General features: G+C 60.9%; 101 protein-coding genes, 1 tRNA gene and 1 pseudogene (1 of these 103 running past the window's edge). 45 read left to right on the top strand and 58 right to left on the bottom strand.

What is annotated here, in order from left to right:
• The 3 genes from J2Z75_RS05850 to J2Z75_RS05840 all read left to right on the top strand — a co-directional run.
• Positions 1-170 carry the final stretch of an ASCH domain-containing protein gene (locus J2Z75_RS05850; protein WP_209849117.1) on the top strand. 247 nt of this gene lie to the left of the window's left edge, so 170 of the gene's 417 nt are visible here — the last part of the coding sequence; its start codon lies off the left edge, out of view; its stop codon occupies positions 168-170.
• A 14-nt stretch (positions 171-184) separates the two neighbouring features.
• Positions 185-2,611 (top strand): phenylalanine--tRNA ligase subunit beta, encoded by a 2,427-nt coding sequence (gene pheT, locus J2Z75_RS05845; protein ID WP_209849114.1) that lies wholly within the window; start codon positions 185-187, stop codon positions 2,609-2,611.
• 228 nt (positions 2,612-2,839) lie between these two features.
• A complete protein-coding gene (locus J2Z75_RS05840) occupies positions 2,840-3,766 on the top strand; it encodes a LysR family transcriptional regulator (protein WP_234937195.1) in 927 nt (308 codons plus the stop codon).
• On the opposite strand, the gene J2Z75_RS05835 is transcribed toward J2Z75_RS05840, so the two are convergent.
• From J2Z75_RS05835 to J2Z75_RS05825, 3 genes are all read right to left on the bottom strand, one after another.
• Positions 3,717-4,445, bottom strand: a complete 729-nt coding sequence (locus J2Z75_RS05835) for an SDR family oxidoreductase (protein ID WP_209849108.1) — start codon at positions 4,443-4,445, stop codon at positions 3,717-3,719. The genes J2Z75_RS05840 and J2Z75_RS05835 overlap by 50 nt on opposite strands.
• Before the next feature lie 873 nt (positions 4,446-5,318).
• On the bottom strand, positions 5,319-5,678 hold the full coding sequence (locus tag J2Z75_RS05830) for a nuclear transport factor 2 family protein (protein WP_209849106.1): 360 nt from the start codon (positions 5,676-5,678) through the stop codon (positions 5,319-5,321).
• Positions 5,679-5,831: 153 nt separating this feature from the next.
• The gene (locus J2Z75_RS05825; protein WP_209849104.1) at positions 5,832-6,827 is read right to left on the bottom strand and encodes an aldo/keto reductase; all 996 of its coding nucleotides are present in this window, start codon (positions 6,825-6,827) and stop codon (positions 5,832-5,834) included.
• Between the two features lie 135 nt (positions 6,828-6,962).
• Between J2Z75_RS05825 and J2Z75_RS05820 the strand changes: the two are divergent.
• Positions 6,963-7,852: pseudogene (locus J2Z75_RS05820) on the top strand (LysR family transcriptional regulator).
• Between the two features lie 63 nt (positions 7,853-7,915).
• Positions 7,916-8,530 (top strand): hypothetical protein, encoded by a 615-nt coding sequence (locus tag J2Z75_RS05815; RefSeq protein WP_209849103.1) that lies wholly within the window; start codon positions 7,916-7,918, stop codon positions 8,528-8,530.
• On the opposite strand, the gene J2Z75_RS05810 is transcribed toward J2Z75_RS05815, so the two are convergent.
• Complete coding sequence (locus J2Z75_RS05810; RefSeq protein ID WP_209849102.1) at positions 8,527-8,970, bottom strand: GNAT family N-acetyltransferase; 444 nt, start codon at positions 8,968-8,970, stop codon at positions 8,527-8,529. The genes J2Z75_RS05815 and J2Z75_RS05810 overlap by 4 nt on opposite strands.
• Before the next feature lie 21 nt (positions 8,971-8,991).
• Entirely contained in the window at positions 8,992-9,942 is a 951-nt protein-coding gene (locus J2Z75_RS05805; RefSeq protein ID WP_209849101.1) for an aldo/keto reductase, read from the bottom strand.
• 175 nt (positions 9,943-10,117) lie between these two features.
• Between J2Z75_RS05805 and J2Z75_RS05800 the strand changes: the two genes are divergently transcribed.
• Complete coding sequence (locus tag J2Z75_RS05800) at positions 10,118-11,104, top strand: Gfo/Idh/MocA family protein (protein WP_209849099.1); 987 nt, start codon at positions 10,118-10,120, stop codon at positions 11,102-11,104.
• A gap of 80 nt (positions 11,105-11,184) precedes the next feature.
• Here J2Z75_RS05800 and J2Z75_RS05795 read toward each other — a convergent pair whose 3' ends face one another.
• From J2Z75_RS05795 to J2Z75_RS05785, 3 genes are all read right to left on the bottom strand, one after another.
• Positions 11,185-11,415 (bottom strand): hypothetical protein, encoded by a 231-nt coding sequence (locus tag J2Z75_RS05795; protein ID WP_209849097.1) that lies wholly within the window; start codon positions 11,413-11,415, stop codon positions 11,185-11,187.
• A gap of 166 nt (positions 11,416-11,581) precedes the next feature.
• Positions 11,582-12,643 carry a hypothetical protein gene (locus J2Z75_RS05790; protein ID WP_209849094.1) on the bottom strand — a complete coding sequence of 354 codons (1,062 nt, stop codon included), beginning with the start codon at positions 12,641-12,643 and terminating at the stop codon, positions 11,582-11,584.
• Complete coding sequence (locus J2Z75_RS05785; protein ID WP_209849091.1) at positions 12,643-12,906, bottom strand: spike base protein, RCAP_Rcc01079 family; 264 nt, start codon at positions 12,904-12,906, stop codon at positions 12,643-12,645. Before J2Z75_RS05785 ends, J2Z75_RS05790 begins: the two co-directional genes overlap by 1 nt.
• A 142-nt stretch (positions 12,907-13,048) precedes the next feature.
• Between J2Z75_RS05785 and xseA the strand changes: the two genes are divergently transcribed.
• The 4 genes from xseA (at position 13,049) to J2Z75_RS05765 (ending at position 16,532) form a co-directional block, all read left to right on the top strand.
• Complete coding sequence (xseA, locus tag J2Z75_RS05780) at positions 13,049-14,644, top strand: exodeoxyribonuclease VII large subunit (RefSeq protein WP_209849089.1); 1,596 nt, start codon at positions 13,049-13,051, stop codon at positions 14,642-14,644.
• 1 nt (position 14,645) lies between these two features.
• Positions 14,646-15,236 (top strand): NAD(P)H-dependent oxidoreductase, encoded by a 591-nt coding sequence (locus tag J2Z75_RS05775; RefSeq protein ID WP_209849086.1) that lies wholly within the window; start codon positions 14,646-14,648, stop codon positions 15,234-15,236.
• An 84-nt stretch (positions 15,237-15,320) separates the two neighbouring features.
• Entirely contained in the window at positions 15,321-15,671 is a 351-nt protein-coding gene (locus tag J2Z75_RS05770) for a MarR family transcriptional regulator (protein ID WP_209849082.1), read from the top strand.
• Positions 15,672-15,677: 6 nt separating this feature from the next.
• On the top strand, positions 15,678-16,532 hold the full coding sequence (locus J2Z75_RS05765; RefSeq protein ID WP_209849079.1) for a C40 family peptidase: 855 nt from the start codon (positions 15,678-15,680) through the stop codon (positions 16,530-16,532).
• Here the strand turns inward: J2Z75_RS05765 and J2Z75_RS05760 are convergent, their stop codons facing one another.
• The 5 genes from J2Z75_RS05760 to J2Z75_RS05740 form a co-directional block, all read right to left on the bottom strand.
• Positions 16,533-17,492: a 2-hydroxyacid dehydrogenase gene (locus J2Z75_RS05760; protein ID WP_209849076.1), complete on the bottom strand. Its 960-nt coding sequence runs from the start codon at positions 17,490-17,492 to the stop codon at positions 16,533-16,535.
• Positions 17,493-17,504: 12 nt separating this feature from the next.
• The gene (locus J2Z75_RS05755; RefSeq protein WP_209849071.1) at positions 17,505-19,133 is read right to left on the bottom strand and encodes an ABC transporter ATP-binding protein; all 1,629 of its coding nucleotides are present in this window, start codon (positions 19,131-19,133) and stop codon (positions 17,505-17,507) included.
• 8 nt (positions 19,134-19,141) lie between these two features.
• Positions 19,142-20,299 carry an ABC transporter permease gene (locus tag J2Z75_RS05750; protein ID WP_209849069.1) on the bottom strand — a complete coding sequence of 386 codons (1,158 nt, stop codon included), beginning with the start codon at positions 20,297-20,299 and terminating at the stop codon, positions 19,142-19,144.
• A complete protein-coding gene (locus J2Z75_RS05745) occupies positions 20,299-21,384 on the bottom strand; it encodes a microcin C ABC transporter permease YejB (protein ID WP_209849067.1) in 1,086 nt (361 codons plus the stop codon). The genes J2Z75_RS05750 and J2Z75_RS05745 overlap by 1 nt, the downstream gene beginning before the upstream one ends.
• 179 nt (positions 21,385-21,563) lie before the next feature.
• Positions 21,564-23,396, bottom strand: coding sequence for an extracellular solute-binding protein (locus J2Z75_RS05740; protein WP_234937194.1), 1,833 nt, complete (start codon positions 23,394-23,396; stop codon positions 21,564-21,566).
• A 234-nt stretch (positions 23,397-23,630) separates the two neighbouring features.
• Here J2Z75_RS05740 and mepA point away from each other — a divergent pair, with 234 nt between their 5' ends.
• The 6 genes from mepA to J2Z75_RS05710 all read left to right on the top strand — a co-directional run bounded on the left by mepA (position 23,631) and on the right by J2Z75_RS05710 (position 29,663).
• Entirely contained in the window at positions 23,631-24,680 is a 1,050-nt protein-coding gene (gene mepA, locus J2Z75_RS05735) for a penicillin-insensitive murein endopeptidase (RefSeq protein ID WP_209849063.1), read from the top strand.
• A gap of 116 nt (positions 24,681-24,796) precedes the next feature.
• Complete coding sequence (locus J2Z75_RS05730) at positions 24,797-25,177, top strand: methylglyoxal synthase (protein ID WP_209849061.1); 381 nt, start codon at positions 24,797-24,799, stop codon at positions 25,175-25,177.
• Between the two features lie 47 nt (positions 25,178-25,224).
• The gene (locus J2Z75_RS05725; RefSeq protein WP_209849059.1) at positions 25,225-26,250 is read left to right on the top strand and encodes a glucokinase; all 1,026 of its coding nucleotides are present in this window, start codon (positions 25,225-25,227) and stop codon (positions 26,248-26,250) included.
• A gap of 103 nt (positions 26,251-26,353) precedes the next feature.
• Positions 26,354-28,165, top strand: a complete 1,812-nt coding sequence (locus J2Z75_RS05720) for an ABC transporter ATP-binding protein (RefSeq protein ID WP_209849056.1) — start codon at positions 26,354-26,356, stop codon at positions 28,163-28,165.
• Positions 28,166-28,182: 17 nt separating this feature from the next.
• A complete protein-coding gene (dapB, locus tag J2Z75_RS05715; RefSeq protein WP_209849053.1) occupies positions 28,183-29,001 on the top strand; it encodes a 4-hydroxy-tetrahydrodipicolinate reductase in 819 nt (272 codons plus the stop codon).
• A 26-nt stretch (positions 29,002-29,027) separates the two neighbouring features.
• Positions 29,028-29,663 (top strand): 2,3-bisphosphoglycerate-dependent phosphoglycerate mutase, encoded by a 636-nt coding sequence (locus tag J2Z75_RS05710; protein WP_209849051.1) that lies wholly within the window; start codon positions 29,028-29,030, stop codon positions 29,661-29,663.
• Positions 29,664-29,718: 55 nt separating this feature from the next.
• Here the strand turns inward: J2Z75_RS05710 and J2Z75_RS05705 are convergent, their stop codons facing one another.
• Together J2Z75_RS05705 and J2Z75_RS05700 are read right to left on the bottom strand one after the other, a co-directional pair.
• A complete protein-coding gene (locus J2Z75_RS05705) occupies positions 29,719-30,591 on the bottom strand; it encodes a methylated-DNA--[protein]-cysteine S-methyltransferase (RefSeq protein ID WP_209849048.1) in 873 nt (290 codons plus the stop codon).
• 65 nt (positions 30,592-30,656) lie between these two features.
• The gene (locus tag J2Z75_RS05700; protein WP_209849045.1) at positions 30,657-31,154 is read right to left on the bottom strand and encodes a DUF2244 domain-containing protein; all 498 of its coding nucleotides are present in this window, start codon (positions 31,152-31,154) and stop codon (positions 30,657-30,659) included.
• Between the two features lie 22 nt (positions 31,155-31,176).
• On the opposite strand from J2Z75_RS05700, the gene nth reads away from it, so the two are divergent.
• Entirely contained in the window at positions 31,177-31,941 is a 765-nt protein-coding gene (nth, locus tag J2Z75_RS05695; RefSeq protein WP_209849042.1) for an endonuclease III, read from the top strand.
• Here the strand turns inward: nth and J2Z75_RS05690 are convergent.
• Entirely contained in the window at positions 31,934-32,479 is a 546-nt protein-coding gene (locus tag J2Z75_RS05690) for a TetR/AcrR family transcriptional regulator (protein WP_209849039.1), read from the bottom strand. The two genes, nth and J2Z75_RS05690, sit on opposite strands and share 8 nt — an antisense overlap.
• A gap of 117 nt (positions 32,480-32,596) precedes the next feature.
• Here J2Z75_RS05690 and J2Z75_RS05685 point away from each other — a divergent pair, with 117 nt between their 5' ends.
• Positions 32,597-33,022 carry a VOC family protein gene (locus tag J2Z75_RS05685; protein WP_209849035.1) on the top strand — a complete coding sequence of 142 codons (426 nt, stop codon included), beginning with the start codon at positions 32,597-32,599 and terminating at the stop codon, positions 33,020-33,022.
• A gap of 4 nt (positions 33,023-33,026) precedes the next feature.
• On the opposite strand, the gene J2Z75_RS05680 is transcribed toward J2Z75_RS05685, so the two are convergent.
• Together J2Z75_RS05680 and J2Z75_RS05675 are read right to left on the bottom strand one after the other, a co-directional pair.
• Positions 33,027-34,196 (bottom strand): MFS transporter, encoded by a 1,170-nt coding sequence (locus J2Z75_RS05680; RefSeq protein WP_209850618.1) that lies wholly within the window; start codon positions 34,194-34,196, stop codon positions 33,027-33,029.
• Between the two features lie 87 nt (positions 34,197-34,283).
• Positions 34,284-34,928, bottom strand: coding sequence for a TetR/AcrR family transcriptional regulator (locus J2Z75_RS05675; protein WP_234937193.1), 645 nt, complete (start codon positions 34,926-34,928; stop codon positions 34,284-34,286).
• A 116-nt stretch (positions 34,929-35,044) separates the two neighbouring features.
• Between J2Z75_RS05675 and J2Z75_RS05670 the strand changes: the two genes are divergently transcribed.
• Complete coding sequence (locus J2Z75_RS05670; protein WP_209849032.1) at positions 35,045-36,037, top strand: adenosine kinase; 993 nt, start codon at positions 35,045-35,047, stop codon at positions 36,035-36,037.
• Between the two features lie 20 nt (positions 36,038-36,057).
• Here the strand turns inward: J2Z75_RS05670 and J2Z75_RS05665 are convergent, their stop codons facing one another.
• Positions 36,058-36,597 carry an SH3 domain-containing protein gene (locus J2Z75_RS05665; protein ID WP_234937192.1) on the bottom strand — a complete coding sequence of 180 codons (540 nt, stop codon included), beginning with the start codon at positions 36,595-36,597 and terminating at the stop codon, positions 36,058-36,060.
• Between the two features lie 197 nt (positions 36,598-36,794).
• Between J2Z75_RS05665 and J2Z75_RS05660 the strand changes: the two genes are divergently transcribed.
• On the top strand, positions 36,795-37,799 hold the full coding sequence (locus J2Z75_RS05660) for a 2-hydroxyacid dehydrogenase (protein WP_209849028.1): 1,005 nt from the start codon (positions 36,795-36,797) through the stop codon (positions 37,797-37,799).
• On the opposite strand, the gene J2Z75_RS05655 is transcribed toward J2Z75_RS05660, so the two are convergent.
• From J2Z75_RS05655 to recF, 3 genes are read right to left on the bottom strand one after another with little or no spacing between them, the layout of a single operon-like run.
• Positions 37,800-38,270, bottom strand: coding sequence for a GNAT family N-acetyltransferase (locus J2Z75_RS05655; RefSeq protein ID WP_209849025.1), 471 nt, complete (start codon positions 38,268-38,270; stop codon positions 37,800-37,802).
• Entirely contained in the window at positions 38,248-39,033 is a 786-nt protein-coding gene (locus tag J2Z75_RS05650) for a molybdopterin-synthase adenylyltransferase MoeB (protein WP_209849022.1), read from the bottom strand. Before J2Z75_RS05650 ends, J2Z75_RS05655 begins: the two co-directional genes overlap by 23 nt.
• Before the next feature lie 10 nt (positions 39,034-39,043).
• Entirely contained in the window at positions 39,044-40,168 is a 1,125-nt protein-coding gene (gene recF / locus J2Z75_RS05645; protein WP_209849019.1) for a DNA replication/repair protein RecF, read from the bottom strand.
• Positions 40,169-40,383: 215 nt separating this feature from the next.
• On the opposite strand from recF, the gene J2Z75_RS05640 reads away from it, so the two are divergent.
• From J2Z75_RS05640 to J2Z75_RS05630, 3 genes are read left to right on the top strand one after another with little or no spacing between them, the layout of a single operon-like run.
• Entirely contained in the window at positions 40,384-40,845 is a 462-nt protein-coding gene (locus tag J2Z75_RS05640) for a MarR family winged helix-turn-helix transcriptional regulator (protein ID WP_209849017.1), read from the top strand.
• Positions 40,838-42,040: an HlyD family secretion protein gene (locus J2Z75_RS05635; protein ID WP_209849014.1), complete on the top strand. Its 1,203-nt coding sequence runs from the start codon at positions 40,838-40,840 to the stop codon at positions 42,038-42,040. Before J2Z75_RS05640 ends, J2Z75_RS05635 begins: the two co-directional genes overlap by 8 nt.
• Positions 42,041-42,046: 6 nt before the next feature.
• Entirely contained in the window at positions 42,047-43,588 is a 1,542-nt protein-coding gene (locus tag J2Z75_RS05630) for a DHA2 family efflux MFS transporter permease subunit (protein WP_209849012.1), read from the top strand.
• Positions 43,589-43,594: 6 nt separating this feature from the next.
• On the opposite strand, the gene J2Z75_RS05625 is transcribed toward J2Z75_RS05630, so the two are convergent.
• From J2Z75_RS05625 to dnaK, 4 genes are all read right to left on the bottom strand, one after another.
• On the bottom strand, positions 43,595-44,314 hold the full coding sequence (locus J2Z75_RS05625) for a glutathione S-transferase (protein ID WP_209849009.1): 720 nt from the start codon (positions 44,312-44,314) through the stop codon (positions 43,595-43,597).
• 127 nt (positions 44,315-44,441) lie between these two features.
• Complete coding sequence (dnaJ, locus tag J2Z75_RS05620; RefSeq protein ID WP_209849006.1) at positions 44,442-45,572, bottom strand: molecular chaperone DnaJ; 1,131 nt, start codon at positions 45,570-45,572, stop codon at positions 44,442-44,444.
• A gap of 148 nt (positions 45,573-45,720) precedes the next feature.
• The gene (locus tag J2Z75_RS05615) at positions 45,721-46,824 is read right to left on the bottom strand and encodes an acyltransferase family protein (protein ID WP_209849004.1); all 1,104 of its coding nucleotides are present in this window, start codon (positions 46,822-46,824) and stop codon (positions 45,721-45,723) included.
• Between the two features lie 185 nt (positions 46,825-47,009).
• On the bottom strand, positions 47,010-48,932 hold the full coding sequence (dnaK, locus tag J2Z75_RS05610) for a molecular chaperone DnaK (protein ID WP_209848999.1): 1,923 nt from the start codon (positions 48,930-48,932) through the stop codon (positions 47,010-47,012).
• A gap of 224 nt (positions 48,933-49,156) precedes the next feature.
• On the opposite strand from dnaK, the gene J2Z75_RS05605 reads away from it, so the two are divergent.
• Positions 49,157-50,092, top strand: a complete 936-nt coding sequence (locus J2Z75_RS05605; protein WP_209848996.1) for a hypothetical protein — start codon at positions 49,157-49,159, stop codon at positions 50,090-50,092.
• A 3-nt stretch (positions 50,093-50,095) separates the two neighbouring features.
• Positions 50,096-50,464 carry a hypothetical protein gene (locus J2Z75_RS05600; RefSeq protein ID WP_209848994.1) on the top strand — a complete coding sequence of 123 codons (369 nt, stop codon included), beginning with the start codon at positions 50,096-50,098 and terminating at the stop codon, positions 50,462-50,464.
• 19 nt (positions 50,465-50,483) lie between these two features.
• Here J2Z75_RS05600 and J2Z75_RS05595 read toward each other — a convergent pair whose 3' ends face one another.
• Together J2Z75_RS05595 and J2Z75_RS05590 are read right to left on the bottom strand one after the other, a co-directional pair.
• Positions 50,484-52,724, bottom strand: a complete 2,241-nt coding sequence (locus J2Z75_RS05595) for a transglycosylase domain-containing protein (protein ID WP_209848991.1) — start codon at positions 52,722-52,724, stop codon at positions 50,484-50,486.
• 255 nt (positions 52,725-52,979) lie between these two features.
• A complete protein-coding gene (locus J2Z75_RS05590; RefSeq protein WP_209848988.1) occupies positions 52,980-53,132 on the bottom strand; it encodes an entericidin in 153 nt (50 codons plus the stop codon).
• Between the two features lie 402 nt (positions 53,133-53,534).
• Between J2Z75_RS05590 and J2Z75_RS05585 the strand changes: the two genes are divergently transcribed.
• Together J2Z75_RS05585 and J2Z75_RS05580 are read left to right on the top strand one after the other, a co-directional pair.
• Positions 53,535-53,744, top strand: a complete 210-nt coding sequence (locus J2Z75_RS05585; RefSeq protein ID WP_056338617.1) for a cold-shock protein — start codon at positions 53,535-53,537, stop codon at positions 53,742-53,744.
• 245 nt (positions 53,745-53,989) lie between these two features.
• On the top strand, positions 53,990-54,481 hold the full coding sequence (locus tag J2Z75_RS05580) for a hypothetical protein (RefSeq protein WP_209848987.1): 492 nt from the start codon (positions 53,990-53,992) through the stop codon (positions 54,479-54,481).
• Between the two features lie 283 nt (positions 54,482-54,764).
• Here the strand turns inward: J2Z75_RS05580 and J2Z75_RS05575 are convergent, their stop codons facing one another.
• The 3 genes from J2Z75_RS05575 to J2Z75_RS05565 form a co-directional block, all read right to left on the bottom strand.
• Positions 54,765-55,727 (bottom strand): lysylphosphatidylglycerol synthase domain-containing protein, encoded by a 963-nt coding sequence (locus J2Z75_RS05575; RefSeq protein ID WP_209848984.1) that lies wholly within the window; start codon positions 55,725-55,727, stop codon positions 54,765-54,767.
• 105 nt (positions 55,728-55,832) lie between these two features.
• Positions 55,833-57,221 carry a M20/M25/M40 family metallo-hydrolase gene (locus tag J2Z75_RS05570; RefSeq protein WP_209848982.1) on the bottom strand — a complete coding sequence of 463 codons (1,389 nt, stop codon included), beginning with the start codon at positions 57,219-57,221 and terminating at the stop codon, positions 55,833-55,835.
• A 377-nt stretch (positions 57,222-57,598) separates the two neighbouring features.
• On the bottom strand, positions 57,599-58,030 hold the full coding sequence (locus J2Z75_RS05565) for a MarR family winged helix-turn-helix transcriptional regulator (RefSeq protein ID WP_209848980.1): 432 nt from the start codon (positions 58,028-58,030) through the stop codon (positions 57,599-57,601).
• A 426-nt stretch (positions 58,031-58,456) separates the two neighbouring features.
• Between J2Z75_RS05565 and polA the strand changes: the two genes are divergently transcribed.
• The gene (gene polA, locus J2Z75_RS05560) at positions 58,457-61,483 is read left to right on the top strand and encodes a DNA polymerase I (protein WP_209848978.1); all 3,027 of its coding nucleotides are present in this window, start codon (positions 58,457-58,459) and stop codon (positions 61,481-61,483) included.
• Between the two features lie 75 nt (positions 61,484-61,558).
• Positions 61,559-62,542 (top strand): isopenicillin N synthase family dioxygenase, encoded by a 984-nt coding sequence (locus J2Z75_RS05555; RefSeq protein WP_209848976.1) that lies wholly within the window; start codon positions 61,559-61,561, stop codon positions 62,540-62,542.
• A gap of 78 nt (positions 62,543-62,620) precedes the next feature.
• On the opposite strand, the gene J2Z75_RS05550 is transcribed toward J2Z75_RS05555, so the two are convergent.
• The 9 genes from J2Z75_RS05550 to J2Z75_RS05510 form a co-directional block, all read right to left on the bottom strand.
• Entirely contained in the window at positions 62,621-63,262 is a 642-nt protein-coding gene (locus tag J2Z75_RS05550; protein WP_209848974.1) for a TetR family transcriptional regulator, read from the bottom strand.
• A 48-nt stretch (positions 63,263-63,310) separates the two neighbouring features.
• On the bottom strand, positions 63,311-66,448 hold the full coding sequence (locus J2Z75_RS05545) for an efflux RND transporter permease subunit (protein ID WP_209848972.1): 3,138 nt from the start codon (positions 66,446-66,448) through the stop codon (positions 63,311-63,313).
• 9 nt (positions 66,449-66,457) lie between these two features.
• Positions 66,458-67,744, bottom strand: coding sequence for an efflux RND transporter periplasmic adaptor subunit (locus J2Z75_RS05540; protein WP_209848969.1), 1,287 nt, complete (start codon positions 67,742-67,744; stop codon positions 66,458-66,460).
• Between the two features lie 239 nt (positions 67,745-67,983).
• A complete protein-coding gene (locus tag J2Z75_RS05535; RefSeq protein WP_209848967.1) occupies positions 67,984-68,985 on the bottom strand; it encodes an ABC transporter ATP-binding protein in 1,002 nt (333 codons plus the stop codon).
• 71 nt (positions 68,986-69,056) lie between these two features.
• Complete coding sequence (locus J2Z75_RS05530) at positions 69,057-70,112, bottom strand: Gfo/Idh/MocA family protein (RefSeq protein ID WP_209848965.1); 1,056 nt, start codon at positions 70,110-70,112, stop codon at positions 69,057-69,059.
• Positions 70,112-70,951 (bottom strand): carbohydrate ABC transporter permease, encoded by an 840-nt coding sequence (locus tag J2Z75_RS05525; protein WP_209848963.1) that lies wholly within the window; start codon positions 70,949-70,951, stop codon positions 70,112-70,114. The genes J2Z75_RS05530 and J2Z75_RS05525 overlap by 1 nt, the downstream gene beginning before the upstream one ends.
• Positions 70,952-70,963: 12 nt before the next feature.
• Positions 70,964-71,914 carry a carbohydrate ABC transporter permease gene (locus J2Z75_RS05520; protein WP_209850612.1) on the bottom strand — a complete coding sequence of 317 codons (951 nt, stop codon included), beginning with the start codon at positions 71,912-71,914 and terminating at the stop codon, positions 70,964-70,966.
• 322 nt (positions 71,915-72,236) lie between these two features.
• Positions 72,237-73,496, bottom strand: coding sequence for an ABC transporter substrate-binding protein (locus J2Z75_RS05515; RefSeq protein WP_209848961.1), 1,260 nt, complete (start codon positions 73,494-73,496; stop codon positions 72,237-72,239).
• A 50-nt stretch (positions 73,497-73,546) separates the two neighbouring features.
• On the bottom strand, positions 73,547-74,446 hold the full coding sequence (locus J2Z75_RS05510; RefSeq protein WP_209848959.1) for an N-acetylmuramic acid 6-phosphate etherase: 900 nt from the start codon (positions 74,444-74,446) through the stop codon (positions 73,547-73,549).
• Positions 74,447-74,643: 197 nt separating this feature from the next.
• On the opposite strand from J2Z75_RS05510, the gene J2Z75_RS05505 reads away from it, so the two are divergent.
• From J2Z75_RS05505 to nagA, 4 genes are read left to right on the top strand one after another with little or no spacing between them, the layout of a single operon-like run.
• Positions 74,644-75,522 carry an N-acetylglucosamine kinase gene (locus tag J2Z75_RS05505; RefSeq protein ID WP_209848955.1) on the top strand — a complete coding sequence of 293 codons (879 nt, stop codon included), beginning with the start codon at positions 74,644-74,646 and terminating at the stop codon, positions 75,520-75,522.
• Positions 75,519-76,283 (top strand): GntR family transcriptional regulator, encoded by a 765-nt coding sequence (locus J2Z75_RS05500; protein WP_209848953.1) that lies wholly within the window; start codon positions 75,519-75,521, stop codon positions 76,281-76,283. Before J2Z75_RS05505 ends, J2Z75_RS05500 begins: the two co-directional genes overlap by 4 nt.
• Before the next feature lie 28 nt (positions 76,284-76,311).
• Positions 76,312-77,334 (top strand): SIS domain-containing protein, encoded by a 1,023-nt coding sequence (locus tag J2Z75_RS05495; RefSeq protein ID WP_209850609.1) that lies wholly within the window; start codon positions 76,312-76,314, stop codon positions 77,332-77,334.
• The gene (gene nagA / locus J2Z75_RS05490) at positions 77,331-78,491 is read left to right on the top strand and encodes an N-acetylglucosamine-6-phosphate deacetylase (protein WP_209848950.1); all 1,161 of its coding nucleotides are present in this window, start codon (positions 77,331-77,333) and stop codon (positions 78,489-78,491) included. The genes J2Z75_RS05495 and nagA overlap by 4 nt, the downstream gene beginning before the upstream one ends.
• Positions 78,492-78,494: 3 nt before the next feature.
• Here the strand turns inward: nagA and J2Z75_RS05485 are convergent, their stop codons facing one another.
• Genes J2Z75_RS05485 through J2Z75_RS05475 form a run of 3 tightly spaced genes read right to left on the bottom strand, consistent with a single transcriptional unit; the run spans position 78,495 to position 81,534 of the window.
• Positions 78,495-79,223, bottom strand: coding sequence for a copper homeostasis protein CutC (locus J2Z75_RS05485; protein ID WP_209848947.1), 729 nt, complete (start codon positions 79,221-79,223; stop codon positions 78,495-78,497).
• On the bottom strand, positions 79,220-80,131 hold the full coding sequence (locus J2Z75_RS05480) for an ROK family protein (protein WP_209848944.1): 912 nt from the start codon (positions 80,129-80,131) through the stop codon (positions 79,220-79,222). The genes J2Z75_RS05485 and J2Z75_RS05480 overlap by 4 nt, the downstream gene beginning before the upstream one ends.
• Positions 80,128-81,534 carry an amidase gene (locus tag J2Z75_RS05475; protein ID WP_209850606.1) on the bottom strand — a complete coding sequence of 469 codons (1,407 nt, stop codon included), beginning with the start codon at positions 81,532-81,534 and terminating at the stop codon, positions 80,128-80,130. The genes J2Z75_RS05480 and J2Z75_RS05475 overlap by 4 nt, the downstream gene beginning before the upstream one ends.
• A 152-nt stretch (positions 81,535-81,686) precedes the next feature.
• Between J2Z75_RS05475 and J2Z75_RS05470 the strand changes: the two genes are divergently transcribed.
• From J2Z75_RS05470 to J2Z75_RS05460, 3 genes are read left to right on the top strand one after another with little or no spacing between them, the layout of a single operon-like run.
• Positions 81,687-82,433, top strand: coding sequence for a sulfate transporter family protein (locus J2Z75_RS05470; protein ID WP_209848941.1), 747 nt, complete (start codon positions 81,687-81,689; stop codon positions 82,431-82,433).
• 52 nt (positions 82,434-82,485) lie between these two features.
• Positions 82,486-83,130, top strand: a complete 645-nt coding sequence (locus J2Z75_RS05465; RefSeq protein WP_209848938.1) for a helix-turn-helix transcriptional regulator — start codon at positions 82,486-82,488, stop codon at positions 83,128-83,130.
• A complete protein-coding gene (locus J2Z75_RS05460) occupies positions 83,127-84,266 on the top strand; it encodes an aminotransferase class I/II-fold pyridoxal phosphate-dependent enzyme (RefSeq protein ID WP_209848935.1) in 1,140 nt (379 codons plus the stop codon). The genes J2Z75_RS05465 and J2Z75_RS05460 overlap by 4 nt, the downstream gene beginning before the upstream one ends.
• 11 nt (positions 84,267-84,277) lie before the next feature.
• Here the strand turns inward: J2Z75_RS05460 and J2Z75_RS05455 are convergent, their stop codons facing one another.
• From J2Z75_RS05455 to kdpF, 7 genes are all read right to left on the bottom strand, one after another.
• Positions 84,278-84,973: a response regulator transcription factor gene (locus J2Z75_RS05455; protein WP_209848933.1), complete on the bottom strand. Its 696-nt coding sequence runs from the start codon at positions 84,971-84,973 to the stop codon at positions 84,278-84,280.
• On the bottom strand, positions 84,970-87,696 hold the full coding sequence (locus tag J2Z75_RS05450) for a sensor histidine kinase (RefSeq protein WP_209848930.1): 2,727 nt from the start codon (positions 87,694-87,696) through the stop codon (positions 84,970-84,972). Before J2Z75_RS05450 ends, J2Z75_RS05455 begins: the two co-directional genes overlap by 4 nt.
• 165 nt (positions 87,697-87,861) lie before the next feature.
• Positions 87,862-88,425: a potassium-transporting ATPase subunit KdpC gene (gene kdpC, locus J2Z75_RS05445; protein ID WP_209848928.1), complete on the bottom strand. Its 564-nt coding sequence runs from the start codon at positions 88,423-88,425 to the stop codon at positions 87,862-87,864.
• A gap of 12 nt (positions 88,426-88,437) precedes the next feature.
• Positions 88,438-90,495, bottom strand: coding sequence for a potassium-transporting ATPase subunit KdpB (gene kdpB / locus J2Z75_RS05440; protein WP_209848924.1), 2,058 nt, complete (start codon positions 90,493-90,495; stop codon positions 88,438-88,440).
• 45 nt (positions 90,496-90,540) lie between these two features.
• The gene (locus J2Z75_RS05435; protein WP_209850709.1) at positions 90,541-90,705 is read right to left on the bottom strand and encodes a hypothetical protein; all 165 of its coding nucleotides are present in this window, start codon (positions 90,703-90,705) and stop codon (positions 90,541-90,543) included.
• Positions 90,706-90,715: 10 nt separating this feature from the next.
• Positions 90,716-92,419: a potassium-transporting ATPase subunit KdpA gene (gene kdpA / locus J2Z75_RS05430; protein ID WP_209848921.1), complete on the bottom strand. Its 1,704-nt coding sequence runs from the start codon at positions 92,417-92,419 to the stop codon at positions 90,716-90,718.
• Between the two features lie 27 nt (positions 92,420-92,446).
• On the bottom strand, positions 92,447-92,536 hold the full coding sequence (gene kdpF, locus J2Z75_RS05425; protein WP_037103661.1) for a K(+)-transporting ATPase subunit F: 90 nt from the start codon (positions 92,534-92,536) through the stop codon (positions 92,447-92,449).
• Positions 92,537-93,126: 590 nt separating this feature from the next.
• Between kdpF and J2Z75_RS05420 the strand changes: the two genes are divergently transcribed.
• Entirely contained in the window at positions 93,127-96,789 is a 3,663-nt protein-coding gene (locus J2Z75_RS05420; protein ID WP_209848918.1) for a FecR domain-containing protein, read from the top strand.
• Positions 96,789-98,762, top strand: coding sequence for a CHASE2 domain-containing protein (locus J2Z75_RS05415; RefSeq protein ID WP_209848915.1), 1,974 nt, complete (start codon positions 96,789-96,791; stop codon positions 98,760-98,762). Before J2Z75_RS05420 ends, J2Z75_RS05415 begins: the two co-directional genes overlap by 1 nt.
• Positions 98,763-99,104: 342 nt before the next feature.
• Here the strand turns inward: J2Z75_RS05415 and J2Z75_RS05410 are convergent, their stop codons facing one another.
• The 4 genes from J2Z75_RS05410 to J2Z75_RS05395 are packed head-to-tail and all read right to left on the bottom strand — an operon-like array spanning position 99,105 to position 102,590.
• Complete coding sequence (locus J2Z75_RS05410; RefSeq protein ID WP_209848912.1) at positions 99,105-99,899, bottom strand: 3-methyl-2-oxobutanoate hydroxymethyltransferase; 795 nt, start codon at positions 99,897-99,899, stop codon at positions 99,105-99,107.
• A gap of 25 nt (positions 99,900-99,924) precedes the next feature.
• Positions 99,925-101,145, bottom strand: coding sequence for an NAD(P)/FAD-dependent oxidoreductase (locus J2Z75_RS05405; RefSeq protein ID WP_234937191.1), 1,221 nt, complete (start codon positions 101,143-101,145; stop codon positions 99,925-99,927).
• Between the two features lies 1 nt (position 101,146).
• Complete coding sequence (locus tag J2Z75_RS05400) at positions 101,147-101,461, bottom strand: MocE family 2Fe-2S type ferredoxin (RefSeq protein ID WP_209848908.1); 315 nt, start codon at positions 101,459-101,461, stop codon at positions 101,147-101,149.
• A gap of 37 nt (positions 101,462-101,498) precedes the next feature.
• Positions 101,499-102,590 carry a fatty acid desaturase family protein gene (locus J2Z75_RS05395; RefSeq protein ID WP_209848905.1) on the bottom strand — a complete coding sequence of 364 codons (1,092 nt, stop codon included), beginning with the start codon at positions 102,588-102,590 and terminating at the stop codon, positions 101,499-101,501.
• A gap of 162 nt (positions 102,591-102,752) precedes the next feature.
• Between J2Z75_RS05395 and J2Z75_RS05390 the strand changes: the two genes are divergently transcribed.
• The 6 genes from J2Z75_RS05390 (at position 102,753) to purU (ending at position 109,524) form a co-directional block, all read left to right on the top strand.
• Positions 102,753-103,784 carry a LacI family DNA-binding transcriptional regulator gene (locus J2Z75_RS05390; protein ID WP_209848902.1) on the top strand — a complete coding sequence of 344 codons (1,032 nt, stop codon included), beginning with the start codon at positions 102,753-102,755 and terminating at the stop codon, positions 103,782-103,784.
• Between the two features lie 160 nt (positions 103,785-103,944).
• Complete coding sequence (locus J2Z75_RS05385) at positions 103,945-104,757, top strand: TIM barrel protein (RefSeq protein WP_209848899.1); 813 nt, start codon at positions 103,945-103,947, stop codon at positions 104,755-104,757.
• A 115-nt stretch (positions 104,758-104,872) separates the two neighbouring features.
• Positions 104,873-105,796 carry a sugar ABC transporter substrate-binding protein gene (locus J2Z75_RS05380; protein ID WP_209848896.1) on the top strand — a complete coding sequence of 308 codons (924 nt, stop codon included), beginning with the start codon at positions 104,873-104,875 and terminating at the stop codon, positions 105,794-105,796.
• 62 nt (positions 105,797-105,858) lie between these two features.
• Positions 105,859-107,412 (top strand): sugar ABC transporter ATP-binding protein, encoded by a 1,554-nt coding sequence (locus J2Z75_RS05375; RefSeq protein ID WP_209848893.1) that lies wholly within the window; start codon positions 105,859-105,861, stop codon positions 107,410-107,412.
• A gap of 20 nt (positions 107,413-107,432) precedes the next feature.
• A complete protein-coding gene (locus J2Z75_RS05370; protein ID WP_209848890.1) occupies positions 107,433-108,515 on the top strand; it encodes an ABC transporter permease in 1,083 nt (360 codons plus the stop codon).
• Positions 108,516-108,639: 124 nt separating this feature from the next.
• Complete coding sequence (purU, locus tag J2Z75_RS05365) at positions 108,640-109,524, top strand: formyltetrahydrofolate deformylase (RefSeq protein WP_209848887.1); 885 nt, start codon at positions 108,640-108,642, stop codon at positions 109,522-109,524.
• 330 nt (positions 109,525-109,854) lie between these two features.
• On the opposite strand, the gene J2Z75_RS05360 is transcribed toward purU, so the two are convergent.
• The 3 genes from J2Z75_RS05360 to J2Z75_RS05350 form a co-directional block, all read right to left on the bottom strand.
• Complete coding sequence (locus tag J2Z75_RS05360) at positions 109,855-111,201, bottom strand: SLC13 family permease (RefSeq protein WP_209848884.1); 1,347 nt, start codon at positions 111,199-111,201, stop codon at positions 109,855-109,857.
• Between the two features lie 94 nt (positions 111,202-111,295).
• Complete coding sequence (locus J2Z75_RS05355; protein WP_209848881.1) at positions 111,296-112,810, bottom strand: malonate--CoA ligase; 1,515 nt, start codon at positions 112,808-112,810, stop codon at positions 111,296-111,298.
• On the bottom strand, positions 112,807-114,231 hold the full coding sequence (locus J2Z75_RS05350; RefSeq protein ID WP_209848879.1) for a malonyl-CoA decarboxylase: 1,425 nt from the start codon (positions 114,229-114,231) through the stop codon (positions 112,807-112,809). Before J2Z75_RS05350 ends, J2Z75_RS05355 begins: the two co-directional genes overlap by 4 nt.
• Before the next feature lie 160 nt (positions 114,232-114,391).
• Between J2Z75_RS05350 and J2Z75_RS05345 the strand changes: the two genes are divergently transcribed.
• A complete protein-coding gene (locus J2Z75_RS05345) occupies positions 114,392-115,042 on the top strand; it encodes a GntR family transcriptional regulator (protein ID WP_209848877.1) in 651 nt (216 codons plus the stop codon).
• Between the two features lie 207 nt (positions 115,043-115,249).
• On the opposite strand, the gene J2Z75_RS05340 is transcribed toward J2Z75_RS05345, so the two are convergent.
• Positions 115,250-115,326, bottom strand: a tRNA-Met gene (locus J2Z75_RS05340).
• Positions 115,327-115,343: the final 17 nt, after the last annotated feature.

The following is a 115,343-nucleotide window of genomic DNA, read 5'->3' as shown; positions in this document are numbered from 1 at the left end:
AAGAGGTGGACGAGGCCTTCGCCCTCGCGGAAGGCGAGGGTTTTCGGACGCTGGGCGATTGGCGCGAAGGGCATGAGCACTATTTCCGCCGCAATGGCGGCTTCTCCCCCGATATGGAACTCGTCTGCGAGCGCTTCCGCCTTGTTGAAGTGCTGGAACGCCAAATTTAGAACATAGGTGAACAATGAAATTCACACTCTCCTGGCTGAAAGACCATCTGGAAACGGATGCCACCCTTGAACAGATCTGCGCGCGCCTGACGGCGATCGGGCTGGAGGTCGAGGATGTCGACGACAAGGCCGCGTTCAAACCCTTCGTCATCGCCAAGGTCGTCTCGGCGGAAAAACACCCGCAGGCCGACAAGCTGAAGGTGCTGATGGTCGATACCGGTACCGGCGCACCGATCCAGGTCGTCTGCGGCGCCCCGAATGCGCGCGCCGGCCTGGTCGGCGCCTTCGCCGCTCCCGGCGCCTATGTGCCGGGTCTCGACGTGACGCTTGCCATCGGCACCATCCGTGGCGTCGAGAGCCATGGCATGATGTGCTCGGAAAAAGAGCTGCAGATGTCGGACAGCCATGACGGCATCATCGATCTGCCGGACGACGCGCCGGTCGGCACCAGCTTTGCCGCCTATGCCGGGCTCGATGATCCGATGATCGAGATCAACCTGACGCCGAACCGTCCGGACTGCACCTCGATCTACGGCATTGCCCGCGATCTGGCCGCCTCCGGCATGGGCACGCTGAAGCCGCAGCCGCAGCCGACCTTCAAGGTCGAAGGCGAGACGACGACCAAGGTCAAGCTCGACCTCGGCGAGGACAGCCATCTCTGCCCCGGTTTCGCGCTGCGCCTGGTGCGCGGCGTCAGGAATGGCCCGAGCCCGAAATGGATGCAGCAGCGGCTGCTGGCCATCGGCTTGCGGCCGATCAACGCGCTGGTCGATGTCACCAACTACATGACCTTCGACCAGGGCCGGCCGCTGCACGTCTTCGACGCCGCCAAGGTCACGGGCAATCTGACCGTCCGTCGCGCCACGGAAGGCGAAAAGGTTCTGGCGCTCGACACGCGCGAATACACGCTGTCGCCGGCCAATGTGGTGATCTCCGACGACAATGGCATCGAATCGATCGGCGGCATCATGGGCGGCGAGCATTCCGGCTGCGACGAGAACACCGTCGACGTGCTGATCGAATCCGCCCTCTGGGACCCGATGAACATCGCCAAGAGCGGCCGCACACTGGGGATCATCACCGATGCGCGCTACCGCTTCGAGCGCGGCGTCGATCCGGAATACATGATCCCGGGCCTCGAGCGCGCCACGCAGCTGATCGTCGATATCTGCGGCGGCGCGGCGGCGAAGACCGATGTGGTCGGTTATGCCGGCTATACGGCAAAGGTCGTCGATTTCCCGGTTTCCGAGGTCAAGCGTCTGACGGGACTGGAAGTCGGCTCGGAAGAAGCCGTGTCGATCCTCAAGGGCCTCGGCTTCGGCGTCGAAGGCGCCGGCGAACGCGTCTCGGTCTCCGTTCCCTCCTGGCGTCCCGACGTCGATGGCAAGGCGGACCTGGTCGAAGAGGTCATGCGCATCCACGGCGTCGACAATATCAAGCCGGAGCCGATCGAACATCTCGGCGCCGTCAACGGCAAGATCCTGACGACCCTGCAGATCCGCACCCGGCTGGCCAAGCGGGCGCTGGCCGCGCGCGGCATGCTCGAAGCCGTCACCTGGTCGTTCATCTCCAAGGCGCAGGCCGAGCTTTTCGGCGGCGGCGCATCCTCGCTGTCGCTGGCAAACCCGATCGCCGCCGACATGTCCGACATGCGGCCGTCGCTGCTGCCCGGTCTTTTGACCGCCGCCCAGCGCAATGCCGACAAGGGCTTTGGCGACGTGGCGATCTTCGAGGTCTCCGGCACCTATGAGAACGATACGCCATCCGGCCAGCGCCGCGTTGCCGGCGGTATCCGCCGCGGCACCGCATCGCTTGCCGGCGCCGGCCGCTCCTGGTCGAATGCAACCAAGGGCGGCGGCAAGCCGGTCGACGTGTTCGACGCCAAGGCCGACGCCATTGCGGTTCTGGAAGCCTGTGGCGTGCCGATGGGCAATGTCCAGTTCGAAGCGGGCGGCCCGTCCTGGTATCATCCCGGCCGTTCCGGCACGATCAAGCTCGGCCCGAAGATCGTGCTTGGCCATTTCGGCGAATTCCATCCGAAGGTGCTGGAAGCGCTCGACGTTTCCGGCGCCCTTGCAGGCTTCGAAGTCTATGTTGATGCCATGCCCGAGCCGAAGAAGAAGGCCACCCGCACCAAGCCGGCACTGGAGCTTTCCCCCTTCCAGGCCGTCAAGCGCGACTTCGCCTTCGTGGTCGACAAATCGGTTGAAGCCGGCGCGATCCTGAAGGCCGCCTCCAGCGCCGACCGCAAGCTGGTCACCGGCGTCAACGTCTTCGACATTTTCGAAGGCGCATCGCTCGGCGAAGGCAAGAAGTCGATCGCCATCGAAGTCGTCATCCAGCCGGCCGACCGCACCCTGACCGACGAGGATTTCGAAGCTTTGACCGGCAAGATCATCGCCAACGTGACGAAGAACACGGGCGGGGTTTTGCGGGGTTAGGAACGTAGATATCGAGAGGGGCGGCGCTTCCCCCTCTCGATACTCTAGCTGCCGTTTTGTCGCGATGAAGGTGGGAAACTAGCCCGGCTTGCGCCGAAAGTGGTTATGCCGTTTCATTTTTTGTAACGCTCCACGTTAAAGACTGAACCCGCTGGCTCTGTTGTGATAATGGGTATTTGTGCTCATAGCGCACTAGGCTCAACGTTGGCGCTTTCAATGCATCCTAGATTGCTCAAGACCTTCCAGACGGTTGCGCGCAACCGCAATATAAGCCGTTCCGCCGAGGAACTTCATCTATCGCAATCAGCAGTCAGCGATCAGGTTCAATCGCTTGAAGCCGACCTGGCAGCAAAGCTCTTCGTCAGGTCTAGGTCGGGCCTAGAACTGACACCGGCGGGGCAGGCCCTGATCGCGTACTCGGAGGAAATTCTCTCGCTGTCAGAAGAAGCTCGCGCCGCTATTGCATCCATTTCCGGTTCAAAAGGCGAAACGCTCAACATCGGAGCGTTACAAAGCATCGCTTGCACGAGACTTCCAGGCTGGCTCACGACCTTCGGTCAGGCAAACCCGGCAATCGCAATCCGGCTGGTGGTCAGGGACAGCGGCGATCTCATGCGGCAACTCAAAACTGGCGCTATAGATGCCGCGTTTTGTTTTGATAGAGGAGTCCTGGGTGACAGCTTTGCCAAACGATTGATCGCGGCAGAGCCGTTGGTTCTTATTACCCCTGCCAATGGCCAGCTTGCATCGCTGAGTTCGACGGTGGCAGAGCTTGCATCGGCCAGTTTCTTGGCAACGGAGGCCGGCTGTGTCTACCGGTCCCTATTCGACCAGGCATTCGCTGACGCTGGGATGCCATCACCGAAGCTCGCCGCCGAAGTTGGCAGTATCGAGGCCATAGCAAGGATGGTAGAGACCGGTGCGGGCATTGGGCTGGTCCCGCGTCTCGCGGTCGCCGACGCTCTCCAAAGGGGCTTGATCAGGGAAATGCCTTGGCCAGGGACTAAGCAAGCTGCTTCGCTTGTGATGATCTGGCGACGAAGACGGGTGCAGCCACCGGCGCTGAAGCTTTTGCTGGCAGCCGCAAGTGAAGGGCTGGATAACCTTAGATCAAGCGGTGCCCACCCTCGACGTGCAATACCGTTCCCGTCGTGAACATGTTGCCCATAAGAAATCTTATGGCGTCCGCGATATCTCCGGGTTGACCCACGCGACCAACCGGTAGACGTTCTGCCATCGCTTGAAGCGTTTCCTCTTTCCTGTCTCCCGCGACAAGCTTCCATATGGGTGTATCGACCCAGCCGGGCGAAACGGCATTCACCCGAATCGGAGCCAACTCTACGGCAAGTGCGCGGACCAATCCTTCAAGAGCGGCATTAACGGCGGCGACCACCGATCCGCGAGCAGCTGGCCGATAGGCCGCGATACCGGACGTGTACGTGATGGACCCACAAGCCGAAAGAACGGGGGCTCCGTATTTTGCCAAAAGAAGCGGTCCGTAAAATTTGCTTGCAACTACCCTTTCCGCTGCCTGCAGATCGAGCGCGGGCAAAAGTTCGTAGGCGCCATCGATATCGGCCGCGGTGCTCACGATATGGTCGATGTGGCCGATTTCTTCGAAGAGATCGGCCACTTGGTGTTCCTGCGTGACATCGGCGGAAATGGCGCGGAGCGCTTCAGGGTTTCCCAGGGCGCGGCTCGCATCCTTCAATTTTTCCATGCTGCGTCCGACGATCGTCACGGTCGCATTGCCACTAAGACAGGATTTAGCCAGTGCCAGCCCCATCCCCGACCCCCCACCAACGATAAGAATTTTCTGATTTCTGATTTCCATAATGCGTGAGGTCCTTCATTCGCTTTGAGCTACGGATTGCCGACAATTGTCAGATGAGCGAAAGGATGTGAAACGGACAAAATCGATAGTGCTTTCGGATCTTCCGATGCACACCGAGTTGTGGTGCCGGCAAGGGCACCGCGGCCACGCGCCTTTGACCCTTGCGCTGCGGGTGGCCGCGGTGCGCCGGAAGCAGATAGCCGCGCATTCGAGCTCTATCGGGACAAGATCGGCCATCTTTTGCAAAGTTTATCTGCCAAAATTCCACCCCCGTTTTTCCCCGCCCCGCAAACCTGTGTCATCCTGACCCCAGTCCTGTCATCGGCTAGACTGCTAGGCGTAGCAGTGAGGCGGGACCGGTGCCGGGTGCGGGAAGGACGTAGGCCTTCATCCGGTGGGCGAGCAGAAAATGGTTCCCCTCCGCAGGCTGACGCGGCTGCGGATGTGCCTGTGCGGCACGCAAGGTTGACGCGAATGTCGGCCACAGAGGAACCGGAGTTGCCGCCGACGACCATCGAACGGGGCGCTGGAAGGCGTCATATACATTACTTAGTCATCGGCACTTTCCAGCGCCCCGGCCAAGTAAACGAAGAGCAAAACCACGGCGGATTTTCCGGGCGTGGCTGAAAGTGTTTGCGGCTGCCGCGCGCTCCCTCTTCTCCCCGGCGGGGAGAAGGTGGCCCGAAGGGCCGGATGAGGGGGGCGAAGCCACCAAAACAGGACACCCGGGCAAACTGAGATTGGCAAAACACAATGATGAACGGACCTGACCATCGATGCCGAGCCGCCCCCTCATCCGCCCTTCGGGCACCTTCTCCCCGCTCGGGAGAAGAAGAAAGCCACCCTCCCCATCAGAAGTTGGGTGAAAACACCCTACCGATGCAGATGATACAGCTTGTTGACGATCACCCAATGCCCGCCGATCTTCAGCAGGGACAGGTAGTCGGTGAAACGCATGCCGGCGAATTCGTCGGTGACCTTGACGAAGGCGGCGTCGCCTTCGATGTCGGTGATCTCGATGTCCATCAGCGGCTGTATTCCCGGCGACAGGGGCGGTTCGGCCAGAATGGCGGCGATGAAATCGTCGCGCGACATCCATTCGACCGCGCCTTCATAATTGCCGATGATCTTCGCATCCGGATGGAAGGCCTTGCGCAGGGCCGCCTCGTTGCAAAACGCCATGCCGTCGACATAGAGGTGAACGACTGTGCCAATTGCCTGTTCGTCGGACATTTCCGCGGCTCCTTGCTTGCCGCCCAATTCTACCACGGCGGCAAACAGGAACAAAGACGAAGCTGTGACAGGGCAATGTCGCCGGTTTGCCGGCAGTATGCGCTCCGCCCAATGGAATGGGGCGAAGCGCGTTCTTCGTCGGGCAACGGCTGCTTACCTGTTCGTCAGCGCCAGCGACGCATCGGAGTAGCGTTTGCCGGCCACATGGTTCGGCGACAGGGTGTCGGAGAGCGTTGTCAGTTCCGCTGCGGACAGGATGATCTCCGCCGCGGCGGCATTCTGTTCCAGATGGGCAAGCTTGCGGGCGCCGGGGATCGGCACGATGAAATCGCCCTGGTGCAGCACCCAGGCGAGCGCCAGCTGCGCCGCCGTCACGCCCTTGCCGGCGGCGACCGACTTCAGCGTTTCGACAAGCGCGGCATTGGCATCGAGATTGTCCGCCTGGAAACGCGGCAGGCTGCGGCGGAAGTCGTCTTCGCCGAGATCGTCCAGCTTTTGGATAGTTCCTGTCAGCATGCCGCGTCCAAGCGGGCTGTAGGGCACGAAGCCGATGCCGAGTTCGCGGCAGGTCTCAAGCACCTCGTCCTCCGGATCGCGGCTCCACAGCGAATATTCGCTCTGGACGGCAGCGATCGGATGGACGGCATGGGCGCGACGGATGGTGGTCGCACTTGCCTCCGACAGGCCAAGCGTGCGCACCTTGCCTTCGTGCACCAGCTCCGCCATCGCGCCAACAGTCTCCTCGATCGGCACCGCAGGATCGACGCGATGCTGATAATAGAGATCGATGACATCGGTGCCGAGGCGTTTCAGCGAGGCTTCGGCGACGGCCCTGGCATTTTCCGGACGGCCATCGATGCCGGTGATGGTCTCGCTGGGGGATTTTCCGGTGGCGATGCGGAAGCCGAACTTGGTGGCGATGGTGACCCTGTCGCGGACATCCTTGAGCGCCTTGCCCAGCAGGATTTCGTTTTCGTAGGGACCATAGACTTCCGCCGTGTCGAAGAAGGTGACGCCGAGATCGACGGCGCGGTGCAGGGTGCGGATCGATTCCTGTTCATCGGATGCGCCATAGGCGAAACTCATGCCCATGCAGCCGAGGCCGACGGCCGAGACGGTGAGGTCTTTTCCGAGTTTGCGGGTTTTCATGGTGGTTGCTCCTTTGTGAGCCGGATTGGAAACGCAGACTGCGAAAGGCGTCTGCGATGCATCCTCAAACTAATGTACCTCCGACCGTTTGATAATGGCTGCAAATCCCAACGGGCTGTTCTATTCTTTCGACCAATGAACAGGAATCAGCTCGCCCAACTCGCCGTTCTTTCCACCGTTGCCGCGCATCGCAGTTTTCGCGCGGCCGCAAAGGAGCTCGGCATTGCCCCATCGGCGGTCAGCCATGCCGTCTCGACGCTGGAGGAAAGCCTCGGCGTGCGGCTGCTGGCCCGCACGACGCGCAGCGTCGCGCCGACCGAGGAAGGGATACTGTTGCTGGAGCGCCTTCGCCCGGCATTGGACGAGATCGGGGTGGCGCTTGCGGCCGTTGTCGAGGCAAAAGGCCAGCCTTCCGGCAATCTGCGCCTCACCGCCCCGCGATTTGCAGCCGACTTGCTGATTGCACCCCGGCTTGGTGAATTCCTCAGCCTGTACCCGGATATCAAGTTGGAAATCGCCGACGAGGATGGCTTCACCGATATCGTCCGCGAGGGCTTCGATGCGGGCGTCCGGCTGGAGGAAAGCCTGGAGGCCGACATGATCGCGGTAAAGATCGGCCCACCGATGCGCGGCGCCATCGTCGCCTCGCCCGGCTATTTCGAGCAGTTTCCGATCCCGCAGCATCCACGCGATCTTCTCCGTCACCGCTGCATCCGCCGCCGGTTTTCCAACGGTACGCTCTACAATTGGGAATTCGAGAAGGACGGCCAGGAACTGACCATTCCGATCGACGGGCCGCTGATCCTTGGCGAGGACCGCCAACCATCACCGCTGCGATCGGCGGCGCGGGATTGACCTATGCCTTCGAGGCGCGAGTGATCGAGCATATCGAGACGGGACGGCTGATCAGGGTGCTGGAGGACTGGTGCGCGCCCTATCCCGGCCCCTATCTGTACTACGCCAGCCGCCGGCAGATGCGCCCGGCGCTGCGCGCCTTCATCGATTTCTTCCGCTATTCCGGCTGAACGGAAACGGGTGGCACGTGACCGATCGGCGGCATAGTCTTCAGGAACATGGGAGGAGGTCAGATGAAAAAGCCGGGATCGATGAAAACGCTGGAGGACCTGGGCCGCGTCCGCCTGTCGGAGAATTTCTTCCTGCGCGACTTCCTGCATTCCGAGATCGCCGATTTCTACGGCATGCCAAACATCCCCGACGATCCGGACCTGGCGATTGCCGCCGGAGCAAAACTCTGCGAGGAACTGCTGGAGCCGCTGCAAAGGACATTTGGCCGGCTACATATCCGCTCCGGCTATCGCTCCCGGTCGGTCAACGACTTCGGCAACCGCAACAAGCTCAATTGCTCCACCAATGCCGCAAGTGCCGCCGATCATATCTGGGACATGCGGGACGCGGACGGCTGCATGGGTGCCACCGCCTGCATCGTCATTCCGTGGGTCTGGGACCGGCGCGCGACGCTCGGCTGGCAGTCGCTTGCCTGGTGGATCCATGACCATTTGCCCTATGCCTCGCTCTGCTTTTTCCCCAGACTCTGGGCAGTCAACATCCAGTGGCATGAGCGGCCGGTGCGGCGCATCCGCAGTTACATCGCGCCGGCCGGTCTGCTGACAAAGGACGGCATGGCCAACCAATCGGGCAGTCATGCGGCGTTTTATGAGGGTTTCCCGGTTTTCAAGGGTTAGAAGCTTATCCGGTAGCGGACATGACCATCAGCCTCCGTATACTGGTCATAGAGCTTGCGCGCCGTGTCGTTGCCTTCGTCGGTGTGCCAGTACAGGCGTGCCCAACCATGGGACCTGGCTTTCTCGACGAGATCGTCGAGCAGCGCCTTGCCGATGCCCTTGCCGCGCGCGGCCTCGTCGAGAAACAGGTCCTCCAGATAGCAGACCGGCTCCTTGACCCAGGTCGCCTCATGAATGAGGCAGATGGCGAAGCCGATGACATGACCATCCAGAACGGCGACGCGCATGAACAGCGGCGTGGCAGGGTCGAGAATCCGCGCCCAGGTCGTGGCCGTCACCTCCGGGGAGACCGCCACCCTGTAGAAGGTGATATAAGCAGCCCAAAGCCGGCGCCAGTCCGCTTCATCGCCGGGTGCGGCGTCGCGTATCTCAACTGTCATGCCTCTTCCTCCCCTAAAAACCTATTCGCTGGCTTCGTTTAGCAGTTGGCAGGCTTTGTCGGAAAGAGTGATCGAGGCCGATTTCGCCAGGCTTTCAAGCTGCGTCAGGTTCGTGGCGCTGGCGATCGGTGCCGTTACGCCCTTGCGCGCCATGATCCAGGCCAGTGCGATTTCCGCCTGCGTATTGCCGCTATCGGCCGCGACTTCGTCAAGTGCCCCGAGTATACGCATGCCGCGGCCGTCAAGATACTTGCCGACGCCACTGCCGCGCGCCGAGCCTTCGAGATCCTTGTGTGAGCGATATTTGCCCGAGAGGAAACCGCGCGCCAGTCCGAAATAGCTGATAACGCCGATTTCCTCGGCGATGCAGAGGTTTCTGAGGGGGCCATCGAAGGAGGCCCTGTCATAGAGGTTATATTCCGGCTGCAGCACATCGTAACGCGGCAGGGTCTTTGCCGCCGAAACATCGAGTGCTTCCCGCAACTGTCCGGCATTCAGGTTTGATGCGCCGACATGGCGGACCTTGCCCTGCTGCAGAAGCTTTTCGTAGGCGCCGAGCGTCTCATCATAGGGCGTTTTGTCATCCGGCCAATGGGAGAGATAGACGTCGATATAGTCGGTCTGCAGCCGGCGAAGAGAATCCTCGACCGCCTGCAGGATCCATTGTTTCGAGAGGCCCTTCTTGCCCGGTCCCAATTCGGAGCCGACCTTGGTGATGATGACGGCCTCGTCTCTGGCCCGGCCCGAATGCTTCAGCCATTTGCCGATGATCGTCTCGGATTCGCCGCCGCTATTGCCTGGAACCCAGGAGGAATAGACATCCGCTGTGTCGACGGCATTGAAGCCCGCAGCGAAGAAGGCGTCGAGCAGTTGGAAGGAGGTCTTTTCATCCGCGGTCCAGCCGAAGACATTGCCGCCGAAAACCAGCGGCGCGATCGACAGGCCTGTGCGGCCGAGGGTTCGCTTTTGCATGGGATCGCTCCAGATTATTGAGGGATAAGTCGCTCGGGAAGTATGAAGTCTGCTCCAGGGACATAGGCGAGGTACAGCGCTTTTACATGCCCCGCAGCAATTTTATTCCCAGGCGCACGGCTTGATGGGCACGTACCTCGCGGTTACTGTGCCGCCGAAAACGAGAGGAAACATCATGTTGCGCTTTGGTATTCTATCGACAGCCAAGATCGGCCGCGAACTCGTTGTTCCGGCTATTCAGGACGCAGAGAATTGCGTCGTCACAGCGATTGCCAGCCGCGATCTCGGCAGGGCACGCGAGATGGCGGACCGTTTCTCTGTGCCGCATGCCTTCGGCTCCTACGAGGAAATGCTGGCTTCCAATCTGATCGATGCCGTCTACATTCCGCTGCCGACCTCGCAGCATGTCGAATGGACGATCAAGGCCGCCAATGCCGGAAAGCATGTGCTCTGCGAAAAGCCGATCGCTTTGAAAGCCTCGGAAATCGCCGCCCTGATCGAGGCGCGCGACCGCAACAAAGTGCTCGTCTCCGAAGCCTATATGGTCACCTACAGCCCGGTCTGGCGGAAGGTTCGCTCGCTGCTTGCCGAAGGCGCGATCGGCAAGCTGCGCCATGTGCAGGGCGCTTTCACCTATTTCAACCGCGATGCCGGCAATATGCGCAACAAGCCGGAGCTGGGTGGCGGTGGACTGCCCGATATCGGCGTCTATCCAACGATTTCGACACGCTTCGTCACCGGCAAGGAACCGCTCCGCGTTCAGGCGAACACCGACCGCGATCCGGAATTCGGCACCGATATGTATTCGAGTGTACGGGCAGATTTCGGCGATTTCGAACTGAGCTTCTATATCTCTACCCAGCTCGCCGCCCGACAGGTCATGGTGTTCCATGGCGACAAGGGTTTCATCGAGGTCAAGTCGCCGTTCAACGCCGATCGTTACGGCGCGGAAGAACTCGAACTCACCAACCAGAATCATTCACAGTCGCAGCTCTTCCGCTTTCAGGATGCCCGCCAATACAAGCTCGAGGCCGAAGCCTTCTCCCGCGCGGCCAAAGGTGAAAAGGAAGAGGTCGTGACGCTGGAAAGCTCGGTGAACAACCAGAAACTCATCGACGCAATCTACCGTGCCAGCGAGAAGGATGGTTGGGAGCCAGTCTGAGCCCATACAACGTCAAACGAGAACTCGCCGGCTACAGGAACGGCGGGTTCTCGCAATAGATATATGGGAACGCGGATCGCCTATACCTGATGGCGCGGCGCAAGGATCAGCGCCGTCAAAAGCGTCGCGGCGATACCCGCATTGTAGGAAAGCAGCGCCAGAACGAGCGTAAGAAGCGAGACTGCACCTGACGAGAACAGCGCAGCCAAGGTAAAGACAGCAACGATCAAGCAACCGGCTAAAGCGTAGCAGATAGTCGAACGCATGCCTGCAGATAAAAGCCCAATTGCAAATCCGGTCAGGATTATCATCCGCCCCCTCCCACCAATAGCCATAGAGCAAGGACTTTGCACGAGGCCTGCTAAAATTGACTTAATCCTCCAAAAAACAGGAACGACACAACGCGGCAAAAGGTTTCACAGAATTTTCACATTTTCTTTTAAAGCCTCGCATTTTCGTCAGCTTCTCAGACCACGGTCATACGTAAGGCACCGATTTTGTCTGGATCGCCGTATTGACCGCGCGAAAAGGCCAGATCGTCAGACTGTCATAACGGCCAGCCGCAAAGACACCTGCCTGGTTGCGCCCGAGATAAATCTGCCCTGCTGTTGCCGGCACTGTTGCTTCCGAGTTGACCGCGGCGCCGTTGTAGCTGCCGCTCCGTCCGGAGCTGCTCCATCCTATGCAGACGCCAAAGGCGGGAAGAGGCACTGTTACATTGGAGAGGGCCAGCGAAATCCCAGTGATAATACTTGTTTGAGCGGTATTCAAACGGATGATTTCGTCACCGACTCCCACGAGGCGACCGAGAGAGCCGTAGACGCCCTGGCCCCTGACCTGCAGGGTTACGGCATTTTTCTGCACCAGCGCCTCGCCGGTGGAGGAGAGGCGGCAGCTGTCGGCGCTCCGCGTTGCGGCCACGACACCGGTCTGCACGAACGAACTGGCAATAGCCCCCGTCTCCACCTGCGCGCGGCTGAGTGCCCCTGAAGCTGCCAGCGTCAGACTCGTGGTCGAGGCGGTAAAGGTTAGCGGCGTATTTTGCGTCACCGCACCCACTGCTGCGCCCGAAAGGGTCAACGAACCGGCTCCCCTACACGAAACCGTGTACTGAGTCCCGTTGACGACGGCTATCGTCTGCGTTGCGGGGGCAAACGCGTTCAGAAAGAGGTTGGTTGCCGGACCTTCGAGAAGCAATTGCCGATAACCGTTGCGGTAGTCGAAGCGCGGAACATCCGGTGCTGCTTGCTGTGCCACCCCGGCGGCGTCGATGTATTCCGCGACGGAATCGCGCGTGAAGGAAAACATGTCGGAAAAGGCGACGGATTGCGGCACGATCAAGGCATCCGCCGCGGCAGACGCGATGTTGGCCGAAGCAACGGACGTCAAGGCATGACGGTCCTTCCGAAAATCGGCGATGAAGGCTGGCAATTTCGCCGCGCCATCGCTGATGTCCGCCGCCGCAAAAGCCGGATTGGTGAACCACGCATTGGCCGCTGCCGTCAGGGCAATGCCGGAATGGAAACCGAGCGACACCATCAGACGAGTCCCACGAGGCTGCCGGCGGTCGTGCCCGTTGCAAGGATGCGGTCGGCACGTACCGGAAGGACAGTGCCGGCGGCGACCCCGACAAAGATTATGGTTTGGCCCGACAGAAAACGCAGCGCGAGCGCGCCGCCCGAACCGACATAGATCGCCCGCGTCGCCTCGGACAGATCAAGAGTATCGTTCGGCGTGACTGCAAAGCCATGGGTGGCGGGGCTGGTGAGAGAGGGGATATTGCTGGCGAAACGGTCTGGCATCTGCATGATCCTCTATGATGATTGGCATTGCCGCAATGATGCGCATGGTTTTGCTGGCCGAGGACGAACGGGGATGAAAAAGGCCTGTTGAACGCATCGCCAAAGACTGGCTATCCGCCGCCGCTCACGGCAAAATAAGCTCATGAACTCGTTCTTCGAATCCGATTCGCCCTCCAATCTCGCCGAATATTCGGTCTCGGAGCTGTCCGGTTCCATCAAGCGCACGGTCGAACAGGCTTTCGACCAGGTACGGGTGCGCGGCGAAATCTCCGGATATCGTGGGCCCCATTCCTCGGGACATGCCTATTTTGCCCTGAAGGACGACAAGGCGCGGATCGACGCGGTCATCTGGAAGGGCACGATGAGCCGACTGAAATTCCGGCCCGAGGAAGGCATGGAAGTGATCGCCACCGGCAAGGTGACGACGTTTCCCGGATCCTCCAAATACCAGATCGTCATCGAAACACTGGAGCCGGCCGGCGTCGGCGCGCTGATGGCACTGATCGAGGAGCGCAAGCGCAAGCTTGGAGCAGAAGGCCTGTTCGATGCGGCGCGAAAGCGACCGCTCCCTTATATGCCGAAAGTCATCGGCGTCATTACCTCGCCGACCGGCGCTGTCATTCGCGATATCCTGCACCGGATAGCCGACCGGTTTCCGGTCCATGTCATCGTCTGGCCCGTGCGCGTGCAGGGCGAAGGCTCCGGCAATGAGGTAGCGGCCGCGATCGACGGCTTCAACGCCTTCACCACGGACGGCCCGATCGCCCGACCGGATATTTTGATTGTCGCGCGCGGCGGCGGCAGCCTGGAGGACCTTTGGAGTTTCAACGACGAAGCGGTGGTGCGAGCCGCGGCAAATTCGCAGATCCCGCTGATCTCAGCCGTCGGCCATGAGACCGACTGGACCTTGATCGACTATGCCAGCGACCAGCGCGCGCCGACACCGACGGGGGCAGCAGAAATGGCCGTACCGGTGAAGGCCGACTTGGAAGCCGACATCTCGGCGCTTTCCGCCCGGCTAAAATCCGCCGTGACGCGGCAGATGGACAACAGACGACAAAGCATCCGGGCCCTGACCCGCGCTCTCCCCTCTCTCGACCAATTGCTGGCGCTACCCCGCCGCCGTTTCGACGAGGCATCGGCTGGGCTCGGGCGCGGTTTGCAGATGAACACGGCCAATAAGCGGCGGACATTCGAGCGTACAGCTGCGCATCTTCGGCCGGATGTTCTGTCGAACAGGATCACCGAGCGGAGGCAAAAACTAGCTGAGCAGATTACCCGCGCCGAACGCATCGTCGAGCGATTGCTGCAACGCTCCGCCTCGCGGGTATCGTCGGCCGATGCCACCTTGCGCACCTTGCCCGCCCGTTTACTGAGCCAAATTCACCGGTCTCAGGATCGCCTGACAGGCCTTTCCGGCCGCGCCGACATTGCGCTTCTGGCAGACCTCCGGCGGAGGCGCAGCACGGTGATGGCGCAAGACCGCATCCTTCAGTCGCTCTCCTACCGCAACGTCCTGAAACGTGGCTATGCGCTGGTGCGCGACGAGATGGGAATTCCGGTCAAGGCGGCGTCAGCCCTTTCGCTGAACCAGGCAATCGCCATCGAATTCGCAGACGGCTCGATCAATGCGCTAACAACAGAGGGCGGTACAGCGCCGCCGCCACAGCCGGCGAAGAAACGCACCGAAAAGCCTGCGGTGACCGCCCCGCCGCCGAAACAGGGCAGTTTGTTTTAGGATGCGTCTTCTCATCGTCCTTGCACATCCGCTCGCCGATAGCTTTGCCGCAAGCGTCGCGGCGACGACAAAGGCCGCGCTTGAAAAGAACGGCCACAGCGTCGATCTGCTCGATCTCTACCAGGAAGGTTTCGATCCAAGGCTAACAGAGGCAGAACGGCGCGGCTATTTCGATATTCCCTACGACACCACCGCAGTGGATGGCATCGTCGCGCGACTGCGGGCAGCGGAAGGGCTGATCCTGGTTTTTCCGCAATGGTGGTTCAACTTTCCGGCCATCCTCAAGGGCTTCTTCGACCGTGTCTTTGCCCCTGGCGTCGCCTTCGATCATGAGCAATCCGGCGGGCGTATCGTTCCACGCCTGACCAACATCAAGTTGTTCTGGGCACTGACGACAACAGGTTCGCCCTGGTGGGTCGTCAAGCTCTACATGGGCAATCCGGTTCGCCGCCTACTCAAGCGCGGGATTGCAGCTTTCTGCGCCAAGGATGTCAAATTCCGGATGATTTCGCTGCACGATATGGACCGGGTGACGGCGAAACAAAGACAGGCGCATCTGGTGAGGATCGAGAAGGCTGTCGAGCAGATTTGAGAGTGGGGGCGAACAGCGCAGAAAGAAACGGTTCCGTAACGGTCTAACCGCTAAACTACCGGCTGATTGAACCGAGGGCGTCCAATGCCGGTGGAATTATCAGCTTCGCAGGCACTGAACCTTTGGCACGGCGTCTCGCTCGAACAGGTGCGGATAGATAATCGCGACCTGACACTCCGGCAGATTTCCATACTCCTGCATATCTACCTTATTCCGCCACCGCATACGGTGCGCGGGCTTGCCGGCATTCTAGGCGTGACCAAGCCGGTGATCACCCGCGCGCTCGATACGATGGGCGATCTCGGGCTCGTGACCCGCACCCGCGACGACCGCGACAAGCGCAATGTGATCATCAAACGCACGGTCGAGGGTGCGCTTTATCTTGAAAAACTTGGCGATCTGATCATTGATCAGGGACGCAAACTGTCTATCTGAGGATACATGTCTGATCTTCCCGACCGCCGGCTGAACGCCTATCGCACCGATCTTGCCGAGGAACGCCTGCGCGGCGTCGTCGAGGCAAGCAATTATGTCAGCGGCTCGCCGGGGCTGATCTGCGTTCCTGTGGTGCAACTGCGGGCGAGACCGGAACTCGAATGCGGTACAGATACAGAGCTGCTGCTCGGAGAGACCGTCCATGTTCTTGATACCAGCGGCGGCTGGGCCTGGGTCAAGGCCGATTTCGACGGCTATGTCGGCTATGTTCCTGACTACGCTATCTCGCCTGTGGTCCGCAGCCTGACTCATATCGTTACCGCGCCGCGAACCTTCGTCTATTCGGAACCCGATCTGAGGTTTCCAACCGTGCAGGCATTGTCGATGGGCAACCGCATTGCCGTCATCGACGAGCGTGATACACGCGGCACCCGCTATTTCCTTTTGGAAGGCGGACAGGCGATCATCGCCAACCACTGCGCTGAGGCCGGGGCGCCGCTGTCCGGCGACTATGTCTCGATTGCCGCACGGTTCCTGGAAACCCCCTATCTCTGGGGCGGGCGCTCGGGTTTCGGCATCGACTGCTCCGGCCTCGTGCAGCTGTCGATGATGATGACCGGCAGGAGCGCGCCGCGCGATACGGACATGCAGGCCAAGGGCCTCGGCACCGAGATCAGCCACGACGATCTCCGCCGCGGCGATCTGGTCTTCTGGAAGGGTCATGTGGCGATCATGGAAGACGACAAGACATTGCTGCATGCCAATGGCCATACGATGAGCGTTTCGCGTGAAGGACTGGAAGATGCGATCAAGCGCATCGGCTGGCTCTACGACCAGCCGACGGGCTATCGCCGGCCCTGATCAATAGCCGGCTTTGCGATCCACCAGATGCTCCAGCGGCAACCCACTTTCGAAACGGATCATCTGTTGCTCCGCATGCACAAAGAGCGCCTTGACGTCCGAAGATGCCGCCACATGCGGTGTGAGGTAGACGTTGTCCATGTCCCAGAAGGGACTGTTGCCATCCAACGGCTCCTGTTCGAACACGTCGAGCGAGGCACCGCCGAGGACGCCGGATTCCAGCGCAGTGATTATGTCCGCCTCGACCTGGCTGCCGCCACGGCCGCCGTTGATGAAGACGGGAGCACCGAATGGCCCCTTGCGGCTGAGCTTTGAAAACAGCCGGGCGTTAAAGATCGCTTTGGTTTCTGCCGTCAAGGGCAAGAGACCGACGAGGAAATCGGTTTTAGACAGGAACGTATCCAGTTCATTGCCGGCAAAGGTCTCGATACCATCGATCGCCTTTTTCGAGCGCGACCAGCCGATGGTCTTGAAACCCATGATACCCAGCTTACGGATGGCATCCTGTCCGAGAACGCCGAGCCCCATGACGCCGACGGTGATATCGGCCGCTTCCGGCTGGCTCAGGTCTTCCCAGACATGGGCCTTCGCCCGCCCCTCGTAGGCGCGGTGCTGGCGCAGATGCATAAGGCAGTTCATCACCACCCATTCGCTCATCCGCGTTGTCAGGCTACGATCGACGAAGCGGACCAGCGGCACGTCCGGCAGGCCGGGAAGTGTCAGAACGTGATCGACCCCGGCGCCGCCGGAGAAGACCACCTTCAGATCCGGCGCGCGCGAAAACAGGTCCGGATCGGATTTCCAGACGACGGCATAATCAATGCCGGAGAGATCGCGGCCCTTGTGAGCGGGGTCGGCGAGATTGAAAACGTCGCGGCCGGGGAACGCACCCTTCAGGCCGTCCTCCACTTCCCGCGGGATGAATTTCAGATCGACGATGACAGGGCTTTTCGAAAGCATGGGGATGGAACTCTATTGACGAATAGCGGGCACATCGACCGCTTTCATGTCGAACGCAGCGGCCATCAGTGCCTTGGTATAGTCTTCCTGGGGTGCTGTGAAGATGCGCTCCGAGGGTCCCTGCTCGACGACCTTGCCAAGACGCATGACGATCATGTCGTTGGCAAGGGCCCGGACGACCTTGAGGTCATGGCTGATGAAGAGATAGGCCAAAGAATGCTTGGCCTGCAGGTCACGCAGCAGATCGACCACCTGCGCCTGCACGCTCATATCGAGCGCTGAGGTCGGCTCATCGAGCATGACGAATTGCGGCTTCAGCACCATGGCGCGGGCAATGGCGATGCGCTGGCGCTGGCCGCCGGAAAACTCGTGCGGATACCGCCAGCGGGTCGCGGCATCGAGACCAACCTCCTCCAGAACTCCGGCTACGCGCGCATCTCGCTCCTTTTCGGAGAGGCCCGGTTCATGCACTTTCAGTCCCTCGGCGATAATGTCGCTGACGGCCATGCGCGGGCTGAGCGAACCGAATGGATCCTGAAAGACGATCTGCATGCGGTTGCGCAAGGGACGCATCTGCGTGAACGAATATCCGGCTATCTCGTTGCCGATGAAACTGATGCGGCCCTTCGAGGAAATCAGGCGTGTCAGCGCCAGGCCGAGCGTCGTCTTGCCGGAACCGGATTCGCCGACGACGCCGAGCGTCTGACCGGCGCGCAGCGTCAGGTCGATACCGTCGACAGCCTTTACGTGGTCGACAACCTTGCGCAGGAAGCCTGCCTTGATCGGGAACCAGACCTTCATGCCTTCTGCCTGCATCACCACCGGCTTCGACGTATCCGAGAGGGGCGGCACGCCCTTGGGCTCGGAGGCGAGCAGATGGCGGGTATAGGCGTGCTGTGGATTGGCGAAAATTTCCGCGGTCGGGCCGGTTTCGACGATCTTGCCCTTGGTCATCACACAGACCCGGTCGGCGATCTTTCGGACGATGCCGAGATCGTGGGTGATGAACAGCATCGACATGCCGTGCTCATCCTTGAGCTTCTTCAACAGCTCCAGGATCTGCGCTTGCACCGTCACGTCGAGCGCGGTGGTCGGCTCGTCGGCGATCAGCAGTTCCGGCCGGTTGGCAAGCGCCATGGCGATCATGACGCGCTGGCGCTGGCCACCGGACAGTTCGTGCGGATAGGCGGCAAGTCGTTTTTCCGGCTCGCGGATGCCGACCTGGTTCAGCAGCTCCAGCACGCGGGTCCGGGCTGCAAGGCCCTTGATACCCTGATGCAGATCGAGGATTTCGGCGATCTGCCGCTCGATCGAATGCAGTGGGTTGAGCGACGTCATCGGCTCCTGGAAGATCATCGTGATGTCGTTGCCGCGCACATTGCGCAGTTCGGCATCCGAGGCCGTCATCAGGTCCTTGCCATTGAAGACGATCTCGCCGCCCGGATGGCTCGCTGCCGGGTAAGGCAAAAGCTTGAGGATCGAATTGGCCGACACGGACTTTCCCGAGCCGGATTCACCGACCAGCGCGACGACTTCGCCGCGCTTGATGTCGAAGGAAATATCATCCACCGCGGTCGACGTCCTGCCGCCCTGATGGAAGGCGACCGAGAGATTGCGCACGGAGAGGAGAGTGTCTGTCATCGTTGTGCTCACCGGAACGTCTTTCTCGGGTCGAAGGCATCGCGTGTCGCTTCACCGATGAAGATCAGCAGCGACAGCATGATGGACATGACCGCGAAGGCGGTGAATCCGAGCCAGGGGGCTTGTAGATTGGACTTCCCCTGGCTGATCAATTCACCGAGCGATGGCGAGCCGGGCGGCATGCCGAAACCGAGAAAATCGAGCGAGGTTAGCGTGGTGATCGATCCGGAGAGAATGAACGGCAGGAAGGTCAGCGTCGCCACCATCGCATTGGGAAGCAGGTGGCGGAACATGATCGTTCGGTTGTTGACGCCGAGCGCGCGGGCGGCGCGGACATATTCGAAATTGCGGGCGCGCAAAAACTCGGCCCGGACGATGCCGACGAAACCGACCCAGGAGAAGAGCAGCATGATGCCGAGCAGGATGAAGAAGCCGGGCGGCAGGATGGCGGCGATAATCAGCAGAATGTAAAGCACCGGCATCGACGACCAGATTTCGATGAAGCGCTGCAAGAGCAGATCCGTCCAGCCGCCGAAATAACCCTGAACGGCTCCGGCGGTGACGCCGACGATGGCGGATGCGATGGTCAGGATAAGTCCGAACAGGACAGAAATCCGGAAACCGTAGATCATCCGCGCCGCGACGTCTCTTGCCTGATCATCGGTGCCGAGCCAGTTGAGATTGCCGAGGGTGCAGCCCGGGTCGGCTTCTCCCTGCGGATAGCCGGAGCAGCGCTCGGCCTTGTCCATCAGCCAAAACGGCTTGGTCGGCGCCGAGTGCGGAATATAGGAGTTGGCCGTCTGGTAGGAATAGCGGATCGGCGGCCAGATCATCCAGCCGTTGGCGTTGATTTCGTTGGAAACCTCCAGCGAACTGTAGTCGGTCACGGCCAGAAAACCCAGCTCTTCGCCCAGGAATTTCTTCTCAGGATATTGAACCAACGCAGGCACCAGCAATTCGCCCTTGTAGGACACCAGGATCGGCTTGTCATTGGCGATGAACTCGGCACCGAGGCTGAGACCGAACAGGACGAGGAATATCCAGAACGACCAGAAGCCACGACGATTGGCCTTGAAGTTGTCCCAGCGGCGCCGGTTGACCGGCGACAGGCGGCCCGTGCGGCCGGCAAGCAAGGTTGGATCGGCGGAGACGATGTCAGCAGCCATCAGACGTCCCTCCTGTCAAAATCGATGCGCGGATCGACCCAGGTATAGACGAGGTCAGACAGCAGGCCGACGAACAGGCCCATCAGCGAGAAGATGTACAGCGTTGCAAAGACGATCGGATAGTCCCGCTTGACCACGGCGTCATAACCGAGGCGGCCAAGACCATCGAGCGAGAAGATATATTCGGTCAAAAGCGAGCCTGTGAAGAAGGCGGTGATAAACGCGCCGGGGAAGCCGGCGATGATGATCAACATGGCATTGCGGAAGACGTGACCGTAGAGAACCCGGCGCTCGTTCAGCCCCTTGGCCCGCGCGGTCGTCACATACTGCTTCTTGATTTCGTCGATGAAGGAATTCTTGGTGAGCAGTGTCGTCGTGGCAAAGGCAGACATCAAAAGCGTGATCAGCGGCAATGTCATGTGCCAGAAATAGTCGAGGATCTTCTGCCACCAGTTCAACTGCGCGAAATTATCCGAGACGATGCCGCGCAAGGGGAACCAGTCGAAGAACGAACCGCCGGCAAATAGCACGATCAAAAGGATGCCGAACAGAAAGCCCGGCACCGCATAGCCAACGATGATCACGCCTGACGTCCAGACGTCGAAGGTCGAGCCGTCGGACATGGCCTTCTTGATACCGAGCGGAATGGAAATCGCATAGGAAAACAACAGGATCCACAGACCCAGCGAGATCGACACCGGCATCTTGTCGAGGATCAGGTCGATGACCGAGGTGTTGCGGAAGAAGCTCTCGCCGAAATCGAAGCGGATATAGTTCCACATCATCTGGCCGAAACGCTCGAGCGGCGGCTTGTCGAAGCCGAACTGCTTTTCCAGCTTCTTGATGAATTCCGGATCGAGGCCCTGTGCGCCCCGATACCTGCCAGAGGAATCGTCAGAGAAAGACTGCCCGAGATCACCACTGCTCCCGGACAACCGGTCTCCGCCCTGCTGGCCTGTCAGATCGGAAATCACCTGCTCGACGGGTCCGCCGGGCGCGAACTGGATGACGGCGAAGGAGATGGCCATGATCCCGACGATCGTCGGGATCATCAGCAGAAGACGCCGCAGGATATAGGCACCCATCAGCGCTGCTCCCGTCTGCCGCCGTTTCCAGCAACACGATCCGATCCGCACGCGGCCTGCCACCTGTTTTCAGTCAATCCGTTCGTCTCCCTCAAAGCGCCCCGGCCAAACCGACCAAAACGCCCAAACTGATTCGCATATGTGCATTTGGAGTACATGATGAGCCGTGTGCAAGGCTTTCATGGGGTCCCGGCAGGCTTCGACCACCAGACATCCGGGAATCCCATGCCGTAATAGGGCAAGTCCGTCGGATGGGTCAGGCGATTCCAGTAGGCGACGCGCATAGCCTTGGAATAAAACAGAGGCACGACATAGTGATGCGCCAGCAGCACGCGGTCGAGCGCCCTTGTGGTCGCCACCAGTTCCTCCCGGTTCGGCGCGAAGACGATCTTGCGGATGAGTTCGTCGATCGCCGGATCGGCAATGCCCGCATAGTTCTTCGAGCCCTGCCGATCGACCGAGGCAGAGCCCCAGTAGTCGCTCTGCTCATTGCCGGGCACCAGCGTCTGCGCCCAGATGCCGTAGATCATGTCATAGTCGAAGCTCCGGACGCGATTGGTATATTGCGAGTCATCGACGGTGCGCATCCGGGCATCGATGCCGATCTTCTTTACACTGTTGACGAAAGGCGAGACCGTGCGCTCGAAGGACGGGCTGGACAGAAGTATCTCGAAGCCGAAAGGTTCGCCGGTCTTCGTGTTCACCAGCTGGCTTCCCTTGAGCTCGTAGCCGGCCTCCTTGAAGAGCGCGAGCGCCGTGCGCAGGTTCCCGCGCACCTTCTGCGGATCGCCGTTGACGGGGTTGGTGTAGGGTTTGGTGAAGACGTCAGCGGGGACCTTGTCCTTCAGCGCTTCCAGGATTTCCTTTTCACGCCCCTCGGGAAGGCCGGAGGAGGCAAGCTCAGTATTCCAGAAGTAACTATCAACGCGCTGATAGGCGTTATAGGCAAGCGTGCGGTTCAGGTCCTCGAAATCGAAGGCGTAGTTGAGCGCCTCGCGCACCTTCTGATCCTTGAATTTTTCGCGACGCAGGTTCGGCACGAAGGCCTGCATGATGCCGGTGGCACGCAGCGGGTTCTCGATCTCCGCGCGAATCACCCGGCCATCCTTCGCGGCCGGGAAGTCATAGGCCGTCGCCCAATGGCTGGCGCTATTGTCCCTGTAGAAATCGACATCGCCGGCGCGGACGGCCTCGAACTCCACGGTCTTGTCGGCGAAGAACGTGTACGTGATCGCGCCGAAATTGTTCTGGCCGACGTTCACGTTGACGTCCTTGCCCCAATAGTCGTCCCGCAATTCGAAGCGGATCGAACTGCCGGCCTGGAAGGAGGCGATTTTGTATGGCCCGGAGCCCATGACCGGTTCCAGCGTGGTGCGGCTGATATCACGCTTGTTGCCCTTCGCATCCTGGCCTTCCCACCAGTGCTTCGGCACGATCGGAAACTGGCCGAGAATGTTCGGCAGCTCGCGATTGTTCTTCTCGTCGAAGCGGAAGGTGACGTCGCGATCGCCGGTCTTTTCAGCCGAGACCACATGGCGGTAATAGTTGGAGAGAAGAGGATTGTGTTCCTTCGACATGTCGAAGGAGAAGATGACGTCCTCCGGCGTCACCGGCTTGCCGTCCGCCCATTTCGCTGCAGCCCGCAGCCGGAACGTCGCGGAGGAAAAGTCGTCGGGATAGGACACGCCTTCGGCGAGCAGCCCGTAGGACGCGGTGACCTCGTCTTCGGCGGATTTCAAGAGTGTATCGAAGACGAGCGACGTGACGCCAGCCGCCGCCTCACCCTTGGAAAGGATCGGGTTGAACGTGTCGTAGGTCCCGGTTTCGGAGAGCTTCAGCTCGCCACCCTTGGGCGCATCCGGATTGACATAATCGAAGCGGGCAAAGCCGTCCTTGTGTTTCAGTTCGCCAATCGTGGAAATGCCGCCGTGCCAAACCGGCTCCTGAGCCACCACGGGTCCATTTGCCAGGAAGATGATTGCTGCCAAAGCCAGTGCGCGTCTGAAATTCATGCCAATTCGCCCCATGCAGTTTTCCTTTTTTCCTTGCTTGCACGACAGAATAGGCAAAATCCGGGCAATTGACAGAAGCCGCCTCAAATCGGGCATTTTTTTTGGATCACGGTCGTGTGTCCGCAAGGCTGACACAAAGACGATGCGTCAGTATCGACGAGGCGAATCGCAGTTGGACATCGCTTAAGCGCGGATCGCCATGCATTGTCGGGAAATGGACGGGGAATGATACGGATGAAGACGGGCTTTACTCGGCATCTGGGATCGATCACGCTGGCTGCGCTGATCGGTCTGAGCTTTGTCGCGAGCAATGCAGCATCGGCTGACGACACACCCGCCAAGCAGATTTTCGGCAAGGTGCAGTTGCCGAGCAATTCCGCTCCGAGTCCGATCGGCTTTTACGCCAAAGGCTGCATGGCCGGCGCCGTGGCGATCCCGACGGACGGGCCGACCTGGCAGGCGATGCGACTGTCGCGAAACCGCCGCTGGGGCAATCCCGCGATGATCGCGTTTCTTGAGAAGTTCTCGCAGGATGCCGCTCAGCTTGGCTGGGGTTCGGGTATCTTGATCGGTGATATTTCCCAGCCCCGGGGCGGACCGATGATCACCGGGCATGCATCCCATCAGATCGGGCTCGACGCGGATATCTGGTTCACGCCAAAGCCCGCACAGCCGCTGTCAGCGCAGGCGCGCGAGGATCTGCCGTTCACCTCGATGCTCGACAAAAGCAAGTTCTTGACGGTGAATTCAACGCGCTGGACACCGACCCACGCGAAACTCGTGATGCAGGCGGCAAGCTACCCGCAGGTGGAGCGCGTTTTCGTCAATCCGGCGATCAAGAAGAAGCTTTGCGAGACATGGACCGGCGACCGCGACCTGCTCGGCAAGGTGCGCCCGGTCTACGGCCACGACGAGCATTTCCACATTCGCATGTTCTGCCCGCCAGGTACGCCGAGCTGCAAGGCGCAGGCGCCGGTTGCAAGCGGCGACGGGTGCGATAAGTCGCTTGCCTGGTGGTTTACCAAGGAGCCGTGGGCCAAGCCGAAACCCGACGCAAAACCGGTGAAGCCGAGATTCATCACCCTTGCCGACCTGCCGAAAGCCTGCGCCGCGGTACTAGCCGCGCCGGCTGCCTCGGAACAATCGGCGACCTTCGGCACCGCCTATGTCGCGCCACAGCCGCAATCCGGTGATGCGGCGATCCAGCAAGCGATTACGGCCGGAAGCACCGACCTGCCGGACAACGCCATTCCGATCCCTCGCTCCCGCCCCGTCCTGCAATAGGATGAAGAGCGCCATGTCTTTTCGGCGCTTTTCATCCGCCGAACTGTGCTGTACAGGAATTCAAATCGATTTAATTCGAGACCGTCATTGGTCGGCGTGATGCGGGGAGATCTGCGATGGCCAATCCGAAATGCGTGGCGCTGATTGCGCACGACCAGAAAAAAGACGACATGGCCGCGTTCGCGCAGGCCAACGAAACCGTCTTTGCCGGCTGGAAGATCGTTGCCACCGGCACGACCGGAGGCCGGGTACAGGAAGCCTGTCCGAGCCTCAACGTCATCCGGCTGAAAAGCGGTCCACTTGGCGGCGACCAGCAGATCGGCGCGATGATTGCCACCGGCGACGTTCATATGCTGATCTTCTTCATCGATCCCCTGAGCGCCATGCCGCATGACGTCGATGTCAAGGCATTGACGCGGCTCGCCACCGTCTACGACATTCCGATGGCGCTGAACCGGGCGACCGCAGAACAGTTGATCGATTTCAATCATCCCTGATAAAGCTCATCTGAAGTTTCAGTCCGCAGGATCACAACGGAACGCCCATGCCAACGCTCACAGACACCGATAGCGGCCTCACCTTCCCGATCCTGATCGGCGATATCGGCGGAACCAATGCGCGGTTTGCCCTGCTGCTGGACGCCTTTGCCGAACCGAAGATCTTTCCGATCATTCCGACGACAAGTTATGCCAGCATCGAGGAGGCTTTGCAGACCAGCATTCTTGACAAGACTTCGGTGCAGCCGAGATCGGCGATCATCGCCGTTGCCGGCCCGGTGAAGGGGGACGAAATTCCCTTGACCAATGCCGGTTGGGTGATCAAGCCGAAGGACATGTTGAAGGCGTTAACGCTCGAAGACGTCATCATCATCAATGATTTCGAGGCACAGGCACTCGCCATTGCCGCGATCGGCGAGGACGGCCGCGAGCAGATCGGCCCTGGAGCCATTCTCGAATCCGCATCCTGTGCCGTTCTCGGCCCCGGAACCGGCCTTGGCGTGGCGGGCCTCGTCCATGCCCAGCATACGTGGTTTCCGGTTCCCGGCGAAGGTGGACATATCGATGTCGGGCCGCGTACCGAGCGAGACTATCAGATCTGGCCGTTCCTTGAACCGATCGAAGGTCGCATTTCGGCGGAGCAGCTGCTCTGCGGCCGCGGCATCATGAACATCTACCGCGCCGTCTGTGAATCCAAGGCATGGGATCCGACGCTCGCCGATCCGGCTGCGGTGACGACCAACGCGCTTGCCGGCAGCGACGAGGCGGCGGTCGAAACCGTTTCGCTGTTTTCCACCTATCTTGGCCGTGTGGCCGGCGACATGGCGATGATCTTCATGGCGCGCGGCGGCGTGTTCCTGGCCGGCGGCATTTCGCAAAAGATCCTGCCGGCGCTGAAGAAGCCGGAGTTCCGCGCGGCCTTCGAAGACAAAGCGCCACACTCGGCGCTGCTGCGAACGATACCGACCTTCGTCGTCACCCACCCAACCGCGGCACTTTCCGGTCTTGCCGCCTATTCGCGCACGCCTTCCCGCTTCGGTGTGGCAACGGAGGGACGGCGCTGGAGAAGTTGAACGGCGATCCGCGCGGCAGACTCGCCAAAGAAGGATCAAGAGATTATAGAGCCCGGGAGAATAGGGCGCTTTCCAGCATGCGCCGGGCTTTAAGGAAACCAGCTTGAAACAAGCCAAGACAAAGCTGCCGTCTGTCGATCGCGAGACAATCACCAGCGTTCTGAAGCGCGTTATTGCCGAAAACGGGCGCGCGCACTTGCGTGGTTACGCTTTTGCCATCGCCTGCCTCGTCGTTGTCGCCGGCACCACGGCCTTTACCGCCTGGATCATGGAATCGGTGGTGAACGAGGCCTTTGCCAACAAGCGGGCCGACATCGTTCTCTATATCTGCGGCGCGATCTTTCTGGCCTTCGTGGTGCGTGGTTTTGCCACCTATGGCCAGGCCGTGGCGCTGTCCAAGATCGGCAACAATATCGTCGCCAGCTATCAGCGCCGACTCTATTCGCACCTGATGGCGCTGAGCGTCGGCTATTTCAGCGATACCCGGTCCGCCCGCATCTCTGCCCAGATCAGCCAGAACGTTTCCGGCATCCGCGATGTGCTGAACATGACGGTGACGTCGTTGGCCCGTGACTTCCTGACACTCATCGCGCTGATCGGCGTGATGATCGGCAAGGACTGGCTGCTGACGGTGATCGTCTTCGTCATCGCGCCACCCCTCTTGATCGGTCTTCGCTACATTTCGCGCCGGCTCAGGCAGGCGACGCGCGAATCGGTCGAGATCAACAGTCATGTACTCGGCGCCATGCAGGAAACCATCCAGGGCATCACCATCGTCAAGGCATTCACGATGGAAAAACAGCTCAAAACCAAGGTCGAGACGATCATCGACCGGGCCGAAAACCGCGCCAACCGTATTGCCCGCCTCAGTGAACGCACCGCGCCCATGACCGAAACCTTCGCCGGTTTCGCAATTTCCAGCGTGCTGGCCTATGCCGCCTTCCGGTCGATTTACGGCAACGTGCAGCCGGGCGCCTTTTTCGCCTTCGTGACGGCGTTGTTGATGGCCTATGATCCGGCCCGGCGACTTGCCAGACTGCAGGTTTCGCTCGAGCGCGCCGTCGTCAATGCACGGATGATCTACGAAATCCTCGATACGGTGCCGCATCAGCGAGATCTGCCGGACGCCCGCGATCTGGCGCCGGGGCCAGCCACGATCGAATTCAGGAACGTGCGCTTCAGCTATGCGCAGGGCGACGATATTCTCAAGGGGGTCAGCTTTACTGCCGAAGGCGGCAAGACGACCGCGTTGGTCGGCCCCTCCGGCGCCGGAAAGTCGACGGTCATCAGCCTCATTCCGCGGTTCTACGATCCTTCCGGCGGCGAAATCCTGATCGATGGGCAGGACATCGCTCATGTCACCAAGCAGTCGCTTCGCAACGGGCTCGCCTATGTTTCGCAGCAGCCATATCTCTTCGAAGGTTCGATCCGCGACAACATTCGCTACGGTCGCCCGGAAGCAACGGATGTCGAGGTCGAGGAAGCCGCCAAGCTCGCCTATGCCCATGACTTCATCCTGATGCAGCCACAGGGATATGACACGTCGGTCGGTGAAAACGGCGTGACCCTGTCCGGGGGCCAGCGCCAGCGGCTGTCGATCGCCCGCGCACTGGTCCGCAACGCGCCGATCCTGCTGCTCGACGAGGCGACCTCGGCGCTGGACACCGAATCCGAGGCAGCCGTGCAGAAGGCACTCGATCATGCCATGAGCGGCCGCACCGTGGTCGTCATCGCCCATCGCCTGTCGACCGTGGTCAATGCCGACAAGATCATCGTCATGAAGGACGGACTGGTGGTCGAGGAAGGCACGCATGAGGCGCTTGCGCAGCGCAGTGACGGCCTTTACGCTCGCCTGCACAATCTGCAAGGCAATGCGGCTGCGCAACCAACGGCGGAAGCCGATATTCTGATTTGACGGGAATTGAGGCAGGCATGAGCGGGACGGACATGAAACTCGTTGTGGTGGGCGCCGCCGGCCGGATGGGCCAGACGCTGATCCGCACCATCAATGCCGTGCCGGGCGCCACTCTCTTTGCCGCCGTCGAACGGCCGGGCTCCGCCTTCATCGGCCGCGACGCGGGTGAGATCGCTGGCCTCGGACCGACCGGTGTGACCATCACCGACAAGCCGCTCGAAGCGTTTGTCGAGGCCGAAGGCGTACTCGACTTCACCTCGCCCGCCGCGTCCGTGGAATTTTCCGGCCTCGCCGCGCAGGCCCGCATCGTCCATGTCATCGGGACCACCGGCTGCTCAGCGGACGATGAAGCGAAATTCAATGCCGCCGCCCGGCATGCCCGCATCGTCAAATCCGGCAATATGAGCCTCGGCGTCAATCTTCTCGGCGTTCTCACCGAGCAGGCTGCGCGCGCGCTTGGCCCGGAAAACTGGGACATCGAGATCCTCGAAATGCACCATAAACACAAGGTGGACGCGCCTTCCGGGACGGCACTGCTTCTCGGCGGAGCCGCTGCCAAGGGCCGCGATATCGGCCTTGCCGAACATTCCGTGCGGGTGCGCGACGGCCATACCGGCGCGCGCGTCGCAGGCACGATCGGTTTTGCCACGCTGCGCGGCGGCTCGGTGATCGGCGAACATTCCGTCATTCTCGCTGGCGAAGGCGAGCAGGTGACGCTGTCCCACTCGGCCACCGACCGCGCGATCTTTGCGCGCGGCGCCGTCACCGCGGCACTGTGGGCGCGCAACCAGAAACCCGGCTTCTATTCCATGCTCGACGTGCTCGGGCTGTCCTGAACCTTAAACTCCCCGGAGGAATACATATGAGCGGCACCCTCGTCCTTGTGCGTCACGGCCAGAGCGACTGGAACCTGAAGAACCTGTTTACCGGCTGGAAGGATCCCGACCTGACGGCACTCGGCATCGAGGAAGCCAATGCCGGCGGCAAGGCGCTGGCCGATTACGGCATCAAGTACGACATCGCCTTCACCTCGGTGCTGACGCGCGCGCAGCACACGCTCAAGCTCATCCTCGACAATATCGGCCAGCCGGACCTCGAAACCATCAAGGACCAGGCGCTGAACGAGCGCGACTACGGCGATCTGTCCGGGCTCAACAAGGACGATGCCCGGGCCAAATGGGGCGAGGAGCAGGTGCATATCTGGCGCCGGTCCTACGACGTTCCGCCGCCGGGCGGCGAAAGCCTGCGCGATACCGGCGCGCGCGTCTGGCCGTACTATCTGACCGAGATCCTGCCGCGTGTTCTCAGGGGCGAGAATGTTCTTGTCGCAGCCCATGGCAATTCGCTGCGCTCGCTGGTCATGGTGCTCGATCGTTTGACCAAGGAACAGATTCTTGCCCTCAATCTCGCGACGGGCGTGCCGATGGTCTACAAGCTCAACGCGGATTCAACCGTCGCTTCCAAGGAAGTCCTCGGCGACATGTCGGGCGCGCACTGAACACCCGCCACTGTGTCTCGTAACGATTTGGGCCGCGTGAGCGGCCCTTTCCGTGTCAGACCTTTCCCGCTTCCCAGCCGAGCATGGCCCGTTTGCGGGTGAGACCCCAATGATAGCCGGTGAGCGCGCCGCTCTTGCCGAGAGCGCGATGGCAGGGAACCACGAACGAGATCGGGTTGCGGCCGACGGCGGCGCCAACGGCGCGTGAGGCAGTCGGCTGACCGATATCGCAGGCGATATCGGAATAGGTAACAGCCTTTCCCATCGGGATTTTCAGGAGCGATTCCCAGACGCGGATCTGGAAGTCGGATCCGATCAGCACCACGCGCAACGGTTCTTCGGCGCTCCACTCCCTGGCATCGAAAATACGGGCGGCATATCTGGCCGTCGCCGCGCTGTCTTCGATAAACCGAGCGTTTGGCCAGCGGCCGGCCATGTCCTCGAAGCTGGCCTTTTCGTCGCCGGCATCATTGAAAGCGAGGCCGGCAAGGCCGCGATCCGTGATCATCACCAGCGCCACGCCGAACGGACACGGATGAAAACCATAGCGGATGGTCAGTCCGCCGCCGCGCAGTTTCCATTCGCCGGGCGACATTGCCTCGTGGGTGACGAAAAGGTCGTGCAGCCGCGAGGGGCCTGATAGACCGAGTTCGAAGCTGGTTTCGAGCAGTGGCAACTCTTCCTGGCGCAGCAGGCGCTTGGCGTGATCCAGCGTCACAGCCTGCAGGAACGCCTTCGGCGACAGACCCGCCCAGCGCGTAAACGTCTTCTGCAATTGCGTCGGCGACTGGCCGAGATCACCGGCGATGCTTTCGAGAGACGGCTGATCGCGATAGGTCTCGGTCAACAGTTCAACGACTCGGCTGACGGTCTCGTAGTCGCTGCCGTGCGGCGTTATGTCGGTGGGAACCGATGTCTTGATGTCCATGATCGTATCTCCTTGAGGATAAGAGATAATCACTCGGGGCCGGCATTCGCCACCCGATTCTTGCCCTATCGGCGCTTCACCGTTGCCAGAGCGCAGGAAAAGGCGGTCGCGAACGTTTCCCGGTCGTCACGGTTGAGGAACGAGCCGATATCGGTCGCGCGCCGCCGGTCGCTGATCTGCATGGAAACGATTCCGATCTCCTCGTGGCGGAAAATATTGAACCGTGCCCAGAAGGTGTTGAAGTGATGCTCAGTCATTTTGCCCGCCGGCGTGAACTTGCGCACCGAGACATCGGTACGCGAGACGCTCACTTCCTCGCGAGCGCGAGCGGAGCGGTAATTCAGCCAGAAAGCGCCAAACAGCAGCAGGAAATCCAGTCCGAAGAAGAAGACGATCGGCCAGGCGCCGATGATGACGAAGACGAAGATGTGAACGAGGCTCATCAGTCCGGCGATCAACAGAAGGACCTTGAAGCCCTTGAGGCCGAGCGAGCGATAGGGCGTCAACTCGGCGGCGAAAACCGGCTGCTCTTCCGTCGTTATCTCGGCGTTGCCATCGTTCATGACGATTGACTATAGATGCATCATGAAAAACGTGAAGCCAGAATCATCCATCAAGCCGGCGAAAGCGAAAACCGCGACAACCGGCCGCGCCGGGAGCAGGCTGAAGACCGTCTATAACAAGGCGGAAATCGAGGAGATTTTCCGGCGCTTCTCGATCCAGCGTCCGGAACCCAAGGGCGAGTTGGAACACGTCAACCCGTTCACGCTGGTTGTTGCGGTGGCGCTGTCGGCGCAGGCGACGGATGCTGGCGTCAACAAGGCGACGCGGGCGCTGTTTGCCATTGCCGATACGCCGGAAAAGATGGTGGCGCTGGGTGAAGAGCGGGTTCGCGACTATATCAAGACCATCGGGCTCTACCGCAACAAGGCAAAGAACGTCATTGCGCTCAGTGAAAAGCTGATTGCCGAATACGGCGGCGAGGTGCCGAGGACGCGCGAAGAGTTGATCACCCTGCCGGGGGTCGGCCGCAAAACCGCCAATGTCGTTCTCTCGATGGCTTTCGGACAAGCGACCATGGCGGTGGACACCCACATCTTCCGCATAGCCAACCGGCTCTGTCTGGCCCCGGGGAAAACCCCGGACGAGGTCGAAAGCCAGCTGATGCGGATCATCCCGGACCACTATCTCTACCATGCGCACCATTGGCTGATCCTGCACGGGCGCTATTGCTGCAAGGCGCGCAAGCCGGAATGCGAACGTTGCGTCATCGCCGATATCTGCAAGGCGGCGGAAAAGACCAATGAGATCCCTGCGCCCCTGGTCGAGTTGCCGGCACAAGTCATTTGACGGATATGCCGTCAATCAGCACGGCGATCGCCCTTTCGTAGTCCTGGCGGCTGGCACCAGCCTCGATGGCAAGTGCCGCCCGGTCGAACGCTGCGGCGAGAAGGTCGGTAAAAACATCCAGTAGGTCCGGCGCCTTGCCGCTGGCGGCGAAGAGTTCCCTCAGGCCCGCCTTGAGGCTGGCTTCCGAATATTCCTCATCCAGCTCGCGCATGGCGTCTGATCCCAGAACGGCAGGCCCATCCAGCAGGAGCAGGCGCGTACGCCCGGGCACAGCCAGGGCATCGAAATAGGCGCGCGTGCCGTCGAGAATGGCGTCGCGCGCTGTCGCCGAGGCCGCCGAAGCGCTTTCGATTTCTTCACTCACCTTCCTCGCCTCGTCGGCGATAACGGCAGCAAAGAGCGCCTTCTTGTCCACGAAATGATGATAGAGAGCCCCACGCGTCACACCGGCAGCGTTGACGATTTCCGGCGTGGCGGTATCCGCATAGCCTTTTTCGATGAATAGGCCGCGTGCCGCACGGATCAATGCGCCCCTCATGGTTTCCGTCCGCTCGCTGTTGCTGCGTCGCAATTTTCCACCTTTACATACAATCTGTATGTATGTTAATTGAAGATACAAACAGATTGTATGTGGATTTTGAAGGAGAAGAAAGCCATGAAAATCACCAGCTACTATCCCGTCATCATGACCGGCGATGTCCAGGTAACCATTGATTTCTACAAGCGGCATCTTCGCTTCGAGGCGCTGTTCAGCAGCGACTGGTATGTGCACCTCCAATCGACGCTGGACGAACGCGTTACGTTGGCTGTTCTGGACGGCAATCACCACACCATTCCGCAAAGCGGGCACGGAACCGTTTCCGGGTTGCTTCTGAATTTCGAGGTCGAGGACCCGGACGCCCTTTATGCAGAGTTTCAGGCAGCAGGTCTGCCGATCCTGAGAACGCTGCGCGACGAGGATTTCGGTCAGCGGCATTTCATCACTGCCGACCCAAACGGCGTACTGATCGACGTGATCAAGCCTATCCCGCCGACTGCGGAATACGCCGCACAGTTTGATGCGTCGGTGCTGCCCGCCTGATTCCTCAGCTTTTGACCGGCCTGCGCTCCGTCAGCGAATAGAGAAGCGCACAGGCCGGGAGCGCGAGGCCCAGCATCGAGGCCGCCCACCAGCCGCCTTCCGCATAAAGCCAGCCGCCGAGCGCCGAGCCGAGCGCGCCACCGGCGAAGAAGGTCGCCATATAGAGGCCATTCAGACGGCTTCGATATTCGGCGCCAAGGACGAAGATGGCGCGCTGGCCGAGTACCAGATTGGTCGTCACGCCGAAATCCAGCAGGATCGCGGCAAAGGTGAGAAGACCAAGCGCCAACAGCGATCCGGTTGGTGCAATATGGGTGATGAGGAAGGCGACGGCGACGGAGATCATTGCCAATCGCGTCGCCAGATAGCTCCAGCCACGATCTGCAAGACGCCCGCCGATCGGCGCGGCGATGGCACCGGCGGCCCCTGCCAGCGCGAACAGCGCGATCTGCCCCTGCGACAGGCCGAATTCCGGCCCCGAAAGCAGAAGCGGCGTGGTTGTCCAGAACAGGCTGAAAGCGGCGAACATGCAGGCTTGATAGAGCGAACGACGGCGCAGGATCGGTGTCGTCACCACCAGCCGGCCCATCGAGGCCAGCAGCCCGCCATAGCTCAAACCCGTCTGCGGAATACGCGGCGGCAGGGCGCGGGCGAGAACCAGAGCCAGAATGACGAGGACCACGGCCGAGATGAAGAACACCATGTGCCAGGGCAGGAATTCGGCGATGAAGCTGGAAGCCGGACGCGCCAGCATGATACCGACCATCAACCCGCTCATGACATTGCCGACGGCCTGGCCGCGATGCGCTTCCGGTGCCATATGCGCCGCATAGGGCACGATGATCTGGATCGCCACCGAACCGAGCCCGATGAAGAACGCCGAGGCCAGAAACGGCAGCGGCGTCGAGGCGAGGCCAGCACCGACGACGGCAAGCGTTCCAAGCCCCATGACCGCGAGGATCAGCTTGCGATTTTCGAAGAGATCGCCGAGCGGGACGATGAACAGCAGACCCAGCCCATAGCCGATCTGCGTCAGAGTGACGATGAGCCCGGCCGCCCCCGGGGACAGGCCGAGCGACGTGCTGATCGGCCCGATCAAGGGCTGCGCGTAGTAGAGGTTGGCCGCGATCAGTCCGCAGGCGGCGGCCAGAAGGAACGTCATCGCCGCCGACATTTTCTTGGGCTCGGAATCAAGTTCATCGAGTATTGCGATGCTGGTCACGGTCGTCTCCGAATGCAGGTTTCTTAAAATTGTCAGGTCTCAATCGAGAAGTTTCATCGCCGCATCGGCAACCGCGATCATCTGCGCGTGGCTTCGGCCTGTTTTGCCGAGGACACGCATGCCCTGCAGCAGGCATAGCAATGCTCGGGCCGTATCGGCAGCATTGATGCCAGCGGGAATCGATCCGTCTGACTGGCCGAGCAGGATGCAGTCGTTCATCACCGCCTCATTTGTCGCGTGCGCGAGGGCCACACGCTCCCCAACAACGGGATCGGAGACGGCCAGTTCCGTGGCAGTCGTAACGACGAGGCAGCCACGCTGTCCGAGCGTGCCGTGCGCGGCCTCCGCGTAAAATCGCAGCGCCGCCTGAACCTTGTCCCGCCCCACGACATGCGGATCGATTGCTGCTTTCAGCTTTCGGCTCCGCAACACCCGGTAACGATCGAACGCGGCGAGCAATATGCCGCGCTTGTCCTTGAAGGCCTTGTAGATGCTGCCGGGCGTCAGTTGCATTGCCTCACTGAGGTCGCTGATCGCCGTGCCATGATAACCGCGCGTGGAAAACACTTCGATGGCCCGGTCAAGCGCCAGATCGATATCGAACTCGCGGGGGCGGCCACGTGTTCTCGGTTCCGGCAGAGTATCGGCTTCGATTTCCATTCGCTTGATATAGGAAATGATCATTCCCTATTTCAAGCGAAATCTGTCCAAAACCGTTCTTTTTCTCTTTTCCCTTCCAAAGTGCCGGAAATCCGCTATTACCGGACACCGGCTGACACAAACATTCCAGGCGGTTCCGGATGACAAAATTCGACGTTCTCACGATCGGCAATGCCATTGTGGATATCATTGCGCGCTGCGACGACGCGTTTCTTGTCCACAACGGCATCATCAAGAGCGCGATGAACCTGATCGACGCCGACCGCGCCGAACTGCTCTATTCGCGCATGGGACCAGCTCTCGAGGCTTCCGGCGGCAGCGCCGGCAACACGGCGGCGGGCGTTGCCAGCCTCGGCGGCAAGGCCGCCTATTTCGGCAAGGTCGCCAATGATCAGCTCGGCGAGATCTTCACCCACGACATCCGGGCGCAGGGCGTGCATTTCGAGACGAAGCCGCTGGAAACCCATCCGCCGACCGCCCGCTCGATGATCTTCGTCACCGATGACGGCGAGCGCTCGATGAACACCTATCTCGGCGCCTGCGTCGAGCTTGGCCCGGAGGACGTCGAGCCGGCGGTGGTCGCGGAGGCGGCCGTTACCTATTTCGAAGGCTATCTCTGGGATCCGCCGCTTGCCAAGGACGCGATCCGCGAATGCGCCCGCATCGCCCATGAAAACGGCCGCGAAGTGGCGATGACGCTCTCCGACAGTTTCTGCGTCCATCGCTACCGCGCGGAATTCCTCGACCTGATGCGCTCCGGCACCGTCGACATCGTTTTCGCCAACCGCGCCGAGGCCCTGGCGCTGTACGAGACGGAAGACTTCGAACAGGCGCTGTCGATGATCGCCAGGGATTGCAAGCTCGCCGCGGTGACGCTGAGCGAAGACGGCTCGATTATCGTCAAGGGCGACGAGCGGGTGACGGTCGATGCGACGACGGTCAAACGCGTGGTCGATACCACCGGCGCCGGCGATCTCTATGCCGCCGGATTCCTGCATGGGTACACGACGGGCAGGACGCTTGCCGACTGCGGCAAGCTCGGCAGCCTGGCGGCCGGCATCGTGATCGAGCAGGTCGGACCGCGCCCGATGATCTCGTTATCGGCGGCGGCGAAGGAAGCCGGTCTTCTCTGATCGCCGGCTTGACGAAAAACTTACTTGAAGGCTTCGCCCGGATAGGCGCCCCAGATTTCGCCCTGGGAAATCCAGCCGTCCGTGCCCTGCGCCTCGGCGCGGCACCATTCGCCGTTGCATTCGCCGACATGGACGACGACGCCCGGCTCTATCCGCGCGATAATGGCGCCACCCGATTGCGGGTCACGGCGCATATTGACGAAGATGCCCGCGCCCTTGCCGCGCATCCACGGCGCGGCAACCGCCGTGCGGTCACCCGACAGCAGCGCCTGATTGACCCAACCCTCGGTGCCGTCGGCATCGCGGATCTTGCGCCAGTTGTCATATTCCTGGGTAATTTCGACCGGGACGCCCGCCTTCAGATAACGCCAGGCGACAGCATAATCGACGCTCGGGCCGACGCGCAGATTGACGCTCTTGGATTTGAGGCTGACAAAACGCGGCAGCGGCAACCCGCTTGCGCCCTTCGCCGCCTGGGCAAAAGCCGGCGCCGCGTCAAACGCGGCGAGAGACAGGGCGGCTGCGGCGACGAAAGCGAGCCTGGAAAGGAACTGACGCATGACGAAATCCATTTTCCAAAAAGATTCAGAAGCTTGCAGTTAAATCTCTGACCGGCCCCAGCGAAGACAAGCAAATCGTCTGGGAACATCTAGAGTTTTGTTTGTCTTCCACACCGGGTCTGGTAGAAAATGGAACTGCAGGGAGAACGATCACTCATCTTGGTTAAAAACCCGTCAACAAGGCGAAGCAGGCAGCAATGACCGCGAAGAAAAAACCCAAGGTCTACATCACCCGCAAACTGCCTGATGTCGTCGAGACGCGCATGCGCGAACTGTTCGATGCCGAACTGAATATCGACGACACGCCGCGCACGCAGCCGGAACTGGTGGCGGCGGTCAAGCGGGCGGACGTCCTCGTCCCGACCCTGACCGACCGGATCGACGCGGCACTGATCGAGCAGGCCGGACCGCAGCTGAAACTGATCGCAAGCTTTTCAAACGGCGTCGACCACATCGACATCGATGCCGCCGCACGGCGCGGCATCACCGTCACCAACACGCCGAACGTGCTGACGGAAGATACGGCCGACATGACGCTCGCGCTCATTCTGGCCGTGCCACGCCGCCTGACCGAAGGGGCACGAATCCTCACCGACAGAAAAGAGGAATGGGCCGGCTGGTCTCCGACCTGGATGCTCGGGCGCCGGATTTCCGGCAAGCGCATCGGCATTGTCGGCATGGGCCGGATCGGCACAGCCGTCGCCCGCCGCGCCAAGGCCTTCGGTCTTTCGATCCACTATCACAACCGCCACCGCGTCAGCACCGAGACCGAGGAAAAACTGGAGGCGACCTACTGGGACAGCCTCGACCAGATGCTCGCCCGCGTCGACATCGTTTCCGTCAACTGCCCTTCGACACCGGCCACCTATCATCTGCTCTCTGCACGCCGGCTCGCGCTGATGCAGCCGACCAGCTACATCGTCAATACGGCGCGCGGCGGCATCGTCGACGAGGCTGCACTGATCAAATGTCTGCGGGAAGGCAAGATCGCCGGCGCCGGGCTCGACGTGTTCGAGAACGAACCTGCGGTGAACCCGAAGCTCGTGAAGCTTGCCAGCGAGGGAAAGGTCGTTCTGTTGCCGCACATGAGCTCGGCGACACTCGAGGGCCGTATCGACATGGGCGACAAGGTGGTGATCAACATCCGCACCTTCTTCGACGGACACCGTCCGCCGGACCGGGTGCTGCCGGGTAGGGATTAACTACAGCGACTTGCGCATCTCGACGAAGGTCGGGCGCGTGAAGCCGGGATGGGCCGCCTCGGCGGTCCGGACAAACCCCCACCTGGAAAAGACATGGTGGTTTTCTTCCAGCTCGATCCTCGTTTCGAGGCGAAGGCCGGAGAAGCCGCATTCGACGGCATGGTCCTCGGCCGCCTGCAACAATATGCGCCCAACGCCCTTGCCCTGCGCGTCCGGAGCGACGGCAAGCTTGCCGATATAGAGGCAATCGGGCGGCTCGGGCTTGCAGAAAACACAGCCGAGCAACCGCCCATTGTCGACAGCCGCATAGGCCTTCTCGACCCTCGCCTTTTCCTTCAGCGACTGAAGCGTCAGCCGCAGGGCGGACGACGGCGGATCGATGCGCGGATGCATATAGGCGAACGAGGCGAGGATGAGCGCCAGAAGGTCATCCCAGTCCTCGAACTTTTCATCGATCGGCAGCAGGTTCATCGGACGCCCCTTTGCGGCGATATTTTATCGTCTCGAACCGGGCCGCCAGCCCGTCGTACATCAGGAGACGGCCGACCAGGGGCTCGCCTGCCCCGGTGATGACTTTCACGACCTCCATAGCCTGCAATGTACCGAGCACGCCGGTAAGCGCTCCGACGATACCGGCCTCGGCGCAGGAAGGAACCACGCCGGGGGGCGGGGCGGATGGAAAGAGATCGCGATAGCGCGGATTCTGGCGCCCATCGGCCGCCATCTTCCACGGTTGGAGAACAGTGAGCGAACCATCGAAGCGGCCGACGGCGGCGGTCACCAGCGTAATCTCCATCCGCTCGGCGGTATCGGCCGCGAGGTAGCGGGTTTCAAAATTGTCCGAGCCGTCGACAATGATGCCGTAGCCGTGAAAGAGCGCCTCGGCATTGGCAGCATTCAGTCGCTCGGCGTGGCGGATCACATCGACATGCGGGTTGATCCTTTCAATAGCCTCGGCGGCGCTATCAGCCTTGGTTCTGCCGATATCCGGCGTACCGTGGATGACCTGCCGCTGCAGGTTCGACAGGGAGACCGTGTCGTCATCGACGATACCGAGCGTACCGATCCCGGCGGCAGCGAGATATTGCAGCACCGGTGCACCGAGGCCGCCGGCACCGATCACCAGCACGCGCGCCGCCTTCAACGCCTGCTGGCCGGCCCCGCCGATCTCCGGCAGGATGATATGCCGCGCATAGCGCTGGATTTCTTCGGAGTTCAGAGGTTGCTTGCTCATGATGGGAATGTCACCCGGAAACGGTGCCGTTGGCAACGGTGAGATAACGCGCCCGGTCGCCAAGAGCCGAGAACATCGACCGGTCCGTACCGGTCATGAAAGCCTGGCCACCGAGATCATCGACCAGATCGAACAGTGCAGCGCGGCGGCCTTCGTCGAGATGCGCGGCAATCTCGTCCAGCAACAACACCGGTGCATGGCCGGTCATGTTGCCGACGAGGCGGGCGTGGGCAAGGATCAGGCCGACCAGAAGCGCCTTCTGTTCGCCGGTCGAGCAGCGGGCGGCCTCCATGTTCTTAGCGCGGTGGCGGATCAGCAGATCGCTGCGGTGAGGACCGTCAAGCGTGCGGCCGGCCGCCGCGTCGCGGTAGCGTCCAGCCTTCATCATCTCCAGATACTGCTCTTCCAGATCGAAGGCCGGGCGATGCCATTCGCCGTCGAGAAAGCCGGACAGCGCCAGATCGGCGGCCGGGAAGACCCCGCCTTCGTGGTTCCTGTCCACCAGGCCAGCCAGAAGGCCGAGCATTTCCTGCCGTGCCAGTGCCATCGAGATACCGAGTTCGGCCATCTGCCGCTCAAGCCCCGTCAGCCAGACAGGGTCGGCCCGCCCCTCGGACAGGAGCTTGTTGCGGCTGCGCATGGCGCGCTCATAGTCGGTGGCGCGGCGGCCGTGCTCGGGATCGAGCGACAGCACCAGCCGATCAAGGAAGCGGCGGCGATCGCCGGAGCCGCCGGTGAACAGCCCGTCCATGGCCGGCGTCAGCCAGAGCACGCGCAGATGATCGAGCAGTTCGTCAACCGTCTTTGCCGTCGTGCCATTGAGCCGCAGGCGGCGCGTCTGGCCTTCCTCCGCACCGGCAGTGCCCGTTCCGATCTCGACCGGACCATCCATGCCGTCGAGTTCGGCAAAGACGGAGAAGCCAGTTTCGGCTCCGACCCGCGCCACATCGGTATAGGCGGCGCGGCGCAGGCCGCGGCCCGGAGACAGGAAGGAGACAGCCTCCATCAGGTTGGTCTTGCCCGCGCCGTTCTCGCCGGTCAGCACCACGTGGCGCGCATCGAGATCGAGCGACAGCCCCGCATAGTTGCGGAAATCGCCGAGCTTCAGACGGGTGAGAAAAACCTTGTGCGGCATGGGGAATCCGGTTGCGTGTCCGGGTGAGAGCTAAGCCGAGAGCAGGGTAATGGCAAGGCTCAACATGGACATGTTTCAGATAGAACGCGGGCATCCTGACATCACCGAACTGTGACGGCACATTTACCGCAGCGCACACATGTTCAATTGCGCATCTGCGAGAGATCAAATATGACTGCTTATCTTATGTATGCTTACTGTATGGCGCGCACTCCATGAACCTCACCCCGAATCTTGGCTTTCTGCTTCACGACGTCGCCCGGCTGCTGCGCAAGCGCTTCGAGCAACGGGCAAAGCATATGGGTTTGACGCGCTCGCAATGGCAGACGATCGCCTACCTCTCCCGCAACGAAGGCATCCACCAGAGCGCCCTTGCCGAACTCCTGGAAATCGAACCGATCACGCTGATGCGGGTCCTCGACAAGCTTGCCGAACGCGGCTTCGTCGAACGGCGCCGGCACGAGACGGACCGCCGCATTTCGCTTCTCTACACAACCGAACTCGCCCGCGGGCTGCTGTCCGACATGCGCGCCATCGGCGACGCAACGCGCTTCGAGGCGCTGCTCGGCATTTCCGACGACGACCGTGAAAAGCTCGTCGCCATTCTCGACCTGATGAAATCCAATCTCCTGCAAGCCTGCCGCGAGCCGGCCGACAAAGAAACGCACCATGGCTGACTCCCTCCTCGTACCCGCCAATGCCAATGTCGCGCCCCCCGAAACATCCGAAGGCGTGACGGCCGAAGCAAAGATCAACGCAGCACCTCCGGCATCGGCCGACCCCGCACCTGCCGCCGGCGCGACCCGTCGCCGCCGCAATCTGAAACGGCCGATCCTGTTTGCACTGCTGCCCATTGCGCTGATTGCCGGCGGCTACTTCTATGTGACCGGCGGCCAGATCATGGAGACGGACAACGCTTATCTGCAGGCGGACATGGTTGGCGTTTCGACCGACGTCGCCGGCATCGTCGCCTCCGTCAATGTGCATGAGAACGAAGCGGTCAAGGCTGGCCAGGTCCTGTTCCAGCTGAAGCCGGATTCGTTTCACATTGCGCTGGAAGGTGCCGAAGCCAAGCTTGCCGCCGCCCGCAACCAGCTCCTGAACCTCAAGGCAAGCTACGCCGAGACATTGGCGCAGATCGCCCAGGTCGAAGCCGATATTCCCTACTACCAGACGGTTTTCGACCGGCAGCAAAAGCTGATATCCAACGCGGCCGCGTCGCATGCGACCTATGACAAAGCCAAGCACGATCTGGATGCGGCAAAACAGAAGGTGACTGTGGCCAAGGCCCAGGCCGAGACGACGCTGGCGCAGCTTGGCGGCGATGCCGACCAGCCGATCGAAGAAAACCCGCTCTATCTCGAAGCCAAATCGGCGGTGGACGACGCGCAGCGCGAGCTCGACGACACGACAGTGCGCGCACCGTTCGACGGCGTCGTCACCAACGTCAACGCCCTGCAGCCCGGCAGCTATCTCGATGCCGCACAACAGGCCTTCTCGCTGGTCTCCACCAGGAACATGTGGATCTCGGCCAACCCGAAGGAAACCGAGCTGACCTATGTGAAGCCCGGCCAGCCGGTGACGATCACCGTCGACACCTATCCGGACGTCGAATGGACCGGCAAGGTTGCAAGCGTCAGCCCGGCATCCGGCGCCAGCTTCGCGCTGCTTCCGGCGCAGAACACGTCCGGCAACTGGGTGAAGGTCGTGCAGCGCATTCCGATGCGCGTGACGATCGACGACACGGCCGGCAAGCCGCCGCTTCGCGTCGGCATGAGCACGCTGGTCGCCGTCAATACCGGCCATGCGCGCGGCCTGCCCGAAACCATCCAGAAACTTCTCGGCCAAGCGACCGCCCACGCCCACGAGTAACCGGTCATGAGCAGCATCCCATCCGCGGCAACGACGCCGGTCGCCAATCGCGGCGCCATCACGGCCTGCATCATCCTGGCCGTGATCATGCAGGCGCTGGACACGACCATCGCCAACGTGGCGCTGCCCTATATCCAGGGCAGCGTGGCGGCGAGCGCCGACCAGATCAACTGGGTGCTGACCTCCTATATCGTCGCGGCTGCGATCATGACCCCGCCGTCCGGATTTCTAGCCGCCAAGTTCGGCCGCAAACGCGTTCTGCTGGTGGCGATCGTCGGCTTCGTCGCAGCCTCGGTTCTCTGCGGACTTGCTCAGTCCCTGCCACAGATCGTCGGCTTTCGGCTGTTGCAGGGGCTGTTCGGCGCGGCGCTGGTACCCCTGTCGCAAGGCATCCTGCTCGACATCTATTCGACCGAGGAGCGTGGATCGGCGATGGCGCTGTTCGGTGTCTCCGTCATGGTCGGCCCGGTGCTCGGCCCAGTCATCGGCGGCTGGCTGACGGAGAATATCAGCTGGCGCTGGGTGTTCTATATCAACGTGCCGATCGGCGCGCTGGCCTTCGCCGGCATCAGCGTCTTCGTCAAGGAGACCCGGCTCGACACGCAGGCAAAGCTCGACTGGTTCGGCTTCGGCATGCTCAGCCTCGGCATCGCCTCGCTGCAGCTTTTCCTCGATCGCGGCGGGCAGCTGGACTGGTTTTCGTCCGGCGAAATTCTTGTCGAAGCCATCGTGTGCGCCAGCGCCTTCTACCTCTTGGTGATCCACACGCTGACGACCGAAAAGTCCTTCATCAATCCGCGCCTGTTCCTCGACCAGAATTTCGCTGTCAGCATGCTGTTCATCTTCGTCGTCGGTGTCACCTATCTTGCGTCGCTGGCTCTGATGACGCCCTATCTGCAATCGCTGATGGGCTATCCCGTGGTCACCGCCGGTATCGTCATGGGGCCGCGCGGGCTCGGAACGATGGTCTGCATGTTCGTCGTCGGCCGGCTGATCGGCAAGGTCGACACCCGCATCCTGCTGTTCATCGGCCTCGCGATAACCGCCTGGGCGATGTACGACATGATCAGCTGGACGCCGAACGTCTCCCAATGGACCATCGTCTCGGTCGGCTTCGTGCAGGGCGCCGGCCTCGGCTTCCTGTTCGTACCACTGACGACGATCGCCTTTGCCACCCTTCCCGCCGAGATGCGGGGCGACGGCACCGGGCTTTACAATCTCTCCCGCAATATCGGCTCCAGCGTCGGCATCGCCGTCGTCTCGGCCCTCCTGATCGAGAACACTCAGGTCATCCACGCGTCGATCGCAGCCTATGTGACGCCGTTCAACCACGCCTTCCAGGCACCGGCAGCGGCAGGGCTCGATCCGATGACGGCGGCGGGGCGCGCTTCGCTCGACAGCATCGTCACGCTGCAGGCGACGATCATCGCCTACATGGCCGACTTCAAGCTTCTGATGATCATGTCGCTCGCCGTCATGCCGCTGGTCTTCCTGCTGCGCAAGCCGAAGGCGCCACCGGCGATCGACCATAGCGCTGTGATGGAATAGGCGGCACTAAGCCCGATCCAACTCCGGATAATGGCGGAAGATGCCCTCCTCATTGAAGGCAAGCCGGCGTTCCGAAGCAAGATAGGCCTTGATCCGCGGCAATTCGCGAACCTGCGCGTTGAGGGCGACGAGAAGCGGATAGCCCGGCTCGGCCGCCGTCATTGCCTTCGGAAAGGCGTAGCGCAGTCCCTCGACAAGATGGAACAGCGATAGGTCGACATAAGTGAGCATATCGCCGACGGCGTGGATCTGGCCTTCGGAATTCCTGACGAGCTGCTTTTCGAAATAGCCCAAAAACTTCGGCAACCGCTCCTCGATGAAATTTTCCGCCCGCCGCAGCGCTTCGTCCCTCTGGTCCTCGTAGTAGAGCGAAACGCCGATCGGGTGATGGGTATCGTGAATTTCGACGACGAAATCGGTGATGCTGAGCTGCAGCCCGTTTGCCTCGATCCGGCCCGCCTCATCCCTGGGTGCCAGCCCAAGTTTCTCGCCCAGATAGAGAAGGATATTTGCGGCATGGGAGACCAGAATATCGCCGTCCTTCAGGAAAGGCGGGGCAAAGGGCACGAAGCCTGCCGTCTTGTTCTTCATCAGCGCCATCATGCGCGCCATGCCGCCATCGCTCCGCACCACATCGACATAGTCGGCACCAGCCTGCTCGAGCGCCAGCCGGACAAATTCGCCGCGGCCGGGAATGCCGTCCCAGTAATAGAGCTCATAGGTCATGGGGCACCTTTCGCTTTGGAACTTCATGCCGGCATACCGGCGACGGACAAAAAAGGCCGGAGGCACTGCTGCCTCCGGCCTGGATATATCGCTGATTGTCCGTTCGACCAGCCGCTGATTGTGACGATCACTCGATGTCGAAGAAATCCTTCATGCGGGAAAAGAAGCCCGCCGATTCCGGATTGTTCTCCTTGGACGACAGTTCCTCGAACTCCTTCAGAAGCTCGCGCTGGCGCTTGGTGAGCTTCTGCGGCGTCTCGATCTGGATCTGGATGTAGAGATCGCCGACCTGGCTGGAGCGCAGCACCGGCATGCCCTTGCCTTTGAGGCGGAACTGCTTGCCGGCCTGTGTGCCTTCCGGTACCGAGACGCGCGACTTGGTGCCGTCGAGCGTCGCCACGTCGAACTTGCCGCCGAGTGCCGCCGTCGTCATCGAGATCGGTACGCTGCAATAGAGATCGGCTCCGTCGCGCTGGTAGAACTCATGCGGCTTGACCGACAGGAAGATATAAAGATCGCCAGACGGCCCGCCACGCAGGCCCGCCTCGCCCTCGCCGGACAGGCGGATGCGTGTACCGTCCTCGATACCGGCCGGGATATTGACCGACAGCGACCGCTCTTCGGTGATACGGCCCTGGCCGTGGCATTTCACGCACGGGTCGGCGATGATCTGGCCGCGTCCGTGGCAGGTCGGGCAGGTGCGCTCGATCGAGAAGAAACCCTGGGCCGCCCGCACGCGGCCGGAACCCTGACAGGTGCCGCAGGTCGTCGGCTTGGTGCCAGGCTTGGCACCGGAGCCGGTGCAGACGTCGCAGGTGATCGAGGTCGGCACGCGGATCTGTGCCGTCTTGCCAGCGTAGGCTTCTTCCAGTGAGATTTCCATGTTGTAGCGCAGATCGGCGCCGCGCTCGCGGCCACCCGACGATCGCCGCTGCCGGCCGCCGCCCATCATCTCGCCAAAGATGTCCTCGAAGATATCGGAGAAACCGCCGGCCCCGCCGCCCATGCCGGCGCCACCACCACCCATGCCGCCCTGTTCGAAGGCTGCATGGCCGTAGCGATCATAGGCTGCCCGCTTCTGCGGATCCTTGAGCATCTCGTAGGCCAGGCTGATCTCTTTGAAAGTCTTTTCCGCTTCCGCGTCGCCGGGGTTCTTGTCCGGGTGATACTTCATCGCCAGTTTGCGGAAAGCGCTCTTGAGCTCCTTCTCGTCCGCTGTTTTCGCAACGCCGAGCGTTTCGTAAAGATCACGTTTCATACTTGCAGATTGTCCTGTTGAATAGGCGCGTCAAAACCGGCTGCCCGGCGGTCGCCAAATTTCCTTGCAACAGGATTTAGTAAACCTTCAAGCGCGATACCATAGGCAATACACTATCTTGGCCGCTTTTTGTCGGAAAAGCACAGATTCAGGCTGCGGAACCCTCGGCCTGCGGCTTGCCGGAGCGCCGATCCCAGCCGAAAAACCGGTTGATCCGGTCGCTGACCGGCTTTTCGAAGTATCGGTCGGAAGCGATCGCAACCAGAACCGTCGCAATCATCGGCACGATCATGAACTGATAGAAGCTGAGAAGCCCGAGCGGGGCGATGCCATGCCGCCAGACGACGGCAAGCAGCGCGGTCTCCACCACCGGATGCCAGAGATAGATCCCGAAGGAGACGCGGCCGGCTGGCGAAAGGACCGCCAGGAAGCGTGCGCCCTCCGGATTGTTGCGCTCCACCACCGCGGCGACGAACATCGCCAGGGCCAGCAATCCGACCAGAAGATAGGACGGCCACACCATCAGCATGCCGATCATCGCAAGTGCGAAAAGTCCCCAGGCCAGGGCATGTGAGCGTAGCTGCAGCCTGCTTTCGCGCGCCAGCATCATGACGACCCCGCCGATGGCGAAATCCGCAAAAGCCCGATAGGCCCCCCACGTATCGGCCTTCAGCCAGCTGTCGAATGGTATAGCGCCGGCTTTGGTCGCAACTTCCAGCAGGACAACGCTGACGACGGCCAGCAACACCAGGCCCTTCACGCCGGCACGACGGATGACGACGATATAGACCGGCAGCAGCAAATAGCAGAACCATTCCGCCGACAGCGACCAGGACACGTAGTTGAAGCTGAGCTCCGTCGTCGTTCCCCAGGCCTGCAGCAAAAGGATGTTCTGCGGCAGCAGGCCGAAATCATATCGCTCGGGCACCGTCGAGGAGACAAGACCGAGATGCAGCGCCACACCGACGGCAACAAAGAAGATCAGCGTCACCAGATACAGCGGATAGAAGCGGGCAAGGCGCCGGACGATAAAGGATTTGTAGCTTGGCCAGTCCTTCAGCTTGTCGCCGTAGCGCAGGAGGATCAGGAAGCCGGAGATCATGAAGAACATGTCCATCAGCGGCAGCAGGCGCTCGAGTACATGGCTCACATCGTATTGGAGGGGATCGCCAGAACCGAAGCGGAGGAAATGATAGGCCATAACCAGGATAGCCGCCAGAAGCCGCCACGACTCGAAGATTCTGAAATGCATCCCGCAATCTCCGCTGGCGCCTCATGCCGGTAGCCGGCTCGCCTCGACTGTCACTTTAGCGGCAGATCATATCTTCATCTTGCAAACCATCCGTTAAGGCGAGCTGCATCTCTGAAGGGGTTTGGAGCAACGCAAAAGCCCGGAGCTTGCGCCCCGGGCTTACGTATTTTCAAATCGAAGAAGGCTTATGCGGACTTCTTGCGGTCGTCTTCGTCGTTGACTTCTTCGTAGTCGGCATCGACGATGTCGCCGTCGCGCGCGGCATCGGCCTGCGCGTCGGCATGGGCAGCGTCGGTCTGCTGCGATTCGTACATCGCCTGACCAAGCTTCATCGATGCTTCGAGAAGCGTCTGGGTCTTGGTCTTGATGTCTTCAGCATCCGGTTCGGAGGCTTCGACGGCGGTCTTGAGCGCAGCGATCGCATCGGAGATTGCGGTGCGCTCGGCTTCCGTGACCTTGTCGCCGAATTCCTTCAGCGACTTTTCCGAGGAATGAATCAGGCTTTCGGCCTGGTTCTTGGCTTCGACGGCTTCGCGACGCTTCTTGTCCGATTCCGCATTGGCCTCGGCGTCCTTGACCATCTTCTCGATATCCGCGTCGGACAGACCGCCCGATGCCTGGATCCGGATCTGATGTTCCTTGCCGGTGCCCTTGTCCTTGGCCGAAACCTGGACAATGCCGTTGGCATCGATATCGAAGGTGACTTCGATCTGCGGAACGCCACGCGGTGCCGGCGGAATGCCGACCAGATCGAACTGGCCGAGCAGCTTGTTGTCCTGGGCCATTTCGCGCTCGCCCTGCGATACGCGGATGGTCACGGCGTTCTGGCTGTCTTCGGCCGTCGAGAAGGTCTGCGACTTCTTCGTCGGGATCGTCGTGTTGCGCTCGATCAGGCGGGTGAAGACGCCACCCAGCGTTTCGATGCCGAGCGACAGCGGGGTCACGTCGAGGAGCAGAACGTCCTTGACATCGCCCTGCAGAACGCCGGCCTGGATGGCGGCGCCCATGGCGACCACTTCATCCGGGTTAACGCCCTTATGCGGCTCCTTGCCGAACAGCTGCTTGACGACTTCCTGTACCTTCGGCATGCGGCTCATGCCGCCGACCAGAACGACTTCATCGATCTCGGCGGCGGTGACGCCGGCATCCTTGAGGGCTGCCTTGCACGGCGCAACGGTGCGCTGGACGAGGTCGTCGACCAGGCTTTCGAACTTGGCGCGCGACAGCTTCATCGTCAGGTGCTTCGGACCGGTCGCGTCAGCCGTGATGAACGGCAGGTTGATTTCGGTCTGCTGCGAGGACGACAGTTCGATCTTCGCCTTTTCGGCAGCTTCCTTGAGGCGCTGCAGAGCCAGCTTGTCGTTCTTCAGGTCGATGCCCTGGTCCTTCTTGAACTCGCCTGCGAGATATTCGACCAGACGCATGTCGAAGTCTTCACCGCCGAGGAAGGTATCGCCGTTGGTCGACTTCACTTCGAAGACGCCGTCGCCGATTTCGAGAACCGAGATATCGAACGTACCGCCACCCAAGTCGTAGACGGCGATGGTCTTGCCGTCCTTCTTGTCGAGGCCGTAAGCGAGTGCCGCAGCGGTCGGCTCGTTGATGATGCGCAGGACTTCAAGACCGGCAATGCGGCCGGCATCCTTGGTTGCCTGGCGCTGCGCGTCGTTGAAGTAGGCGGGAACGGTGATGACGGCCTGGGTGACCTTTTCACCGAGATAGGATTCAGCGGTTTCCTTCATCTTCTGAAGGATCATGGCAGAGATCTGCGACGGGGAATAACCCTTGCCCTGCGCTTCGACCCATGCGTCGCCATTGTCGCCCTTGACGATCTTGTAGGGAACGAGAGCCTTGTCCTTTTCGACGAACTTGTCGTCGTAGCGACGGCCGATCAGGCGCTTGACCGCAAACAGCGTATTTTCCGGGTTGGTCACGGCCTGACGCTTGGCCGGCTGGCCGGTCAAGCGCTCGCCGTCGTCGTTGAATGCAACGATCGAAGGCGTCGTGCGCGCACCCTCAGCATTTTCGATGACCTTCGCGTCCTTGCCGTCCATGACGGAGACGCAGGAGTTGGTCGTTCCCAAGTCGATACCGATTACTTTAGCCATGTCGTTCTCTCCTTGCAGCGGACTGTCAGAACCCGGTCAGGCATTCATGGGACAGTCCCTAACGGGATGGTCTGTGGAATATTCGCAGCGGTAGCCACGGTGATGGGGCGTATATAAGGAGCAGCGTTTCGGACTGCAAGGCATGACAACGCCACGAAGCCGAGGAAATCAACGACTATTGTGACGAAGCATAGTGCGTCGTTACCGTAATCAGCAATCCTCTCTTGAAGGCGATTGCGGTTCTCAGTCCAGAACAGCGGGAACGTTCAGCAGACATGGCGGTGTCGACGCGATCGTCTGCTGCGGGAAAATCATCACATTTTCACTGCATTCACCGTAAGATAAATGTTTCGCCGATTTTTTTCCAGCCTGAATTTATCCTCGTCATCGCTGCCGCGCGCAGAATTGCCCGACCGAACGGAAAACGGATGGCGTGGCCAATGATTGCGACAGACCCGGCAGACCTGAGCCTGCCACAACTGAGCTACCGACAGGCGGCGATGGCCGTCGAGATTCGAGCGCTGGCTTTATGCCTGGAATGGAAGGCCGGTTTTCGCCCCGAGCAGCCGCGCGTCCCGGCAGGCAGTCCCGACGGCGGGCAATGGGTCGGAGACGGTTCGGAAAGCCGGCCGATCCGCGTCAGCCGTCGAGGGCCGCGCGGCGGGGGGCAGGTCCGCATCCTTGGACGATGGCAGCCCGTCACGCCCGCGCAGGAGGCGCGGCTGGCGGTCAGTATCGGACGGATGCAGGAGGCGCTGCGCGCCGTTCACAGACGTGATCCGAACTGGAGGCCGACCCCGCAAGCCTACGAGACGGTCGAGGGGCTGATACGCGCCAATGAATCTGTGGCGCAGGAGGCGATGCTTCGCGCGCTCCAGTTGAGGCTGCCGCGGACCGGCATCGGACCCTATGGAAAAGAATGGATTACTGCTCCAAGAACCAACAGGCGGCTTAACGGGGCGGAACAGGCGGAAATCGATCGCATCGGTCGTACCTACGGGTGCCATTGGTGTGGTACAAAGATGCCGGGAACGCCAAGGGGGCAGTTCGTCGGTGACCATCAGGTTCCAAAATCGGTGGGCAAACCAAGTCGAATTTATCCGCATTGCTGGCCGTGCAGTAAATCACAAGGCGGGCTGATATCTCAAGGAAGGTACTAATTGATGTCCGTTAAAAAAATTACAATCACGCCCGAATATCTTAGTATATATGTTGCAGGTCGTCGTAATGTAAAGATTCCTCTTCACATGGACAGGCAAGGAATATTTGCTTCCTCTGACTGCATCAACGTTCCAGCTTACTATTGGAGCGACGGAGATACCAATGTAACGTTCGGGCCGATTGTAGAAATTACAGAGGCAAGAGAACCTGATTTCGACGGGATTCTGAACACCCCCAATAACGAACTTATTTTGTTTGATGCTATCGAGCCTGAATTCGGCAGTGCACAAGTTCCGTCCGCGAAAACGCGCATCCGAATCTGGATGGATCACCCGATCGAGCCGTCCAACGTCATTATCGCCTGGGGGTAGATCAAGTCAGCGCGGCGGTTCAACCACCGGTCAGGATATCGAACAGGGTCGTGCGGCGGGTCGCACCGGTGGTCTCGCCGACATCGGCCGGAGGCCGGAGGCCGGAATTGGCGGCGTCCGCCGGCAGCTGCGTGTCTTGATCCGCCGCCATCCGACCATCTGCAACAGGTGCCTGCGGGAATGCGTCGGTCGCCTCGTTGCCGAAGGTACCGGAAATGACGTCGCCGACGCTGTCCGGCGCGGCCTGATTGTCGTCGAATGTCGGCTGAATACCCGTCGTGCCGAAGATCGGCGACGGGGACAGGCCTTCGTGCGCGGCCGTCATATAGTCGTGCCAGGCCTTGGCCGGGAGACCGCCGCCGGTGACCTTCTTCATCGACTTGCCATCATCGTTGCCGAACCAGATGCCGGTCGTCAGGTTGCTGGTAAAGCCGACGAACAGCGCATCGCGGAAGGATTGCGTCGTGCCCGACTTGCCCGCTGCCTGCCATCCCTTCAGCCGGGCAGCCTTGCCGGTGCCATGCTCGATCACGCCGACCATCATCTGGTTCATCTCGCTGACGACGGCCGGATCAAGCACGCGCGGCGGATTGTCATAGGTATTTTCATAAAGAACCGTGCCATCGGCCGTCGAAATCCGCCGGATGACATGCGGCGTCGCCTTGAAACCGCCGTTCATGAACGGCGCGTAGGCCGACGTCAGCTCGACGAGGCTGACCTCGGACGTTCCAAGCGCGATCGAGGCATTGGACTGCATTTCGGATTCGATGCCGAGCCGGTGCGCGAGCTTTATGACGTTCTGCGGCCCGACCTCCATCACCAGCTGGGCGGCGATGGTGTTCAGCGAATTGGCAAGCGCGTTGGCAAGCGTCACCTCGCCGCGATATTTCTCGTCGTAGTTTTCCGGTGTCCAGTTGCCGATCCGGACCGGCGCGTCATTGCGGATCGACATCGGCGTGCGGCCGATTTCCATCGCAGCCGCATAGACGAAGGGCTTGAAGGCGGAACCCGGCTGGCGCTTGGCCTTGACCGCACGGTCGAACTGGCTGTCGGCGTAATCCCGGCCGCCAACCAAGGCGCGGATGGCTCCGGTGCCGTCGATCGACACGAGCGCCGCCTGGCTGACGTTCAGCTTCTGCCCGGATTCGTCGAGACTTGCGGCCAGCGTTTGCTCGGCCTTCTTTTCGAGATCGAGGTCGAGCGTCGTATCGACGATCAGGTCCTGCTTGATGTCGCCGACCATGCCCGGTAGCTGGTCCATGACCATATCGGCGACATAATATTGCGCGCCGGACCAGAAGCTCTTGGCCTTGGTCGGCGGCTGCGACATGGCCGTCTTGATTTCGCTGTCGGTGATGAAGCCTTCTTCGCGCATGGCGCCGAGCACGACCTGGGCCCGCTCTTCGGCAGCCTTCGGATCGCGCGCCGGCGACAGGCGCGACGGCGCCTTCAGCAGGCCGGCCAGAAGAGCCGCCTCGCCGAGGTTCACGTCGCGAGCCGATTTGTTGAAATAGCGCCGCGAGGCGGCCTCGACGCCGTAAGCATTGGAGCCGAAGAACACCCGGTTCAGATACATCGCAAGGATCTGGTCCTTGGTATATTTCTGCTCCAGCCAGACGGCGAGCAGCACTTCCTGCACCTTGCGCTCCAGCGTGCGCTCGGGCGAGAGGAAGAGGTTCTTGGCCAACTGCTGGGTCAGCGTCGAGCCGCCCTGCACCATGCGCCCGGTGGTGATGTTGGTGAGCATCGCACGCGCCAGGCCCAGCGGATCGACGCCGAAATGCGAATAAAACCGGCGATCCTCGATGGCGATGACGGCCTGCGGGATATAGGGAGACATGTTTTCAAGCGACAGCGCCTCGCCGCCGGTGGCGCCGCGATTGGCGATGATATCGCCGCTGACGGCCATGATCTTGACGTTTGGCGGCCGGTCGGGAATGGCCCAGCTCGTGGCGCTCGGCATGCGCGCGCCATAATAAAGGACAAGCCCGCCAATACCGATGGCACCCCAGATGCCAAGAACGACACACCAGTAGACCATAGACCGGATCAGGCCGGTGATGCCGCCGCCATGCGAACCACCCCGTCCGGACCCCTTCCTGGATCGAGCCTTCTTCGCCGCGGGCTTGGCGCCCCCGGACTTCCTGCCCCCGCCGCTGACACGCTCGCCCGCATCCACGCGCAGATCGCTGTCATCACGTCCACGTCCACCCTCGAAGGAAGGCTCTATCTTCTGCCGTGATGTACGATTTCCTGGCATGTCGGGGTAGGTTTGCTCCGGATGGGCGTTTCGGGAGCGCAGGCGGACACATATGCCGCAACGCCGATTTCGCACCGTGCGATGCAGTGTAAATGCGGCGATTTAAGGGGGAGTTAAATTCAGATTTTCATAAAGTTGCACGCTCTCGATCCCGTTGCGTTTGCAACGCATCCGGTAACTGTCGCTCAAGTCGGGACGGTAGAATCGTGCGGACGCCCGCAAGGCGTTGATTTTGGCAAAGGCCTTTGCGGCCGGTCAGTTTGCGTTGGCTGCCGCGATGCGGTGTGTTGCGTTGTCCAGCGCATTACTGGTTTGCACGCCATCCCGTTTCATGCCGCGCACGGTGTTGCTGCATCCCGAAAGGGCAAACAGGGAGAGGCAGACAGCTGCAATCACAGATTTCGACATTGTCATTCCTCCAATCAATCGGCCACTGGACCGGCCAGTATCAGGGACATGATGCGGACAAGGGAAAAATCAATTCCGTGAGTATAAAAACGGTGATCTTTCCCCGACGCTTTCAAAATAGCACGGCAGTGCTCACCACCGGCGAGCGAAAATAAACACCGAAAATCTTCGCCCGAGGCCTCATAAAAATGAATGAAAACAATGGTCCAGGCAAAATAAAAATAATAAAACTTGACTGCCGGGCGCCTGTAACCTATCTGAGCTTTGGTCGATATTTGTTAGATGACTTTGGTTTTTGCGACTTCGTGCGCAATCGGACGAACTTTCCTTCAGATTCGAACAAAAGCCTTTCCGTGACGTTACGGGATGGTTCAACATAATTTGCTAGAGAAAGGGATCGTTATGGCCACTGGCACAGTAAAATGGTTTAACTCCACAAAGGGCTTCGGCTTCATTCAGCCTGACGACGGCAGCCAGGACGTATTCGTACACGTTTCTGCTGTTGAGCGCGCTGGCATGCGTGGCCTCAATGACGGCCAGAAGATCAGCTTCGAGCTCGTCAAGGACCGCAAGTCCGGCAAGATGTCTGCTGACAACCTGCAGGCTGCCTAATACCAAATCTGGCGCGATAATCCGCGCCGGAGAAATGCGCTTCCGCGGTTGACCACGGATGTACTGGCAGGAGTGTCGAAGCGCGTTGTGAAAGGTCGGGTTTTCCCGGCCTTTTTGTTTTTCTGGATCAGGCCCCCTTCTGCTCCCTGAGAGCTTGTGTCGCTTTTGCGCGGGCAAAACAGGCCCGCATCTTCAAATCGCCGCATCCACATTGAACTCTCCCCTGAACAACCGGAGCAATGTGCATGAGAGCTATCCTCACTTCACTTCTGACCGCCGCGGTCCTGACCGGATCCTGCCTTCCTGCCTCGGCGCAGGAACAGGCCTATATCGATGACCGCTCCGATGGCGCGGCGCTGATCCGCTCGCTCTATAACGCCATCAACCGCCAGGAATATGCGCGCGCCTACAGCTATTTCAGCGCAGAAACCCCGCCCAGCGACTATCGGTCCTTTGTAGAGGGCTACGCCAAGACCGTGGACGTTCAGGTGATCACAGGTACTGTGACAACCGAAGGGGCAGCCGGCAGCTTATACGCGCCGGTGCCGGTCGCGGTGAAATCGACTGAGAAGGGTGGCAAGGAGCATGTCTTTGCCGGCTGCTACATCACCCGCATCGTCAACGCCGCCATTCAGGAGCCGCCGTTCACACCCTTGCATATCGAGAGCGCAGAGTTGGAAGAGGTCAAGGGACCGCTGGAACAGGCGCTTCCGAAGACATGCCATTCACCCTCATAAGAGCAGTGGAGACTAGAGCGCTTCATCTTCAAACGGAAGCATTCTGCCGGAAGGAGTTTCGGCCAGGACCAAGGCGGTTGGCGAAGAGCGCAGCAGAAGCTGCGGTCGAGACGGCAGCCACCGGTAGTGGCCGAAATTCATCCGGCCCAAAGGGTTGGCTGAAACCGGTCGTCCGCAGCGTCGGCCGGCTTGTACGATGGGCCCGGCATCGCCCTGCGCCGACCTTCTCGCGGCCCGGCCGGTTTGAGCCAACAGAATCGCTTCCGTTTGAAGATGAAACGCTCTAACTGCCGTCATCCTTACCGGCCTCGACTTCGCGGCCTGCGAGGAACTGTCCGCGTTCGAAAATCACGACGACCGTCAGCGCAATCAGGAACGGCACGATCAGATAGAACAGGCGGAAAATGGCAAGCCCGGCCAAAACGCCGGCCGGGTTCATCTCCGGCAAGGCCGCGATGAAAACCAGCTCCAGCACCCCGAGGCCTCCCGGCGCGTGCGAAAGAAGCGCAGCGGAGAATGAAGCGAGGAACACCCCGAGAATGACCATATAGCCGGGATTACCCGCTTCCGGCAGGGCGAAATAGATGATCGCGGCGGCGGCGATCAACTCTACAGGTGCGATCAGCAACTGTCGGAGGGCCAGCGATGGTTTTGGATATTCCAGCCGGAACCAGCGGGTTTGCAGCGGCCGGAAACCGACGAGACTGCCGACGATATAAAGCGCGATCAGCACGAGAATGATCGAGCCAGTCGAAATCGATGCACCGATAGGCAGGAAGGTGGCAAAGCGGGCCGTGATTTCCGGCTCGACCAGAAGCACGATGGCGAAAAGCATCAGCGTGCCCAGGAGAAACGTGAAGGAACAGAAAGCGACGAGAATGCCGGTTTCCCCGGCGGACAGGCCTTTCGACCCATAGGCGCGATAGCGCACGACGGCGCCGGAAAATACCGAAGCCCCCACCGTATGCGACAGGGCATAGGCCGTGAAGGAACAGACGGTGATGAACCAGAGCGAGATCTTGTGGCCGAGATGCTCCAGGGCCAGGTGATCGTAGGCGGCAAGCGCTGCATAGGCTGCGAGTGTCGCACCGCCGGCCAGTATCCAGCTCTTCAGCGATACGGCTTGCAGGCTCGTCAGAAAATCATCGGCCGAGAGGCCGTGCAGCTCATGATAGAGGCCATAGAGCGAAAACAGGATCGCGGCCAGCCCGACGGCCGGCCAGGCGAATTTGCGTACCGTTTTCATGAGGCAATTATTCTTAAAGTCTGTAGCTGGCAAAACGTCATCAGGATGATGAGACCACCCCCGACCGGTCCGGTCAAGGGTGCTAACCGTTAACAACCGTACACATCAAGCGGCGAGTGCGTCGAGAATACGGATCCAGGAACGGATACCCTTGTGGAAGGACTGCAGCTCGTATTTTTCGTTCGGCGAATGAATGCGGTCGTCCGACAGGCCAAAACCGACCAGCAGCGATTCCATGCCGAGCATCTTCTGGAAATCCCCGACGATCGGAATCGAGCCGCCCATGCCGATGACGACGGCCGGCTTCGGCCATTCGTCCGACAAGGCCGATTTCGCGATATTGAGCAGACTTGAATCATAGGGAAGCTGGATCGCGGGACCACCACCGTGCATATGGAATTCGACCGAGCAATCGGCGGGGATTTTCGAGGCGACATAGGCGCGGAAGGCGGCCCGGATCTTGTCGGGATTTTGCGCGCCGACGAGGCGGAAGGAAACCTTGGCGGAGGCCTGTGCCGCAATGACGGTCTTGAAGCCTTCGCCGGTGTAACCGCCCCAGATGCCGTTCACTTCGGCGGTCGGACGCGCCCAAGTCAGCTCCATGACCGAGCGGCCCTTTTCGCCCGAAGGAATGGAAAGACCGACCTCGCCGAGGAACTTCTCCGTCGTCATCCCGAGCGTTTCCCAGGCCGCCTTGATCTGTGACGGCGTCTCCTCGACGCCGTCGTAGAAGCCGTCGAGCGTGACGCGGCCGGCGTCGTCGTGAAGGCCGGCAAGGATAGTGCTCAGGATATGGATCGGGTTGGCCGCAGCACCGCCGAAATAACCCGAATGCAGATCGCGGTCGGCACCGGTGATGATGATTTCCTCGCCCACCAGACCGCGCAGCCCCGCAGAGATCGCCGGCGTATCGCGGTCCCACATGTTGGTATCGCAGACCAGCGCATAATCAGCCTTCAGCTCGGCCGCGTTGGCTTCCAGGAACGGTTTCAGCGACGGCGAGCCGGATTCCTCCTCGCCCTCGAACAGGATGGTCACTTCGCACGGCAGCGTGCCGTTGACGTCCTTGAACGCGCGGCAGGCCTCGACGAAGGTCATCAATTGGCCCTTGTCATCGGCCGTTCCGCGTCCCGTGATCACCTTGCGGCCGCCGGCCAGCTCCTTGATCGATGGTTCGAAGGGGGCCGTGTCCCAGAGATTGAGCGGATCCACCGGCTGGACGTCGTAATGGCCGTAAAACAGCACATGCGGCGCACCCGCCTTGCCGGCTGCATGATGCGCAACGACCATCGGATGACCAGGCGTGTCGCGCACGGAGGCTTCGAAACCAAGGCTCGTCAAATCCGCGACCAGCCACTCCGCCGCCTTGCGGCATTCCGCCTTGTAGGCAGGATCGGTGGAGATAGACTGGATGCGCACCAGATCGAAAAGCCTGTCGAGGCTTTTTGGAAGGTTGTCGTCCGCGCGGATGAGAATGCTGGCCGTGTCTGTCATGTCCGAATCCTTCTTTGTCGGGGCGGAACCTAGAGCCTTTCAGGGTTAAATTGAAGTGTTCAGTTGGCTCAAACGGAGTCGGATGGTCGACCAGCCGGCGCGCGGCGTAGCTATGCCCTACGGCCAAGCCGGCCGGTCGATCAGGCGGCCCGTGTCAGCCAACCCGAAGGGCAGGCCATCTTTCCGCCAGGATCAGAGGCGATCGGCTCGGACGTACCGCGGGTATGGCCTTCGCCAGTCGCCTCTGATCCTGACGAAAACCTGCTCCTGCAGAACACTTCAATTTAACCCTGAAAGGCTCTAGACAAAGATCGCGTCGGCTTTAAGCGAAATCTTTTGATTGATCGATCAGATGCGATTGCCGGCACTGGAAGCCGTCAGTTCCGTGCGCTATTGGCGATCGCCATGCGCATATATTCGAGCAACAACTCGCGCTCGAAATGGCGAAACCCGGAAAAGAGCGACTGATCCGCGGCAAGCGCCGCTTCCTTCGCCTCGGCTTCCATCTCCCTTGCCTTGGCGGTCAGGAAAATTTGCTGGGCGCGCTTGTCGGTCGGGTGTTTTTTCCGGTCGATCAGTCCGTCCCGCTCCATCCGCGCCAAAGTGTTGGCCATCGTCGCCTGCTCGATGTCGAGGCGGTCAAGCAGCTGCTTCTGGGTCAGCCCCTCCTCGCTCCACAATTCCAGGAGCACCGGAAACTGACCAGGCGCGAAGCCGAGCTTCTGGCCTCTCTCCTGCAGGGCGCGGGAGAAACTTTTCGCCAGAAGGCTAGCCAGGTATGTCGCAGAATCCATACGGTCGAAGGCCATGGATATGGGTACCTCTCACCAAGCTGGAATACAAGTTGCATTGCAGGCGATGGACCCTGCACCGCTGTATTTAGCGCTCAAACGATACTTGGAAATGGGCAAACAAAAACCGCCATGGCGGAGGCGGGGCCACGGCGGTTTTTGTTAGAAGTTGGACAAAGGCCCGGAGAGGGGGGGATAGGCCTTTGTCCTTACATCTGGCGTCGGCGGGGGACAGGCCTTTAACCAGATGACGGCGTGTTCAGGCGCCGTTGGTTATGATTTGTGGTGGCAAATGTGGCTTTTCAAGGGACGCGCAGACCGCCGTCGCATTACAAATTGGTAACGTTTCCGTGAGGGCCCTCAGTTTTCTGTTTCGGATAAAAATATCCGCCCTCCGGAATGAAATATGGACGCCCATCGCGGCCCGCGCTATCCCTTGTCGCCATGAAAAAAGGTGATCATCTCTTCCTCGTCGACGGCTCCGGATTCATTTTCCGGGCGTTCCACGCCATCCCGCCGCTCAACCGCAAATCGGATGGCCTGCCGGTCAATGCCGTCTCCGGTTTCTGCAACATGCTGTGGAAGCTTTTGACCGATGCGCGGGACACGTCCGTCGGAGTGACGCCGACTCATTTCGCCGTCATTTTTGATTACTCCTCGAAAACCTTCCGCAACGAACTCTACGATCAATACAAGGCCAACCGCACGGCGCCGCCGGAGGACCTGATCCCGCAATTCGGACTGATCCGGCATGCAACCCGCGCCTTCAACCTGCCCTGCATCGAGAAGGAAGGGTTCGAGGCCGACGACCTGATCGCGACCTATGCGCGGATGGCCGAGGCAACAGGCGCGGACGTGACGATCGTATCGTCCGACAAGGACCTGATGCAGCTCGTCACCGCCAATGTGTCGATGTACGACAGCATGAAGGACAAGCAGATCTCGATCCCGGAAGTGATCGAGAAATGGGGCGTGCCGCCGGAAAAGATGATCGACCTGCAGGCGATGACCGGTGATTCGACCGACAACGTTCCCGGCATTCCGGGCATCGGTCCGAAGACGGCAGCGCAGCTTCTGGAGGAATTCGGCGACCTGGACACGCTGCTGGCCCGCGCCGGCGAGATCAAGCAGCAGAAACGGCGCGAGAACATCATTGCCAACACCGAGCTGGCCCGGCTGTCACGCCAGCTGGTGACGCTGAAAACCGACACGCCGGTCGACGTTCCGCTTGATGATTTCGAGCTGCATGCACAGGACGGCCCGAAGCTCGTCGCCTTCCTCAAGACGATGGAATTCACCACGCTGACCCGCCGCGTCGCTGCTGCGACCGAGACCGACGCGGATGCGGTGGATGCCGCGACCGTTCCCGTCGAATGGGGCGCCCAGGCACATGGGCCGGATCTCGACAAGGGCGAGCCTTCCTCGCTGTCACCGCCGTCCGCTTTGTCCTCTGCAAAATCACCGGCGCTTGGCAGCGCAGCGGAAGCTGCGGCTTCTCTTGCGAATATCCCGGACGGTGGCCCGCCGGCTGCAACACCACAGAACCTCGCGCAGTCCCGCGCCGAACTGTTCGCGACAGCAAAGATCGACCGGAGCGCCTATGTGGCGATCCGCGATCTTGCGACACTTGACGCCTGGATTGCCGCCGCACGCGAAACCGGGCTTGTCGCCTTCGACACCGAGACGACGTCGCTCGACGCAATGCAGGCCGAACTCGTCGGCTTCTCGCTCGCCATCGCCGACAACAGCAAGAACCCCTCCGGCACCGATATCCGCGCAGCCTATGTGCCGCTGATCCACAAGACCGGCGGCAACGACCTGTTCAGCGACGGGCTGAAGCTGGCGGAAAACCAGATCCCCGTTGCGACGGCACTTGAGCGGCTCAAGGACCTGCTGGAAGATCCATCGGTTCTCAAGGTGGCGCAGAATCTTAAATACGACTACCTGGTGATGAAGCGTCACGGCATCAGTATCGTCAGCTTCGACGATACGATGCTGATGTCCTACGTGGCCGATGCCGGTGCCGGCACCCATGGGATGGATGCACTGTCGGAAAAATGGCTCGGCCATCAGCCGATCCCCTACAAGGACGTCGCCGGCAGCGGCAAGTCCTCCGTCACCTTCGATTATGTCGATATCGACAAGGCCACAGCCTATGCGGCCGAGGACGCCGACGTGACGCTGCGGCTGTGGCAGGTTTTGAAACCCCGCCTGGCGGCTAAGAACCTCAATACGGTTTACGAGCGTCTTGAGCGGCCGCTGGTGCCGGTTCTGGCACGGATGGAGGAGCGCGGCATCACCATCGACCGGCAGATCCTCTCGCGGCTGTCGGGCGAGCTGGCGCAGGGGGCGGCCGGCTACGAGCATGAAATCTATGCACTGGTCGGCGAGAGCTTCAACATCGGCTCGCCGAAGCAGCTAGGCGATATCCTGTTCGGACGGCTGGGGCTTCCCGGCGGTGCCAAGACCAAGACCGGCCAATGGTCGACCTCGGCCCAGGTGCTGGAGGACCTGGCCGCGGAAGGCCACGAACTGCCGCGCAAGATTGTCGACTGGCGGCAGCTGACCAAGCTCAAGTCCACCTATACCGACGCGCTGCCAGGGTTCGTGCATCCCGAGACGAAACGCGTTCACACGTCCTATGCGCTGGCCTCGACCACCACCGGCCGCCTCTCCTCGTCCGAGCCGAACCTGCAGAATATTCCGGTCCGCACCGCCGAAGGCCGCAAGATCCGCACCGCCTTCATCTCGACGCCGGGGCACAAGCTGGTTTCCGCCGACTACAGCCAGATCGAGCTGCGCGTGCTTGCCCATGTCGCAGAAATCCCGCAGCTGAAGCAGGCGTTTTCGGACGGCATCGACATCCATGCGATGACCGCATCGGAAATGTTCGGCGTGCCGGTCGAGGGCATGCCGAGCGAAATCCGACGCCGCGCCAAGGCAATCAACTTCGGCATCATCTACGGTATTTCCGCCTTCGGCCTTGCCAACCAGCTGTCGATCGAACGCTCGGAAGCCGGCGACTACATCAAGAAATATTTCGAGCGCTTTCCCGGTATCCGCGATTACATGGAAAGCACCAAGGCCTTTGCCCGCGAGAACGGCTATGTCGAAACCATCTTCGGCCGCCGGGCGCATTATCCGGATATCCGCTCGTCCAACCCCTCGCACCGCGCCTTCAACGAGCGCGCGGCGATCAACGCGCCGATCCAGGGCTCTGCCGCGGATATCATCCGCCGGGCCATGGTCAAGATGGAGCCGGCGCTGGAACAGGCGGGGCTTTCTCAGCGTGCCCGCATGCTGCTGCAGGTGCATGATGAACTGATCTTCGAGGTCGAGGATGCCGATGTCGAGCGCACTATTCCGCTGGTCGTCTCGGTGATGGAGAACGCGGCGATGCCAGCGCTCGACATGAAGGTGCCGCTCAAGGTCGATGCCCGCGCCGCCCACAACTGGGACGAGGCGCATTGAGGGCAAGAAGCCGCGACTTGCGTCGCGGCTTTCCGGCTGCATGATGGAGATCATAGACTGACCTGGAGCCATCGCATGCCGCAGCCGCAATTTCCCGTCTTCGATCTCAGCGCCTTTGAAAAAGCGGATGACGCCGGGAAGCAGACGCTGGGCAGGCAAGTCGATGCCATCTGCCGGGCCACCGGCTTTCTGGCTATCAGCAATCACGGCGTGCCACAGGCAATCATCGATGCCGTCTGGAGCAAGGCACGCGCATTTTTCGATTTACCGCCCGAGGAGAAGCAGAACGCCCGGGCGCCCTACAAGGGCTATCCCTACGGCTATCTCGGCCCCGAACTGGAATCATTGGCGAGATCCCGCGATATCGACAGCCCGCCGGACCTCAAGGAAAGCTTCAACGGCGGGCCGCTGAGGCAACCGGCCTCCATCACCGATCCGGAAGCGCTTGCCTTCTGCTATGCGCCAACCATCTGGCCGGACAGACCGGACGGTTTTGTCGAAGCCTGGAAAGCCTATTACGCATCGCTAGAAGATCTTGCCGCCCGCATCATGCGGCTTTTTGCCGTGGCGCTCGATCTGCCGGAACCCTATTTCGAGCGTTTCATCGATGCCCCGATCAGCGCGCTGCGCGCGCTCAACTATCCGGAACAACATCTACCGCCCAAGCCCGGACAATTGCGCGCCGGTGCGCATACCGACTATGGCAGCCTGACGATCCTCCTGCCGCAGGAAGGTTCGAAGGGATTGGAGATCATCACGCCGGACGGGCAATGGACGCCGGTGCCGCCTATTCCCGGCGCCTTCGTCATCAATATCGGCGACCTGATGGCGCGCTGGACCAATGACCGCTGGGTTTCGACCCTGCATCGCGTCGTCAATCCATCCCCGCAGGAAGGCGGTATGGCGCGACGGCAGTCACTCGCCTTTTTTCACCAGCCCAACTGGGACGCGGAAATCAACGTGCTCGAAGCCTGCCTTGGCAAAGACGAAACGGCAAAATACGGGCCGGTGCTTTCCGGACCCTATCTGATGAGCAAGTTCAAATCGACGGCAGCCTGAGCCTGAACCCTGGATTCTACCCGTCATGACTTTGCTGTTTGCGGGCTGCGTTCTGCGGCGCGACGTCTGCAGAACAAATCAGCAGACCGCGGGGATGTCCATGGCAGCGGCAACCTGCCGGAAGCTGCCGAACAAGCGCCTCAGCGCTTCCTTGCCTTCGGCGACCAGATCGAAACGGCGGCCGAACAGAAGCCAATCGCTGCACAGCCCCCCCATCATCCACCATAGCGCCTTGGTCGCCGATTGCGGTGTCCAGTTTGCATTGAGATACCCCTCGCTCCTTGCCTTGGCGAAGGCGTTTTCGAGCAAGGCGACGTGCCTGTCGTCGACTTCCTGCTGTCTTTGGAGAACGGGCAGGAGATCCTCGCTATAGGCGCAACGCAGGAGAATGGTGAGGATCCGCTGGCGATGCTCGTCCCCGGCCATTTCGTCCAGCCAGTCGCCCGCCGCCTTCTCGATGTAACAGAGCACATCGGATCCGGGCTCCTCGATCTCGCGGGCAATCATGTCTTCCTGCGGCATCGGCACGGAATTGTAGAGCTCAAGGAAGAGGTCGGTCTTGTTGGAGAAATGCCAGTAGATGGCACCGCGCGTCACGCCGGCCGCCTTGGCGACATCTTCGAGCGTTGCGTTCGAGACGCCCTTCTCAAAGAACACCAGCTCCGCCGCGCTGATGATGCTGTTGCGGGTCTCCTCCGCCTCGGCCTTGGTTCTGCGCATGGTTCGCCCCCTCAAGGGAAGGGCCCGCCTCTCGGCGGGCCGCCTCCATCATTCGCCCGGCGTGACGGCCGTTTCCGCGCCGACGGGCTTCAGCTTCGTCCGCCCGAACAGCTTCATGATAAACACGAAGAAGACCGGCACGAAGAATATTGCAAGCACCGTCGCCGAGATCATGCCGCCCATGACGCCGGTACCGATCGCCCGCTGGCTGCCCGAGCTTGCGCCAGTGGCGATCGCCAGCGGCAGCACGCCGAGGGTGAAGGCGAGCGAGGTCATCAGGATCGGCCGGAAACGCAAGTGCGACGCCTCGATGATGGCGTCCATCAACGGTTTTCCGGCCTCCATCTGTTCCTTGGCGAACTCGATAATCAGGATCGCGTTCTTGGCGGAGAGGCCGATGATCGCGATCAGGCCGACCTTGAAGTAAACGTCGTTCGGCATGTCGCGCATGGTCACAGCAAGCACTGCCCCGATGACACCAAGCGGCACCACCATCATGACCGAGATCGGAATCGACCAGCTTTCGTAGAGCGCCGCAAGGCAGAGGAAGATCAAGAGGCAGGAGAGGCCGATCAGGATCGGCGCCTGCGAGCCGGAGTTGATTTCCTCAAGCGACTGGCCCGTCCATTCATAGGCAAAGCCCTGCGGCAGCTGCCCGGCAAGCCGCTCCATTTCGGAGATCGCATCGCCCGACGAGTAACCGGGCTTTGCCTGACCGCTGATGCGGATGGAGGAATAGCCATTATAGCCGACGGTCTGGGCGGCGCCCATTTCCCACTCGATCGTCGCGAAGGCGGAAAGCGGCACCATTCCGCCATTCGAGTTGCGCACATTAAGCGCCAGAAGATCGTTCGGCGCCATACGCCGGGTTTCGTCCGCCTGCACCGTCACACGTTGCAAACGGCCGGCATTGGGAAAGTCGTTGACATAGGACGACCCGAGCTGCGTCGAGATCGTCGAATTGATGTCCGCGAATGCCACGCCGAAAGTGTTGGCCTTTTCACGATCGATGACAAGGTTGATCTGGGCGGCGTCCGGAAGGCCTTCGACGCGCACGCCGGCAAGAATTGGGCTTTGTGCGGCAAGGCCAAGCAACTGGTCACGCGCGGCCGCCAGCGCCTTTTCCCCCTGCCCGCCGCGATCCTGCAGGCGGAAAGAGAAACCGTTGGTGGTGCCCAGGCCCTGGATCGGCGGCGGCGACAGCGCAAAGCTGATGGCATCCTTGATCTGCGACATGGCCCCGGTCGCGCGGCCGGCGATTGCGCTCGCCGCATCCTCAGGCCCGCGCTCGGACCAGTCCTTGAGCGTCACGAAGGCAAGACCAGCGTTCTGCCCGGCGCCGGAGAAGGAAAAGCCGTTGATGGCGATGATGCGCTCGACGGCCTTTTCCTGGCCGAAAATACCCTCGACCTGTTCGATCACCTCGTTGGTGCGGTTCGCAGTCGCTTCGGCGGGAAGCTGCATGCTGACGATAACGAAGCCCTGGTCCTCATCCGGAAGGAAGGACGAGGGTAGTTTCACGAACAGATAGGCAAGGCCGCCAACCACCAGAACATAGACCAGCATGACGCGGCCGGTGCGCCGGATGATCCCGGAAACCCAGCCGCTATAGCGTTGCGACGCCTTGTCGAAACCGCGGTTGAAGAGGCCGAAGAAGCCGCGCTTGGCGTGATGATGGCCCTTGGGAACCTGCTTGAGGAAGCTGGCGCAGAGTGCCGGCGTCAGCGACAGTGCCAGGATGGCCGAAAACAGGATCGACACCACCATGGTCAGGCTGAACTGCTGATAGATGACGCCGACGGCGCCCGGGAAGAAGGCCATGGGAATGAAGACGGCCGACAGCACCAGCGTGATGCCGATGATGGCGCTGGTGATCTGCTTCATCGCCTTGCGCGTGGCTTCCTTGGGCGTCAGGCCTTCTTCCGACATGATGCGCTCGACATTCTCGACCACGATGATCGCGTCATCGACGAGAATGCCGATCGCAAGAACCATCCCGAACATGGTGAGCACGTTGATGGAGAAGCCCATCGCATACATGGCAGCACACGTGCCCAGAAGGGCGACGGGAACGACGAGCGTCGGAATGATCGTGTAGCGGATGTTCTGCAGGAACAGGAACATCACCAAAAACACGAGCGCGACGGCCTCAAGCAGCGTGTGCAGCACCTTTTCGATCGAAACCTCGACGAAGGGCGCGGTGTTGTAAGGAATGCTGTATTCGATCCCGGCGGGGAAGAAGCGGGAAAGGTCGTCCATGCGCGCCTTGACGGCGTTTGCCGTGTTCAGCGCGTTTCCCGTGGGCGTCAGCTGGACCGCGATGGCGGCCGATGGCTTGCCGTTGAGGCGTGTCGATGTCGAATAGCTCTGACCGCCGATCTCGATCCGCGCCACGTCGCGCAGACGCACGGCCGAACCGTCGGAATTGGCGCGAAGCACGATCGAGCCGAATTCTTCCGGGGATGAAAGCTGTCCCTTGACGACGACCGGTGCGCTGATCTGCTGCGCGATGGGGTTGGGCTGGGCGCCGATGCTGCCCGCGGCAATCTGCGCGTTCTGCGCCTGAATGGCGGTGTTGATATCGCCCGTGGTCAGGTTGAGGCCACGCATCTTGTCGGGATCGAGCCAGATGCGCATCGAGCGCTCGGTCGAGAAAAGTTGCGCACGACCGACGCCAGGCACGCGCTGGATTTCGTTGAGTACGTTGCGGCTCAGATAGTCACCGAGGCTGATCGCATCGTTCGCACCATCGCTTGAGGTCAGCGAGATGATCAGAAGGAAGCCGGAGCCCGCTTCCTCGACCTGAATGCCCTGCTGCGTCACGGCGTCCGGAAGGCGCGATTCGACCCGGCGGACGCGGTTCTGCACGTCGATCGCCGCGTCGCCGGAATCGGTTCCAGGCGCGAAGGTGACCGTGATGTCCACGGAGCCGGCGGCATTCGACGTCGATTCGAAATACTGCATGCCGTCGATGCCGTTGAGCTCGTTTTCAATGAGCTGCGTCACGGCTTCGTAGGTCTCCTGGGACGACGCACCCGGATAGGTCGTCGAAACCGAAATCTGCGGCGGAGCGACGTTCGGATACTGCGCAATCGGCAGGAACGGAATTGCGATGATGCCTGAAATCATGATGAAGAGGGCGACAACCCAGGCAAAAATCGGACGATCGATGAAGAAACTCGGCATGATACGCCCTTACTTCGCGTCTGCGGCCGGAGCGGCCTTCGCTTCGCCGGACTTGTCACCCTCGACGGGCTTGTCCGCCGGAGCGGCGGCATTCTGATCCTTGGGCTGTTCGCCCTGACCTTGCGCGCCTTCGCCAACCGGCTTGCCGGGCTGCCATTCGGTCGGTACGACCTCGCCGCCGGGCCGGATTTTCTGAAACCCTTCGACGATCACCTTCTCGCCGGCATTCAGCCCGCTCGATATCGCCCAGCTTTCTCCGACGACGCGGCTCGTGTTGACCTGGCGGATTTCCACCTTGTTGTCGGCGCCAACGACATAGACCTGCGCCTTGCCGGCCGTGTCGCGCTGTATCGCCTGCGACGGAACGGCGATGGCATCCTTCTCGACCCCCTGTTCGATCAGCACGCGCACATACATGCCGGGCAGCAGATCGCCGTCCGGATTGGGGAATTCGCCACGCAGGGTGACCTGGCCGGTGGTTTCATCGACCGCCGCTTCGGAGAACAGCAGCTTGCCGGCATGCGCGTAGGCGCTGCCGTCGTCCATCACAAGGCGAACCTTGGCCTCGTTTTTGTCGGTGGCGAGTGCTCCGTCCTGCAGCGCCTTACGCAGGCGGATGAGATCGGTCGCGGACTGGGTAAAGTCTGCATAGACCGGATCCAGCTGCTGGATCGTCGCCAGGTTTTCAGTCCCGTTGGCGCTGACGAGCGCGCCTTCGGTGATCAGCGCACGGCCGATCCGGCCGCTGATCGGCGCCGTCACATTGGTATATTGCAGATTGAGCTTGGCGGAGGCGAGACCCGCCTCGGCAATGGCCACATCGGCATCGGCCTGCGCCAGCTGCGCAACGGCGTCATCATAGTTCTGGCCGGTGGCGACGCCGGACTTTTTCAACTGCTCCTGCCGGTCGGCTGCCTGCTTGGCCTGCAACTGCACCGCTTTCGCGCGGCGCAGCGTGCCTTCGGCGCTTTCGACCTGAACCTGGAACGAGGCCGGGTCGATGCGGTAGAGCACATCGCCTTCACTGACGTGCGATCCCTGCTCGAACACACGCTCGATAACGATGCCGGTCGCGCGCGGTCGCACTTCGGAGGTGCGCGTCGCGGCGATGCGGCCCGGCAGATCGTTGGTGATCGGCAGCGATTCGGCCTTGGTGGTGATCACCGCCACCTGCGCCGGCGGATAGGACGGAGCCGCCTGGTTTTCGCCCTCACCTTCCTGGCAACCGGAAAGAATAAGCACAGCAGCCACAGTTGCAGCCAGTATCGGTCGGTTCATCCGCATCGTTTGTTCCATACGCAAAGACCAGCCGCAAGACTGACCGTCTTCTGGCGAAAACGTCAGCCGCAGCTGGAAGTTCATGAAAATCAATCTGATACGGAGGCTTTACCGGGATAGATCTGCCTGCGCATCAATTATACAAACAGATATGTATGTTAAAATTTGAGCCAGCGCAAGCCGATGATGCGGCGCGCAACAGACCGTTACCCGAACGGCAACTTTCGTCGTCGTCCGGATACAACTGCATTTTCGGATCAGCGCAAAACCCGGTCGTCGGCACCGAAGCGATGCATCGCCGCCGTGTCCGGTGTCGCGTAGACGATGTCGTCGACATCGTATTGGTGTTCACCGAACAGACGGACCGTCAGCAGGCCGGTGACTTCGGTTTCGAGATAAAGGATCGTATCGGCACCGAGATGCTCGACATGGATGACCTTGCCCTTCCAGTCGCCCTTTTCGCGCGACAGGGTGATGTGTTCGGGACGGATGCCGACCGTCTTGGCCTGGCCATCCCCGAGCCTGCCCGCTTCGATAAAATTCATCTGCGGCGAACCGATGAAACCCGCGACGAACGTATTTGCCGGCTTGTTGTACAGCTCCATCGGCGATCCGATCTGCTCGATCTGGCCGGCATTGAGTACGACGATCTTGTCGGCGAGCGTCATCGCCTCGACCTGATCATGCGTCACATAGATCATCGTCGCCTTGAGGCTGCGGTGCAGCCTTGCGATTTCGAGGCGCGTGTTGACGCGAAGGGCTGCATCGAGATTGGACAGCGGCTCGTCGAACAGGAACAGCTTGGGTTCCCGCACGATGGCGCGGCCGATGGCGACACGCTGGCGCTGGCCGCCGGAAAGCTCGGCCGGGCGGCGGGCGAGATAGGGTTCCAGCGACAGCATGCCGGACGCCTTGGCAACCTTGGCATCGACTTCGGCCTTGGGTGCGCCCATCTGCTTGAGGCCAAGCCCCATATTGTCCTTGACCGTCAGGTGCGGATAAAGCGCGTAGGACTGAAACACCATGGCGATGCCGCGCTTGGCCGGCGGGGTGTTGATGACTTCCTGCCCGTCGATCTGGACGCTGCCAGAGGTCGCATCCTCGAGACCGGCAATGACGCGCAGCAGCGTGGACTTGCCGCAGCCGGACGGGCCGACGAAAATGACGAACTCGCCATCCTTTACCTCAAGGTCGATGCCCTTCAGGACTTCGTGGTTGCCGAAGGCCTTGCGGATGGATTTCAGTTGAAGTGATCCCACGTGAGGCCCCTTGTTTGTTGTCGCATATGCCTTTCGATTCGCTGCCTGGCAGCGGAACGGGACATGTTTCGTTAGAGTTTGACCGGCTGGCCGGTCCGCACGCTCTCATCGGCCGCAAGGCAGATGCGCAGCGACTGGACGGCATCGTTCATGTGCCGATCGAGATCGATGTTTTCGGTGATGGCTTTCAGCACATAGGCCTGCTCGAGATCGCAGAGATCCTGATGCCCCGGCTCGCCGTCCATCTTCAGGTCTTCATCCTTGTGGACGAACCGGCCATCTGCGCCGGTTTCGGCCTTGTGAATGCGAATGACAGCCGTCTTGGTGTGCGTGTCGATATCGTCGGACTTGGCATTCGGGTCCATGACGATGGAGACGCTGCCATTCGGCGTCATGACGTCCTTCACGAAGAAAGCAGTCTCCGAAATCATCGGCCCCCAGGCGGCTTCGTACCAGCCGACCGAACCGTCATCGTAGATCACCTGCAGGTGGCCGTAATTATACATGTCGGCGGCGATTTCATTCGACAGCCGCAAGCCCATGCCGCGCACTTCGACAGCCTTGGCGTCGGTGATCTGGCACATGACATCGACATAATGGACACCGCAATCGACGATCGGCGGCGTGGTTTCCATCAACGACTTGTGCGTCATCCAGGTCGGGCCGCTGGATTGCTGGTTGAGGTTCATGCGGAAGACATAGGGACCGCCGAGCTTGCGGGCCTCCGCGATCAGGCGGATCCAGGACGGGTGGTGGCGCAGAATGTAGCCGACAACGAGTTTCTTGCCGGCCTTCTTCGCCGCCGCCACGACGCGCTCGGCGTCGGCAACCGTCGTTGCCAGCGGCTTTTCGATGAAGACGTCGCAGCCAGCCTCGAACGCCATGACGGCATAATCGGCATGGCTGTCGGAATAGGTGCAGATCGAGCAGAGATCGGGCTTCAGCTCTTTCAAGGCCGCCGCGAAATCCGGATGGATCGTGTAGCCGCCGAGTTCCGGGGCCAGCACCGGCTTCGAACGATTGACGAGACCGACGATCTCGAAGCCGGGATTGTTGTGGTAGGCCAGCGCATGGCTGCGGCCCATATTGCCGAGACCGGCAACGAGAACACGGATGGGTTTGCTCATTACTTGACGGCTCCTGCGGTAATGCCGCGGATCAGCTGCCGCGAGAAGATGACGTAGAGAATGAGAACCGGGAAGATCGCCAGCGACAGGGCGGCGAGAACCGCGTTCCAGTTGGTGACGAACTGTCCGATGAACACCTGAGAGCCGAGCGTCACCGTCTTGGTGGCTTCTCCAGGGGCGAGGATCAGCGGGAACCAGAGGTCGTTCCAGATCGGGATCATCGTGAAGACCGCCACCGTCGCCATGGCCGGGCGGACAAGCGGCAGCACGAGGCGGAAGAAGATCGCATATTCCGACAGGCCGTCGATGCGTCCGGCATTCTTCAGGTCATCCGACACCGTGCGCATGAACTCGGACAGGATGAAGATGGCGAGCGGCAGGCCCTGCGCGGTATAGACGAGGATCAGCGCCGTCAGGGTGTTGACCAGACCGGCGGCGACCATGCCCTGCAGGATGGCGACCGTGCCGAGACGGATCGGGATCATGATGCCGATCGCAAGGTAAAGCCCCATCAGCGTATTGCCCCGGAAGCGATATTCCGAGAGCGCGAAGGCGGCCATCGCGCCGAACAGCAGCGCAAAGAAGATCGAGACCACCGTGACGATCAGGCTGTTCTGGAAGTAGCTGATGAAATCGCCTTGCTTCAACACCGTCGTGTAGCCGATCAGGCTGAAGGTCTCCGCCGTCGGCAGGGCCAGCGGCGTGCGGAAGATCGCGTTCTTGTCCTTGAGCGAATTCATGATCGTCAGGACGACCGGAAACAGTGCGACTACGGTATAACCGGCCAGTGCCAGGTGAACGAAGCCGGAGCGCAGTGGCGAGATGCGTGCTTTTGACATGATCGTCCTCCCTTAGAACTGGTAGCGGCGAACACGCCGCTGGATGCCGAAGAGATAAAGCGAGACGCCAGCAAGGATGATCAGGAACATCACGGTGGCGATCGTCGCGCCCATCGAGCGGTCGCCAAGCTGAAGCTGGAAACCGAAGAAGGTGCGATAGAGCAAGGTTCCGAGAATGTCGGTCGCCCCGTCCGGTCCGGCGAGCGCGCCCTGCACCGTGTAGATCAAATCGAAGGCGTTGAAATTGCCGACAAAGGTCAGGATCGAGACCATGCCGATCGCCGGCAGGACCAGCGGCAGCTTGATCTTCCAGAACTGGCTCCAGCCGGTGATCCCGTCGCATTCGGCGGCTTCGATCACTTCGTCCGGGATATTCAGGAGGGCGGCATAGATCAGCATCATCGGGATGCCGACATTCTGCCAGACGGAGATCAGCGAGACCGTGATCAATGCCGAACCGGGCTTTCCGAGCCAGGGACCGAACAGCGATTTCAGGCCGACGAGATCCATGAAGAACGGCGTTATGCCCCAGATCGGCGACAGGATCAGCTTCCAGATGAAACCGACGATGACGAAGGACAGGATCGTCGGCATGAAGATCGCCGTGCGATAGAACGTGGCAAGCCGGAGCTTGGGGATCGACAGCATGGCAGCAAGCGCGATGCCGAGCGGGTTCTGCACCAGCATGTGGATCGCAAAGAAGATGAAATTGTTCTTCAGCGCCCGCCAGAAATCGGCGGCCCAGCGCTCGTCGCCAAACAGGACCTGGAAATTGGAGAGACCGACGAAGGTCGATTGCCCGTCCACCGTGTTGAACAGCGACAGGCGCAGCGTTTCGATCAGCGGCAGGATCATCACGGCGGAATAGACGATGACGGCCGGCAACAGGAAAACAAGGATATGCCAGCGTCTCGGCCGTGCCGGAACCTCTATGCTGTCCTCAGACGATATGGCGCTGCTCATGGCTTCTGCCGCTCCGACCCGTTTTTCGTCGATCGCCGCGATATGCGGCAGGGCGCTGCGCCGCCGGTCCCCGCCGCGCATGCCTTAACCAGCAAGCCGAAAAGGCGCTGGCAGGATGTGATTTCAGATTACATGTTTTCGGCTGGACGCTTTGCATTTTCGCAGAAGAACGTCCGGCACCAAAGTGCCGCCCCTCATCCGCCCTTTCGGGCACCTTCTCCCCGTGAACGGGGAGAAGGGACAGGCCGCAAATTCCGGTAATCCCCTCTCCCCGCATGCGGGGAGAGGGCTAGGGTGAGGGGCAGTTCCCCACGACCCCAATTTACTTGGCAGGCTTGTACCAGCTGTCGAGGCCCTTCTGCAGCTTCTCGGCGGCGACTTCCGGCGTATCGGTGCCGTTGATCACGTTTGCCGATTCGACCCAGGTCTCGTTTTCGAGGTTCGGGGTGCCACGCGACAGGATCTGGTAGGTCGAGCGGATGGTCGGCTTGCACTTTTCGCGCCAGGAGACGAATTCCTGGGCGAGCGGGTCTTTCATCACCACCGGCGTCGAGTTCAGGCTGAAGAAGCCCGGCAGCGAGTTGGCATAGATGTCGGCGAATTCAGGCGAAGCGATCCAGGAGAGAAGCTTCTTGGCTTCTTCCGGGTGCGCGCTCTTGGCATTCAGGCCGACGCCGATGTCGTTGTGGTCGGAAATGTAGCAAGCGTCGCCAGCAGCTTTGACCGGCGGCGGGAAGGCGCCCATCTTGAACTGGGCCTGCGTGTTGAACAGGCCGATTTCCCACGAGCCGGCCGGATAGATGGCGGCGCGGCCGAGCGTGAACAGGTTCTGGCTGTCGGGGTAGGTCTGGGCTTCGAAGCCGTCGCCGAGATAGTCCTTCCACTTGGCGAGAACCTTGTAGGGCTCGACCCAGTCGGCGTCGGTCAGCTTCTGCTCGCCCTTGATGAGAGCGGCGCGGCCTTCTTCACCCTTCCAGTAGGTCGGGCCGATGTTCTGGTAGCCCATGGTGGCGGCCTCCCAGAGGTCCTTCGTGCCCATGGCAAGCGGGATATAGGTGCCGTCAGCCTTGATCTTGTCGAGGGCTGCGAAGAAGTCGGCTTCCGTTGCGGGAATAGCGATGCCGAGCTTGTCGAAGGCATCCTTGTTGTAGATGAAGCCATGGATAACCGAGGCCATCGGCACGCAGAAGGTGGCAGCGCCGTCATCCGTCGTCCAGGCGGCCTTGGCCACCGGCGAGAAGTTCTCCATGCCGGCAAGGCCGGTAAGATCGGCAAGATGCTTCTTGTTGTAGAGTTCGAGCGAGGCGTCGAACGGGCGGCAGGTGACGAGGTCGCCTGCGGAGCCGGCGTCGAGCTTGGCGTTCAGAGCCGCGTTGTACTCGGTCGGCGCGGTCGGCGCGAACACGACCTTGATGCCCGGGTTCTTCGCCTCAAAAGCCGGAATCAGTTTTTCCTGCCAGATGGTCAGGTCGTCGTTGCGCCAGCTTTCGATCGTCAGCGTGACGTCTTCCGCATGGGCCAGCCCGGCGGAGCCGAGGATGCTGGATGCAAGCAGCAAACCTTTCAAGGTAGTGCGGGTCATTACGTTCTCCCTTTTATATGCGCCGGTTTGGCGCGGTTTTAAAACCCAGATCAATGTGCCGCGACGCCAGACAAGGCGCGGCGCAAGTTTTGCCCGGCCTCGGCAAGCGCTGCTTCCGCAGCGGCCACGTCTTTTGCCCCAGCGGCAAGAAGAATGGCGATCTTTACCGAGCCCGATGATGTGGTGAGGTAACGGCCGGCTTCCGTGGCGCTGACCCCAGCGATATCGGAAACGATACGAATGGCGCGGCCGCGCAGTTTCGCGTTGTCGGCTTTCAGGTTGACCATATGTCCGTCATAGACATGGCCGAGATGGATGCCGACAAGCGTCGAAAACATGTTGAAGGCGATCTTCTGCGCCGTGGCGGCCCCCATACGGGTCGATCCGGAGACAACCTCGGGCGGCGTCTGCAGCAGAATGGACACGTCGGCATTCTGGAAAAGGACGGCACCGGGATTGTTGGCCATGGCGATGACGCGCGCGCCGCGCTGCCGGGCCTCATCAGCGGCGGCCAGCGCATAGGGCGTCGAGCCGCTGGCAGAAACGGAAATCAGGCAATCGCCCTTGCCGATACCAGCGTCGCGCACATCCTTGCGCGCCAAATCCATATCGTCTTCGTAACCGCCGGCAAGGTCCGCCAGGCTCGCGGCACCGCCGGCAAGAAGCACCACGACCTTGTCGAGCGCTATTCCATAGGTGCCGGGCAATTCCAGAGCATCGGTCATCGCCATCAGGCCAGAGCTGCCGGCACCGGCATAGGCCAGGCGGCCGCCATTTGCCAGCACGTCAGCTGCAATCCGCGCCGCGGCGGCAATAGACTCGATCGCTGCATCGACGGCCTTGGCCGCGGCCTGCTGGCCGGACGCAAGCAGACGAAGCGCCAGCGCCGGATGCATGACATCCAGTCCCATCGCCTTGTCATGACGCTCTTCGGTCTTCGCTGACGGCATTCGCTTAATCTCCCTCTCCGCAAATTAATGCCAAAAAAATACCAATTGTCTAGGAAAAATTAACTTCCGGCCGAAGAAAAATTTGGGCTTACAAAATAATCAAAATATTTCAGTATGTTAATTGATAAATCCAATTAAAGACCAAATCCCCCTTGGTTAATGGTATTTTTTTGGTATCCTTTTTCCCGGAGGTATCCATGCCAAACTACATTCTGGGAATCGATGGTGGAGGCACGAGCTGCCGCGCGGCTGTAGCGGACGCCGAAGGGCGTATCCTCGGGCGCGGCAAAAGCGGCGCCGCCAACATTCTGACCGATCCCGACAATGCCCTGATCCATATTGTCGGCGCGGCCACGGCTGCGTTCGAGGAGGCCAACATTGCCCCCTCGAAGATCGGCTCAGCCTGCGCCCTGCTTGGCGTGGCCGGCAGCAATGTCGGCGATGCCGTTCACTATGTGAAAGAGCGCCTGCCGTTCGCCAAGGCGGATATCGAATCCGATGGCCTCATCGCATTGCAGGGCGCGCTCGGCGATAGCGACGGCGCGGTGGCGATTCTTGGCACGGGTTCCATCTATATTGCCCGGCAGGCGAATGACATCCGCTATATCGGCGGATGGGGGTTCCAGATCGGCGATCTCGGAAGCGGCGCCCGCCTCGGCCATGCGCTCCTGCAGGAGAGTGTCCTCGCCTTCGATCGGATTCACCCCTCGTCGCCGCTGACGAACGCTGTCATGGCCGAATTCAACGATGACCCACGTGAGGTCGTTGAATTTGCGCGCGCGGCTCGCCCGGGCGAATTCGGCCGTTTTGCCCCCAAGGTTTTCGAATATGCAGGCCGCAACGATCCGGTGGCGGTCGCGTTGTTGCATGCGTCGGCACAGACCATCGATGAAGCCCTGGATGCCGTAGTGGCACAGGGCAGCCGCAAGCTCTGCCTGCTGGGCGGGCTGGCTCCGATCTATCGCCCATGGCTTGCAGAGCGGCACCAGCCGTTGTTCATGGAACCGGAAGCGGACGCTCTGACCGGCTCGGTCGCGCTTGCGGCCAAGCGCTTTGCCGCGGGAGGCCAGGCATGACCCAGCATCTCGAGGCCATATTGCCGCTGGAAGGCTTGCAGGCCGGGGGTTCAGGACCGCTATACCTGAAACTCCGGCAGTCGCTGGAAGATGCGATCCTCTCAGGCAAGCTCAATCATGGCGATGCGCTACCCCCGGAACGAGATCTGGCCGACTATGCGAGCATCAGCCGCGTGACGGTGCGCAAGGCCGTCGATGATCTGGTCAGGGATGGCCTGCTGGTGCGCCGGCACGGCTCCGGTACATTCGTCGTCAAGCCGGTGCATCGTGTCCAGCAGTCGCTGTCGCGCCTGACATCCTTTACCGAAGACATGGCGCGGCGCGGGCTGACGACGACCGCCCAGTGGATCGAGCGCGGGCTCTTTCATCCTTCTCCCGACGAGATGATGGCGCTTGGCCTGCCGGCGGATGCGCTTGTGGCGCGGCTCGGCCGCCTGCGCATTGCCGACGATATGCCGCTTGCCATCGAGCGGGCGAGCATTTCCGCCGAATTCCTGCCCGACCCAATCCGGATCGGGACCTCGCTCTATGCAGAACTGGACAAGACCAAGTCCCGGCCAGTGCGCGCCGTGCAGCGTATTTCGGCCTGCAGCCTGAAGGATCCGGATGCCGCGATGCTCGGCGTACCGGCAGGATCGGCCAGCCTTTCCATCGAACGCATCTCCTACCTCGCCTCCGGCCGGGTGGTGGAATTCACCCGCTCGCTCTACCGGGGCGACGCCTATGACTTCGTCGCGGAACTGACCCTGTCGGACTCCTGAGAGCGGCCCAAGCAAGAAAGACATGACCATGCAGACGAATATGCGGCGCGAAATCGACGAAATCCCGGAAGCGGCGGCCCGCCTTCTCGAACACTCCAAAGCCGCAGTCAAAGAGGCCGGTGCAGCTCTGCGCGCGAAAGACCCCGCCTTTTTGGTGACGATCGCCCGCGGCTCGTCCGACCACGCCGCATTGTTCCTGAAATACGCGATCGAGCTTTCAACCGGCCGGCCCGTTGCGTCTCTCGGTCCCTCGCTTGCGTCCATCTACGGCGCAAAAATACACCTTCAGGGCGCGGCATCGATCGCCATCTCGCAATCCGGCAAGAGCCCGGATATCGTTGCCATGGCGGAAGCCGCAACCAAGGCCGGAGCCGTGACGATCGCGCTCACAAACACCCTGCCCTCGCCGATCTCCGAGGCAAGCACGCATCCGCTCGACATTCTCGCCGGACCGGAAATCGCTGTTGCTGCCACCAAATCCTATGTCAACTCCATCGTCGCCGGTCTCGCCATCCTTAGCGAGTGGACGGGCGATGCCGCGCTGCAACGCGCGGTCGCCGACCTGCCGACCCAGTTTGCCAAGGCCGTGGCGCTCGACTGGCAGGCGCTGGCCGACGAACTCGGTGAAGCGGAATCGCTGTTTGTGCTGGGGCGCGGACCGGCGCTCGCCATTGCCAGCGAATCGGCACTCAAGTTCAAGGAAACCTCCGGCATGCACGCCGAAGCCTATTCGGCAGCGGAAGTGCTGCATGGGCCGGTGGCACTCGTCGAAAAACGTTTCCCGGTCATCGGGCTTGCCGCGCGCGATGCAGCGGAAGGCTCCGTCACCGGCATTCTCGACGGCCTTAGCGATAAAGGCGCTTTGGCTTTCGTCACATCCTCCAACGCCAAGTCCGCGAAGACGCTGCCCTTCGTCGAAACGGGTCATCCGATCACCGACGCGCTGGCATTGATAATTCCATTTTACGGATTCGTCGAATCCTGGTCGCGCTCGCGCGGCCTCAACCCGGATGCGCCCGTCGCACTCAAGAAGGTTACGGAGACGAGATGACCGCGCCGACTGCAATCACCGGAGCCCGGATTTTCGACGGCCTCTTCTGGCATGACGGCCAGGCGCTGCTCGTCGGCGGCGGCACGATCACCGGTATTTTGGCGGAGAACGACCTGCCTTCCGGCACCGAGACGGTCGATGCAGACGGGCGATTGCTCGTGCCCGGCTTCATCGATCTGCAGGTGAATGGCGGCGGCGGCGTGATGCTGAACGACCGCCAGGATGCCGAGGCCATCCGCACCATCTGCGCCGCGCATGCGAAATTCGGCACCACCGCGCTTCTACCGACGCTGATCACTGATACTTTCGAGGTCCGCGCCAGGACAATCGCGGGCGGCAGGCAGGCCAAGGCGGAAAACATACCCGGATTCCTTGGGCTTCATCTGGAAGGGCCGCATCTCTCCGTTGCCCGCAAGGGCGCCCATGATCCGGCGCTGATCCGACCGATGGATCAGGCCGATCTCGACGCCATGCTGGCCTGCGCCGATGTGTTCGACGCCATGATGGTCACCGTCGCGCCGGAAAATACCACGGCCGCACAGGTAAAGGCTCTCGCCGAGGCCGGCATCATCGTCAGCCTCGGCCACACGGATACCGGCTACCAGACGGTCCTCGCCTATGCGCAAGCCGGCGCGCGCACCGTCACGCATCTTTTCAACGCGATGAGCCCGCTCGGCCACCGCGAGCCGGGCGTTGTCGGCGGAGCCCTCGATATCGGCAGCCTTTCTGCAGGCATCATCGCCGACGGTTTTCATGTCGATCCGGTGTCGATGGGCGTCGCATTGCGCGCCAAGAACGGTCCCGGCCGGATCTTCATCGTCACCGACGCGATGTCGACGATCGGCTCCGACCAGACCAGCTTTTTCCTGAACGGCCGCGAAATCTTCCGCAAGGACGGCCGCCTGACGCTGGCCGACGGCACGCTGGCGGGCGCCGATATCGACATGCTGTCCTCCGTGCGTTTCGCACATGAAAAGTTGCAGCTGCCGCTCGACGAAGCTATCCGCATGGCATCCGCCTATCCGGCGGACGCCGCTGGCATCGCCGCGCGCAAGGGCCGGCTGCTGCCCGGCCTCGACGCCGATTTCGTTCTGCTGACGGAAGGGTTGGACATGGTTTCGACCTGGATCGGCGGCAGCTGCGTTTTCCAGGCGTAGCCCTTATGGCGCGGCTTTGAGCCGCGCTTTCAGCGCCCTGACCAGGGCAACATCTGTCCTTCGCGCTGACGGAGCAACAAAACCGAGCGAAACCAGCCGGGCATCGTGAGCCGGCTCATCGCGCGAACAGGACGAATGCACTTCCGTCGGCGCAAGCTGCGCCAGAAGTTCGTCTACGCTGCCCAGCGTGACGCCCGAGCCCGGCATGATGGAGATCCGGCCGTTCGCGGCCGCGATGATCCGGGCCAGCGGGCCGACCGCATCCGGCGCTTTCTTGGCGCCCCCCGAGGTAAGGATGCGTTCGAAACCGAGATTGACCGCTGTTTCCACTGCCTCGGAAAAATCCGGGACCAGATCGAAGGCGCGATGCAGCGTCAGGCCGAGGCCAACGGCATGGCTGGTCAGCAGCCTCAACGTGGCTACATCGAGGCTGCCATCGGAAAGGCTCGCCCCGAGCACGACGCCGGCAAGGCCGGCGGATCGCGCAGCATCGATATCGCCGCGCATGACGTTGATATCGCTCGCGTCGAAGACAAAATCGCCCGGGCGCGGCCTGATCATGGCATAGACGGGGATATCCAACTGACCAGCCACAACCATCAGGCCCGGCGAGGGCGTCAGTCCACCGACGGAAAGCGCCGAGCACAGTTCGATACGATCCGCGCCACCTTCGACGGCGGCAGCAAGGCCCGCGGCGTCCTCGACGCAGACTTCCAGGAGAATATCGGTCATTGCACTTCTCCGCCAAGTCCCAGAATGGCCGCGCCGATCAACCCCGGCTCGACGCGGCATTCTCCGGGCACGACCAGAGGACGGTCAAATTTCCGCAAGATGCGGGAGCGCACCGCCTTGTCGATCTCGGCGATCAACGGCGCGACATTGGAGAGCCCGCCGCCGACCGGGACGATGGTTGCGCCAGTGATGTTGACCGTCAGCGCCAGCGGCGAACTGACGAGATCTACAAGCACATCGATGGTCCGCGCCGCCTCCGCATCGCCTTCCTGCCATAGCGTGGTGATCTCATGACTGGCCAGGGTCTTTCCATGCAAGGCCTGATGCAGGCGTTCCATACCGCGCGCACCACCGATCGTATCGACGCAGCCCCGCTGGCCGCAGCCGCAGTCGAAGATCGGGATCGCGACGGGCGGGGTGCCGGCCGTTGATGCGACCGCCGGGCCGTGGCCCCATTCACCGGCGAAGCCGCCATCCGCGTTAATGAGCCGGCCATCGACGACGAGCCCACCGCCGACGCCTGTGCCAAGGATAGCGCCGAGCACGATTCGATGGCCGCGCCCGGCACCGGCACCGGCCTCCGCCAGCGCGAAGCAGTCCGCATCATTGGCAACCAGAACCGGCAGCCCAAGGATATCGGCGAGTTCCTCCGATAGCTTGCGCCCGTCGATACAGGGAATATTGGCGCATTTGATCGCCCGGGTATCCGGATAGACGACGCCGGTGATCGATATAGCGACGCGATCCGGCCTTGCCCCCGTTTCCGCGATCACGGCGGCGATTGTTGCGGCAAAGGCGCCGAAATCATCGAGCGGCGTCGGCCGCCGTCCCAGCGTCTCGATCCGGTCCGCGGAATGGGCGACTGCCCCCTTGATCGCCGAGCCGCCGATATCGAAGCAGACGATCATGCTTCACCGCGAATAACGGCTTCGGCGGAAACCGCCGCCGACAGAAGATAATCGTCTTCGTTTCTCTGGCCAGACAGAAGAAACCCAACCGGCATGCCGGCATCGCCGGTACCGCAGGGGATGGAGACGCCGCAACCATCGAGGAAATTACCGATCGAGGTATTGCGCAGGGTCCGGCCGTTGATCCTGAAGAACAGTTCATCATCGGCAAGCAGCGGCGCGATCGGCGGTGCGACATGCGGCAGCGTTGGGTGGGCGAGCAGCTCGCCCGGTTGCAGGTTTTTCGCGAGGCTGGCAATCAAACGCTCGCGCGTATCGAGGATGGCGACATAGTCGACCATGCCGATCTTTTCACCCAGCCGGGCGCGCGCAACCACGCGCTGATCCATCCGCTCGGCTTCCGGTCCCTGAAGGCGCTCCTTGTGCAACACATACGCCTCGGCGGTCACCAAGGCGCCATGGCGCGCCATCACTTCGAAAATCTCGGCAAAGATCGGGAAGGCGCGGCGCGTGATCCGGGCGCCCGCCTTCTCAAGCCGCGAAATGGCAGCCTCGAACGCTGCAACCACGCCCGGTTCGGCATCGTCGAAAACGACCGTTTCCGGGATGACGAGCTTGAGGCTGGCAAGGTCCGCCCGGCCGATATCCGGTGCGGAGCGGCCGCGCATGGCGGCATCGATCCAGACGGCATCCTGCACCGTGCGGCAAAGCGGCCCGAGCGAATCGAGGCTTTTTGCCAGCGGAAACACACCCTGCATCGAATAGCGGCCGCGCGTCGCCTTGTAGCCGACGATGCCATTGAACGCTGCGGGAATGCGGATGGAGCCGCCGGTATCGGTGCCGATCGCGACAGGCACCAGACCGGCGGCCACCGCAACGCCGGATCCGGCAGAGGAACCGCCCGGAATACGTGGCACATCGCGCGACGCGGCGTTGTGCGCCGTTCCGTAATGCGGATTGATGCCGAGGCCGGAAAAGGCGAATTCACTCAGATTGGTGCGGCCGATGCTGACCATGCCTGCGCCCGCCAGCGCCTTGACCACGGTGGCATCAGTCTCGGCCGGCGCGTGATCCCCCAACACTGCCGAACCGGCCGTCGTCACCGATCCCTTCGTATCGAACAGGTCTTTCCATGCCACCGGAATGCCGTCCAGCAAGCCGAGGGACCGTCCCGAGCGGATGCGCTCGGCAGACGCTTTCGCCTCTGTCAGGGCGCGCTCCTCCAGCAGGGCGGTAAAGATCGATTGATCCCGGTAGCCGGCTATCTTTTTCAATGACGCCTTTGCCAGTTCCAACGGATCGAGCGTACCGGACTGAAGCCGCACCGACAGGCTCGCAACCGAGATGTTTCCGTCCACTTCGTCCACCGCTTTGTCACTCCAAACCTGTGCTAATCGCGGCATCATATCGGTGCTGTCATGGATTTGGCAGCGCATTCCGCTTTCTGCGCACATGATTTTCACCCGATCTTCCCGGGCAATGGGCCTTGCCCAGTCGTGGTGGCCCGCCTACATGCGATGAGAGTGGCAAGAACCGCCAGGCAGGGAGACGGTGGATGATATTCGACGCGGCGCGACTTTCCTTTGCCAATCTGTTTGCGCCGGAAACGCGCTCCGTCTTCTGGAAAGTGCTGGGCTTGACGCTTCTGGCGCTGGTCGGGTTGTGGTTGGCCCTGCGCGAACTGTTCGTCTATCTCGCCCTGCCCTGGCTCGATGCGCTGATACCCGGTACGCCCGGCTGGGCGGGCTGGCTTACCTTCATCGTCGGCATTTTTGCAAGTTTAGGGCTGGCGCTTGTCCTGGCGCTGCTTCTGGCGCCCGTCACCGCACTCATCGCCGGCTTCTTTCTGGACGATGTCGCCGAAGTCGTCGAGAAGCGCGACTACCCGCAGGAACCCGCAGGCCGGCCCCTGCCGCTGGGGGAGGCGATTGCCGGCACCTTGAAATTTCTCGGCGTCATTATCGTCGGCAATATCATCGCGCTGTTTCTTCTGCTTATTCCGGGCGTCAACCTGATCGCCTTTTTTCTGGTGAACGGCTATCTGCTGGGCCGTGAATTCTTCGAATTCGCCGCGATGCGCCATCGCCCGCCGGCGCAAGCCCGGCTTTTCCGGTCGAAACATGCCGGCACCGTTTTCCTGAGCGGTCTCATCCTTGCCGCGTTTCTGGCCGTACCGCTTCTCAATCTGCTCACCCCGCTTTTCGCCGCCGGCATGATGGTCCATCTGCACAAGAGGCTGTCACAGCGCGATCCGGAGTTTCAGCGGCAACTGAGTTCAGGCGGCATGTCGCCTTCACGTTAGATTCTCATTTTGTCTATATTGACAAAATGTATAATCGAATGGATAAGACGGCATGTCTCATCCATTGACGCCTTTCGTTCCGGTCTGCGACGCCATCGCAACGCTGTTTGCGCCGCATGTGGAGACCGTTCTGCACGATCTCGAAACGGGGCTGATCTTCCACATCGCCAACGCTTTTTCGAAACGCCGGCCGGGCGACAGTTCGCTCAACGAGGCTGGACTGGCCTCGACCCTTGATGAGGACGTGATCGGCCCCTACAGCAAGTCCAACTGGGACGGCCGTCGGCTGAAGGCGATCACCTCCGTGCTGCGCGATGCCGATGGCAAGCCGATTGGATTGCTGTGCATCAACCATGATATCGAGGCTTTTGCCGGAATCTTCGACCAGTTGAAATCGATGGTCGATATCGCCGCTCCCATGCCAAAAACCTCGGCGCTGATGGCAGAGGACTGGCGCGAGGCGGTCAATGCGGTGATCGGGGAATTCCTTGCGACGCGCAGAACCAGCCTCGCCGGGCTCACCGGCGCCGACACGGACGGACTGATCGCGCTGCTCGATGCGCGCGGCGTCTTTGCCATCCGCAAGGCCGTTCCCTATGTCGCCGAGATTTTGAAATTGTCGCGGGCGACGATCTACAACCGCCTCGGCGCAATCCGTCAGAAACAGGACACTGCCGTTCAAGGAGAGCCGCGATGACCAGGCCGATGCGCGATTTCGTGCTTGAAACCTTCATGTCCAAATGGGAATTCACCGCCAGATACAACATGACGGCCTCGGATGCGGAAAGCATGCGCCTGCCGGAGCTTTTGGCAATGGCCAGCGACGAGGACCGCGCCGATTTCGAAAACCTCAGCCTCGGCTATACCGAGACATTCGGTGCGCCGGTTCTGCGGCAGGAAATTGCGCTGACCTACGACACCGTTCAGCCCGAAGACCTGATTTGCTTCGCCGGTGCGGAGGAAGCGATCTACGTGGCGATGAAGGTGCTGTTGACGCCGGATGACCACGCCATCGTCATCACGCCCAACTATCAGGCCGCCGAAACCATTCCGCTCAGCATCTGCGCCGTCACCGGCGTGGCGCTCGATATCGACAATGACTGGGATCTCGACATCGGTCAGATCGAAGCGGCGCTCAGGCCCAATACCAAGCTGGTCTCGATCAATTTCCCGAACAACCCCACCGGCAAGATCCTGCCCCGCGGGATCTTCGATGCTCTCGTCCAACTCTGTCGCAAGCATGGCATCTGGCTGTTCAGCGATGAAGTCTATCGCTTGATCGAGCGCGATGAAGCGCTTCGCCTGCCGCAGGCCGTCGATGTCTATGAACGCGGGGTTTCACTCAACGTCATGTCGAAGGCCTATGGGCTTCCGGGGCTGCGGATCGGCTGGCTTGCCTGCAAGGACAAAGACTTCCTGACGCGCTGCGAGCGCTACAAGCATTTTCTATCAATCTGCAATTCGGCGCCCTCGGAAGTTCTGGCCCGCGTTGCACTCAAGAACCGCGACCAGATCCTGGCCCGGACGCGGGCCATCGTCCGTAGCAACGTTGCCGAGCTGAACACGTTTTTCGCCGAATTTCCACATCTGTTCGACTGGCGCGAGCCGGACGGCGGTTGCGTCGCCTTCATCCGTTACAAGGGGCCGGAAGGCGTCGAGGAATTTGCACGGCGCGCAGTGGAGGAGGCCGGTGTGTTCTTCCTGCCGTCGAGCGTCTATCACTCCGAGCTGACACCAGTGCCGCAGAACTGCCTGCGCGTCGGCTTTGGCCGGCTGCATGTGCCGGAAGGCATTACGGTTCTGCGCAACTGGCTGAATCGTAACAGCATGTAGCCGGATGCTGGCTAAATATCGGCCTCCCGCAGCCGGTATCCGACGCCGGTCTCCGTGGTGACATATTGCGGCTGATCCGGCGTCAGCTCGATCTTCTGGCGCAACTGGCGCACATAGACGCGCAGATACTGCACGTCGTCGGCATTGCCCCAGACCTCTTTCAGTAGAAACTTGTGCGTCAGCACCTTGCCGGCGTGCTGCACGAGGATGCGCAGGATGTCATATTCCTTCGGTGACAGCTTGACCTCGCGACCATCGACCTTGACGATACGCTTGACCAGATCGACCGATAGGCCGCCGGTCTGGAACAGCGGCTTTTCGCCCTGCTGCTGCAGCCTGTGACGCAGCGCCACACGGATGCGCGCCACCAGTTCATTCATGCCGAAGGGTTTGGTTACATAATCGTCGGCGCCGAGTTCCAGCGCCTTGACGATCCCGGCCTCATCGGTGCGGCTTGAAAGGATGATGATGGGAAGCGTCAGGCCTTCCTCGCGCCAGCCACGCAGCAGATCGTGGCCGGGCATGTCGGGCAGGCCGAGATCGAGCAGGATCAGGTCCGGCAAATCGGCCTTGACGCTCTCGCGCGCAGCCTTGCCGTTGCCGGCTTCGCTGACGGCATAATCCTGCGTCGCAAGCCCGACGCGCAGCAGCCGGCGAATGGGAGGCTCGTCATCGACGACCAGGATCCTGACGGCCGTATGGGTCATTTCTCATCCTTCAAAGCGGTCATGTCCTTCAGATTTGGGGAATTGGGAAGCAGCGGCAGATTGATCGTGAACACCGCACCGGTCCGATCCGTCCGGTTTTCCGCCGCGATCGTCCCGCCCATCGCCTCGATAAAGCCGCGGCAGATCGACAGGCCGAGCCCCGTCCCGGCCCGCACATGGTCGCCCTTGCGTACCCGGTAGAAGGTATCGAAGACGCGCTCCAGATCATTGGCCGGAATTCCAGGCCCCTCGTCGCAAATCCGAACCAGGATGCGCGCCTCGTCGCGCTCTGCCTGCAGGTTCACGGTGGAGCCTTCCGGCGCATATTTGGCGGCATTGTCGAGCAGATTGAACAACACCTGCTCAAACAGGACCGGATCGACCTTGACCATCGGCAGATCGGACGGGACGCGGACATCGACGTGGTGATGGATCATGATTTTGCGCGCGCGTCTCAGCGCGCTGCCGACGATGTCGCCGAGATAGTGGAAGGCCGCGTTCGGCTCCATGGCGCCGGATTCGATACGGGTCATATCGAGAAGATTGGCGATGAACCGGTTCAGCCGCTCGGATTCGTCGGTCACCGTGGTCAGAAGCTCGACACGATCTTCTTCCGGCAGGGCGGCTTGGTAGTCGCGCAGGGTGCCGGCGGCGCCCATGATGGCGGCAAGCGGTGTCTTCAGGTCGTGCGAAATGGACGTGAGCAGCGCCGAGCGCAACCGTCCCGCTTCCTCGGCCAGCCGCGCATTGTCGACATCGGCAACAAGCTGTACACGCTCGATGGCAAGTGCTGCCTGATCGGCGAGCGCATCGAGCAGGCGCTGCTGTTCGGGGCTCAGGAGCGGCCCCTGCCGGTCATTGTCGAGACCGATGACACCGACGGCGGCGCGGCCGGTGCGCAGCGGCACGTAGAGGCGTTTTGCGCCTGGCAGCGTATCGGCACCGCGCCCGGCGGCACGATTGTGCTCCCACGCCCATCGGGCAGCGGCGATGTCGGCATCGTCCAATGTGTCATCCGGCGGATAGCCGGCTTTGACCGCGATCGTGCCATCTTCCGGCAGCAGCAGAACCACCCGCACCTTCAGCATGGAGGCGAGCTGGAACGCCGTTGCCCAGAGCACATCGTCCAGTGTGCCGGTTCCCGCCAGTTTCTTGCTGAAGAGGTAGAGGTCTTCGGTGGTGCGCGCCCGCAGGCGGGCGGCCGCCGCCTGCCGCTGCACGCTCGCGGTCAGATTGCTGGCGATGATCGCCACCACGAAGAAGAATCCGAAGGCGACGACGCTTTCCGGATCGCCGATCGTGAACGTATAGAGCGGTTTCAGGAAGAAGAAATTCAGGGTCAGCGCGCTGACGACGCTGGCGTAGAGAGCCGGCTTCAATCCCTCCGTGACCGCTGCGGCGAGGACTGCCATCAGAAAGACCAGCGCGATGTTGCGCACGTCGAGCGACTGATCGAGCAAAACGCCGACCCCCAGCGCGCAGCCGACATAGAGCGTCGCAAGAACATAGGGGCCGATTTTGAACTGGGCCGGCACCGGTGCCGTCTTCACACCCGTCGCAACGGCCTCACCCTCGCGATCGTCGCCGGCGATGACGTGGACGCTGATATTTCCGGCATTTCGGATGAGGCGGCTGGTTACCGAGCCGTGCAGCCATGCCCGCCACCTGGATGTTTTCGGTGTACCGGCGATGATATGAGTGACGTTGCTGGATGCCGCGACGCGGACGATCTCCTCGGCCTCGTCGGATCCTGGCCTGGTCAGCGCCTCGGCGCCCAGCCGTTCGGCAAGCCGAAGCGTCGCGGCGATGCGGTCGCGCGCGGCCTCCGAAAGATGAATCGATCGCGCCGTCTCCACATGCAACGCAACCCAGGGCGCGCGCAGACGATCGGCCAGACGGGCGGCATAGCGCACGAGAGAGGCGCTGCGTGGCTGATCATCGACGCAGACCAGCACCCGCTCGCCGGCAGCCCATGGACCTGAGATCGCATGCGCCTGCATGTGCGTCAGCAACTGCTCATCGACGCGCTGCGCCGTCTGACGAAGGGCGAGCTCACGCAGCGCCGTGAGGTTTCCAGGCGAGAAATAGTTATCGAGCGCCCGCTGTGCCGTCTTCGGGATATAGACCTTGCCGTCATGCAGCCGCTTGATCAGGTCTTCCGGCGTCAGATCGATGATCTCGATGTCGTCGGCACGGTCGATGATCGAATCGGGAACGGTTTCGCGCACGCGGATGCGGGTGATCTGGGCAACGACGTCGTTGAGGCTTTCGACGTGCTGGATGTTGAGCGTCGAGTAGACGTCGATGCCACGCGACAGCAGCTCCTGCACATCCATGTAACGCTTGGGGTGACGGCTGCCGGGCGCATTGGTGTGCGCCAGTTCGTCGACAAGCACGAGGCCAGGACGCCGGGCGAGAATGGCGTCGATGTCCATTTCCTCAAGATGACGGCCCTTGTAGTCGATCGATGAGCGCGGAATGACCTCGAAGCCATCGGCCAGCGCCTCGGTCTCCTTCCGCCCATGGGTCTCGACGACGCCGATCACGACATCGACGCCATCGGCCTTCTTGGCGTGACCGGACGTGAGCATTTCATAAGTCTTGCCGACGCCTGGTGCAGCGCCCAGAAAGATTTTCAGGCGGCCGCGCGTCTCCCGTTCGGCCCGCTGCAACAGGGCGTCAGGGGACGGTCTTCCATCCATGTCGCGGACGTCCTCTCGCATGCTCGCTCAGTCTTTCTCCATCAATGCCGAAAAGCGGCCGGATGCCGCTTCAGACCATACCGGACAGTTCCTGAAATCCTAGGCGATTTCGGAACTGCCCGATCATTCGAACTGCTGCCTGCTTTACACCCCCATTTCGACGCGCAAAGCAGCAGGCCACGGGACCTAGACAGCTTTATCAAGCGCCATGTTGAGCGCCAAGACGTTGACCACCGGTTCGCCGAGTATCCCGAGTTCACGGGCCTCGACGGCTTGATCGACGAGCGCGCGGACCTTGCCTTCATCCATTCCGCGAGCCTTGGCGACGCGTGGAACCTGGAAATAGGCGGCTTCCGGCGTAATGTGCGGATCAAGACCGCTGCCCGATGTGGTGACGAGATCCATCGGCACAGCGGCACCGGGGTTGGCCGCCTTCAACGCTTCGGCTTCCGACTTGATCCGGTCGAGCAGCTTCTGATTTGTGGGTCCGAGGTTCGAACCGCTGGAGGCGGCGGCATTGTAACCGTCGCCGGCAGCCGACGGACGGCCGTGGAAATAGGTATCGCCAGTAAAGGCCTGGCCGATCAGCGTGGAACCGACAACGGTTCCGTCCTTTTCGACGAGGCTGCCATTGGCCTGGTGCGGGAACAGGGCCTGGGCGATGCCCGTCATACCCAGCGGATAGGCGAAACCGGTGATAACGGTGATTGTAACGATCATGACCAGCGCAGGTCTCAATTGTTTCAGCATGTCGAAAACTCCTTAAACGAGACCAAGGGCGGTGATGGCCAGATCGATGGCCTTGATGCCGATGAACGGCACGATGACACCGCCAAGGCCGTAGATGAGCAGGTTGCGCGACAGAAGCGCGCCGGCGCCAACGGCGCGATAGGTGACGCCTTTCAGCGACAGAGGGATCAGCGCCACGATGACAAGCGCGTTGAAGATGATCGCCGATAGGATGGCGCTTTGCGGCGAGGCAAGCCCCATGATGTTGAGCGCCGACAGTTGCGGGTAGAAGGCGAGGAACATCGCCGGAATGATGGCGAAATATTTGGCGATGTCATTGGCGATCGAAAACGTCGTCAGAGCGCCACGGGTCATCAGGAGCTGCTTGCCGATCTCGACGATCTCGATGAGCTTGGTGGGATCCGAGTCCAGATCGACCATGTTGCCGGCTTCGCGGGCTGCGACCGTGCCGGTGTTCATGGCGACGCCGACATCGGCCTGGGCGAGCGCCGGAGCGTCGTTGGTGCCGTCGCCGCACATGGCGACGAGCTTGCCCTTGGCCTGCTCCTCACGGATCAGCGACAGCTTGTTTTCAGGCGTTGCCTGGGCAAGGAAGTCATCGACCCCGGCTTCGGCCGCGATTGCCGCCGCCGTCATCGGGTTGTCGCCGGTGATCATCACGGTGCGGATGCCCATGCGGCGCAGTTCGGCGAAACGCTCACGAATGCCGCCCTTGACGATATCCTTCAAGTGAACGACACCCATCAGACGGCCGTCGCGCACGACGGCGAGCGGCGTGCCGCCGGACTTGGCGATCTCGTCGGCGATGGTCTGGATTTCGCGTACGGTTTCCGGGCGCGTCGAGGAATTGATGCCGCCGACATAGGTGAGAACTGCTTCGACGGCGCCCTTGCGGATCGACGACCCGTCCAGATCGACGCCGCTCATGCGGCTCTGCGCTGTGAAGGGAACGAAGCTGGCATGCAGCTGCGCCATGTCGCGAGCGCGGATACCGTATTTCTCCTTGGCAAGAACGACGATGGAACGGCCTTCCGGCGTTTCATCGGCAAGCGACGCCAGCTGCGCGGCATCGGCCAGATCCTGCTCCGATACGCCTGCAACCGGGCGCAGCTCGGTCGCCTGGCGATTGCCGAGCGTGATCGTGCCGGTCTTGTCGAGCAGCAGCGTGTCGATGTCGCCGGCAGCCTCGACGGCGCGGCCGGACATGGCCAGCACGTTGAAACGCACCAGACGGTCCATACCGGCAATGCCGATGGCCGAGAGCAGCGCGCCGATCGTCGTCGGGATCAGCGTCACGAACAGGGCGACGAGAACGATCACCGGAATGGAGCCGCCGGCATAGGTGGCAAAGCTCGGGATCGTCGCTACGGCGAGCACGAAGATCAAAGTCATGCCGGCAAGAAGGATGTTGAGGGCGATCTCGTTCGGCGTCTTCTGGCGTTCGGCGCCTTCGACCAGCGAAATCATCCGGTCGATGAAGGTCGAGCCGGCAGCGGCGCTGATGCGTACCCTGATCCAGTCCGACAGGACCTGCGTGCCGCCGGTGACGGCCGAGCGGTCGCCGCCGGATTCGCGGATGACAGGAGCCGATTCCCCGGTGATCGCCGCTTCGTTGACGGAGGCGACACCTTCAATGACTTCGCCATCGGAGGGGATGATGTCGCCCGCTTCGACGAGCACGATGTCACCGACCTTGAGGCTGGTGCCGGTGACCATCTTGAAGCTTTTCAGATCCGTGCCGGTCAGGAGCTTGGCCTGCGTTTCGGTGCGGGTCTTGCGCAGCGATTCCGCTTGAGCCTTGCCCCGTCCTTCGGCAACGGCTTCGGCAAAGTTCGCAAAGAGCACCGTGAACCAGAGCCAGATATTCAGCTGCAGCGAGAAACCGAGGCCTTCGCCGCCGGTGACGAGATCGCGCAGGAACAGGATGGTGGTCAGCGCCGAGACGACGGCGACGACGAACATCACCGGGTTTTTGGCAAGCGTGCGCGGATCGAGCTTGACGAAAGCCGATCCAACAGCCGGGATAAGGATGCGAGAGTCCATGAGGCTCGCAGATTTGGACTGGCTCATGAGAGAACTCCAGTTTCTTTTGTGTGTGACATCACGGCGACCGCGTCAGCCGTGGAACAATTCGGTGAAAACATGGGCGAGACCGCCAGCCGCCAGCAGGACCAGCATCATTATGAGAATGATGCTGGAGGCTTGCGGGGCTGTCCCTCGCGGCGGGTCGCCGTCGCGAGGGTGAACGTGCTTTCCAAGCTTCATGGCGAGATGGCCCATGGTCGATATCCTAGAAGGTCTGACCGGCGACCATCGCCAGATGCTCGACGATCGGTCCGAGCGCGAGCGCCGGGAAGAAGGTAAGGCCGCCGACAATCAGGATGACGCCGCAGAGTAGCCCGACGAACAGCGGGCCGTGGGTGGGGAAGGTGCCGGCCGAGGCCGGCACGGTCTTCTTCATCACCAGCGAGCCTGCGATGGCGAGTGCCGGGATGATCACCAGGAAGCGGCCCATCAGCATGGCGATGCCGATCGTGATGTTGTACCAGGGCGTGTTGCCGGTGAGGCCGCCGAAAGCCGAGCCGTTGTTTGCGGCAGCCGACGTATAGGCGTAGAGGATTTCCGAGAAGCCGTGGGGGCCGGGATTGCCGATCGAGGCGACGCCCGTCGGCAGGATGACGGCGATCGCCGTGAAGACCAGCATGGCCAGCGGCAGGCAGAGGATGGCGAGAACGGCCATCTTGACTTCCTTCGCCTCGATCTTCTTGCCGAGATATTCCGGCGTGCGACCAACCATCAGGCCGGCAACGAAGACGGTCAGGATGACGAACATCAGAATGCCGTAGAAACCGGCGCCGACGCCGCCGACGATGACTTCGCCGAGCTCCATGTTGATCAGCGGGATGAGACCGCCCAGCGCCGTGAACGAGCCATGCATGGCATTGACCGCGCCGCAGGATGCGGCCGTGGTAATCACCGCGAACAGCGACGAGAGCACGATGCCGAAGCGAACTTCCTTGCCCTCCATGTTGCCGCCGTCGATGCCCATGGCGTGAACGAGCGGATTGCCCGCGGCTTCAGCCCAGTAGGTGACAGAGACGCCGACGACGAAGAGCACGCCCATCGTTGCGAAGATCGCCCAGCCCTGGCGCTGGTTGCCGACCATGCGGCCGAAGACATTGGTGAAACCGGCGCCGATGGCAAAGATCGCAACCATCTGGATGAGGTTGGAGATCGCGTCCGGGTTTTCGAAGGGATGAGCGGAATTGACGTTGAAGAAGCCGCCGCCATTGGTGCCGAGCATCTTGATCGCGAGCTGCGAGGCGACCGGGCCAAGCGCGATCGTCTGCTGCGCGCCTTCTATCGTCGTTGCCGTTACATAGGCACCGAGCGTCTGCGGCACACCGAGATAGACGAAGACGATCGTCAGCACGATGCAGATCGGCAGGAGGATGTAAAGCGTTGCGCGGGTCATATCGACCCAGAAATTGCCGATCGACTTGCCGGAGGCCCGCGCGAAACCGCGGATGAGGGCGATCGCGATGGCCATGCCGGTCGCTGCGGAGGCAAAATTCTGCACGGCAAGACCGGCCATCTGCACGAGATAGGACATCGTGCTTTCGCCGCCATAGTTCTGCCAGTTGGTGTTGGTGACGAAGCTCGCGGCTGTATTGAACGAAAGCTCGGGGCCGACAGCAGTCATGCCAGCGGGGTTGAACGGCAGGGAACCCTGAAACCGCTGCATTGCATAGAGAATGGCGAAACCGGCGAGATTGAACAGCAGCATCGCGAACACATAGCTCGTCCAGTGCTGCTCTTCCTTCTCGCTTGTACCGGAGAGCCTGTAGAGTCCGCGTTCGATCGGAACGAGGAACGGCGACAGAAGCGTGCGCTCGCCGCCAAAGACGCGCGTCATATAGGCGCCGAGCGGCTTGACCAGCAAAATGACGATCCCGCAGAAGATGAGGATCTGGATCCATCCGTTGAGTGTCATGGCAATAACTTTCCGAACCTGATGTTCTTAAAAACGCTCAGGGCGAATGAGGGCGTAGGTCAGATAGGCGAGGAGAAAAACTGTCACGCCGGCTCCGAGCACATAATCGACAAGCATTTTTCTTAATCCTTCGAATTAGAGACGGTCGCAGGCCCGGGTGTAGGCAAACGACAGCGCGAAAAACAAAACGCCGATCCCGATCAAGACAATATCCAGCATCGATCCAGGCTCCTTTTGTTGAATTTCAACGTTCCCTCTTCTTCAAAGGAGGGAGGTGACGCGAAAGAGCCCCCTGGAATCATGCTCGACGCAAGATCCGGGGGCCGAATTCGACGTTTACTATGCTTCGAAGGGGCATAAGCGTTCGAGACGGGCGACCAGTCAGAGAAATAAAAATCTCATAGGAGTTTCGAAGCATCTGATAGGGGGTGAAGGAGACGGGAAGACAATGTCTGCTTCACAATTTCATCCTATGGTAGAAATCAGTCTACACTTTGTTTGCGGTCTGAATAGATCCCCGTTCACGAACGTCTCTTCCAAAGCTGCGACTGATCCATCCCCATGTATCGTTGGAAATACGCACCGGTGTTTTATTGTGTTTCTCTATTCCTACACTCCTCTTGCAAAGCAACGCGAGAACGCCTGCCCGGCTTGACTTTTGGAGTGGTCAAATCCAGTGATCATTCGTGCATTGTTGGGGAAACTGCATGAAATACGCATCCATGGGATTTGCCTTGGGAGCATTCTGCCTCGCCCTGCCGGCGCAGGCGGACCCTTTGCCGCGCCCATCTCCCGCCGCCGGATCGGTTATCGCCCGCAAGTCCGGCGAGGAAGTGCGCTTCGTCGATATCTCCGGCTGGCGTTATGTCGACCTGAAGCAGGATCTCTTGAGCGGCGACGTGCTGCGCACCAACGCCACCGGCCAGCTTGCCGTTCTTTTCTCCGATCGCACCCAGGTCCGCCTCGGCCGCAATACCTCGCTTCTGGTCAAGCAGATGGGCGGCAGCGGCGATACAGGGCTTGAGCTGCAATCCGGCACGATCTGGGCCCGCGCCGAACGCGGCGGCCAGGGCGTGGTCATCGACACGCCCGCGGCAGCAGCAGCCATCCGCGGCACCGACTGGACGATGACGGTCGGCGCCGACGGCAAGACCTCGCTGATCGTGCTGGAAGGACTGGTCGAACTGAAGAACGAATTCGGCAGCGTTGAGGTTGCGCAGGGCGAAGGCGCCGTCGCCGCGATCGGCAAGGCTCCGTCAAAGATCATCATCGCCAAGCCGAAAGAGCGCGAGCAGATGCTGTTCAACCTTTCGCTTCGCGACTCCTTCCGCTGGATACCGCCGACCGATCTGACGGCCCAAGAGCAACGCCGGCTTCGAGACCAGGTGGAAGCCAAGCCGACGCAAGATCGCACGGCGGAAGAATGGCTGGGGCTTGCCGAGAGCTCGGTGACGCTCGAAGGCCGGCAGAAAACGCGCGCGGCCCTGGAACGCGCACGGGCGAAGGGACTTGATCGTCGCCAGCAGGCACGGGCGACACTCATCGAGGCAATGCTCAGCGGCACGGAAAACCGCTACGCCGATGCGGCGAAACTTTTTGCCAAGGCTCAAGGCGGGCTCGATCCGCGCCGCGCCAATATCGCGCGTTATGGCGGTTATATCGCCCGCTCCCTTGCCGACCCCAACCACATTGAATCGCCGCCCGAGATGGTGGACAGCACCTCGTCCGCCATCGGCAAGGCCTGGGTTGCCGGTTTCCGCGAGGACGTGCGCACTGCGCTCGATGTTGTCAAGGATGCCGAACACGCTCACCCCGACGACGCCATGCTGCCTGCCGCGCGGGCCCAGCTTGCCATCCTGCTTGCCGACGAGGCCGAGGCGAAGGATGCGATCGACCGGGCGCTCAGCCTCGATCCCGACAACCCGGAGGCGCTGGATGCGCGCGCCACCTACAAGATGGGGATCACTTACGATCGCAAGGGCGCCGTGGAGGACCTCATGCGTGCCGTCGCCGTCGCGCCGGGTGACAGTAATATCTGGAACACGCTCGGCCTTGCCCATTCGGACCGCGATGACAACAGAAAGGCCGAAGAGGCTTACAAGAAAGCGATCGAGCTCGATCCGCTTGACCCACTTCCGCACGCGAATCTTGCCATCCTCTATCTCGACGAGATGCGCATGGAGGAAGCCAAGCGAGAAATCGACCTCGCGATGGAAGTCGACCCGGGCTTTGACATGGTGCTCCTGGCGCGCGGACGCTACCACATGCAGATGGGTGACCTTGAGAAAGGTATGCAGGATCTACTGGCCGCCTCCGCGTCCAATCCCGGCATATCCAACACCCAGCTCATGCTGGCCGCTGCCCACTATGCCAAAAAGGAACGCAACCCGACCGCGCAGGCTCTCGACAATGCCCAGCGACTCGATCCGCATGATCCTCTGGTCGCCGTCGTGCGCACCGCGATCGCCATCGACGAATATGATGCGGTTACAGCAATCCGGAACGCGCAGGAGATTATGCGCCTGACGCGCGCGCGCGGTGGCGACTATGCCTCTCTCGGCGCCAACCAGACGGCCGGCTCCACCCTGAATGATGCCTTCCGCCTGCAGGGACTGGATGCCTGGGGACAGTATTACGGCGACGCCGTCTTCGACCCGTTCACCGCGACGAGCTATTTCGACCAGGCGGTACGCGGCAGTATCAGCCCGTTCCTCAACAGCTATTCCACCGCGCTGACGCCATGGTCTCCGCTCGGCAACCAGGACAGCTATTCCGCCTATATCCAGGGCCTGCTGCTCGGGCCGCACATGCTGGCAAGCCGGGAGCGGACGACCAATCTCCTTGACCAGCCATTCTTCGAGACGGAGCTAACGGGCGGCTTCGTGACTGGTGGACGTGAAACTACCTATACGGGCGGCGCCGAAATCCGCGGCCTCACCTTCAGCCCCTTCCCGATCAGCATCAATGCCGATCTCAGCTGGAGTCGACCGAGAGACGAGGTTCGGAGGATCGATGATGGAAATGTCCTATTCGATACCGACATCACCAGCGGCACCGGCTATATCACGATGTCGCCGACGCCGGACGACCGGATTCTGGCATTTACAAGCTATGCTTCGTCGGAAGCCTTCCGCAACGAAATACCCGTCACAATTTTCGACGGACTGATCCAGGATCTCGATGTCTCGGAGCTGTCGAGCGGTTTAGCCTGGAGCCATACATTCGACTATAAGAATGTTCTCAATATTGGGCTATTCTACAACGATCAAAAAGTAAATTCTCAAACCGAGACAGTCGATTTGGTCCTCAGAAATGGCCGACTTGCTGCTGCTCATGGCCTCAATGTTGGGGAGGCCAGGGTCAAGAGCTATACGGCGGCCATGAACCATACGATTGGCGATGACAACCTTACCTGGCGTTATGGGGTTGAAGGTAGCCTTGTAAAAAGCTCATCCAGTTCTGAGACCCTTGTCCTTTTTGACTTCAACGGCGACGGCGTTCCGGACGACTTCGACTATGACAAAGATATCGTCGATACCGATGATCGTCTCGCCCGCGTCTATCTCGACGCCCGCTATGAAATAACTCCGTCTCTGACCTTGGAGGCTGCGGCGTTCGGTCGTTTCCTCGACAGCGAGGACGACAGTCTGGCGCGCTTCGAGCCACGCCTCGGCCTCGCCTGGAGCCCCATTGAAAACCATTGGCTGCGTTTCGCCTATCTTCGCGAAGGCGAAAATTTCGAGGCGCCGACGCTTGCGCCCGTCGGTATTGTCGGGCTGCAGAGCAACCAGATCGGTCTGGACGGCGACGGCTATATCGACACCGTCGCCTTCCGCTGGGATGCGCAATGGTCCGATCGCTTCTTCACCGCCTTTGATTACCAGCGGCAGGAGGCGCACAAGGTTTCGCTCGTTCAGCCACTGGAAATCCCGACGCTCGACTTCGACAGGGCGCGCATCGACCGCGCCGCCATCACGGGGAATCTGGCGCTCGGGCACGGTTTCGGCCTTTCGGCCACCTATGCCCATCTCGATTCGAAGAATCTCGATCCGCTGACGGGCGGTTATGGCGGGTCGCTGATCTTCGTGCCCGACCAGACCGGCCAGATTGCCGTCACTTGGGTCAATCCGGCCGATATCAAGCTGACGGTCGCCGCCAACTATGTCGGCGAACGGGTTGGAGACGACGATACAGGCGAGGAACTGGACGACTACTGGACACTCGATGCCAGCCTTGTCTGGGAACCTTTCGACAAACGCGCCGAGCTGGAAATTTCCGCCTATAACCTGCTCGACGAGGATTTTGAACTGGCGCCGGGCGTCAAGGGCTGGGGACCGACCGTCAAGGGCACGCTTTCGGTGCGCTTCTGATGCAGCCCCGAAATAAGAATGGCTACGGAACCAGTGGATCGACGCTGCAGAAGGCGCGCTGGCGTCAGGCTCGCCTTGTGCTGCTCGGCCTGTTCGTGACGGTGGCGCTGGCGTTGTTTTCCCTCACCTCCCCTTTCTCGCTCGCCGAACTGCGCAGCTTCGACTACCTCTCCACCCTTAGGCCACTATCGCTTCCGAGAGACGGCCCCGTCATCGTCGCCATCGACGAGCCCTCGATGGCCGAGATCGGCAGCCAGTGGCCATGGCCGCGCGCCTTGCATGCCCGGCTGATCGAAGCTCTGCGCGCCGCCGGGGCCAAAGCCATCGGCCTCGACGTCATCTTTGCCGAACCTTCGGCAGCGCCGCAAAATGATGCCGCCCTTGCCGGCGCTCTCGGCCCGGATGTCGTTCTGGCCGGGGACGAGACATTGATCGAGACACCGCAGGCGAACCAGTTTATCCGGACAGAGCCCCTGGTGGAGTTTACTGAGCGCGGGGCGCGGACGGGCATCGCATCGGTGCACTTGAGCGGTGACGGCACGCTGCGGCGCGTACCTGTTTATGCCGACGGTTTTGCCGCGCAACTGGCCGAGGTCGCAGGCCGTCAGCGGCAACCGGCATCCGATATGGCGCTGCTGCAGACATTCGGCCCGGCGCGAACCTATCCGACAGTGTCCTACTATCAGGCGCTCGATCCCGGCCAGTTCCTGCCGGAAGGGTTTTTCCGCGACCGGGTCGTCATCGTTGGCCTCAGCCTGCAAAACGCCCCGACACTTCAGGCAGGCGGCGCAGACGCCTTCGCAACCTCTTTCACGGTGCATAGCGGCCGACTGATCGCAGGCGCCGAAATCCAGGCGACAATCTTCGACAACATGACGAATGACCTGTCCATCGAAAGAGCGGGCCGCCCTGCCGTCATTGCCGCAATTGCCATGGCAGCCTTGCTGGCGGCGGCTGTGGTTTTTCGATCGACGGGGTGGCGAACGGCGGCCATCAGCCTTCCGGTCCTGCTCCTCTTTATAGCCGCAAGCTATGCGGCGCTGAGGCTGGGGCATTTTTTCGTCTCGCCGGTCGGTCCGGCGTTGTCCTATCTGCTGGTGGTCACCGGTCAGGCTGGGTTCGACTACGCTGCCGAACGGCGCAGCCGCCGCGACATCACCCGGGCGTTTTCGCGCTATCTGTCGCCGGCACTTGTCGAGCGGCTTGCCAACGACCCGTCGCAACTCAAACTTGGCGGCGAGCGGCGCACGCTTACCATCCTGTTTTGTGACGTCCGTGGCTTCACCACCATCTCCGAGGCACTCAAGGACGATCCGGAACAGCTGACGGCGCTGATCAACCGCCTGCTCACGCCGCTTTCAGAAATCGTTTTCGAAAGCGGCGGCACGATCGACAAATATATCGGCGACTGCCTGATGGCCTTCTGGAACGCGCCGCTCGACGATCCCAGCCATGCCAGCCACGCAGTGGGTGCGGCGTTGAAGATGCTGGAAGCCATCGAACATTTGAATGAGGAGTTGGGCCGGGAAGCGGCGGCGCTTGGCACCGAGCCACGGGTGCTGAAGATCGGTATCGGCATCAACACCGGCGATTGCGTCGTCGGCAACATGGGATCGGCGCGCCGCTTCGATTACTCGGTGCTTGGCGATTCCGTCAATCTGGCCTCGCGCCTCGAAGGCGAATCGAAGAATTACGGCGTGCCTCTGTTGATCGGCGAACAGACGGCGGCACTCAGTGCCGCGGATTTCACCGTCGCCGAACTCGACAGCATCGCCGTCAAGGGCCGCACTGCGCTGTCACCGATCTTCACGGTGGTTCAGGCGGTCGACGACCAGGCGCTCGACAGGCATCGACAGCTCATCGCTGCGAAATATGCAGGGGATTTGCGCAGTACCAGCGCGGCTTTCGGAGAACTCGAGCGCGATATTCCGCAGCTTGGCGGGTATTACCGGTTGCTGCGTCAACGTTTGTAACCTGACGACCGCATCCGATGTGCCAGACTGGCGTTTCACCGCCGCGACGGGGTGAGGATCATCGCCCTGCCGCGAACGACGAAAGCCCCGGGACTCGCTGGCGATCGCGAAGCGCTCAAGGAGATCGGCATAGATGTCGTCCGCTGCCTCGACCTCGTCAATTGGGCGAACCCCAGCTCTGTAGAGTGCCGCGATTGATTGGCCCGTCGCCGACAACGGGTCGATTCCGACAATAACCTTGCCTCGGGATTACCGCTCACGCCACGGGCGTGGACGCGTCCGATGAGTCCGGCGGCCTGAAAGGCGAAGTTCACGGTGATTGTCTCGTCTCCATTTGCGGTATCAGCCGTCGATCATGTCGCGAAAGCGCCGAAGCTCGGCCTCGGGCAGGTCAACCATATGTTGCCGCTCGGGATAGGCCCCGCTTTCGACGTCTTCTTGAAATTCGCGAAACGCGGATATTCGCTCCTGCTGCAGGCGATCGAACTCGGCCGCGAAATTGCGATAGGTTTTGGCATGGCGTGGGACATGTCCCCGGTTTTGCCCAAGGACATCGTCGGCGAAGAGGTATTGAGCGTCACAGCCCGCACCTGCACCCATCGAAATCATCAGGAGCGACGTCTTCGGGCTGATCAGCGAGGCGACTTCGGCAGGCACAACCTCGATCTCTGCCGCAAAAGCCCCTGCATCTTCCAACGCCTTGACAGCATTCCAGATCATCATGGCACTGTCTGCGGTCTTACCGACCGCCCGAAAGCCGCCCGTCCAGGTCGCCCTGGACGGAATGAGGCCGACATGGCTGCAGACGGGAATGCCCTCGTCGCGCAGCCGGCGGATAGTTGCGAGGCTCGCTGCACAATAGACCGCATCGCCGCCGGCGCGCAGAGCCTTGAAGGCTGCGCGAAGATAGTCTTCCGCCGTGATGAAATCACCGTATTCGAGACCGGGAACGGCAAAAAGGCTTGGCGCCGCATCACGAAATGCGGGCGTCAAAAGCGCCGGAGGCACGGAAACCATCTCGATGCCGGCCTTTTCTGCAGCCTCCGCCTCTTCCAGTGTTTCGACGCGCAACATGGAGAGTTGCCGCTTGCCCTTCAACGCCAGCAAATCGGCAACAGTGGGTCGGTTTGACATCATGGTGTTTTCCTCCGGCGCATCGCGCTCACAGCATTGATTTCAGTTTGACGGAAGGGTCCGAAAGCGCTTCGGGGGCCGGGGTGGCTGCTTTGGCGATCATCATTTCGGCAAGGCGGATATCGCGCGCCACTGCATTACCAACGCCGAGGCCGCTGGCCGCCAAAAGGCGACCGCCGTCACCGAGGTGAAACAGGATCTGTGCCTGGGGAGAAAGCGTGCGGCGGACGTGACATGTCGCTCCGTCGGCCAGCCCAGCCACCTGCAGGGTGATGTCATATTGATCCGACCAGAACCATGGTACGGCATTGAATATCTGCGACGCTCCCAGCATGTTGGCCGCAGCCAGTGCACCCTGCTCCTGAGCATTGCGCCAGGACTCCAGCCTGACGCGCCGGCCGGCATAGATGGGAAGCGGAAATGAACAGCAGTCGCCCGCGGCGAAGATGTCGCTGTCGCAGGTCGCGAGGTGATGGTCCACCGCGATACCATTGTCGATCACAAGACCGGCCTGCAGTGCCAGGGAAACATTGGGCTGCGCGCCGATACCGACCACAAGGGCATCGGCCCGGATATCGGATCCGTCGGCGAGCCTGATCCTGACCTCGTCATCTCCTGCGTCGATTGTGTCGACGGTGATGCCGCAATGCAAAACGACGCCTTCGGCCTCGTGCCTTTCCTGCAAAGCGAGAGCGAGTGCCTCCGGCACACCGCGCATCAAAATGCGCGGCTGAACCTCGATCAGCGTAACGGCGGCTCCCAGCATTCGTCCCATGGCGGCCAGTTCCAGGCCGATGAAGCCTCCGCCAAGCACGGCAATATGGCGCCCCTCCCCCATATGCCGACGAATAGCCGCGGCATGCTCGATCGTTCGGAGAACATGCACGCGGCTTTGCGACGCCAGGCCTGGAAGCTCGCGGGGGGTGGCGCCGGTCGCCAACAGCAGGCGCTCGTATGGAAAGTTCTCGCCTCCCTCCAGTTGCAGTTCATGGCTGGAACGATCGATCGATCGCACGCGGACACCCGGCCGGAAGCTGATGCCGGCTTCACCATAGCTCTGGTTCGAAACGATCGCACGAACCGTTTCGGCTTCGCCTCCAGCCTTTGAAAGCGGCGGCCTTTCATAGGGAATATGGGGCTCCTCGCCCAACAGCGTGACCGCCCCCCGGTAGCCGAGCTCCCTCAGAGCAAAGGCGGCCCGGACGCCGGTTTCGCCTGCGCCCACGATGACCATACCGCGATTGGACATCTCAACCGACCTGAACGAAGACGCGCCCGGCGTCGACCTTGACCGGATAAGTCTTGAGATTGATGCAGACGGGGGCGCCCTTGGCCTGCCCGGTCTTGTAGTTGAACCGGCCGTTGTGTTTCGGACATTCGATGATGTCGTCCATCACAAGTCCGTCTGCGAGATGGACATTCTCGTGGGTGCAATGACCGTCGGTCGCATGAAAGCTGTCTTGCGGGCTTCTATAGATCGCGAAACTCCTGCCTTCATGATCGAAGCGGATAACGTCCTCTTCGTCGATGTCGTTCTTGTCGCAGACTTCGATCCAGGTGCTCATTGATTGTCCTCCTCCTGTAATTCTTTTGGTCTTTGGCCTATTCGGCTGCACGCGCCATCACGTCGCTGTGAAGGTCTTCCCGATAGGGCCTGGCCGTGGGCGGCAATGCGCGCTTGAGGAAATAGTCCTGGTTGCGCAGTTGGCGCAGGAAGGCGGGGATCATCTCGCTGTAACCGTCGAGGATTGATGGGTTAGGCGCCGGCAGATCGTCCTTGATCAAGGCGTGCAGCTTCGGCAGCGCGTGATAGGGCACCATGGGGAACATGTGATGTTCCACATGGTAGTTCATGTTCCAGTAGATGAAGCGACTGACCGGGTTCATGTAGACCGTGCGACTGTTCAGCCGGTGGTCGATGACATTGTCCGCCAGGCCACCGTGCTGCAACAGGCCCGTCATCACGTGATGCCAGGCGCCATAGAGGCGCGGCAGACCGACCAGCATCAACGGCAGGATGGACCCAAGATAGACTGAGAGTGCAATCGTTACGGCATAGATGCCAAACCAGATGCGCGCGACCCGGATCGCCTTCGGTTGCTCGCTTTCCGGAATAAAGGTCTTTTCTTCGGCACTGATCACCCCGAAGGCATTGCGGACCATGTCGATTGTCGCATGCCATGCATCCAGCAAGCCGAAGACGTTCAGGATCAGGCGCAGGAGGTCGGGCGGGCGCATGACGGCGATCTCCGGATCCCGGCCGACGATGACCGTATCTGTATGGTGCCGAGTATGGCTCCAGCGCCATGTGACCGGGTTGCGCATGATCATGAAGCAGGCGATCTGATAGACGGCGTCGTTCATCCACATTGTCTTGAAGGCCGTGCCATGGCCGCATTCATGCCAGCGACTGTCGGAGGCCGAACCGTAAAGTACGCCGTAGGCGAGAAAGAAGGGGATGGCCCAAAAGCTGCCCCAAAAAAAGACGCCGAGGCCAGCGAGCACAGCCATGGCGCCGAGCCAAATTGCCGTGTCCCGTATGGCTGGAGCGTCTTCCCGCTTCATCAATTCCTTCATCTGCTTGCGAGGGACGTCGGTATGATACCATTCGGCCGCCGACAGTCCGTTGGCCACCGCGGCCTGCGCGTCGCGGCCGAGTAGGCTGTAATCTCGTTTAGTCGCTGGCCTCGCCACGATTTCCTCCTGCCTGCCGGACAAACGCCGGGCTCATCTTCTTGATGTATGGCAGAATGAATATCGCTCTTTTCCGGCAGCTCAATGGGCACTTGATATATTCTATCATTTCCCATCATAGTGGGATTTATTCTTGAAATAAAAACATCAGGAAAGATTGCCATGGCCGCGCGCCCGACGATTGCAGACCTCGCCAAAGCGGCAAATGTCAGTGTCGCTACCGTTGATCGTGTGCTGAACGGTCGCCACAAGGTTCGTGAAGACACGGCGAAGCGCGTCTACAAGGCTGCAAACGAGATCGGGTTCCATGCCGTCGGATTGCTGCGTCAACGCGTTTTCGAAGGTATGCCGCAATACCGGCTCGGTTTTGTCCTGCAAAAGCCAAACCATCATTTCTACCAGGCATTTGCGCGCGAGTTGGAAACGGCGGTGCAAAATCACCCGGGGATCCGCGGTATAGCGCAGATCGACTTCTGCACCAGCCAGACACCTTCGGAACTGGCCGAGAAATTGCGGGAGATCGGCGCCAGAAACCAGGCGGTCGCAATGACAGCACCGGATTATCCGGCGCTTTCGGTGATGGTTGAGGAATTGAAAGCCAAGGGCGTTCCGGTCTTCTCGCTGCTCTCCGATTTTGCCCCGGGGATCCGCGAGGGTTATGTTGGCCTCAACAATCGAAAGGCTGGGCGAACAGCCGCATGGATGATCGCCAAGGCGGCAAAAAAGCCTGGGAAAGTTGCCGTTTTCGTCGGCAGCCATCGCTTCCACGGCCATGAACTGCGTGAAATCGGCTTTCGTTCCTATTTCCGCGAGCACGCTCCCGACTTCGAGGTACTGGACACGTTGGTCAATCTTGAGACCGTCCAGATCACGCATGAGGCGACCCTTGATCTGCTGCATCGCCATCCGGACCTGATCGGCTTCTATGTCGCAGGAGGCGGGATGGAAGGCGCAATATCCGCAATCCGTGAGGAAAAACTCGATGGAAAGTACATCGTGGTCGTGAACGAACTCACGCCCGTATCCAGAACTGCGCTCGCCGATGAGATCGTCACCCTGGCGATCGCCACTCCACTTCAAAATCTCTGCCGTGAACTCGTCCAATTGATGGTGACGGCTGTTGACAACGGGCCAGCCACGGCGCCCGGACAAACCTTCCTTCCGCTCGAAATGCATGTTCCGGAGAACATCTAGGCAAAAAGATGAAATTCCATCATCTAATTTCTCAAATTCTTTCATAAATGAAAGAAAGTTACATCAGTTCTGCTTTGACGAACGTCATGAAACCTGATGTTTTCCCTTCAGCGGGACGGGGGAGGAAAAATCCTGACCGCCAACACTTCGGGAGAATTTCATGGCTGCGCCCACTTTCGCGCTCAACCATATGGTTGCGCCACAAATGCCGCTTGGCGCTTTTTTCGAGCTCGGGACGTCGCTCGGCATTCATCAGTTCGAGATCCGCAACGATCTCGCCAGCAATGCCATCATTGATGGTACGAAGCCGGAAACGGTCCGTGAACTGGCTGAGGCAAATGGAGCGGACATCATCTCCATCAATGCCCTTCAACGGTTCAATGAATGGACACCGGCGCGGGAGGAAGAAGCCAGAAGCCTTGCAAACTATGCGGCAGCCTGCGGCGCCAAGGCTCTCGTTCTCGTCCCCGTCAATGACGGCTCGGGAAAGCTGGTGGGCGAGCGTCAGAGTAACCTTCGTGTCGCGCTCAAGGCCTTGAAGCCGATCTTGCATCAGGCCGGGATCATGGGCTTGGTTGAGCCGCTCGGCTTCCAAATCTGTTCCCTCCGCTCCAAGAAAGAGACAATCGAAGCCATTGATGCGATCCACGGTGCCGATCGTTTCCGTCTGGTGCACGACACTTTTCATCATGTCTTGGCCGGCGAGCCTGAGATTTTCCCGGAAATGACCGGGCTTGTTCACATTTCCGGCGTCGACGATCAGGCTGTGAGCATTGATGACATGCGCGATTCGCATCGCGTGATGGTTACGGAGCGCGATCGGCTCGCCAATATCGGGCAGATCCGCGCACTGATATCCGCCGGCTATATCGGCCCATTCTCTTTCGAGCCTTTCTCCTCTTCCGTTCACGCAACCAATGACGTCGCCGCCCTGTTGCGCGGCAGCGTGGAACACGTGCTGGAAAAGCTCTGACGTCATCCCGGCGCGACCACGAGGAGTTGGTCGCTCTGGTGAATTGCCTCCGGGGAGGAGGCGGACCGGCCTTTTGAGGTGTTGCCGGGCACCGAACAACAAAGTGGAGGACACAATGAAGAAACTTGTAGCGGGTACCCTGCTGGGCGTACTCATGGCATCGAGCGCCCTGGCCGGCAACATCGGCGTATCCATGGCGAACTCGGATACGTTCCTGACCGTGCTGCGCAAAGGCATCGAGAAGGCCGCCGGCGATGCAAGCCAGCCGGTCCAGATCGAGATCGCCGACGACGACGTTCAGAGACAGCTGTCGCAGATCCAGAACTTCATCGCCGCCAAGGTCGACGCGATCATCGTCAATGCGGTCGACACCTCGGCGACCGCACCGATGACGAAGCTCGCCAATGATGCCGGTATCCCGATCGTCTACGTCAACCGGATGCCGGCCGATGTCGACGCACTCGGCCCCAAGGGCGCATTTGTCGCATCCGATGAAGTCGAGTCCGGCACATTGGAGACAAAGGAAGTTTGCCGCCTCCTCGGCGGAAAGGGCGACATCCTGGTGATGGTCGGCGACCTTGCGAACCAGGCCGCTGTTCAGCGGACCAAGGACATTCACGACGTCATCGCAACCCCGGAATGTTCCGGCATGAAGATCCTCGACGAGCAGACTGCCGCCTGGGACCCGGTCAAGGCGCAGGATCTGATGACAAACTGGATTGCCGCCGGGCACAAGCCCGCTGCCGTGATCGCCAACAATGACAACATGGCGATCGGCGCCATCAACGCGATGAAGGGCGCCGGCTGGAAGATGGACGAAGTCGTGGTTGCTGGTATCGATGCGACGCAGGAAGCTCTCGCTTACATGAAGGCGGGCGATCTCGACGTCACCGTCTTCCAGGATGCCTTCGGCCAGGGCGCAGGTGCTGTCGATGCCGCAATCAAGCTCGCCAAGGGCGAGAAGGTCGATGCCAAGGTCTGGATCCCGTTCCAGCTCGCCACACCGGAGAACATGGATAAGTTCGTCACCAAGAACTGATCCATGCCGCAATCGATCCGCCGCCTTCAGCGGCGGGTCGGCTTTCTCGGGGAGGAAAAACAATGGCCCGATCGCAGGTGATCAGTCCGCAGACCATGCAGGCAGTCCGCAACAGTGGTGCCGTAGCGCAGAGCGAGTACCTCCTGGAGGTCAAGGACGTGCGCAAGGAGTTCCCGGGCGTGGTGGCCCTGGACAACGTTGAGCTTCGGCTACGCCGCGGGACGGTCCATGCTCTCATGGGAGAGAACGGGGCGGGCAAGTCGACGCTGATGAAGATCCTTGCCGGAATCTATACGCCGGACAGCGGGATATTCAGGCTGCGTGGGCAGGAAATACGGTTGAAAAATCCCCTCGACGCGCTTGAGAACGGGATCGCCATGATCCATCAGGAACTGAACCTGATGGCGCCCATGACGGTCTCCGAGAACATCTGGATCGGCCGCGAACCAAGCGGCCGCTTCGGACTGATTGATCACGCGGAAATGAACCGTCGGACGGAGGCGCTGTTTGAACGTCTCGGCATCGAAATCGATCCCGAGATCAGGGTCGGCAAGCTGAGCGTCGCCAATCGCCAGATGGTTGAGATCGCCAAGGCGGTGTCGTTCGATTCCGACGTGTTGATCATGGATGAGCCAACCTCGGCCCTCACCGACAAGGAAGTCAGCCACCTCTTCCGGATCATCCGATCGCTGAAGGCCGACGGCAAAGGCATTATCTACATCACGCACAAGATGAACGAACTCTTCGAGATCGCCGACGAGGTCTCGGTTTTTCGCGATGGCAAGTACATCGCCACACACAATTCGGTCGACGTGACCCGTGACGACATTATTCGCATGATGGTCGGTCGCGAAATCACCCAGATGTTCCCGAAAGAGGCCGCCACCATTGGCGATATCGTTCTGTCGGTGAGGGATCTGACACTCAACGGCATATTCAAGGACGTATCCTTCGACCTGCGCGCGGGAGAGGTCCTGGGCTTCGCCGGTCTGGTCGGCTCCGGTCGGTCGAATGTCGCCGAGACCATTTTCGGTGTCACACCGGCCAATGCGGGAACGATCGAGCTTTTTGGAAAGCAAGTCGTCGTTTCGTCGCCATCCGTCGCGATGCGGCATGGGATGGCCTTTCTGACCGAGGATCGGAAGGAGACAGGCTGCTTTCTGCTGCTCGACATTCAGGAAAACGCCCAGATGGCGGTGCTGCAGCAGCGCTATGTCCGATTTGGTTTCGTGCAGCAGGAGAAGCTGCGAAAAGAAGCCGACGAGATGGCGAACCGGTTGCGGGTGCGCACGCCGGATATGGCCGAGCCGATCATCAACCTCTCGGGCGGAAACCAGCAAAAGGTCCTCATCTGTCGCTGGCTGATGACGAACCCCAGGATCCTGATCCTCGATGAACCGACCCGCGGTATCGACGTCGGCGCAAAAGCCGAAATCCACCGGCTTATTTCGCAACTCGCCGGTCAGGGCGTGGCGATCATCATGATCTCCTCTGAAATGCCGGAGGTTCTGGGTATGAGCGACCGGGTTGTCGTTCTGCACGAAGGACGGGTCACGGGCATCCTGGACCGGGCCGAAGCCGACCAAGTGAAAATCATGGAGCTGGCGTCGCGTTGACGGCCCGGCGGGAGGAAATCATGTCAGAAGCCACCAACGAACTTGGCAATACGTCCAAGACGGGCCTCAAAAAGGTCCGGCGCATACCGCCCGAACTGTCGATCCTCCTGGTGCTGATCGGCATCGCGCTCATCTTCGAGGTCATGGGCTGGTATGTGGTGGGTGACAGTTTCCTCGCCAACAAGCAACGCCTGTCCATCATCGTTCTGCAGGTGGCCGTCACGGGCATTATCGCGGTCGGGGTGACCCAGGTCATCATCACCGGTGGCGTCGACCTGTCCTCGGGCTCCATGGTGGGCTTTATTGCAATGGTGGTCGCAAGTTTCGCACAAACCTCCCTCAACGCGCGGGCTGTGTTTCTGCAGCCCGAATATGCGCAGTTCGGCCTCAGCTGGTTCATCGATTCGAGCCCCCTCTGGCCGATACTTGTCGGAATATTGCTGGGCGCCTTTCTCGGTTACCTGAACGGACTCGTCATCGCCAAGACGGGTATTCCTCCGTTCATTGCGACGCTTGGCATGATGGTGTCGGCGCGTGGACTTGCCAAATGGTACACAGAGGGTCAGCCGGTCGCCCTTCTCAACGAGAACTTCACCTGGCTGGGACAAAGCTTTAATCTGTGGGGCTTTCCAGTGCCCCGTACCGTGATCGTGTTCTTCATCGTTGCGATCATCTGTCATGTCGCGCTTTCCTACACACGCTACGGCAAGTTTACCTATGCGATCGGCGCCAACCCCCAGGCAGCACGGGTGTCCGGCATCGATATAGGCAAGCACCTCATCAAGGTCTACGCGGTCGCCGGTTTGCTTTCCGGGCTCGCAGGGGTCATGCTTGCAGCTCGCGCGCAATCCGGGCAGCCCAACATGGGCATATCCTTCGAACTGGATGCCATTGCAGCCGCGGTCATCGGCGGAGCATCGCTCACAGGTGGCGTGGGACGCATCACCGGGACAGTTATTGGTACAATCATCCTGGGCGTCGTTACATCGGGCTTCACATTTCTGAAGGTCGGCGCCTACTACCAGGAGATCGTCAAGGGCGCGATCATCGTGGCCGCGGTGGTGATCGATGTATACCGGCAACGCAAGAAGTCACGCGCCTGATATCTCCTCTCAACCAGGCGCGGAGGCGATGCGGGTTCGCAGGAACCCGCATCGCCTCATTCAAGACGGATCGCGTTTCTCTGACGAACAATTCATCAAATCAATAGAATTCGAGAGTAGGCCAATGACGACCTATGTGCTGACCGTTTCCTGCCCATCAACACGCGGCATTGTGGCTGCGATCTCGGGCTATCTCGCCGTAGAGGGCTGCAACATTATCGACAGCTCGCAATTCGACGACCTGGATACCGGGCAGTTCTTCATGCGTATCTCCTTCATCTCCGAGGAAGGTGCAAGCGAAGCCAAGCTCGAAAAGGGCTTCGTTGCGATCGCCGAACGATTCGCCATGAACTGGAACCTACATGACATCACCAAACGCATGAAGGTTCTTCTCATGGTGTCGCGCTTCGGCCATTGCCTGAACGACCTGCTCTACCGCTGGAAGATCGGTGCGCTGCCGATCGAGATTGTCGGCGTCGTCTCCAATCATTTCGACTACCAGAAGGTCGTCGTCAACCACGACATACCGTTCCACCATATTCCGGTCACCAAGGCCAACAAGGCGCAAGCAGAAGCGCGGATCATGGACGTGGTCGAACAGACCGGCACGGAACTGATCGTGCTCGCCCGTTACATGCAGATCCTGTCGGATTCGATGTGCCAGAAGATGTCGGGCAGGATCATCAACATCCACCACTCGTTCCTGCCGTCGTTCAAGGGCGCCAACCCCTACAAGCAGGCCTATGAGCGTGGCGTGAAGCTGATCGGCGCGACGGCGCACTACGTCACGGCCGATCTCGACGAAGGTCCGATCATCGAGCAGGACATTGCCCGCATCACCCATGCGCAGTCGGCCGAGGATTACGTCTCGATCGGCCGCGATGTGGAAAGCCAGGTTCTGGCCCGCGCCATTCACGCCCATATCCACAACCGCACCTTCATCAACGGCAACCGCACCGTTGTCTTCCCGGCAAGTCCCGGCTCCTACGCGTCGGAACGCATGGGTTGAGCATCGATGACGGCAATTGACGGAAGGCCCAGCCCCTCGGCGGTTGAAGCGGCAAGCGGTTCAGCATCGAATCCGTAAAGCTTTGGCCGTTCGAGCAGCCGTGGCCGACTGAAGCGTGGCGCCACAGTCAATGATGTCGGTATCAACCGGGCACCATCCCCGGAAAAAGACCACTGCGAAGGCCGAGATGTAACCCCATTGCAAAGTCGGCAATGGCAACGTCAATTGGCTCATGCAAATACATTGCACCTTCTACATTCCCTCCTCAGACGGCTGGCATGCGTGCCGAACAGGATCCGGCACGCATTTTAAATCGAAACGAACCCACCGTCAGACCAGCCCAGACACGACGAACACCAGCCAGGCAACGATCGGGCCGATGATGGCGATCAGGGCGCTGTAGATCAGCAGCTGCCGCAGTACCTGCTCTCGCCTGTCATCCGGTGCATTGGCGACGACAAGGGCACCATTGGTGGAAAACGGGCTGGTATCGACAATTGTCGTCGAGATCGCGATCGCCGCGACCACGCCGACGGCGCTGACGTGACCTTGCAGGAGAAACGGAACCGCAAGGGGGATGATTGCACCAAGGAGGGCTGTCGAGGATGCAAAGGCTGAGACGATCGCCCCCGTAAAGCAGAGCAGAAGCGCCACCAGGAGCGGCATACCGAGGCTGGATATGGCGCTCGCCACATAGTCGACCGTACCGGCTTTCTCCATGACGCCGACATAGGTGATGATGCCTGATATCAGCAGCACGGTCGACCAGCTCACCTTGTCGATCGCCGCCTTCTGCGTCGTTGGTGACAACAGCGCAAGGACGACGGCCACGGTCATGGCGACGAGGCCGACGTTGAACTTGAACACCAGGGCGCCGAGACCGAGGGCCGTCAGGCCGATCAAGGTGATGATTCTCTCGTTGTTCAGGCGCAACGTCGAAGCTGTATCGGCCGCCGTACCGTAGGCATGCTCCCTGATCGGCTTTGCAGGCGTGCCGCCATGGCCTCTGATCGAGGCCGATACGCCCTCGGGATGCAGCTCGGGCAATGGGCCGAATGATGCGGTACCGTGCTTCATCACCTTTGCGCCACCGAAAACGAAGAAGACCAACACCGCAATCGCCAGGTTGAAGAAGAAACTGGAGAGGAAAAGCGATGTCGGAGCGAAAGGCAGGCCGGCCTTTTCGACGATCTGGTTGGTGATGCCGCCATAGATGCTGATCGGCGAAAAGCCACCTGCCTGCGCGCCATGGATCACCATCAGACCCATCATCACCGGGTGGATGCGGTACTGCACGGCAAAACTCAACGCCACGGGTGCAAGGATAGCGACCGCTGCGGGGCCCAGAGCGCCGAAACCGGTGATCACAGCGGCAACAAGAAACATCACCCAGGGGATCAAACCGATCCGCCCGCGCACCAGCCGGACCGCGCCTTCGACCAGCCAGTCGATAGTGCCGTTGATCTGCGCGATGGCAAACAGATAGGTGACGGCGACAAGCGTCAGGAACAGATCACTCGGGAAGCCGGCGAAAATATCGCTGGTCTTCATCCCGATGATCAGGGAGCCGAGCACGAAGGCGCCGGCAAATGCCAGGGCTCCCATGTTGATCGGCTGGATCGTCGCTATAATGAACATAGCGACGAGCAGTCCTATAGACAGTATTTCAATACCCATGATTCCCCTCCCTCCGACGCCTCCAGCGCCGTAGTTGTTGTTTGCAAGATTGATACGGGATGTCGCGCAACCTCCTCCCAGAGGGCACGTCGCATTACGTCCTGGCGTACAGATCAGCGTATTGCTGCCGCAGGACGTTTTTCTGGACCTTGCCCATCGTGTTGCGCGGCAGGTCGTCGGTAAAAATGATGCGCTTCGGCTGCTTGTAGCGGGCAAGACGATCTTGGAGTGCCCCGACGATTGCCTTTTCATCGACGCTCGCGCCGGGCTTGCGCACGACGATGGCGGTCACGCCTTCGCCGAAGTCGGGATGCGGCACGCCGATCACTGCGCTTTCGATCACGCCGTCGATCTGGTCGATCTCGCCCTCGACCTCTTTCGGATAGATGTTGTACCCACCCGAAATCACGAGGTCCTTTCCGCGACCGACAATGTGGACATATCCGTCCTGGTCGATCTTGCCGAGATCGCCGCTGATGAAGAAACCGTCGGCGGTGAATTCGGCCGCCGTCTTCTCCGGCATTCGCCAGTAGCCCTTGAAGACGTTCGGCCCCTTGATCTCGATCATGCCGGTTTCTTCAGGAGCCAGCGTCAGGCCGGTGGCGGGATCGGTGACACGCACCGTCACGCCCGGCAGCGGGAAACCGACCGTTCCGGCGATCCGTTTGCCGTCATAGGGGTTCGACGTGTTCATATTGGTTTCCGTCATGCCATAGCGCTCAAGGATCGCGTGACCGGTGCGGGCCTGGAACTCGGTATGTGTTTCTGCGAGCAGGGGAGCCGAACCGGAAATGAACAGGCGGATGTTGGCGACCGCCTCCCGGTTAAGGCGCGGGCTTTGCAGGAGGCGCACGTAGAAGGTCGGCACGCCCATCAGCATCGTTGCCCGCGGCATCAATGAAACCACCTCGTCGGCGTCGAATTTCGACAGAAGGAACATCGATGCGCCGGCAAGCAGTGTGACGTTGGTGGCGACGAACAGCCCATGCGTGTGGAAGATCGGCAAGGCATGGATCAGCCGATCGGCTGCGGTGACGCGCCAGTAGTCGCGCAAGGTCAGAGCGTTCGAGAGCAGGTTTCCATGGGTGAGCATCGCCCCCTTGGAGCGTCCGGTGGTTCCCGATGTATAGAGGATCGCAGCCAGATCGTCCGCGGAGCGCGAGGCATCGACAAAATCGGCTGGTTCATCGCGGGCGAGATCAAGCAGCGAGCCACTACCATCGGCGTCGAGCGTTTCGACGATCGCGCCGTGATGTTTCGCGATTTCCTCGATTCCCTCTTGAGCAGCCGACGCAACGACCACCAAACGCGGCTCCGCATCGCCGATAAAGTAATCGAGCTCAGCCAGCGTATAGGCGGTATTGAGCGGCAGGTAGACCGCGCCGCTTCGAAGACAGGCGAGATAGAGGATCAATGCCTCGGCACTTTTCTCGACTTGCGCTGCAACCCGGTCGCCGGGACGAATGCCGAGCGCGTCCATGGCGCTGGCAATACGGCCGGAAAGAGCGAGCGCGTCGTTATAGGTCCACGTGCGCGTGCTATCGACCTGGATGAATGGTGCATCACCGGGTGCGGCCGCCCTTATCGCGTCGAAAAGATAGTTGCTCACTTTCGCCCTCCTCCAAGCGTTGAATTCATGATGTGCGCGAATGGTCGAGTGCCTTGATGGCCACTGCCGCCGCGGCGGCTTTCGTCGTTCTGGTTGAGAATGCCTTTGACGCCCGGCGAGGCAATCACCTCACCGCGCTGCGCCAGGGCCTCGTGATTGGCGACGATGTCATCAAGCTTATAGAGATAGTTGACCATCAAGCCGTGCGCCTGCTGCATCGCCTTGTTGGAGCGATCCCCGAGAAAATTCAGTCTCTCCAGTCGAGCGCCGTTACCAAGATGGAAGCGGGCAACCGGATCGACGGGGCGACCTTCCGGCGTCCGTTCGACGAGGAAATAGCGCGCCGCAAGGGGCAGCAACACGCGTTCCACTTCGATTGCCGTACCCTCATTGCCAGGCCAGTTTGGATCGTCCAGCAGCATCAGCGTTTCGCGGGCTGCTTCCGGCAGTATCCGGTCAGGGGCCGAAGCACGCACCTTGGCAAGCCAACGGGCAAAGCCCGGAACCGGCGAAAGCGTGACGAAATTCCTCAGGCCGGGCAAATCCCTGCGCAGGTCATCCACGACCTGCTTGATCAGGAAATTGCCGAACGAGATTCCGCGCAAGCCATCCTGGCAGTTGGAAATCGAATAGAAGACGGCCGTGGTCGCCTCCTCGGGATTGATCTGTTCTCTACTCTCATCAAGGACATCGGCGATCGCGCTCGGCACGGAGCGCGTCAGCGCCACCTCGACGAACACGAGCGGCTCGTCGGCCAGTCGCGGGTGGAAGAAGGCAAAGCATCGACGGTCGGCCGGCGCCAAACGACGGCGGAGCTCCTCCCAACCGGCGATCTCGTGCACGGCCTCGTATTTGATGATCTTTTCAAGGATGTAAGCCGGTGTCGACCAGTCGATCGGGCGCAACGTCAGAAAGCCGCGATTGAACCAGGAGCCGAACAGATGTGTAAAGTCGGCGTCAAGCGCGTGATATTCTGTGGATTGGTCCTTGGAAGCAAGAAGCTGCTCACGCATCCGGACAAGCTTGGCGGTGCCGTTCGGCGCGTGATTTAAGCGGCGCAGGAGCTCTTGCCGCCGCGGTTCAGCTGCTTGGTGCAAAGCAATGACCGCGGCAGAGCTTTTATCAGTGCGGTAATTTTCAATCGCCTGGTCAAGCTTGGTGGTGTCGGGTCCAAACTTTTCATGAAGCATATGGAGGAACGTCTGCGCGCCCTCGCGCCCAAGCGCACCCCAGCGGTCGAGTATCTCGGCAGCGATGGCCATGCCTGAGGCTTCGCCACGGCTCGATAGCAACATTTCACAGAGCGTCTGGAGATCGACTTCGGCTGCGACCGGCGTGTTTCGCGAGCCGGAAAACAGAAGCTGGCGCCCGCGATCCGTAATGCTCTGCAGCATGTCGGTGAAGAAGGAAGCCTCAGACATGCCATTCTCCTCTCTTCTGACGGCGACCGCATTGTGCCGTCGATTACGCCGCTTCCCATCGCCCAGCTTCATCGTTAGTATGTAGAATGTCACTATTCGTACACGATTTCAACAATCGTGTATACAAGAATTAATTTTTTGTATGTGGGAAACAAAACGAATGTCCGAGAATGTCGGCCGATGGCTGCGGGATGAGATTGAAAATTCCATTCTTTCCAACGAGTTCCGACCCGGGGAAAAACTCGACGAAATGGTGCTTGCGACGCGTTTCGGGGTCTCCCGAACGCCAGTGCGCGAGGCGCTAATGCAGCTCGATGCGATCGGCCTCATCGAAATAAGGCCACGCCGAGGTGCCGTCGTCATCGATCCGGGGCCTCACCGGGTCTATGAAATGTTCGAAGTGATGGCCGAGCTGGAGGGCCTCGCCGGGTCTCTCGCCGCGCGGCGGCTGGACAAGGCCTCCCGAGACGCAATCGCGGCCACCCACAGCCGCTGCGAGCAATCTGCCAGCGCCGGTGACAGCGACGCCTATTACTATGACAACGAGGAGTTCCATAAAGCCATCTACGCGGCGAGCCGAAGCGCCTTTCTTGAGGAGCAATGCGCGCAGCTGCATCGACGCCTGCGCCCATACCGCCGCCTGCAGTTGCGCGTGCGAAACCGCCTGTCGACGTCTTTCTCGGAACATTCCGCCATCGTCGATGCGATTTTTGCCGGAGATGGAGATGAGGCTCGCCGGCTACTGCGGGGGCATGTCGGCATTCAGGGTGAAAGGTTCAGCGATCTGGTCGCGAGCATGGCCGCCAGATGATCTCGAGCTCACGCAGCCGGCTGGGTTATCCTGATACATGAGCTCGATGAGTTTGTATGAGCAAAACCTTTGCATCAGGCAAGAGGAAGCCCGAGTTTCTCAACGAGAGAGCAATTCTGAAAGAGCTTATGGGCCGCGCTGGCGCAACTGAAGGACAAAAACGCAAAAAGCCCCACGAGGGGGCTTTATTGGGATGACGGGGATGGTTGGTTGCGGGGGCAGGATTTGAACCTGCGGCCTTCAGGTTATGAGCCTGACGAGCTACCGGGCTGCTCCACCCCGCGCCAAGCGCAAATCCCTT

It is taken from the genome of Rhizobium herbae (assembly GCF_017873135.1).
GTDB lineage: Bacteria > Pseudomonadota > Alphaproteobacteria > Rhizobiales > Rhizobiaceae > Pararhizobium > Pararhizobium herbae.
Note: the sequence above shows the minus strand (reverse complement) of the source record. Positions and strands in the feature narration are given on the sequence as shown.

Coding starts and splice junctions, on each gene's coding strand:
- J2Z75_RS05515 (WP_209848961.1), bottom strand. CDS start 73,496: ATGACCCGCACTACCTTGAAAGGTTTGCTGCTTGCATCCAGCATCCTC.
- J2Z75_RS05775 (WP_209849086.1), top strand. CDS start 14,646: ATGCGTCTTCTCATCGTCCTTGCACATCCGCTCGCCGATAGCTTTGCC.
- J2Z75_RS05475 (WP_209850606.1), bottom strand. CDS start 81,534: ATGCCGCGATTAGCACAGGTTTGGAGTGACAAAGCGGTGGACGAAGTG.
- J2Z75_RS05640 (WP_209849017.1), top strand. CDS start 40,384: ATGAACCTCACCCCGAATCTTGGCTTTCTGCTTCACGACGTCGCCCGG.
- J2Z75_RS05810 (WP_209849102.1), bottom strand. CDS start 8,970: ATGACAGTTGAGATACGCGACGCCGCACCCGGCGATGAAGCGGACTGG.
- nagA (WP_209848950.1), top strand. CDS start 77,331: ATGACCGCGCCGACTGCAATCACCGGAGCCCGGATTTTCGACGGCCTC.
- J2Z75_RS05450 (WP_209848930.1), bottom strand. CDS start 87,696: ATGCGAGAGGACGTCCGCGACATGGATGGAAGACCGTCCCCTGACGCC.
- J2Z75_RS05520 (WP_209850612.1), bottom strand. CDS start 71,914: ATGAGCAGCGCCATATCGTCTGAGGACAGCATAGAGGTTCCGGCACGG.
- J2Z75_RS05575 (WP_209848984.1), bottom strand. CDS start 55,727: ATGAAAACGGTACGCAAATTCGCCTGGCCGGCCGTCGGGCTGGCCGCG.
- J2Z75_RS05525 (WP_209848963.1), bottom strand. CDS start 70,951: ATGTCAAAAGCACGCATCTCGCCACTGCGCTCCGGCTTCGTTCACCTG.
- J2Z75_RS05815 (WP_209849103.1), top strand. CDS start 7,916: ATGAAAAAGCCGGGATCGATGAAAACGCTGGAGGACCTGGGCCGCGTC.
- J2Z75_RS05455 (WP_209848933.1), bottom strand. CDS start 84,973: ATGACCCATACGGCCGTCAGGATCCTGGTCGTCGATGACGAGCCTCCC.
- J2Z75_RS05420 (WP_209848918.1), top strand. CDS start 93,127: ATGAAATACGCATCCATGGGATTTGCCTTGGGAGCATTCTGCCTCGCC.
- J2Z75_RS05710 (WP_209849051.1), top strand. CDS start 29,028: ATGAGCGGCACCCTCGTCCTTGTGCGTCACGGCCAGAGCGACTGGAAC.
- J2Z75_RS05665 (WP_234937192.1), bottom strand. CDS start 36,597: ATGCGTCAGTTCCTTTCCAGGCTCGCTTTCGTCGCCGCAGCCGCCCTG.
- J2Z75_RS05345 (WP_209848877.1), top strand. CDS start 114,392: ATGTCCGAGAATGTCGGCCGATGGCTGCGGGATGAGATTGAAAATTCC.
- J2Z75_RS05670 (WP_209849032.1), top strand. CDS start 35,045: ATGACAAAATTCGACGTTCTCACGATCGGCAATGCCATTGTGGATATC.
- J2Z75_RS05530 (WP_209848965.1), bottom strand. CDS start 70,112: ATGAGCAAACCCATCCGTGTTCTCGTTGCCGGTCTCGGCAATATGGGC.
- J2Z75_RS05505 (WP_209848955.1), top strand. CDS start 74,644: ATGCCAAACTACATTCTGGGAATCGATGGTGGAGGCACGAGCTGCCGC.
- J2Z75_RS05635 (WP_209849014.1), top strand. CDS start 40,838: ATGGCTGACTCCCTCCTCGTACCCGCCAATGCCAATGTCGCGCCCCCC.
- J2Z75_RS05685 (WP_209849035.1), top strand. CDS start 32,597: ATGAAAATCACCAGCTACTATCCCGTCATCATGACCGGCGATGTCCAG.
- J2Z75_RS05410 (WP_209848912.1), bottom strand. CDS start 99,899: ATGATGTCAAACCGACCCACTGTTGCCGATTTGCTGGCGTTGAAGGGC.
- J2Z75_RS05405 (WP_234937191.1), bottom strand. CDS start 101,145: ATGTCCAATCGCGGTATGGTCATCGTGGGCGCAGGCGAAACCGGCGTC.
- J2Z75_RS05770 (WP_209849082.1), top strand. CDS start 15,321: ATGCCGGTGGAATTATCAGCTTCGCAGGCACTGAACCTTTGGCACGGC.
- J2Z75_RS05465 (WP_209848938.1), top strand. CDS start 82,486: ATGTCTCATCCATTGACGCCTTTCGTTCCGGTCTGCGACGCCATCGCA.
- J2Z75_RS05785 (WP_209849091.1), bottom strand. CDS start 12,906: ATGCCAGACCGTTTCGCCAGCAATATCCCCTCTCTCACCAGCCCCGCC.
- J2Z75_RS05630 (WP_209849012.1), top strand. CDS start 42,047: ATGAGCAGCATCCCATCCGCGGCAACGACGCCGGTCGCCAATCGCGGC.
- J2Z75_RS05760 (WP_209849076.1), bottom strand. CDS start 17,492: ATGCTTTCGAAAAGCCCTGTCATCGTCGATCTGAAATTCATCCCGCGG.
- J2Z75_RS05460 (WP_209848935.1), top strand. CDS start 83,127: ATGACCAGGCCGATGCGCGATTTCGTGCTTGAAACCTTCATGTCCAAA.
- J2Z75_RS05835 (WP_209849108.1), bottom strand. CDS start 4,445: ATGGAAATCAGAAATCAGAAAATTCTTATCGTTGGTGGGGGGTCGGGG.
- J2Z75_RS05550 (WP_209848974.1), bottom strand. CDS start 63,262: ATGCGCAGAACCAAGGCCGAGGCGGAGGAGACCCGCAACAGCATCATC.
- J2Z75_RS05350 (WP_209848879.1), bottom strand. CDS start 114,231: ATGTCTGAGGCTTCCTTCTTCACCGACATGCTGCAGAGCATTACGGAT.
- J2Z75_RS05830 (WP_209849106.1), bottom strand. CDS start 5,678: ATGTCCGACGAACAGGCAATTGGCACAGTCGTTCACCTCTATGTCGAC.
- J2Z75_RS05730 (WP_209849061.1), top strand. CDS start 24,797: ATGGCCAATCCGAAATGCGTGGCGCTGATTGCGCACGACCAGAAAAAA.
- J2Z75_RS05750 (WP_209849069.1), bottom strand. CDS start 20,299: ATGGCTGCTGACATCGTCTCCGCCGATCCAACCTTGCTTGCCGGCCGC.
- J2Z75_RS05500 (WP_209848953.1), top strand. CDS start 75,519: ATGACCCAGCATCTCGAGGCCATATTGCCGCTGGAAGGCTTGCAGGCC.
- xseA (WP_209849089.1), top strand. CDS start 13,049: ATGAACTCGTTCTTCGAATCCGATTCGCCCTCCAATCTCGCCGAATAT.
- J2Z75_RS05795 (WP_209849097.1), bottom strand. CDS start 11,415: ATGATAATCCTGACCGGATTTGCAATTGGGCTTTTATCTGCAGGCATG.
- J2Z75_RS05650 (WP_209849022.1), bottom strand. CDS start 39,033: ATGAGCAAGCAACCTCTGAACTCCGAAGAAATCCAGCGCTATGCGCGG.
- J2Z75_RS05755 (WP_209849071.1), bottom strand. CDS start 19,133: ATGACAGACACTCTCCTCTCCGTGCGCAATCTCTCGGTCGCCTTCCAT.
- J2Z75_RS05555 (WP_209848976.1), top strand. CDS start 61,559: ATGCCGCAGCCGCAATTTCCCGTCTTCGATCTCAGCGCCTTTGAAAAA.
- J2Z75_RS05740 (WP_234937194.1), bottom strand. CDS start 23,396: ATGAATTTCAGACGCGCACTGGCTTTGGCAGCAATCATCTTCCTGGCA.
- J2Z75_RS05700 (WP_209849045.1), bottom strand. CDS start 31,154: ATGAACGATGGCAACGCCGAGATAACGACGGAAGAGCAGCCGGTTTTC.
- J2Z75_RS05480 (WP_209848944.1), bottom strand. CDS start 80,131: ATGATCGTCTGCTTCGATATCGGCGGCTCGGCGATCAAGGGGGCAGTC.
- J2Z75_RS05390 (WP_209848902.1), top strand. CDS start 102,753: ATGGCCGCGCGCCCGACGATTGCAGACCTCGCCAAAGCGGCAAATGTC.
- mepA (WP_209849063.1), top strand. CDS start 23,631: ATGAAGACGGGCTTTACTCGGCATCTGGGATCGATCACGCTGGCTGCG.
- J2Z75_RS05745 (WP_209849067.1), bottom strand. CDS start 21,384: ATGGGTGCCTATATCCTGCGGCGTCTTCTGCTGATGATCCCGACGATC.
- purU (WP_209848887.1), top strand. CDS start 108,640: ATGACGACCTATGTGCTGACCGTTTCCTGCCCATCAACACGCGGCATT.
- J2Z75_RS05370 (WP_209848890.1), top strand. CDS start 107,433: ATGTCAGAAGCCACCAACGAACTTGGCAATACGTCCAAGACGGGCCTC.
- J2Z75_RS05765 (WP_209849079.1), top strand. CDS start 15,678: ATGTCTGATCTTCCCGACCGCCGGCTGAACGCCTATCGCACCGATCTT.
- J2Z75_RS05625 (WP_209849009.1), bottom strand. CDS start 44,314: ATGACCTATGAGCTCTATTACTGGGACGGCATTCCCGGCCGCGGCGAA.
- dnaJ (WP_209849006.1), bottom strand. CDS start 45,572: ATGAAACGTGATCTTTACGAAACGCTCGGCGTTGCGAAAACAGCGGAC.
- J2Z75_RS05825 (WP_209849104.1), bottom strand. CDS start 6,827: ATGAAAACCCGCAAACTCGGAAAAGACCTCACCGTCTCGGCCGTCGGC.
- J2Z75_RS05600 (WP_209848994.1), top strand. CDS start 50,096: ATGTCCGTTAAAAAAATTACAATCACGCCCGAATATCTTAGTATATAT.
- dapB (WP_209849053.1), top strand. CDS start 28,183: ATGAGCGGGACGGACATGAAACTCGTTGTGGTGGGCGCCGCCGGCCGG.
- kdpB (WP_209848924.1), bottom strand. CDS start 90,495: ATGAGCCAGTCCAAATCTGCGAGCCTCATGGACTCTCGCATCCTTATC.
- J2Z75_RS05380 (WP_209848896.1), top strand. CDS start 104,873: ATGAAGAAACTTGTAGCGGGTACCCTGCTGGGCGTACTCATGGCATCG.
- kdpA (WP_209848921.1), bottom strand. CDS start 92,419: ATGACACTCAACGGATGGATCCAGATCCTCATCTTCTGCGGGATCGTC.
- J2Z75_RS05615 (WP_209849004.1), bottom strand. CDS start 46,824: ATGCATTTCAGAATCTTCGAGTCGTGGCGGCTTCTGGCGGCTATCCTG.
- dnaK (WP_209848999.1), bottom strand. CDS start 48,932: ATGGCTAAAGTAATCGGTATCGACTTGGGAACGACCAACTCCTGCGTC.
- J2Z75_RS05360 (WP_209848884.1), bottom strand. CDS start 111,201: ATGGGTATTGAAATACTGTCTATAGGACTGCTCGTCGCTATGTTCATT.
- J2Z75_RS05415 (WP_209848915.1), top strand. CDS start 96,789: ATGCAGCCCCGAAATAAGAATGGCTACGGAACCAGTGGATCGACGCTG.
- J2Z75_RS05595 (WP_209848991.1), bottom strand. CDS start 52,724: ATGCCAGGAAATCGTACATCACGGCAGAAGATAGAGCCTTCCTTCGAG.
- J2Z75_RS05375 (WP_209848893.1), top strand. CDS start 105,859: ATGGCCCGATCGCAGGTGATCAGTCCGCAGACCATGCAGGCAGTCCGC.
- J2Z75_RS05570 (WP_209848982.1), bottom strand. CDS start 57,221: ATGACAGACACGGCCAGCATTCTCATCCGCGCGGACGACAACCTTCCA.
- J2Z75_RS05805 (WP_209849101.1), bottom strand. CDS start 9,942: ATGCAAAAGCGAACCCTCGGCCGCACAGGCCTGTCGATCGCGCCGCTG.
- J2Z75_RS05400 (WP_209848908.1), bottom strand. CDS start 101,461: ATGAGCACCTGGATCGAAGTCTGCGACAAGAACGACATCGACGAAGAG.
- J2Z75_RS05470 (WP_209848941.1), top strand. CDS start 81,687: ATGATATTCGACGCGGCGCGACTTTCCTTTGCCAATCTGTTTGCGCCG.
- J2Z75_RS05585 (WP_056338617.1), top strand. CDS start 53,535: ATGGCCACTGGCACAGTAAAATGGTTTAACTCCACAAAGGGCTTCGGC.
- J2Z75_RS05540 (WP_209848969.1), bottom strand. CDS start 67,744: ATGGAACAAACGATGCGGATGAACCGACCGATACTGGCTGCAACTGTG.
- J2Z75_RS05510 (WP_209848959.1), bottom strand. CDS start 74,446: ATGCCGTCAGCGAAGACCGAAGAGCGTCATGACAAGGCGATGGGACTG.
- J2Z75_RS05675 (WP_234937193.1), bottom strand. CDS start 34,928: ATGATCATTTCCTATATCAAGCGAATGGAAATCGAAGCCGATACTCTG.
- polA (WP_209848978.1), top strand. CDS start 58,457: ATGAAAAAAGGTGATCATCTCTTCCTCGTCGACGGCTCCGGATTCATT.
- pheT (WP_209849114.1), top strand. CDS start 185: ATGAAATTCACACTCTCCTGGCTGAAAGACCATCTGGAAACGGATGCC.
- J2Z75_RS05385 (WP_209848899.1), top strand. CDS start 103,945: ATGGCTGCGCCCACTTTCGCGCTCAACCATATGGTTGCGCCACAAATG.
- J2Z75_RS05680 (WP_209850618.1), bottom strand. CDS start 34,196: ATGTCGGCGGCGATGACGTTCCTTCTGGCCGCCGCCTGCGGACTGATC.
- J2Z75_RS05725 (WP_209849059.1), top strand. CDS start 25,225: ATGCCAACGCTCACAGACACCGATAGCGGCCTCACCTTCCCGATCCTG.
- J2Z75_RS05580 (WP_209848987.1), top strand. CDS start 53,990: ATGAGAGCTATCCTCACTTCACTTCTGACCGCCGCGGTCCTGACCGGA.
- J2Z75_RS05545 (WP_209848972.1), bottom strand. CDS start 66,448: ATGCCGAGTTTCTTCATCGATCGTCCGATTTTTGCCTGGGTTGTCGCC.
- J2Z75_RS05435 (WP_209850709.1), bottom strand. CDS start 90,705: ATGGGCCATCTCGCCATGAAGCTTGGAAAGCACGTTCACCCTCGCGAC.
- J2Z75_RS05790 (WP_209849094.1), bottom strand. CDS start 12,643: ATGGTGTCGCTCGGTTTCCATTCCGGCATTGCCCTGACGGCAGCGGCC.
- kdpF (WP_037103661.1), bottom strand. CDS start 92,536: ATGCTTGTCGATTATGTGCTCGGAGCCGGCGTGACAGTTTTTCTCCTC.
- recF (WP_209849019.1), bottom strand. CDS start 40,168: ATGCCGCACAAGGTTTTTCTCACCCGTCTGAAGCTCGGCGATTTCCGC.
- J2Z75_RS05590 (WP_209848988.1), bottom strand. CDS start 53,132: ATGTCGAAATCTGTGATTGCAGCTGTCTGCCTCTCCCTGTTTGCCCTT.
- J2Z75_RS05690 (WP_209849039.1), bottom strand. CDS start 32,479: ATGAGGGGCGCATTGATCCGTGCGGCACGCGGCCTATTCATCGAAAAA.
- J2Z75_RS05655 (WP_209849025.1), bottom strand. CDS start 38,270: ATGAACCTGCTGCCGATCGATGAAAAGTTCGAGGACTGGGATGACCTT.
- J2Z75_RS05705 (WP_209849048.1), bottom strand. CDS start 30,591: ATGGACATCAAGACATCGGTTCCCACCGACATAACGCCGCACGGCAGC.
- nth (WP_209849042.1), top strand. CDS start 31,177: ATGAAAAACGTGAAGCCAGAATCATCCATCAAGCCGGCGAAAGCGAAA.
- J2Z75_RS05660 (WP_209849028.1), top strand. CDS start 36,795: ATGACCGCGAAGAAAAAACCCAAGGTCTACATCACCCGCAAACTGCCT.
- kdpC (WP_209848928.1), bottom strand. CDS start 88,425: ATGCTGAAACAATTGAGACCTGCGCTGGTCATGATCGTTACAATCACC.
- J2Z75_RS05495 (WP_209850609.1), top strand. CDS start 76,312: ATGCAGACGAATATGCGGCGCGAAATCGACGAAATCCCGGAAGCGGCG.
- J2Z75_RS05565 (WP_209848980.1), bottom strand. CDS start 58,030: ATGGCCTTCGACCGTATGGATTCTGCGACATACCTGGCTAGCCTTCTG.
- J2Z75_RS05800 (WP_209849099.1), top strand. CDS start 10,118: ATGTTGCGCTTTGGTATTCTATCGACAGCCAAGATCGGCCGCGAACTC.
- J2Z75_RS05485 (WP_209848947.1), bottom strand. CDS start 79,223: ATGACCGATATTCTCCTGGAAGTCTGCGTCGAGGACGCCGCGGGCCTT.